The sequence below is a fragment of the Pseudomonas sp. xss_4 genome, from assembly GCF_043104125.1.
GTDB classification, from domain to species: domain Bacteria; phylum Pseudomonadota; class Gammaproteobacteria; order Pseudomonadales; family Pseudomonadaceae; genus Aquipseudomonas; species Aquipseudomonas parafulva_B.
The window spans coordinates 1-115343 of record NZ_JBICKJ010000018.1; the positions used below are offsets into that span (position 1 = coordinate 1).

Consider the following 115343-nt stretch of genomic DNA (forward strand, 5'->3'; position numbering starts at 1 on the left):
AGCAAGATCAAAAGCCAAAGCAAGATCAAGATCAAGATCAAGATCAAGATCAAGATCAAGATCAAGATCAAGATCGAGTATGAGTTTTATTGCTGGCTGTTGTTTGCCATTTCGTTTATGTACATATCCGGTGTAGGAGCGGCCTAGTGCCGCGATGGGCCGCGCAGCGGCCCCAGTATTTAAATCACAACAAACAAACTCCAAACTCGGGCCACAGCGCGCCCCATCGCGGCCGGTCCGGCGCTCCGGCCAGGCCGCTCTTACAAGAAATGGTAGGTAGTTTAAAGTTTTTTGAACGCAGCTACACCACTATGAAAGAGACTGATCTATAAGGTGCAACGTGATACCCAATTTCCATTCTCGCCAATAGGTGACCCACCTGAAAGACGTCCCTCCATCAATCCGCTAGCACCCAGATCCAACACAGGACCGCTGCTCCCCCGTATCGATGCTGACCACCACCGACATACCCGGCCGCAGCCGCGCAGCTTCTGGCTGCCCCGCATCCACCGTGATACGCACCGGTATCCGCTGGGCGATCTTGACGAAGTTGCCGGTCGCGTTGTCCGCCTGAAGCAACGCAAACTCCGAACCCGTAGCAGGGGAGATCTGTTCGATGTGCCCGTACAGCTTCAAATGGTTCAAGGCATCCACCGTGAAACTGGCCGGCTGACCGATGCGCACGTCGGCCATCTGCGTTTCTTTCATGTTGGCGATGATCCACAACGTATCGGGCACCAGCGCCATCAGCTGGGCACCTGAGTTGACATAGGCGCCCAGGCGCGTGCCGATCTGCCCCAGCTGCCCGTCCCTGGGCGCAGTGACGCGGGTGTTGTCCAAGTCGATACGGGCCAGGGCCACGGCTGCCTTGGCATTCTCGACCGCAGCCAGCAGCGCCGCGCGGTTGACGATCACCGACTCACGATCCTGCCGAGCAATCTCAAGCGCGGCCTTGGCCTGCGCAAGGCTCGCCGCCGCTGCCGCTTCGCTGGCGCGGGTAACATCCAGTTCGCGTCGTGACACTGACCCATCGCTCACCAGCGCCTGGTTACGCGACAGATCGGCCTTGGCTTTGGTCAACTGCGCGGCGGCGTCATTGATGGCAGCCTGGCGCTGGGCGATGGTCGCTTCGGCGCTCTTGCGCTGCTGGGCATTGTTGGCCAGCGCCGCTTCCTGTTGCTGCTGCTGGGCAATCGCCTGGGCCAGACGCTGGGTGTAGATGCGATCATCGAGCCTGACCAGCAACTGGCCTGCCTTGACGTACTGAAAATCCTGTACGGGCACCTCGACGATATAGCCGCTCAACTGCGGACCTATGATCGTGACCTGCCCGCGCACCATGGCGTTTTCGGTACTTTCGATGGCGCTGCTGAAAGGGGGCAGGCGCCAGGCATAAAGCACCACCAGCACGCCGACCAAGGCAACACAGCCGAATGTGATGGCAGAGAGTATGCGCACCTTGCGGGTGCGTCCAGGTGAGGTCGGCTCGCTGGGTGGCGGTGTGCCTTCCGGCGCTTCGGCGATGGCGGTCGTGGTGGTGGTGCGGGATTCTTCGGTCATCGTGTCGGTGCGCCAAGGGATGGGTCGGTCAGGCGGGCCTGACGTTTGCTGTACCAGAGCCAGGTGCCGCGTATGCAGATCCAGATCATGGTGAGAATAGCGATAGCGCCAATGAGCATGAAGACATCGTTGTAGGCCAGCACATTGGCTTCTCGGGTGGCCGCGCTGGCCAGTTGGCGCATGCCCACTTCAGTACGCAGGGCAGGGTCGGCGATCAGGCGCCCGACGCTTGCACCACCACTTTGAACCCGGGCGGTGACCAGCGGTTCCACGCTGCCCAAGTGGTCCATGAGGTGGCTTGAGTGAAATTTTTCCCGCCAGATCTGGAACGTGCCCAGCAGCGCTGCGCCAATCAGGCCACCGAGGTTGTTGCAGATGCCGAACAGCACCGAGAAGCTCACCAGGTTCTGCGGATTGGCCCGCACATGGCCGATGCCCAGGGCCATGGAGGGGCCCAGGAAGAACGTACTGCCGAACGCCAATAGAAACTGGCTCAAGTACATCTGCGCAGGGCGGGTCAGGTTGCTCGACCTGCTGTCCATGAAGGCCCCTATCGCCATGGCCAGCAGGGAGATCAGCAACGGTAGGATCAGGTGGTTGGGATTGATGGTCAGGGCGCTGGTCGCCAGCCCGGCGACCGCGCCGAGCAGCATGATCCAGTACAGCGAACGCATCTGTTCGCTGGACATGTTGAGCATCTGCAGAAAGCCGACTGCGCCGGTGGATTGTTCGGAGGTGACCATACGGATGAGGATCACGCACAGCCCCAGGCGGATGATGGCGCCGCTGCCCAGCCACCGCGTCATCAGCAAGGGGTTCTCGCGGTTGTGCTCGATCGCCAGTCCACTGAGGATCAGGACGATCGAGCCTGCCAGCGCCATGCCGATCCATGGCGCATCCAGCCACCAGTCGATGCGACCAAGCGATAAGGCAGCGCAAAGCAGCGCCGTGCCGCTGGCCATCAGGGCGAAGGTAAGAAAATCCAAGGGCTCGAAGGTCTTGAAGCGGTCACCAGGTGGCAGTTTGAGCAGAAGTACGCAGCCCAGGGCTGTCAGCGCCAGCCCCAGTTCGAACAAGTAAAGCCCCCGCCATTCGGCGATCAGTAGCAGGTCTTCTGAAAATATCCGTGCCAGCGGCAAGGCCAGCTGGGAAGCACCAAGGCCCAGGACCATGGCCTTGAGCCGCCACTGCGCAGGAAAGGCCTGGATCATGTAGTACAGGCCGAGCGAGGTCAGCGCGGCGCCCACCATGCCGTGGGCGGCCCGCACGGCAATGGCCGAGTTGAGGTCGTTGACCAGCAGGTGAGCGAAGGTCACCAAGACATAGAGCACCAGGAACACTTCGGTGAAGGCACGCAAGCCAAATTGCTGGCGAAACTTGACCAGCAACAGGTTCATGGACACGTTGGTCATCACATAGGCCGCTGGCAGCCAGGCCATTTCCGCCGTGGTCGCGCCCAGTGCACCTTGCAGAAACACAAGGTTTGCGGTCACCAGCGCGTTGCCAAGCCCGCCGGTGATGGCGACCAGCAAACCGACCAGGCCATAGGCCAGGCGCTTGGCTGGGCTGTGCAGGGGCGTAGACGGCGAACCTGGCAGGGTCGGTTTCTCGTGGGGCAACCACTGGCGGGGTGCGTACTTGTCCATGAACCAGCCTATCTAAGGTGTTGAAAGCGGCAGTTGCTTGGCCGCATGCGCTCGCGTCGATGTCATCCAGCGCTGCTACAAAGCCCGTGCCAGGAAGGGGGCTGTACGGCTGTGCTCAGTCGTGGCTACCTGTTCGGGCGTGCCGCTGGCGACCACCTTGCCGCCGGCATCGCCCGCACCAGGGCCGATGTCGATCACCCAATCGCACTGGGCGACCACGCGCATGTCATGTTCGACCACCACCACGCTGTGGCCGTTGTCCACCAGGCGATTGAGCTGCACCAGCAAGCGGTCGACATCTTGTGGATGCAGGCCGTTGGTGGGCTCATCGAGCACATACAAGGTGGCGCCGCGCGCCTGGCGTTGCAGCTCGGTGGCCAGCTTGATCCGCTGCGCTTCGCCCCCTGACAACTCCGTTGCCGGCTGGCCCAGGCGCAGATAGCCCAAGCCTATGTCTTGCAGCACCTGAAGCGAACGCCGCGCCGAGAGTTGATCCTCAAACACGCTCAACGCCTGTTCCACGGTCAGGTGCAGCACCTCGGCGATATTCATGCCACGCCAGACAACCGCGAGGGTCTCTGGATTGTAGCGGGCCCCGTGGCAGGTCGGGCAAGGCGCGAACACGCTTGGCATGAACAGCAACTCGACACTGACAAACCCTTCGCCTTCGCACGTAGGGCATCGGCCCTTGGCCACGTTGAAGGAGAAACGCCCGGCATCGAAACCCTGGGCCTTGGCCTGTTCGGTACTGGCGAACAATTTGCGTACATGATCGAACAGACCGGTGTAGGTGGCCAAGTTGGAGCGAGGCGTGCGGCCGATTGGTTTCTGGTCTACCTGCACCAGCCGCTTGATGTGCTCAAGGCCTGCGCTGACGCGGCCCGTGCTCACCTGCTCTGGCTCATCTTCCAAGTCCGCCTCCTGAGTATCCTGTGAAGCCTCGACGTGGCCCAGGTGTGCGCCCACCAACTCCAGCAGGGCCTGGCTGACCAGGCTCGATTTGCCGGAGCCCGAGATGCCGGTCACCGCCGTGAAGCAGCCCAGCGGGAACGCTGCGCTGAGGTTGTCGAGGTTGTTACGGGTTATGCCTTCCAGGTGTAGCCATGCCTGGGGCTCGCGTAATGGGCGCGGTGTCTTGTCCTGTACCTGGAACAGATAGCGGGCCGTACACGATTGCTCGACCTGGGCCAGGTCAGCCGGCGGTCCGCTGTAGAGAACCTCACCTCCGTGCTCCCCGGCGGCCGGTCCCACGTCCACCAGCCAGTCCGCACGGCGCATGGTGTCCAGGTCGTGTTCGACCACGTACACCGAATTGCCCGCCTGCTTGAGGCGCTGCAGGGCTTCGAACAAGGCTTCACTGTCGGCGGGGTGCAGGCCGGCGGAGGGCTCGTCCAGCACATAGACCACGCCAAAGAGCTGCGAATTGAGCTGCGTGGCCAGGCGCAGGCGTTGCAGCTCGCCCGATGACAGGGTAGGGGTGCTGCGCTCGAGCGCCAGGTAACCCAGGCCGAGCTCGAGCAGCGTGTCGATGCGCACCAGCAGCTCACTGGCGATGCGTTGCGCGGCCAGGCGTTTTTCAACGGTCAGGTCATCGTCCTGGATCAGGTACTCGGCTGCCGCCACCTTGCGCAGTACCTCGGCCAGGGCCTGCAGGGGCAGTTGCGACAGCGCTGCGATGTCCAAACCTGCAAAGGTCACACTCAATGCCTCGGGCTTGAGCCGTTTGCCCTGACACGTGGGGCAAGGACTTGGGCGCATGTAGCGGGACACGCGCTTGCGCATCTGCGCGCTTTGCGAGTGCATGAAGGTATGCAGCACATAGCGCCGGGCGCCGGTGAACGTGCCTTGGTAGCTGGGCTCTGCCTTGCGCTTGAGGGCAGCGCGTGCCTGGGCAGGCGTAAGGCCCGCGTAGACCGGCACGGTGGGTGTTTCTTCGGTGTAGAGAATCCAGTCACGCTGCTTCTGGGGCAGATCGCGCCAGGGTACATCCACGTCATAGCCCAGGGTGACCAGAATGTCCCGCAGGTTCTGCCCTTGCCAGGCCATGGGCCAGGCAGCCACTGCCCGTTCCCGGATGCTCAGCGAGGGGTCGGGGACCATGGTCGCCTCGGTGACCTCGTAGACCCGGCCGAGCCCATGGCACGCGGGACAGGCGCCTTGAGGCGTGTTGGCCGAGAAATCCTCGGCATACAGCATGGGCTGGTTGGCAGGGTACTGGCCTGCGCGCGAGTACAGCATGCGGATGGAGCTCGATAGCATGGTGACACTGCCCACCGAAGACCGCGCACTCGGGCTGCCACGCTGTTGCTGCAGCGCCACCGCTGGCGGCAAGCCTTCGATGGCGTCTACGTCGGGCACACCCACTTGATCGATCAGGCGCCGAGCGTAAGGCGCCACCGACTCGAAATAGCGGCGCTGGGCCTCGGCATACAGTGTTGAGAAAGCCAAGGACGACTTGCCGGAACCGGACACGCCGGTAAACACCACCAATGCGTCGCGCGGTACATCGACATCGACATTCTTCAGGTTGTGCTCGCGCGCACCCCGTACACGAATGAAACCGCTGAAGGCGGGTGTGTCGCTTGGCATGTGGCTGTCCTTGCTTGGCAGTTGGGTCGGGAAGACATAGCAGGCAATCGATCACGTGTGTGGCCTGCGGTCGAATGGGGATCGCACGCTGTAGGACGCTTCAAGCGGCCAGGGAGTTCTACCGGGCAGCCTGCGAGCTGAGCGGAGCGTGGCCATCGACCTGGACGCACACCTGTCGGTCGCCCACCGTTTTGCAGGGCCAATGATCATTGATGTAAGCATCCGGGGTGAAACACACCCGGTCATCGTTGACCCAGAACATGTGGCCGCTCGATCCGGATAGACGCAATTGGGCGCACGGCCGATAGTCCTTGATCATGAGCGTTGCCGTGGTCACTGCAATCATCACCGGGGCCGCGATGCATATCGCCATGAGCGTGACCTGGAAGGAGCGGAGCTGGAAACGGTCAAGCCGGGACGCCCGCGGCGGGTCGAACTTGCGGCCGGTAAAAAGGCCGATAATGGCGGCGAGGACCACGATGGGCGTCAACGGAATCACACCGATCATGAAGAACGCCTTGAACGAAGTCTCGACTACCGGGGCGTTGCGGTACAGGCGGCCAAAGACCGGCAGCACATCCATCCAGATGGCATACATCGCCAGGCTGCACACTGCGACCATGCCCAATCCCAGCCCCAGGGCTACGCAGCGAAACAGAAGCGGGCTGCGCAGGTGAAGTTCAGCCTGCTGTTTCATTGCTTCCCGCCGGCGCCCTGTCTGTGCCCAATAACGCCCACAGGCGCGCATCTTCGAAGTTATCGATGACCAGGCGCGCACCTGCCTCGATCAAACGTTGTGGCGTCTGGGTGGTGGCAAGGCCGACTGTGAAGATCCCGGCAGCGCTGGCTGCCCGAACACCCGGCAGCGAGTCTTCGAACGCCAACGCCTGGTCGGCATGGGCCTGCAGCCGCTGCAGGCCGGTCAGGTAGGGAAGCGGGTCGGGTTTGGGCTTGGCCAGTTCATCGGCAATCACCACGTGGTCGAACCTGTCGCTCAACTTCAGGCCTGCGAGCATGTGTTCGGCATTGAGCCGTGGGGCGTTGGTTACCACGCACATGCCTACGCCGTGGGTGCTGGCGTGATCGAGCAGACGAATCAGCCCAGGCAGCGGCTCGAGCTTTGGCGACATTTCACGGAAAAGCGCTTCCTTGCGCTCGGCCAGTGCCTGGCACTGCGAGGCACTGGCGCCTTCGAACAACTCTGCGAACAGTTCGCAATTGGCCCGGCCACTGATCTGGGCATCAAACTGGTCCTGGCTCAGTTCGCGGCCATCGTACTCATGCAGTAGCTGGCGAAAAGCCTGTAAATGGAGGGTATCGGTGTCTGTGAGGGTGCCATCAAGGTCGAACAGCAAAGCATTGAACATCAGGATTTCCCAGTCAGGTACGGGGTGGCCAGACGATGATAACCAATGACGACGACGAAGGGGGCTGGTCAGCGTGCTCCGGAAAGAGTACAAATGTGCTCCATGGACACTCTAACCCCTAAGCGCCGCGCCATTTTCGATTTCATTCGCGAGCGCATCACCGAACAAGGCCAACCGCCTAGCCTGGCCGATATCGCCACGCGCTTTGGTTTTGCCTCACGCAGCGTGGCCCGCAAGCACATCACCGCGCTGTGCCAGGCAGGCTACATCGACGTCACCCCCAATCAGGCCCGCAGTATTCGCCTGGCAAGGCCGTTACGCCGGCCTGAAATGCTGGAACTGCCGGTCCTCGGGCAGGTCGCTGCCGGTGCGCCGATCGGGCCAGACCTGGACATCCACGAGCAATTGCTGCTCGACCCCAGCCTGTTTCGCTGCACCCCCGATTACCTGCTCAAGGTGCGTGGGGACTCGATGATAGGTGACGGCATCCTCGACGGTGACCTGGTCGGCATTCGCCAGCAGGGCGATGCGCGGGACGGGCAGATCGTGGTCGCTCGGCTGGACGGCGAGGTGACTATCAAGCGCCTCCAGCGCCTGGGCGAGGGCTATCGGCTGCTGCCGCGCAACCCGGCTTACGCGCCGATTGACGTAGGGCCGGACCAGGATCTCTTCATCGAAGGCATCTTCTGTGGCCTGGTGCGGCGCGACTGATGGGCGCGGTCGTCGATCTGGACAGGCTGCTCGACCAGCGTCGGGTGTGGCGCGGCCGTCAAGCCCAGGCCCGGCCACTGGGCCTGCAACCGACCGGGCATGCCAGCCTGGACGAACGCCTGCCCGAAGGCGGCTGGCCGGCAGCGGCCCTCAGCGAATTGTTGCTCGCCCACCCTGGCAGCGGCGAACTGCAACTGCTCTGGCCCACGCTGGCGCGCCTGAGCGGCGAGGGCGGACGCGTGGTGTTGGTATCACCTCCCTTCATCCCTTTTGCACCAGCCTGGCAGGCGGCGGGCATCGACTTGCGCTGGCTGTTCCAGGTCGACGCGGGCACCACCGATACCCTGTGGGCCGCCGAGCAGTGCCTGCGTTCGGGCAGTTGTGCCGCTGTGGTGTGCTGGCCGGAACGCGCCGACGACCGCGCCTTGCGCCGCTTGCAGGTCGCGGCGGAAACCGGGCAGGCCCTGGCGTTCGCCTGCCGCGGGCAAGCGGCCCTGCACAATCCGTCGCCTGCGGCATTGCGCCTGGCCATCGACGTACGCCCACCCCAGTGGCGGGTGATCAAATGCCGTGGCGGCATGCCGCCGGCCCAACCGATCGCGTGTTCAAGGCAGGGATGATGGATCATGTTGTGGGCCTGCATTCTATTTCCGCAGCTGGCGCTGGACAGCCTGCTGCGCGAGCGCGACGACCGTGACGCACCCCTGGTGCTGCTGGGTGGTCCCAGTCAGCGCCGGGTCCTGCAGTCGGTCAACCCAGCGGCCGCCGCCCTGGGGCTTCGCGCTGGTCAAACCCTGACGGCAGCACGTGCCCTGGCTGACGGCTTCACCTGCCTTGAAGTCGACCCCAGGCGCATCGATGCGTTGCAGCAGTTGCTGGCCGCCTGGGCCTACCGTTTCAGTGCCCAGGTCAGCTTGCACTACCCGCGAACTTTGTTGCTGGAGGTAGGGTCCAGCCTGCAGTTGTTCGGGCCGTGGCCAGTATTGCAGGCGCGCCTGCGCCAGGAACTGTCTGCGCTGGGCCTGCGTCAGCGCATCGTCCTGGCCAGCAACCCGGTGGCTGCGCGCATGCTGGCCAATGCTCACGACGGGTTGGCGTTGGAAGATGCCGCTTCGACCCGTGCAGCGTTGGCCGAAATGCCCATCGACCGGATCGGTCTGCGACCGGAGGATGCCCAGGCCTTTAGCCGCATGGGATTGCGCCAGCTCAATCATGTGCTGGCGCTGCCGCGTGATGCACTGGCCAGGCGCTTTGCTCCCCAGGTGCAGTTGCACCTGGATCAGTTGCTGGGCATGCGCAACCTGGGCCTTGCGTTCTTCGAACCGCCCGATCGTTTCGACGCGCGGTTGGAGCTGAACTTCGATGTGGAGTCGCATCAGGCGCTGTTGTTCCCATTACGTCGCCTGCTGACCGACCTGGCCGCGTTCCTGGCGGGGCGCGACTGTGGTGTCCAGCGTTTCAAGGTGTACATGGAGCACGCGCAGGGCTCTGACACCCAGCTCGACGTTGGATTGTTGGCTGCAGAACGCGACCCGGCCATGTTGCTGGAACTGGCCCGTGGCAGGCTGGAATCGGTGCGCCTGAAGGCGCCGGTGCGTAACCTGCGCCTGGTGGCCGAGGATTTGCCACCGTTCGTACCTCAACACAAAGCGTTGTTCGACCCGCGTGCCCAGCAGGCGCAACCGTGGGAACAACTGCGCGAACGCTTGCGTGCACGCCTGGGTGACCAGGCCGTGACGGGGCTCAGTGCCTTGGCGGACCATCGTCCTGAACAAGCATGGCAGGCCAATGAAATCGGCCAGTGGTCCAGCCTGTGCGTTGCACCCGGAAGCCGTCCTGGCTGGCTGCTGGCAACCCCCACGGTGCTCGAAGAGCAGGCGTACCAGGTTCAGGGGCAGGCCGAGCGCATCGAGTCCGGTTGGTGGGACGGCGGGGACGTGCGCCGTGATTACTATCGCATCGAAACCCGTGAGGGCCTGCGTGGGTGGGCCTACCGCGACCTCGGCCAAGGCGGCCCGCTGTGGCTGCAGGGCTGGTTCTGATGAGCGGCGTTGGCTACGCCGAGTTGCATTGCCTGAGCAACTTCAGTTTCCAGCGCGGGGCTTCAAGCGCCGATGAGTTGTTCCGCCGGGCTCGCGAGCAAGGCTACCAAGCCCTGGCCATTACCGATGAATGCACGTTGGCTGGCATCGTGCGCGCATGGCAAGCGGCGAAAGAGCAGGGTGTACGGCTGATCGTCGGCAGCGAAGTGCAACTGCAGGACGGGCCTAAGCTGGTGCTGCTGGTGCAAGACCTGCAGGGCTACCAGAACCTTTGCGCCTTGATCACCCGTGCGCGGCGTCGGGCGTCCAAGGGGAACTACCAGCTATTTCGCGAGGACCTGCCTGCGCACAGCTCGGGCCTGTTGGCATTATGGGTGCCTGACGATATTGCCGATCAGGCGGTGGGCGAGTGGTTGAGGGAAGTCTTCGAGCACCGCCTATGGCTGGCCGTGCATCTTCACCGCGGTGTCGATGACGACCAGCGCCTGGCGCGTCTGCGCGCATTGGCGACGGCCTTGGGTGTACAGGCGGTGGCGTGCGGGGACGTTCACATGCATGTGCGCGGTCGGCGCGCCCTGCAAGACTGCATGACGGCCATTGGCCGACGGTGTCAAGTGGCTGAGGCAGGGCGCTTTCTGTACGCCAACGGCGAACGTCATTTGCGTACCCCTGCCCAATTGGCCGAGTTGTATCCTGCCGACTTGCTGGCCCAGACCTTGGTGATAGCCGAGCATTGCCGTTTCGACCTCGCCGAGCTGCGCTACCGCTATCCCGAAGAACTGGTGCCCGCTGGGCATACCCCTGCCAGTTGGTTGCGTCAGCTGTGCGAGCAAGGGTTGCCGCTGCGCTGGCCCCAGGGCCCGAGCACCCAAGTCCGCCAAGCCCTCGATCGAGAGCTGGCCTTGATCAGCGAGCTGGGCTACGAGAGTTATTTCCTCACCGTCCACGACATCGTGGCCTTTGCCCGTGAGCAGCACATCCTGTGCCAGGGGCGCGGCTCTGCAGCCAACTCGGTGGTGTGCTTCGTGCTGGGGATCACCGAGCTGGACCCCATGAAGCATCGCTTGCTGTTCGAGCGCTTTTTGTCACGCGAGCGCAACGAGCCGCCGGATATCGATGTGGACTTCGAGCACGATCGGCGCGAGGAAGTCATCCAGTATGTATTCAGACGCTATGGTCGACACCGCGCGGCGTTGACAGCGGTGGTCAACACCTACCACGCCAGTGGGGCGGTACGCGATGTGGCTCGCGCATTGGGGCTGCCAGCCGACCAGGTGGACGCCCTGGCCAAGTGCTGCGGCCGCTGGAGCGACCGCATCCCCGATGAGCAGCTTTTGATGGAGGCGGGGTTCGATGCAGGCAGCCCGGTGCTGCGGCGCATCCTGGTGCTGGCTGGTGAGCTGATCGGTTTTCCCCGGCACTTGTCGCAACACCCAGGTGGCTTCGTCATCTCGCAACAACCCCTCGATCAGCTGGTGCCCGTGGAAAACGCGGCCATGGCCGAGCGTACCGTGATCCAGTGGGACAAGGATGACCTGGACATGGTCGGCCTGCTCAAGGTCGATGTGCTGGCACTGGGCATGCTCAGTGCACTGCGTCGCTGCTTTGCGCTGGTACAGCAGCACCGTGGGCGACACTTGACCCTGGCCACCGTCCCTGCCGAAGACCCGGCCACGTACGCCATGATCAGCCGCGCCGAGACCATGGGCGTGTTCCAGATCGAATCCAGGGCGCAAATGGCCATGTTGCCGCGCCTGCAGCCCAGAACCTTCTACGACCTGGTCATCGAGGTCGCCATCGTGCGTCCCGGTCCCATTCAGGGCGACATGGTCCATCCCTACTTGCGCAGGCGCCTGAAGCAGGAACCGGTGACGTACCCATCGCCCAAGCTCAAGGCGGTGTTCGAGCGCACCCTTGGCGTGCCGCTGTTTCAGGAGCAGGTGATGGAGTTGGCCATGGTCGCGGCGGACTACAGCCCCGGTGAGGCCGACCAACTACGCCGCAGCATGGCCGCGTGGAAACGCCACGGCGGGCTGGAGCCGCACCGCGAGCGGTTGCTCGACGGCATGCAGCGCAATGGCTACGAACTGGCGTTCGCCGAACGCATCTTCGAACAGATCAAAGGCTTTGGCAGCTACGGATTCCCCGAATCCCACGCCGCCAGTTTTGCACTGCTGTGTTATGCCAGCAGTTGGTTGAAGTGCCACGAGCCGGCCATCTTCACCTGCGCGCTGGTCAACAGCTGGCCGATGGGGTTCTACAGCCCCGACCAACTGCTCCAGGAGGCTCGCCGCCAGGGCATTGAGGTGAGGCCGGTGGACGTGTGTCACAGCCAGTGGGACTGCACGCTCGAGCCAGGGCCTGGGGGTGAACTGGCAATCCGCATGGGCTTGCGCTTGGTCCGCGGCCTGGCCGAAGCCGATGTGCGCCGGCTCGAACAGGCAAGGGCCATGCAGCCTTGGCGAGACGTCGAGGACCTGTGCCTGCGCTCGGCCCTGGATGAGCGCGCCCGGGCTCGTCTGGCGGATGCAGGCGCCCTGGTCGCGCTGGCCAGGCACCGGCACCAGGCACGCTGGGAAGTGGCGGCGGTACAGGCGCAGCTGCCTTTGTTCGCCGACGTGCAGGCGGCCCCCGAGCAGCCGGTCGAGCTGCCGGCGCCTACCGTCGGCGAGGATTTGGTAGCCGACTATCACGCCATGGGCACGACCTTGGGGCCGCACCCATTGACCTTGCTGCGGTCCCGTCTGCGGGCACTGGGGTGTCGCAGTTCCGGTGAGCTTCAAGGTGTCGAACACGGCGACGCCATCGCCATGGCCGGGCTGGTGGTGGGCAGGCAGCGGCCACAGACCGCCAGTGGTGTGACCTTCGTCACGCTCGAGGATGAGTTCGGCATGGTCAACGTGGTGGTGTGGCGGGACCTGGCCGAACGGCAGCGGCGTGCACTGGTCGGCGCCCGGCTGATGAAGGTCAGTGGCCGCCTGGAACAGGAAAATGGCGTGCGCCACCTGGTGGCCCGACGCCTGGAGGATGTGAGCGTGCTGCTGCAGGGGCTGGACGTACGCAGCCGGGATTTCCACTGACCCCCTGCAGCACGGCCTCGCTTACACCATCGCCAAGCGCTGCTTGCGGGTAGGGGCCTCGAATGCCTGGTCGATGGTGTTCAGGTCATCGGCGGTCAAGTTCAAACGCGTTGCCTCGGCATTGAGCCTGACATGCTCGGGCCTCACAGCTTTTGGAATGGCGATGACGCCGTTGTGGCGCGTGACCCAGGCCAGGCAGACCTGGGCCGGGGTAGCTCCATGGTCGTTGGCGATTTGCTTGAGCACGGGGTGTTGCAGCAAACGTCCTGCCTGGGCCAGGGGGCAATAGGCCATGATAGGCAATCCATGCTGCACCGACCAGGGCAGCAGGTCGAATTCGATCCCTCGTTGCGCAGGGTTGTAGAGCACCTGGTTGGTGGCACAATCGGCGTTGTCCAATTCGCGAAGGTCATCCACGTCGAAGTTGGACACGCCCCAACGCTTGATCTTGCCAGCCTCGCGCAGCCGCTCGAAAGCGTCCACGGTTTCGTGCAACGGGTACTGGCCGCGCCAGTGCAGCAGGTACAGATCGATGCAGTCGGTACCCAGGCGCTTGAGGCTGCGCTCGCAGGCAGCCTGTGTGCCGCGCTGGCTGGCGTTGTGCGGGTACACCTTGCTCACCAGAAATACCTCGTCCCGACGCCCGGCGATGGCCTGGCCCACCACCTGTTCTGCACCACCCTCGGCATACATCTCGGCGGTGTCGATCAGGCGCATGCCCAGGTCGATGCCTTGTTGCAAGGCGGCGACTTCGGCCGCCCGACGGCTCGGGTCTTCGCCCATGTACCACGTACCCTGGCCGATGCTCGGCACGTTGGCGCCTGCCAATTTCACGTCACGCATGTTACCTCCGGTGGGTGGGTATTATTCAGTAGAACATCCAGCAGCGCCTGGGCTGCCGTGGACAACGTGTGCTCGCGCAGGGCTATCACGCCAATGCGCCGTTCGACGGCAGGCTCGACCAGGGGGATACAGCGGGCCCCCAGCTCCTGCATCTGGGTAATGCACAGCGCCGGTACCGCGCTGACGCCTAGACCGCTCGCGACCATGCGGCCAACGGTTGCAAGCTGATGACTTTCGAAAGCCACAGCCAGTTTGCCGTGCTGCACCGCCACGTTCTGCTCGAGCAACAGGCGCACGGCAGAAGGACGCTGCAGCGCCACGAAATCCTCGGCAAGAAGCTGCGCCCAACTGATTTGCGCAAGCCGGGCCAAGGGCGAGTCAGCCGGCACGACTGCAACGAACCGGTCGAGGTACAGCGGGTGAAAGTGCAAGCCCTCGACATTGTCTGGCTCAAAGCCGATGCCCAGTTCGACGCGCCGATGCCTGACCAGTTCCTGTACCTGTTCATTGATGACGTCGTGCACGGTCACGTTGACCTTGGGGTAGCACTGACGGAAAAGCTTGAGGGCCCCTGGTAACAGGTTGCCGGCAAAGGAGGGCATTGCCGCGATGGCAACCCGGCCCAGTTGCAGGGTGAAGCGCTGGCGCAGCATTTCCTCGGTGTCGTCCCAGTCAGCCAGCAGGCGACGGGCCAGCGGCAGCAGTACCTCGCCTTCTGCCGTCAGGCTGACGCTACGTGTGGTGCGGCTGAGCAGGGCACCGCCCAGGTTCTCCTCCAGCGCCTTGATGGTCAGACTCAGTGCGGGCTGTGAGATGTGCAGGTGCTCGCCGGCCTGGGCAAAGCTCTGGAACTTGGCCACGGCGACGAAGGCGCGCAGTTGCTTCACATTCATGGGAATCGCCTATGCTTTGATTTGAAGTGCTTATCAATCGATCAAAAAAACAAAATTAACAAATCAGTGAACAGGGGAGAAGATACCCCCACACGCTTACCGACGCCCCGTCGGCTCAACAACTACAAAAGGCGAACCAGCATGGCCGGATTGGACAAACGCGTAGCTACGTACGAACAGGCCCTGGAAGGGCTGACCGACGGCATGACGGTATTGGCCGGGGGGTTCGGCCTGTGCGGCATACCTGAAAACCTGATCGCCGAGATCAAGCGTCGCGGCGTCAAGGGCCTGACCGTGGTCTCCAACAACTGCGGCGTCGATGGCTTCGGGCTTGGCGTGCTGCTCGAAGACCACCAGATTCGCAAGATGGTCGCTTCCTACGTGGGGGAAAACGCCGAATTCGAGCGCCAGCTGCTTAGCGGGGAGCTTGAGGTCGAGCTCACGCCCCAGGGCACCCTGGCCGAAAAAATGCGCGCTGGCGGAGCGGGCATTCCTGCATTCTTCACTGCCACCGGTTATGGCACCCCGGTCGCCGAGGGTAAGGAGGTGCGGGAATTCAATGGTCGCAAGTACATCCTAGAAGAAGCCATCACCGGGGACTTTGCCATCGTCAAAGGCTGGAAGGCTGACCATTACGGCAACGTGATCTATCGCAACACTGCCCAGAATTTCAACCCTCTGGCCGCCACAGCCGGCAAGATCACCGTGGTCGAAGTCGAGGAAATCGTCGAGCCTGGCGTGCTGCTGCCCAGTGAAATCCATACCCCAGGCATCTTCGTGGACCGCGTCATCGTCGGCACCTTCGAGAAGCGCATCGAAAAACGCACCGTCAAGGCCTGAGCGCCCCTACAGAACAACAAAGAGATCCTGACCATGGCACTGACCCGCGAACAGATGGCCCAACGCGTTGCACGTGAACTCAAGGACGGCTACTACGTCAACTTGGGTATCGGTATTCCCACCTTGGTCGCCAATTATGTGCCGGCCGACATGGACGTGATGCTCCAGTCCGAAAACGGCCTGTTGGGCATGGGGGAATTCCCCACCGAAGCGACCCTTGATGCTGACATGATCAACGCGGGCAAACAGACTGTCACCGCCCGCATTGGCGCCTCGATCTTCGACTCGGCGCAGTCGTTCGCCATGATCCGCGGCGGTCACGTCGACCTGACCGTGCTCGGTGCCTTCGAAGTGGACGTGCAGGGGAACATCGCTTCCTGGATGATCCCGGGCAAGCTGGTCAAGGGCATGGGGGGCGCCATGGACCTTGTGGCCGGTGCGGAAAACATCATCGTCACCATGACCCACGCCTCCAAGGACGGAGAGTCCAAGCTGCTGCCCCAGTGCAGCCTGCCGTTGACCGGCGCGGGTTGCATCCGCAAGGTGCTCACCGACCTGGCTTACCTTGAGATTGAGGACGGTGCATTCATCCTGCGCGAAACCGCGCCCGGTGTGAGCGTCGAAGAAATCGTCGCCAAGACGGCCGGCAAGCTCATCGTGGCCGATGATGTGAAGGAAATGACCTTCTAACCCCACATGCAATCTCACCCTGCTGCGACGAACCCGCTCGTCCAGGTTGCCGCCTTCACCACGGTACCTGGCGGGCGGGTTGGTTGGCGCAGGGTTCGCGCGTTTATGCGCGGCCTTTCATCTACCTATAAAACCAATAAAAGGACGCTTCCGTGGCCGCTGAACTACAAGACAGCCGCTCTGCACGCTTTGCCCTGCGCTGTTCCAACTGGGCCGAGCGCTGGTTCCCCGACTCCTGGGTATTCGCCGCCTTGGCAGTGCTGCTGGTGTGCCTGGGCGCGTTGGCCATGGGCGCCAAGCCCCTGGACACCGCCAAGGCCTTCGGGGATGGATTCTGGAGCCTGATTCCGTTCACCATGCAAATGGCATTCGTGGTCATCGGCGGCTATGTGGTCGCCAGTTCGCCGCCTGCCGCGCGGTTGATCGATCGTTTGGCCCGCATTCCGCGCAACGGTCGCTCGGCCGTTGCGTGGGTAGCCCTGATCTCGATGCTGGCGTCACTGCTCAACTGGGGCTTGTCCCTGGTCTTCGGTGGTCTGCTGGTGCGCGCGTTGGCGCGTCGTACCGACCTCAAGATGGACTACAGGGCTGCCGGTGCGGCGGCCTACCTGGGATTGGGTGCCGTTTGGGCGCTGGGGCTGTCCTCTTCGGCGGCTCAGTTGCAGGCCAATCCGGCCAGCCTTCCGCCCTCGATCCTGTCGATCACCGGCGTCATTCCATTCACCGAAACCATCTTCCTGTGGCAGTCAGGCGTGATGTTGGCGGCATTGGTCGTGGTATCGCTGGTCATCGCCTATGCCACGGCGCCGGGTCCCAACAGCGCGCGCAGCGCCGAGGCCTGTGGCGTGGACCCAAGCTTCAGCGCCCCGCCGGCACCGGCGCGTACACGCCCCGGCGAGTGGCTGGAGCACAGCCCAGTGCTGATTTTGTTGCTCGTTGCACTCGCCGCAGGCTGGCTGTATCAGGAGTTCGCGAGTAAACCCGCCATTACGGCCATCTCTGGCCTGAACACCTACAACCTGCTGTTCATCATGCTCGGCGCACTGCTGCACTGGCGGCCGCGCAGCTTCCTCGACGCGGTGGCCCGTGCCGTGCCCACCACCACCGGCGTGCTGATCCAGTTCCCGTTGTACGGCTCCATTGCCGCGATCCTCACCCAGGTCAAAGGGGTCGACGAACAGACGCTTGCCCATCACATCTCGCTGTTCTTCACCCAAATTGCCACCCACGATACCTATGCCCTGTTGATGGGTGTTTATTCGGCAGTACTGGGCTTCTTCATCCCGTCAGGCGGCGGCAAGTGGATCATCGAGGCGCCCTACGTGATGCTGGTGGCCAACGACCTGCAGTACCACCTCGGCTGGGCCGTGCAGATCTACAACGCAGCCGAAGCGTTGCCCAACCTGATCAACCCGTTCTACATGTTGCCGTTGCTAGGGGTGCTTGGCCTGAAGGCGCGCGACCTGATCGGGTTTTCCTTCGTGCAGCTGCTCGTGCACGTCCCCCTGGTGCTGTTCCTGCTGTGGGCCTTGGGCACCACGCTGCAATACACGCCACCGGTCATGCCGTAGCGGCTGCTGATGACCACAGCACTGCGTCTTGTTTTAGGGTGAGGTGCAGGGCTGTGGTCAAGGTGCTTTCTGTAAGCCGCCCCTTGGCGCGCGAATAGCAACAGGCTCCCACCCCCTTGAATTCACCAAGCCACATTCCCACCACCTGCACAACTCAAGCGACGTTTTTTTGACTTGTTTGGACTAAGCCCATTGAGATTTATTATGGTGTCGGTTCATTGACGTAATGTCAGAGTGCCCATAAGCTCAAGTCAATACCGCAACACACCCCGCATCATCGCGCCACTTACTCATTGATTATCCTGGTTAAAAGGACGGCGTATGCGCACGACTCTGATTGTGAAATCGTTCTTTTTGTTGGTGCTGCTAAGCGGTGCCGCCCGCGCGGCTGATTCGTATATCAACCAGAGCAGTATCATTCCTGTTGCAACCGCGGGTTGGTTCTTCGCATTTGCAGTCGTGGGTTTTGTCGCCGTGGCCAATCGAAGAAAGATTTGAAAGACCGCTGTTATAGTCACTCAGGTAAGACCGCTTGAGTTGGCTTGTGAATTCGTCAAGCGTTGCTATATTGCCATTACCCTCTCGAAGTCTGGTCAACAGGGTTCGACGTGCCGCCTAGCGGCCGGCAGAGCGTGGCGCTTGCGGTGGTAACTGCGAAGTGGAGCGAGAGTTGGTGTGTTGTTCTCTTCAGTGCTCTAGTCGGGCCATTTGGCCGGAGGGACCCTCATGGTGCGTTCATTGTTCGCCGTCGTTGGCCTTGTTGCAATGTGGTCGGGTCAGTGCGCTGCCGCGCCCTCGGAATCGGCCTATCGCCTCAATCCCGGCGATGTGGTGATGGTCTCGGTCTGGCAGGAGGACAGCCTCAAGCAGGAGGCAACCGTGCTCCCCGATGGCAGCATCACGTTCCCACTGGCGGGCCGCATAGATGTTGCAGGGCTGGATGTGGCCTCGGTTGAAAAACAAGTGGCCAGCAAACTTGAAAAGTTCCTGCCCGACCCGAACGTCAGCGTGGTGGTCAAGAGTAACGCGGGCAACTTGGTGTATGTCCAAGGCAAGGTCATAAAGCCCGGCCCTGTGCAAATGTCAGGCCCCACGGCCGTGCTGCAGGCGTTGAGCATGTCGGGTGGGTTGGACAAGTTTGCCGATGAAAGCGAAATAATGGTCGTGCGTGGCACCGGCACGTCCCAACGAATCTTGCCCGTGCGATACAAGGACCTGGTGACGGGCCGCGACATGTCTACAAATTTCCAACTTCAGGCCGGTGACACACTGGTCGTTCCTTGATCATGCCTTTTAATAAGTAGACTTGATGCCTCTTCCAAGAACAACACGCATTGCCGCGGCAATTGTGGTCTTGCCGCTTGCGCACTCAACCCAGGCCGCTACCTGGCAGTCGACGATGGTGGTACCGACTTCGGTCGAACACGACAACAACCCGCTGTTGCTATCGTCGGGCGAGAAAGGGGTGACACGTACCCTGATCGCACCTGACTACACCCTGATCGGCAGTTTCGGCCCAGATGAACTCCGGTTGGGTCTGGGCCTGGACATTCTGCGCTCATCCGACACCAACGTCGTCGATGACCGCGAAGACCCGGACATCAGCCTGGGCTGGCAACGCACCACCGAACGAGGGCAGTTCGGGCTCCTAGCACGCTACAACGAAACCTCGACGCTGTCGGGGACCGTACTCGATACGGGCGTAGTCACCACCGATGGCACGCAGAAGCTGTACACCTTGACGGGTAACTGGCGCCAGGCGATCACCGAACGCAGTACCCTGAGCAACGAAACGACCTATAACCGCGCCCGTTACGATATCAACAGCCTCACTGGCTACGACGAGCTGGCCAATACCCTGACCTGGACTTATGCCTGGAGCGAGCGCGCCGACGTTTATACCCGCTTCGGTGCTCGGCGTTATGAACCCGATGACGACCTGACCGCCACGGCCTCCAACAGCTACAGCCCGGCGGTGGGCATCAAGTACCAGTTCTCCGAGTCACTGAGCGCCGATGCACACCTGGGCGTCAACAAGGTGTCGGGCAGCCAAGGGGGCCGGCGCGGGGAGGGCGGCGTGGCGCTGCTGTACACCGGGGCACGCAGCGATGCCAGCCTGACGGTCGAGCGCAGCACCGTGGCCAGTGCCCAAGGCGGCTTCGCCCAGCTCGATCAGGTGCGTGGGGTCTGGAGCTATGCCCTCGACCCGTTGACCCGGGTAGGCGCCGACGCCGCCTGGCAGGACAGTAAGGGCCAGATACCCAATACCTTGCAGATCTACAGCCTCTGGGCCAGCCGCCAATTGTCCCCCTATTGGGACGTGCGCCTGGCGCTGACCTACAAGGAGCGCAAGCAGGACCTTGACGGCGATGCGACCGCCACGATCGTTGGCTTGACCCTGACATACCGCTATCCCGACATCTGAACCGCTTGCAGGTGGCCCCATGAAGTCCGATTACGAGCTCTCCCTCAGAGATTACATCGCCATTATCAAGGACCGGGCCGTGGTGTTGGGGGTCAGCGCAGCCGTCATCCTGGCCGCCACCGTCGCCGTGGCGTTGATGGTGCCACCGATCTACCAGTCCACCGGCACGATCCTGGTGGAGTCCCAGCAGATCTCACCCGAACTGGTGTCAACCAACACCACCAGCTTTGCCGACGAGCGCATCGAGGTTATTCGCCAGCGGGTGATGACGCGGGAAAACCTACTGCGCATCATCGACAAGTACGGACTGTTTGCTGACAAGCGCTTGAGCGAAAGCGACAAGATCGACCAGATGCGCAACGCCATCGCGGTCCAGACGTTGACCACGTTCGTGCGTGGACGCGGCGAGGCGACGGTGGCCTTCAACGTGTCCTTCGAACATCGTCAACCAGAGCTGACCAAAGAAGTCGCCGATGAACTGGTGACACTGTTTCTCAATGAGAACCTCAAGCAGCGCACGGAGCGGGCCAACGAGACCACCGAGTTTCTGACCCAGGAGGCGAACAAGCTGGGGGCAGAGCTGGCCAGCCTGGAGAACCAGTTGGCCGACTTCAAGCAGGCCCATGCCAACGCGTTGCCTGAGCATCAGACGCTGCGCATGAACATGCTTTCGCGGGCAGAGCTCGAGTTCCGCGAGGTAGACCGCGACTACAAGGCGGCCCAGGAGGAACTGCGCTACCTGGAGCTTGAGCTGTCCGCCGCCAATGCCGGCCTTGGTACCAAAACCGGGGAGGGCGCGCGTCCAGCCGGCGCGGATCAGCCTCAGGACCTGGCCAGCCTGAAGGCCGAATACGCCCGCTTGTTGACCCGCTACAAGGAAGCGCACCCCGACGTGGCCGCGGTCAAACGCAAGATTCAAGCGCTGGAGGCCAGTGGCCAGACCGGTAGCGTGGCCTCGACGGTGAGCCTGGATGCGGCACGCGTAAGGGCCAAGATGAGCGCCGCACAGGTGCGTATTGCCTCGTTGGCCGAGCAGAAGCGCGAATTGACCCGCAAGATGGAAGGGTACGAAGCCGAGATTCTCGAAGCGCCGCAGGTTGAGCGCGGCCTGGTGACGCTGATGCGCGACCATGACAACGCGCGCAAGAAATACGAGGAGATCCGGGCCAAGGAAATGGGCGCCAAGATCACCGAGAGCCTCGAGCAGGAAAACAAGGCCGAGCGTTTCGTACTGCTCGAACCGCCCTTGATGCCCGAAAAGCCTATCAAGCCCAACCGCAAGAAAATCGCGGCACTGGGGCTGGTGCTGGCGCCGGCAGGTGGTGGGGCGCTGGTCATGTTGCTGGAGATGCTCAACCAGCGGGTGCGGGGCGTGGGCGCCCTTGAGAACCTGCTGGGCAGGCGCGTACTGGTGGCGCTGCCTTACATCGACACCCGCGCCGACGTGGCCAGGCGCAAGCGCTGGCGCAACGGCCTGATTCTGGCAGCGTTGTGTCTGGTGGCTATCCTGGTAGGGCTGGTACACCTCTTCTACATGCCGCTGGATGTGCTGTTGCTCAAGCTCACTTCCAGGTTTGCATAGGAAAGCAGTGATGGACAGGAATACACCGGCTTATGGCAATACCCTTGACCCGGTCACTCCAGGTACGCCCCAGGCCGTGACCCCGGCACCGGGCACCGCGCTTGCCGAAGTCCCGGGGCAGTTCGACTACGTCAATACCAAGGTGGTGGCGCTCAAGGCCGACCACTTGGAACGTCATCGCATCGTTGCCTACAACAAGAACTCCAGCATGAACGGGCCCATTGACCTGCTGCGCACCCAGGTGCTCAGGACCATGGAGGAAAATGGCTGGCGCACCCTGGCCATTACGTCCCCCACCCCCGAAGCGGGCAAGACGGTACTGGCTATCAACCTGGCCATGAGCATTGCCCACTACACCACCCGCACGGCCTTGCTGGTGGATTTCGACCTGCGGCGCCCCCGCGTCGGCAGAAGCCTGGGGCTACCCATGGACTGCTCGTTGAACGAGTTTCTCGATGACCAGGCGCCATTGCAGGATTGCCTGGTGAACCCGACATTGCCTCGCTTCGTCGTACTGCCGACGCGGGTGCCGGTCCCCATGTCGACTGAAGTATTGTGCTCACCCAAGGTCACCCACCTGGTCAGCGACCTGCGCAATCGCTATGCCTCGCGTATCTGCATCTTCGACTTGCCACCGCTGCTGAGCTCCGACGATGCGATCACCGTGCTGCCCACGTTCGACTGCGTGCTGTTGGTGGTGGCCAACGGCATGAACACCAAAAAAGAGATCGAGGACTGCCTGCACCATCTGGGCACGGCGAACCTGATTGGCACCGTCCTGAACAAGGCCGACGAAAAACCGCAGCCCTACTACTGAGCGTGTTCAGGAGCGTCACCACGCAGCCCCTGTCAGACGCTCAACGCCACGACATCGCAGGCCACGGGTACTGTCGCTCCCATTGCCAGGCGTGGGCCACGATCACTTCCAGCTCCGCGTGCACAGGCCGCCAACCCAGCACCTGCATGGCCTTGCTGGCATCGGCCACCAGTCGAGGCGGGTCGCCTGCGCGGCGCGGTGCATCTAGCGCGGTGATGGGGCGGCCCGTCACGGTCCTGGCAGCATCAATGACCTCCTGCACCGAGAACCCTTGGCCATTGCCCAGGTTGAACACTGCACGCTCACCGCCTCCTAGCAGGTAGTCCACGGCCAGTGCATGGGCGCAGGCCAGATCAGTCACATGGACGTAATCGCGGATGCACGTGCCGTCGGGGGTGGGGTAGTCCCGGCCGAACACCGTGACTGCCTCGCGCCGGCCCGAGGCGGCCTGGAGGATGAGCGGGATCAGGTGTGTCTCCGGCTCATGGCGCTCGCCGAGCAACCCGGCCGGGTCGGCGCCTGCGGCATTGAAATAGCGCAGGCACACCGACTTGAGCCCATAGGCCCGATCGAAGTCCTCAAGAATCTGTTCCACCATCCACTTGCTCAGCCCATACGGGTTGATCGGCGACTTGGGATGGGCCTCGTCGATGGGCACGTACTGCGGATCCCCGTACACAGCCGCCGTGGAGGAGAAAATCAGGCACTTGATACCTGCGTTGACCATCGCCTGCAGCAGCGACAGGGTAGCGGCGACGTTGTTCTGGTAATACTTGCCCGGTGCGCTGACCGATTCGCCGACCTGGATGAATGAGGCAAAATGAAACACCGCGTCGAACGTGCACATGCCGAACAGCACGTTTAGCGCAGCTTCATCGGCGATATCCAATCGGGCCCACTGAATGCCCGGCCCTGGCGATACCAGGTCCGCTACAACCACTGAATGCCCGGCAGCCAACAGATAGCCGACCATGTGCGAGCCAATGTAGCCCGAGCCCCCTACCACCAGGTACCTCATCCACACCTCCACGAAGCCGCTGTCGACAGACACCGTGAACCGTCCCTGGAACATGCAGGCGGGATGCTCGGCTAACAGGTGACCTGAGCGTAGATGGCCATCTGCCCTATTTCAAGAACAGCCAATTGGACATGTAGGTGCCGTCCAGGATGATGTGATAACGCCCATCTCGGTAGCTGGCGGGCAGGGGTTTGAGCTGCGCCTGGGCATCGCGGGCGAACAGTTTCAACCCAGCAGGCGCCTTGATGCTCAGCTCGGCCTTGAGCGGCTCGACATGAAAGCGCGTGTTTTGCTCAGGCTGGGGCACCGCTCGCGTGCCCAGGGACACCAGCATGCTGCGCGACTGGCCTAGCACGACCCCGTCGAGGCTTTGCACGGCGACACTGGCGTAGGGCGTGCTTGCCTGCACCTGGACATCAGCCAACGTGATCGTGCGCCCGCCCAGCCAGCCCGTCACCGCTTGGGTGAGCGGCGTGTCGATGGTGTAGAGGCCCGACTGCCAGTTGCGCTTGAGCTCGCCGGTATCGCTCACCGACTCAGTCGCGTCTGCCGGCAGCAACGCCTGGGCAGGGTCGTGCAACACGGTAGCTCCGTCAGCGATGGCAGCAGGTTTGAGCCAGGGCAACTCGGGCGTGGCAGGCAAGGCGATCTGCAGCTGGCCCAGACCTACCGCCGTACGCAGCAGCGCCGAAGTACGCGGGGTGATCTCCTGATTGAACAAGGTATCGGGGCTGGGCGCGAATACGTAGTGGGTACTGGCGGGTTGAACGTCCCCGCGCCGATACATCAGCGCCGCAGCCGGCAGGGTGGCAAGCAATGCCGGATCATTGTAGGCATGCCAGTTGTCTGCCGTGCGCCAGCCGGGGTTGAACGCCTGTTGACTGTAGGCGTACTGCAGCATGGCGTCCCATCCCTGGTGGCTGGCGGTGCCGGCGATATACAGCGGCAGAGAGTGCCGGTCAGGCAACGGGAATGGCTCGGCGTTCCATTCGCTGACCGTCAACGGCTTGCCCACGACCTGGGCGGCGGCCAGCCAGTCGATCAAACCATCACTGGTCAGCGGGTTCTTCTCCAGCTGGCCGCTGGCACCGTAGCTGTGGGCATCGATGACATCACCCACCGTGAGGGCGGGCAGGGCACTCAGCCCATTGCCTCCCCAGGTGCTGGTGGTGGCGATCGGCACTCTGACCCCCAAGGCGCGCAGGTGCGCGATCATGTCGGCATTGAAGCGCTGCTCAAGGTCATTGAGAAACAGCTTGGAGGGGCCAGGCTGCCAGGCCCGCCAGGTCAGGTCCGCAGGCAGGTCGTGCTGGCTGGCGAACGCCTTGGCAGCGGCCATGTAACGCTGACTGTGGCGGGGCACGTCCTTGTCCGGGAGCAGGGCGTTGCCGTAGTGCTGGGTGATGTCGTTCTCGTTGGTGAGCAGGATAGCCGCGATGGCGGGGTCATCTTTGTAAGCCAGCCCTGTCAGGGGATTTACATGGCCCAGGTACTGAGTGGCAAAGCGTTTCATCGCCTGCTGGATGCTGGCGTTGACGTAGGCGTAGCCCTTCAGGTCGACCCGCGCTTCGCCCTTGGCCAGTTCGCCAAAGTCATCGATACCGTCCTGGGTGGTCAGGGCGCGTTGCACGTGCAGGTCCAGCCAGATGTAGATGCCCTCGGCCTTCAGCGCCTTGATCCAGAGGTCAAGCTTGCGCATGGACTCGGCGTCCACCTGTTGGGTGTTGCGTACCAGCGTACCGTCACCAAATACATTGGGGCTCACCCAGGGCGAGTCGTGATGGTGCAGCCGTACAAGGTTGAAGCCCAGCGCCGACAGGCGTTTGGCCTGCTGGACAATCTCCTCGTCAGGGCTCTTGAACAGGGCGTAGGCCGACAGGTTGGTGCCCCAGAACCGCACGGGCGTGCTGTCCTCGAACACCAGCTGTTCACCAGACGCCTTGACGAAGCCGTGTTTGCCGGCGGGTTTTTGCTGCGCATTGAGAAACGACAGGTCCACCGGTGATGTGCGCCAGTCCAACTGGTCCAGTGGCCAGGTCTTTGGGTCCACCAGGCCGAAGCGCTCGGTTGGCGTGGGCGCCAGTGCGATGTCCCCCGTAACGTTCAGCGTGGCCTTGAGCTGTTGCTTGCCGGGGGCGATGTCGTCTTTGTAGAAGAAGGCGCGCAGCTCCGAGGGGTTGCCGCGCTCGAAGTAGACCTTGGCCAAGGGTGGGTCGAAACGCATCTCTACACGCCGGCCCTGTTCGGCACCGCCCCAGGACCACCCGCGGTTACCGGCCAGCAGTTGCGGGGCACCCATGGCCCCTGCGGTCTGCGCCGGGTCGAACTGGAACACCATGCCGCCGCCTATCACATCGCGCTGGCGGCTATGGGCATCAAGGTCGAAGTCCCACGCCAGGGTTTGCGGTTGCACCTGGGTGATTGCCGCCTTGAGCTCGAAATCCAGATCCTTGTTCTGCCCCTGCAAGGTGTAGCGTGCCGGGCCATCGACGCTCAGGGCCGTCTGGAAACCCGTCCAGCTCCAATCCTGCCCCCAGAAGTCGAACTTGGCGCTCATCACCGGCCCGCCGCCCTGTGTCACCACCGGCAGGCCGTTCTGCTCATCGATGCTGACCTGCCACGCCTCGGCCTGAACGTTGATGGGCAAGGCCAGGGCGCACAGGGCGGTCAGGCTCAGCAGGGCACGCATGGCAGGCAGGGTCATGAAAGGCTCCTGGGTTGCGCAGAGGGGATGTCGTAAGCGGGCGTAGCGAGCGCGTGCTGCCGGCGGACCATGTGGGTGTAGGCCACAGCCAGTCCGGCGATGGACCAGTACACCACCGGGATGAAGGTGATGCTGCTGACGGTGAAGATGATCACCAGGATGCCGATCAATGTCGCCAGCAACACCCGGCCAAGCTGGCGACGTTCGTCATCCTTGTCGTCGAAGCTGCGCATGGCCTTGTAGAGGCCGCGCAGCACCACGGCAAAAAAGGCCACGAACAATCCAAGCCCGACCAAGCCGACGTGCAGGGCCAAATTGATGTAGGAATTGACGATATCGATGATGCCTTCTCCCTGGATCATCGACTGCATTTCGGGCGTGTTGCGAAAATCGAACGAGCCGAACAACGGATTGCGCTGAATGACGATCCAGGCATTGTCCATGAGCCGCTCGCGGTAGGTGATGTTCTCTTTTTCAAGGTTGCCAATGAACGGCAGCAGGTCCAGCACTTTATCGCCACCGGGTATCACGCCCAGCAGCGGCAGTGCGAGCACCCCCGCCGTAGCCAGCAGGGCCAGGCGCCGCACGGCACCCCTGCCCAGTGCCACGAACACCACCACGATCACCGCAGCGCCGATCCAGGGCCCGCGTGAGAGCGGCGCGAACAGACCGGCAGCCAGCAACAACGCGCCCATCCAGCGGTGCAACGGACGGCGCAGGTAACCTTGCACGAACAGGAACAGACCAATGGCGACGCTCATCACATAACCCAGCACGATGGCCTGGCCCGTGGTAACGCTGGCCCGCAGGGCCCCGCCGCGGCTCAGGTAGCCTGACAGGCTCCAGGGCACACCCATGGCGTCGATCAGGGCGCTGTACAGCAACCAGTGGCGTACGTACTCGGCGACCCCGATCAACGCCAGCAGGAAACCGACCAGCACGAAGGCCAGCATGGCGTCCTTGAAGTCGCTGACCTGGCGCAACCCACGGCTGGCCACGTAGTAGGGCAGGAACACATCGACATACAGGTACAGCGTCTGGCGCAGGGTGTCGGTGGGCGTGGTTTCGCGCAAGTAGAGCACACTCATCAACACCAGGCTCGCTGCCAGCAGGCGATCTGGCCAGGTGCGGCCGAAGCGCAGCGTGTCCGGCTGCCGACGCAGGGTCAGTGCGGCCGGTAGCAGCACGCACAGCGTCAACAGGCGGATGTGGTTGAGGTCGACCAGGTAGTTGACCACGCCGAACCCCGGTACCTGCGCCGCCGCCGGTGGGATCAGGAACAGCAGCAGGTAGAACAGCGCCATGGGGTTATGCTCACGGCGCCCGGCCAGGTACAGGATAAGCCCGCCTGCCGCCAGGTACAGCCAGAAGCTGTGGGAGACGAACGCCAGTACCGTCAGCAAAAACCACAGGTTGCGCCGGCGCTTGAAATCGCGCAGCGGGATCAGGTCGGTGGCAGGACGCCGAGCCAGCACGAATACCACGCTGGCCAGGAACAGGATGACGATCAACGCGCGAAAATGTTCAGGCATCAGCTATTTACACCTTCCTTTCGGTGGGCCACGGCTAGCATCATGGCTAATTGAAACTATAGTGACTTTTAGCCATTCAGTCAGAGATTGAACCCATGCCGTCGATTGAGGTGTCAGCCACCCCGAGCCTGCGCTCGCGGGCCTTGCGGGCGGGTTCATGGAACCTGGTCTCGCAAGTGGCTTCCCAACTGATGCGCCTGGGCGGCAACCTGATCATGGCGCGTATCCTGGTCCCGGAGATGTTCGGGGTCATGGTCATCGCCACCACGGTTTCGGTACTGCTTCACTTGCTCTCCGATGTTGGCCTGCGCCAGAACATCATCCAGAGCCACCGGGGTGACGACCCCGTTTTCCTCAACACGGCCTGGACCGTGCAGATCATTCGCGGCTTCATCCTGTTCGCCTTGACCTTGCTTCTGGCCCTGGGCGCGTGGCTGGCGCAGGTGGCTGAGCTATGGCCTGCGGACGCGACGTATGCAGCACCCGTGTTGCCGGCGGTACTGGCCATCACCGGCCTGTCTGCCGTGATCTGGGGTTTTCAGTCCACCAAGATAGACGTGGCAGTGCGAACCTTCCAACAAAAGCGCGTGGTGCTGGTCGACCTGGCGTCCCAAGTCGCGGGTCTGCTGGTAATGCTTGTGGTGGGCTACCTGACCCATTCCATCTGGGCGCTGGTCAGCGCTGGCCTGGTGTCTGCCCTGGCCTGGACGGTACTGGGCCACACTGCGCTGGAGGGCCCTGGCAACCGCCTGCACTGGGACCGCGCCGCCCTGAACGAGCTGATCGTGTTCGGGCGCTGGATCCTGCTGTCGTCGATGGTCGGGGTGCTGGCCATGTATGGTGACCGTATCTGGTTCGGTGCCAGCATGACGGCAGCGCAGCTGGGGGTGTACTCCATCGCCGTGTTGATCCTCGGTGCGGTACAGATGGCCATCATGAAGGTGGTCGGCGCCGTGGCGCTTCCAGCGTTCAGCGAGGCGGCGCGTGCTGACGATCGCGAACGTCTGGTGGCCCTTTATCACCGTTTCCGGCTGTTGGTGGACCTGCTGGTGCTGTTCATCTGCGGGGGGTTTCTGACCGCCAGCCCGCTGCTGATTGGCTGGATGTACGACGAGCGGTACCGTGAAGCAGGGCCGATGCTCGCAATTCTCTCGCTGTCCTTCCTCACATTGCGCTATACATTGGCCCATCAGGTCTGGATCGCCTTGGGGCTGACCAAGTACCAGGCCATGGACAACATCATCCGCCTGGTGTCGTTGTGGGGGTTGCTGCCGGTACTGCTGTATTTCGGTGGGGTGGACTGGGCGATCTGGGGCGTTGCCCTGCACACGCTGCCGACCCTGGTGTTAATCGTTTACGTGAACAGCAAACTGGGTATGTTCAGCCTCAAGCGCGAGCTTGCAGTGCTGCCGGCCCTTGTGGCCGGGGCGCTGTGCGGGGCTGGGCTAACCGCTTTGTTCGAGTGGATCTGAGCGCTACCTGTCGGAATTTTGTGAGGATGGCCAGGTGATCATGGGCAAGCAGAGCGTGTGTGCGTCACAGGTGGATCGCAGGGAGTTTCTCAAGGGGTGCGCGGTGGTAGGGGCGACAGGCGCCGTGCTGGGTCCGATGACGGCGGTCGCCGGCCAAACGCTGCCACGGCACACCGCTGACACCAGCGAGGCGTTCGTGGTCATCAATGGCTGGGTATTGCCGTCCCAGTATTTCAAGAGCCCGTCGGCATGATCACCGATTTTCAGGAACACAAGACGCTGCGCGACAGCTACGACGTGTGCATCATCGGCGCCGGCCCGGCCGGCATCACGCTTGGGTTGCGCCTGGCGGCGGCTGGCTGGAGCGTGCTGCTGGCAGAGGGGGGTGGCCATGACTATGCACCTCGCTCTCAGGAGCTGTACGCCTGCACCTCCAGTGGGCTGCAACTGTATGCCGAGCAGACCCGGCTGCGTTACCTGGGCGGTACTTCAAACCATTGGGCAGGCCGCTGCCGACCCTTTACCCCGTCCGATTTTTCCATCGCTCCGCCAGGCGACCTGCCAGGCTGGCCCATTGCCTACGCCGAAATCGCGCGCTACCTGCCCGCCGCCATGGACATCGTCGATTTGCCCGCCGGTGCGGACTTTCACGCCATCAACACGGGCCTGGACGGCGACGAGTTCGAACCGGACCGCTTCCTGCTCAGTACCCCAACCCGATTTGCCCAAAAGTACGCCACCGCCCTGGAACAAACCCCAGGGCTGGACGTGTTAATCAATTGCAACTGCGTAGACCTGGAATTCGACCCCGCCTCTGGTCGGCTGGCAGCGGTGCTGCTGTCAGACTACGCCGGCAACCGCCAGCGTCAGGTCGCGCGGCATTTCATCCTCGCCGCAGGCGCCATCGAGAACGCGCGGCAACTGCTCAACAGCACCTCCCTGGCAGCGGCCGGGGTGATCAGCAAGGACGGCTTGGTAGGCCGGTGTTTCATGGAGCACCTGAACATCGACATGGGCACGTTCATCCTCAAGTCGGGGCTTGATCCCGATCCGCGCGAGTACTACACCACCGACGCCTTCATCGAGCATTTCAAGATCGGCAAGGGCAATGTGCGCGCGGCCCTGCTGGCCGATGTGCAAACCTACGGCCGTACCGCCGAGGTCAAGTACTTTTTGGAAACCTTGGCCTGTGACATGGGCGTGGCCAGCAAGGTGGCCTTCGTCGCCAGCTTCAGCTGCCCAGGCGATGGCATCATCAGCACCATGATCGAACAGTTCCCAAGCCTGCACAGCCGGATCTCCTTGCTCGACGAGAAGGATGCGCTGGGCGTGGCCAAGGTCAACGTCAACTGGGTACTCGACGAGCAGGACCGGCACACGATCAAGTGCATCGGCACCGAGCTTGCGACCCAGTGGGCCAAGCAGAACCTGGGGTTCGTCAAACTCAACGACTTCGTCTACGACACCTCGGTACCGCTCAGGCTGTCGCCGCACGCCCACCACATGGGCACCACGCGCATGGCCGCCGACGCCCGTCATGGCGTGGTGGACCGCGACTGCAAGGTGTTCGGCACCGACAACCTGTATGCAGCCGGCAGCAGCATCTTCGCCACCGGCGGTGCCTCCAACCCGACCATGCCACTGTTGCAATTCGCCGTGCGCCTGGCCGAACACCTCGATGCCCGCATGAGCGCCCAGAGGAGCGCCGCGGCGTGATCCACCCGCTTTAGGAAAAGGGGTGCGGCGGTCAGCACACACAAGAATGAGACCGGCGGCGCCCAGGGATAACTCAGGTTGCATCGATTGCGAGGCCAGGCAGCATGATGGGATGGATACGCAGAGCCGTAATGCAGTATGCCCACCGCACGGGACGGGCGCGCGGTTTGTACAAGAAGATGTGCAACCCTGCGGGGCTGGAATGGGGCGCCTACCTGGCCCGCTGGGGCGGTTTTCACTCCGTGGGCACCAACGTCTACATCAACCAGGGTTGCAACGTGACCGATCCATCGCTGGTGCGCATCGGCAACAGCGTGGGCTTGTCCGATTGCACCCTCATCGGCCATGACGGCGTCGTGCTACTGATCGAGCACCGCTTCGGCAAGCACCTGGACTCGGTCGGCTTCATCGACATCAAGGACAACTGTTTCATCGGTCACGGCGCAATCATCATGCCGCGCGTGACCATCGGCCCGGACTCCGTCGTGGCCGCCGGGGCCGTGGTGACCAAGGACGTGCCGCCTGGCACTGTCTACGGGGGTAACCCCGCGGCCTTCATCTGCACCACCGACGCGCTGATCAAACGGGTGGAAGCCCGCTGCGAAGCCTATCCCTGGATCGACATCGTCAAGCAGCGCAAGGGCGCCTTCGACCCACAGGTGGAGCCCATGCTGATGGCCCAGCGGCGCCAGTACTTCTTCGGGGACAGCGACAATGGCTAAGCCGGTGGATGTGATGGTGGTCAATTTCAACACGGCCGGTTTGCTGCAGCCCATGTTCGACGCCCTGCGCAGCGCCGACAGCGAGCATCTGGTGCGCTACTTGGTGGTGGACAACGCCTCGGCCGACGACTCACTTGCACGCCTGACCCAGGTCTGCCCTCAGGCAGTGGTGCTGAGCAACCCGAAGAACGTAGGGTTTGGTCGTGCCAACAACCAGTTGCTGGCGCACCTGCAAGGCCAGTACGCCCTGCTGCTCAACACTGATGCTTTCATGGCCCAGGACGCGCTGCACAAAACGCTGGACTACATGCAGGCGCATCCGGAATGTGGCGTGCTCGGTGTTCGGCTCGAAGGTCGCGATGGCAGCCTGCAACCGAGCTGCCGGTATTTTCCGACGCCGCTCAACGTGTTTCTCGCCCGCACCGGGCTCGAACGCTTTGTCCCCGGCGTACAGCGCGTCGACGACATGAGCTGGGACCATGGCTCGGTGCGCGAATGCGATTGGCTGCCTGGATGTTTCTACTTGGTGCGCCGCGAAGTCCTTGACCAGGTGGGGCTGTTCGACCCCCGTTTCTTTCTGTATTACGAAGAGGTCGACCACTGCAAGCGCGTCAAGGCCGCGGGCTGGAAGGTGGTGTTCTACCCGTACACCACGGTGGTGCATATCGGTGGCGAGAGCTCCAAGTCGGTGGCCCAGCTCGAAGCCGCGAGCCGGCAGATATCCGCTTATCAGATCGAAAGCGAGCTGCTGTACTTTCGCAAGCACCACGGCCGCGCGGGCCTTGCCCTGCATATGGGGCTGGTGAGCCTGGGTGACGTGATACTGGCGCTCAAGGCGATGATCAAGCGGCGCGGGCGTGAGGCCTTGAAGGCCTGCTGGCTGCACAGCCGCACCACGTGGGCATTGCTGTTCAAAACCCGCTACGCCACCCAGCCGACAAGGTAGCGCGCCATGTTCGAGAATATTCGTGCCGATCTGCGGGCCCACGGTGGCGACTGGGGAGCCCAGGGGTTCTGGGTGATGTTGGTCTACCGGTTTGGCCGCTGGCGCTATGGCGTAAAGCCTGCGCCACTGCGCAAGCTCTGTTCGCTGGTCTACAAGGTGTTGTTCAAGCTGGTACAGATCCTGACCGGGGTCGAACTGCCTTGCGAGGCGTTGGTGGGTCGCAATTTCGTCATCGATCACTTCGGCGGCATCATCGTCAGCGGCTACGCCCGGTTCGGTGACGACTGTCGCATTCGCAACGGCGTGGTGGTGGGGCTCAAGCAGGTCGATCGGCCTGTGGCGCCCGTGTTCGGTAACAATGTGGACATTGGTACCGGCGCCAAGATTCTGGGCGATATACGCATTGGCAACAATGTGGTGATTGGCGCTAATGCCGTCGTGCTGGTCGATGTGCCGGACAACAGCATTGCCGTGGGCGTGCCGGCGGTGGTCAAGCCCAGGCGCAGCCCTGCGACGCAGGTGATGCCGTGAGCGCACACCTGGAGAGCATTGGCGTCGTGGTGATTGGCCGCAACGAAGGCCAGCGCCTGGCGCGCTGCCTGCGCGCGCTGGTGACCCGTGTCGATACGGTGGTGTACGTGGATTCCGGCTCCACCGATGGCTCGGTTCAGCTCGCGCATCAGTTGGGTGTACACGTCCTGGCCCTGGACTTGTGTATCCCATTCACTGCCGCCCGCGCGCGCAACGAAGGCTTCGCCAGGCTGCACCAGTTGCAGCCCGGTCTGGACATGGTGCAGTTCGTTGATGGCGACTGCGAGATCGACGCCCAGTGGCTGCCCACTGCCCACGCCTTCTTGCAACAGCACGCAGAGGTTGCGGTGGTTTGCGGGCGGCGGCGTGAGCGCTTTGCCCAGCACAGCGTCTACAACCAGTTGTGCGACCTGGAGTGGGACACCCCGGTTGGCCAAGCCGAGGCTTGTGGCGGTGACGCATTGATGCGTGCCCAGGTATTCGCCAGCGTAGGCGGCTTCCGGGCAGGGCTGATTGCCGGCGAGGAGCCGGAGCTGTGTGTACGTTTGCGAGCCGCGGGCTGGAAAATATGGCGCCTGGACGCCGAAATGACCCTGCACGATGCAGCCATGACGCGCTTCGGCCAATGGTGGCGACGCAGCATGCGCGCCGGCTACGCCTATGCCGAAGGCGCCTGGTTGCATGGTGCTGCACCCGAGCGGCACTGGGTGCGTGAGTCCCGCCGTGCCTGGGTCTGGGGGCTGGGGATCCCGCTGCTGACACTGGCGGCATGCCTGCTGTTCGGGGTAGGGGGGCTGGCGCTCTTGCTGCTGTACCCACTGCAAGTCCTGCGGTTGGCCAGGCGCGGCGGCCTGGCGCCCCGGCAACGCAGGTTGCAGGCCATGTTTCTGGTACTGGGCAAGTTCCCAGAGGCAGTGGGGCAACTGAAATTCTGGCGCCAGCGGCTGTTGCCCGGCAAATCAGCGCTGATCGAGTACAAGTGAGATGACCCCATGATGCTTGTCCGCCTCGTGAGCAGCCTATCGACGTTGCAACCCGGTTTCACCCCGCGGGCCGTGAAGAGCAAGTGCGCGCTGGCCGTGCTCATGGTGAGCCATCGCCACGCGCTCGAGCGCTTCATGGGGCGCATGAGGACTGCACTGGGCCCCCAGTGGCGGCAGCGCGTAGGGGACGACGCGCTGGGCATGGTGCAATGGCCCTACATCAGCAGCGGCTGGAACGTGGCCCAACGGCTCGATGCCGTGGCCTCGCATTTCGAAGTGGTGACTGCTAAAGCGCCGGTGCTGCTGGTCACAAGCCGCGATGAGCGCCGCGTGTTGTGCGACCTGGGGGACCATTCACCGGCCTGCAGCCTGGTGCTGGACCGGCCGATCTGGTTCAAGCGCGAAGGCGAGTTGGTCCTGAACCTGTTTCAGGGCGACCTGCGGGTCGCGTCACTGGCCTTCACCCTGTGTAATGACGGGAACAGGTTGACGCTTTTCATCGGCGCGGTGCAAGGCATCCACAAAGGCATCGACAGTGAAACGTCCCTGGCCATCTACCGCGACCTGACCAAGCATTTCGAAGGCCTGCGCCCGCGCAGCCTGGTGCTCGAAGCGCTCAAGTGCCTGGCGCGCTCGCTCTCGGTCGATCGCATACTGGCCGTCAGCGACGGCTGCAGGCACCACCGTCATCGCTATTTTGGCGCCGACACCGCCCGTGAACTGGCGGCCGACTACGATGCTATCTGGCAGGACCACGGCGGCCAGCCGGCACCCTGCAACGGTTTTTTCGAGCTACCCCTGGTGGCTGCACAGCGCGCCGAATCGGACATTCCCGCCAAGAAACGGGCGATGTACCGCCGCCGGCAAGCTTTGCTCGACAGTGTTTTCACGCGCATGCACAAGGCTTTGGCAGGCGCTGCCGGCAACCATGAACTACAAGAACTACAAGGGGATGCATGCGCTGGGCATGCATCGGCAGTGGACGCTCCGCCCCTGACAGAAGGCCGTACATAAGGCTTGTCGGGCGTGGTGTGTCATCAAGCGGGTTTGGATCTGGATTCGTATGCGTATTGCTTACTTCGTCAATCAGTACCCGAAGGTGAGTCACAGTTTCATACGGCGCGAAATCCTGGCGATTGAACGCCTGGGCATTACGGTTCAGCGCATTGCCCTGCGCGGATGGGACGCCCAGTTGCAGGACCCTGAGGATGTCTGCGAGAAAGCCAAAACGGTGTATGTGCTGCAGCATGGGCTGGCGGGTTTGCTCAAACCGCTCTGGCGCGTGCTGCGGGCACAACCACGGCGTTTCTGCCAAACCCTGAGCCTGGCCTTGCGCATGGGATACAGGGCGGACCGCGCCTGGCCGTATCACCTGGTATACCTGGCTGAAGCCTGCCAGGTACTGCTCTGGCTGCAGCAAAGCGGAGCCTCCCACGTTCATGCCCACTTTGGCACCAACTCCGCTGAAGTCGTCATGCTTGTCCACGCACTGGGTGGGCCGCCGTTCAGTTTCACCGTCCACGGACCGGAGGAGTTCGACAAGCCGCAGTTCCTGCACCTGGGCGACAAGGTCGACCGTGCAGCGTTCGTAGCGGCTGTCAGTGCCTACGGACGCAGCCAGCTATATCGCTGGGTGGCCCACGCCAACTGGCCGAAGGTCAAGGTGGTGCATTGCGGTCTGGAACGCGCGTTTCATGAGGTGCCCAGCGTGGCGATACCCCAGGCCCCGAGACTGGTTTGCGTGGGCCGCCTGTGCGAGCAGAAAGGCCAGTTACTGCTGCTGGAGGCCGCGTCCCGGCTGGCGGCGCGTTCCATCGCCTTCGAACTGGTGCTGGCCGGTGATGGCGAGATGCGCGGCGAGATAGAGCGGTTGATCGCCCATCATGGCTTGCAGCAACAGGTGTGCATCACCGGCTGGATCGGCAGTGAGCAGGTGCGCGAGCACATGCTTGCGGCGCGTGCCTTGGTGCTGCCCAGCTTCGCCGAAGGGTTGCCCGTGGTCTTGATGGAGGCCATGGCGCTGCGTCGTCCTGTGCTGAGCACCTATGTGGCAGGTATCCCCGAACTGGTGCGCCCTGGCGAGAACGGCTGGCTGGTGCCAGCGGGGGACGTCGAACAATTGACCGAAGCCATGGCTGACTGCCTCCGGCAGCCGGTCGAGACGCTGCAGCGGATGGGCGCAGCCGGCCATGCGCGGGTGTTGGAGCGGCATGATGTGGACACTGAGGCGGCCCGGCTGGCCGAGTATTTCAAGGCAACGGCATGATCACTGTATTGACGTTCTTACTGGGGGGGCTGGCGCTCCTAGTCTCGGTTCCGGTGCTGGTGCTGCTGGGGCAGGTGTTGCTGGCCTACCTTCCCGCTCGTGCGCAACCCGTCGCTGCCCGGGCGCGCCCGCAGGTTGCCGTGCTGGTCCCGGCCCATGACGAGGCCAGCATCATCGCCGCCACGCTCGCGAGCCTGGTGCCGCAACTGCAAGCCGGTGACCGCCTGCTGGTCGTGGCCGACAACTGCAGCGACGACACAGCGCGACGGGCCGAGGAGGGCGGTGCTGAAGTGGTTGTGCGTCAGGATGCCTTGCGCCGGGGTAAAGGCTATGCGCTGGACTTCGGTATGCGTCACCTGGCCGCCGACCCGCCCCAGGTGGTGATCATCGTCGATGCCGATTGCCGTGCTGAGCAAGGGGCGCTCGAACAACTGGCCCTTCGCTGCGCGCAGAGCGGCCGGCCGGTGCAGGCGCTGTACCTCATGAAGGCGCCGGCAGGTGCCGGTCTCAAGGTGCAGGTGGCCGAGTTCGCCTGGCGGGTCAAGAACCTGGTCCGGCCCCGTGGCTGGGCACGGGTGGGCTTGCCCTGCCAGCTCATGGGCTCGGGCATGGCGTTCCCGTGGCAGGACTTGGCCGCCGTGGACCTGGCCAACGGGCATCTGGTCGAAGACGTGAAATTGGGCCTTGACCTCTGCCAGCGGGGCACGCCGCCGTTGTTCTGCCCGCAGGCGCTGGTCACCAGTCAGTTCCCGACCAGTGAGCAAGGCCTTAACAGCCAGCGCACGCGTTGGGAGCACGGGCACCTGGGGCTGATGCTGGCCGATGCGCCCCGTCGCGCCTGGGCTGCCTTCAGCCAGCGCAACGTGGCCTTGGCCGGTTTGACGCTGGACGTGCTGGTGCCTCCGCTGGCCCTGCTGGTCCTGATGTTGCTGGGGCTCAACGCCCTTACCTGGGTGGCCTACGCCGTAGCAGACGTGGCGACACCTGCCTGGATGGCGCTGAGTGCGTTGCTGCTACTGGCGCTTGCCGTGCTGCTGGCCTGGGCACGATTCTGCCGCGACGTGATCCCGTTCTCGGTGCTGCTGTATGCGCCGTTCTACGCCTTGCGCAAGGTGCCGGTTTACGTGGGCTTTCTGATCAAGCGCCAGGTGGAGTGGGTGCGCTCCCGCCGGGAGGACGATTGATGGCCGCAAAGCAGTGGCCAGCACGGTGGCACGCGGTGATCGACCAGCTGCAGGTGGTCGAGGATAGCGAGGCTGCTGAGCGCCTGCTGCACGCCTTGGGTGCCCCTGTAGCCCCGACCGTGCTGGGCTTCGTCAATGCCCATGCCATGAACCTGGTCGTTCGCGATGACGCCTATGGCGAGGCGCTGCTGGGCGCCGATGTGCTGCTGCGCGATGGCTCGGGCATGGCGATGCTGTACCGTCAGCTCGGGTTGGCGCCAGGGTTGAACATGAACGGGACGGATTTCATTCCTCGGCTGGTGCACGCCTACGCAGGCCGCCGCGTGGCCTTCTGGGGCACCCGCCAGCCTTATCTGGGGCAGGCTGTTCAGTGCTGCGTTGCCACCTATGGCGTCACGCCGGTTTCGGTGCATGACGGCTTCGCCGACGTGTCGACGTACCTGCACCTGGCGACCGAGCATCGGCCGGATCTGATCCTGCTAGGCATGGGCATGCCCAAGCAGGAGGCCGTGGCGGCTGCGCTCAAAGGCACGGGCCTTGTGTGCACGATCGTTTGCGGCGGCGCCGTGTTGGACTTCATGGGCGGCAAGGTCCATCGCGCACCGGCCTGGGTCAGGCGGCTGGGTGCAGAGTGGCTGTACCGCTTGCTGTGCGAGCCCCGGCGGCTGTTCATGCGCTACGTGGTGGGCAACCCGCTGTTCCTGTTACGCGCCCGGCGGTTCGCCCGGGCAGGGCGAGCGCTGCATCCTGGCGGCTGACGACATGGCGCGGTCGCCCGAAGTTACCGCGCAGCCAAGGACGGGCTGCTACAGTGATATCACCGCTACAGACACCCGCGCGCGCCTGCTGCTGTACCGGTTTCGCCAACGCTGTCCTTCAGTATCAAAGGGCGATTACAGGCCCTGGCCATGTACCCATCGATGAGGTCTGAAATGGTGTTCGAACCCCGAAGCAGCCGGTCTTTGCTTCAGCGCAGAAGCAGCGTCAGCAACGCCGTGCAAGCCGGTCTGGATGGCGTGGCGGTGACCGGCATTGCCTGGTACCTGATCTACGACCAGTTCGGCTACATCACGTCCGACTACGTCATCATGTTGCTGTTGCTGATCGGGGCACTGGCGGTCATCTACGATCACTACGCCATCTATCGCACCAACGTCGGGCTGTCGATCAAGGCGTTCCGGCTGTTCAAGGCATGGTCGGCAACGTTCTGCTTTCTGGTGGTCATGGCCTTTCTGACCAAGCAGAGCGAAACCTATTCACGGCTGTTGGTGGTGGAATTGTTCGTTATCGGCTACATCGCCCAGCTGTTTCTGCATGTTGCCGTGCGTGAACTGCAAAAACGCTTTACCGCCCACGCTCGCCTTGAGAACGCCCTGATCATCGGCGACGGTGACCTGGCTAATTTCCTCTATCAGAAAATCAGCAGCAACCCCTGGTTCGGGGAGCGGGTGGTAGGCTGCGTGTTGACCGCAGAAGCCGCGCCGCACGGCGACGACGTCGAGCACGGCAAGCAGCGCCTGCCGGTGCTGGGGCATATCAGCGATTTGGACGGCATCGTCGCCCAGCATGGCATCCGCACGGTCTACCTGGTGACGCCACTGGGAGGCTCGCAAGTCATCAGCGACGTCTATTTCAAACTGCTCGACAAGTGCATCGCAGTGAACTGGGTGCCCGACATTTTCTCCCTGCGCCTGATCAACCATAGCGTGCGCGAAATCGCCGGTATTCCTGTCCTGACCCTGTCTGAAACCCCGTTGACCGGCATGAGCCTGTTCCTGAAGAACCTCGAGGATCGTGTCCTGGCGGCACTGATTCTGCTGTGTGCATCGCCGGTGTTGCTGGCTGTGGCCCTGGCGATCAAGCTCGACAGCCCAGGCCCGGTGTTCTTTCGCCAGGAACGCACGGGCTGGACCGGGGAATCGTTTCGGATCTGGAAATTTCGCAGCATGCATGTTCACCAGCCCGAAGCCGGGCAGATCAAGCAGGCACAGAAAAACGACCCGCGCCTGACCCGGGTCGGCGCCTTCATCCGGCGCACCAGCCTCGATGAGCTGCCGCAGTTGTTCAATGTACTGACGGGCGAGATGTCATTGGTTGGCCCCAGGCCCCATGCATTGCAGCATGACACCTTGTACTCCCAGGACATCGTCGACTATTTCGCGCGCCACAACATCAAGCCAGGCATGACCGGCCTTGCCCAGGTGCGGGGCTTCAGGGGTGAAACTAAGGACATCGAGCAGATGATCCAGCGTGTCGATTCGGACATCGAGTACATCAACAACTGGTCCCTGTGGTTGGATTTCGTGATCCTGGTGCGCACCCTAAACGCCTTCACCGGCAAGCAGGCGTACTAGCGACCCAAGCCAGACAGGCTGGGTGTTTTGCGCTACAGATCTTGCGGTGCGCCAGTCAGGGGATGCAATTCTCGAAACGCCTGCGCTTCTGCCACCAGCCAGTCGTGTACCGCACGTGCGCCGGGCTGGTTCAACCCGCCAGGCGGGTAGTGCACCACGTAGCGCTTGTGGTTGGGGATGGCGACCCCGAATGGCACGATCAGCGCGCCACGCTCCAGTTCGTCGTTGAGCAGGGTACGCCGGGCAATGGCCACGCCAAGGCCCGCAATGGCCGCCTCGATGGTCAGGTGGTTGCGGTTGAAGGTGTGGCCACGCCGTACGGCTTGCGCAGGCGCACCGATGCCTTCCAGGTAGAACTCCCATTCGGCATATTCCGAGCTGCCTCGCCAGGCCGTGATGTCGTGCAGCAACGGGTAGTGCACCAAGTCCGCTGGCCCGTGCAGCGGGGGACGCCCACGCAGCAGGGCTGGGGAGCAGACCGGGAAGATCTGCTCGGCCAGAAGCGGCGTCGACAGCATGCCGGGGTAGCTGCCGTCGTTGAGGTCGATCGCCAGGTCAAAATCCCCAGGCGTCAGGGCCTGTGCGCTGTCCTCGGCCACCAGCCGCAGCTCGATGTCGGGGTAGCGTTGCTGGAAACGTGACAGCCGCGGGGTCAGCCACTTGGCCAGGAACGAGGGGATCGAGCGCACCCGTACGGTGCCGCGTATTTCACCTGCATCCAGGCGCACCAGTTCTGCCTCGATGCTGCCATAGGCGTCCGCCACCGTCTGAGCCAGGCGCTGGCCTTCGGCGCTCAGTTCCACGCCACGGGCGCGGCGCAGGAACAGCCGATAACCCAGGCGCTCCTCCAGTTGGCGCATCTGCTGGCTTACGGCCCCGGGGGTGATATGCAGCTCCTCGGCGCAGCGGGTGAACGACAGGTGACGGGCGGCACAGGCGAACACGTGCAGCCAGACGAAGGATTGCCCTGTCAGTTGGCGTCTCATGGTTTAGTCCTGCTAAAGGCTGGCTTAGGAAGTTTCGTTGGTCATTTGTAGCACAGGGGCGCAGTATCTCGCGAAACGGGCCTGTGCGCCTGAGGTTTTCAAGTGTTGGGCGTTTTGGCAGCAGCAACCGCCCGTCAGGTATTAGCATGGCTATCAGTGTTTTCGACCTTTTCAAAATCGGTATCGGCCCATCCAGTTCGCATACGGTCGGCCCCATGCGCGCCGCCGCCACGTTTGCCCAAGCGCTGCGCGAGCAAGGCTTGCTCAACAGCACCCAGCGTGTCGAAGTACGCCTGTATGGTTCGCTGTCCGCCACTGGCGTGGGCCATGCCACTGATCGAGCCTGCCTGCTGGGCCTGATGGGACAATGGCCAGACCGCATCGACCCTGCCAGCATCGATGCGCGCATCGGCCAAGTGTTGCAAGAGCATTGCCTGATGCTCGACGGTAGCCATCCTGTGGCGTTCGACTACGCCCGCGACCTGCTGCTGCTCGATGAAAACCTGCCCTATCACCCCAACGCCATGCGCCTGGAGGCGTTCGACCAGCATGCCAGCCTGCTGCACCAGACCTACTATTCGGTAGGCGGCGGGTTCATTGTCGAGGAGGCCGAGCTGACCGCGCCGGTGGGCCTGTCGCCAACCGTCACGCTGCCTTACGAGTTCGACAGCGCAGCCGAGCTGCTGGCGCTGTGTAGCCAGCATGGCCTGAGCGTTGCGCAGTTGATGATGGCTAACGAATGCGCGTGGCGGCCCCAGGCGCAGGTGCGCGACGGGCTGTTGCGCATCTGGGCGGCCATGCGCGAGTGCGTCGACAATGGGCTGCGCAACGAGGGCGTATTGCCGGGCGGCTTGCAGGTCAAGCGCCGGGCGGCCAAGCTGCACCGCAGCTTGCAGGAGCAGGGCAAGCCCAACGTCATCGGCTCTACCTTGAGCGCCATGGAGTGGGTCAACCTGTTCGCCTTGGCGGTCAATGAAGAGAATGCCGCCGGTGGGCGCATGGTCACCGCACCCACCAATGGCGCGGCCGGCATCATCCCGGCCGTGTTGCACTACTTCATGAAATTCAACCCCGGCGCCTGCGATGACGACGTGGTGGATTTCCTCCTGGCGGCTGCGGCCGTGGGCATCCTGTGCAAGAAGAATGCGTCAATTTCCGGTGCCGAGGTGGGCTGCCAGGGCGAGGTGGGCTCAGCGTGCTCGATGGCAGCCGCAGGCCTGGCGCAGCTGCTGGGCGCTACGCCCCCGCAGCTGGAAAATGCCGCTGAAATTGCGCTGGAGCACAACCTGGGCCTGACCTGTGACCCGGTCGGCGGCCTCGTTCAGGTGCCCTGCATCGAGCGCAATGCCATCGCCGCGGTCAAGGCGATCAACGCTGTGCAGATGGCGCTGCGCGGTGACGGGGAACACTTCATTTCCCTGGACCGCGTCATCCGCACCATGCGCGACACCGGTGCGGACATGCACGCCAACTACAAGGAAACTTCTCGCGGCGGCCTGGCCGTTGCGTTCGTGGAGTGTTGAGCACCCTGCGCTTCAGCGCAGGGCAGTCGAACCCGGGCTGCTGTGCATGGCCTGTTTGAACAGGCCCTTGAGTTGTTCGTTGCCCGCGTCAATCAAGTGGTTGTCATCGAAGTACAGCGGCCTGCCGTCCTTTGAACCCATGCACTTGCCGTCCGGGCAGAGGTAGGGCACCGGGTCAACGATACCTGCGTGGCAGCGTTCGGCCGCCGTCTCGATGGCTTCCAGGGCCAGGCGGTTGCGGGCCTGGTAATCGCTCACAGGCGTGACGATGTCGCTGTTCATGCCCAGAAGCCGGTGCTGCAGGGTCAGGCCCTTGTAGACACTGAACGGCATTTCCGGCACCGGCTTGACGATGTACACCGGGCGATTTTGTGCCAGCATGCACACCGTTTGGGTGTAGGTCTGGATGAACTGCTGCTCGAATTGCGGGCCGCTTTGGTGCTTGTCGCCGTTGAAGTAGACGCTATAGCCACTGTGCCGGCGCTGGTCGGTATACAGCGCTGCGCGGCTGAACAGGAACAAGGGTACGCCAGGGTAGTCCGTGGCCAGTTGGGCGAACTTGTCGGCGTTGAAGGCTTTGCAGTGCTGCTCGACGTCCTTGTCGCCCATTTCGAAGTCGATCAGGGTAGGGCAGCCGGCCCGTGCCCAGCCCATCGCCGCGCCGGGGTTTTCCAGCATCAAGGCCGCAGCGGTGGATTGGGCATGGCTGTCGCCCAGCAGAAGGGCCGAGATATCGCCGGTGCCCAATACGCACTGTGCGGCCCCATACGGGTTGGTGTCGCAGTGCTGTGCGTACAGCTTGCTGTCGTACTCCGGCTTGCCGTCATCGTGGGCCCAGCGCAGTTGCGGGTTGTGCTTGATTGCCGAGGCCACGGCCCCTGCCGCCGCCACCCACACCAGGCCCATGCCTGCGTAACGGGCAAGGCCCAGTACCGGGCGCTTGAGGGCGCGTGTCCTGCTTTCGATCAACCCATAGGACGCCGCGCCCAGCGCAACCGACAACAGCACCGCACAGGTCACCGCGCGCCAGTCTTGCAGCAGCCCGCAGGTATAGAGCAACACCACCAATGGCCAATGCCAGAGGTAGATCGAATAAGACGTCTTGCCCAGAAATGCCAGTGCCCGGTTGCGTGCGAACAGGCTGTTGGCATTGGCGTGGATCACCAGCAGGGTGCCGATCACCGGTATCAGGGCCAGGTAACCCGGCCAGGTAGCGTCGTGGGGCAGCAGTGCCAGGGCGCCTGCAATCAGTGCAAGGCCCAGGGCTTCGCACAGTGCCGCCGCCCTGGGCGAAAGCGCGAGCGGATACAGGAACACCAGAGCACCGGCGAGCATTTCCCAGGCTCGGGTAGGCAGCAGGAAGAACGATGCGACCGGATGGCCTGGGCTGTAGAGCGCCGAGAACACCAGCGAGGCGGCACCAAGCGCCAACACAAGCCGCTTGAAGGTAGGCGGTGCGCACACGTTGTGCAGGCCCATCACGATCACGGGATAGATCAAGTAGAACTGCCACTCCACCGACAGCGACCAGGTGTGCAGCAGCCAGTTTTCCTGAAGCGGTGCATCGAAATAACTGCCGTCACGGGCGAAATAATGGTTGGACGTGAACAGCAGGCTTTCCTTGCTGGTGCGCAGCAACTCCCGGTAGTCGTCCGTTGCCAGAAAGAAATACCCGAACACGGCCAGGGCGATGCACAACCCCAGCAGGGCCGGAATGATTCGCCTGGCCCTGGCCGCGTAGAAACCGATTAGCGAGAACTGCTGCTTGTCCAGGCCGCTCACGATGATCCGGGTCATCAGGTAGCCCGAAATCACGAAGAACACATCCACGCCGAGAAACCCGGCCGAGAACCCCGGGATCTTGAAGTGGTACAGCACGACCGATATGACGGCCAACGCCCGCAGGGCGTTGATGTTCTTGTGAAACAGCATGGGAGGGGTCCTGATCTGGCCTGGGCCGGGTGGCCCGCTTCCTTTTGGCATGGTCGGCGCGACCATGCATTTCGAGGGGCGCAGACTACCACATGGCCCATGGCCTGTACCTGAACGTCTTCACCCCAGGGCCTCGCGCAGCCGGTACCACAACATGCCAAGGGCCAGCAGGGGCGAGCGCAGCGCTCTGCCGCCGGGGAACGTGAGGTGGGGCACGGCGCTGAACACATCCAGCCCCTTGCTTTGCCCCAGCGCGATGCTCTGGGCAAGCAGCCTGGCCGTCCAGTGTGTGACGTTCAGCCCATGGCCCGAATAACCCTGGGCGTAGTAGACGTTGGGATGATCACGCAGTCGCCCGACCTGTGGGAAGCGGTTGGCCGTGATGCCGATCATGCCGCCCCATTGATAGTCGATGCGCACTTCGCCCAACTGCGGGAACACCCGGTGCACCTTGGGCCGCATGTACGCGGCGATATCGCGGGGATCGCGCCCGGAGTAGTGGCAGGCACCGCCGAACAGCAAGCGCCGGTCGACGGTCAGGCGATAGTAATCCAGCCCCACTTTCTGGTCACACAGGGCCATGTCTTGGGGAATGAGCGACATTGCGACCGTTTCCTCCAGTGGCTCGGTCACGACCACGTAGCTACCCGCTGGCAGCACCTTGCCGCTGAGCCTGGGCTCCAGGCCCTCAAGGTGGGCATTGCAACCCAGTACCAGGCTGGCAGCGCGTACCTTGCCGTGCGCGGTGTGCACCGTTACGGTGGAGCCATGGTCAATGCGCAGCACCGGGCTCTGTTCAAAGATCTGCACCCCCAGGGACTGCGCCGCTCGGGCTTCGCCCTGCACCAGATCCAATGGGTGCAGGTGCCCTGAGCCCATGTCCACCATGCCGCCTGCATAACGGTCGCTGCCAACCACTTCGCGCAGGCGCTCTGCCGGCACCCGGTAGGTGTGAGGCTGGTAGCCCAAGGCCGCCAGCTCCTGCTGCTCGGCGGCAAAGGCAGCGAACTGGGCGGGGGTATTGGCCAGCTCGCAGAAGCCCCAGCGCAGGTCGCATGCTATGCCGTGGCGGGCGATGCGCTCAGCCACCAAGGTCACCGAGTCGATGCCTGCCTGCTTCAGATACCTCACGCCGTCCTCGCCCACGTACCGAGCGAAGCCGTTGACATCATGGCCGATGCCACGGATCAGCTGGCCGCCATTGCGCCCGCTGGCACCCCAACCCACGCGCCGGCCTTCGAGCAGCACCACCGACAGGCCGCGCTCGGCGAGTTCCAGTGCGGTGTTGACCCCTGTCAGGCCGCCGCCGACGACGCACACATCGGCATCGACTTCGCCGTCGAGGTACGGATAGCGGGTTGTATCACGGGCAGTGGCCGCATAGTAGGACGCGGCATGTTCGGCAGATAAAGGCATGGGTAAGGCTCACTCAGCGATTGGACTTGGTCTTGGTCCAGGCGCGCGTCATCAGGCGCATGATCTTCGGGCTTTGTGTCGTGGAGATGTACAACTTGTCCAGCACCTGCTGGGGTGGGTAGACCTCGGGGTTGTTCACCAACGCCGGGTCCATGAATGCCTTGGCATCGGGGTTGGCATTGGCATAACCGACCGTCGCACTGACCTTGGCGATCACCTGTGGGTCGAGCAGGTAGTTGATGAAGGCCAGGGCCTGCTCGGGGTTGTTGGCATCCTTGGGGATGGCCAGCAGGTCGAACCACAGGTTGCTGCCCTCCTTGGGAATGCTGTAGGCGATCTTCACACCATTGTTGGCCTCTGCCGCGCGGTTGGCAGCCTGGAACACGTCGCCCGAATAGCCAAAGGCGATGCAAATATTGCCGTTGGCCAGGTCCGAGACGTACTTGGAGGAATGGAAGTAGGTGATATAGGGCCGCAGGGCCAGCAGGCGCGCCTCGGCCTTGGGATAGTCCGCTGTGTTCTCGCTGCGCGGGTCCATGCCCAGGTAGTTGAGCATGGCCGGGAACAGCTCATCGGGCGAGTCCATGAAGGCCACGCCGCACTGCTTGAGTTTCTTGAGGTTTTCGGGCTCGAACAGCACCGCCCAGGAGTCCACCCGATCGATGCCCAAGGCTGCCTTGACCTTGTCCACGTTGTAGCCGATGCCGTTGGTCCCCCATAGGTAGGGCACTGCATAGCGGTTACCGGGATCGTTCTGCTCCAGCAACTTGAGCAGCTTGGGGTCCAGGTGCTGCCAGTTGGTCAGCTTGCTGCGATCGAGCGGCAGGAAGGCGCCGGCCTGAGCCTGGCGTGCCAGGAAGTGGTTGGACGGCACCACCACGTCATAGCCGGTGCGACCTGCCAGCAGCTTGCCTTCGAGGGTCTCATTGGAGTCGAACACGTCGTACACCACCTTGATACCGGTGCTGGCCTGAAAGTCCGCCAGCGTCGTGTCACCGATATAGTCGGTCCAGTTGTACACGCTGACCGTCGGCGCTGCCTGGCTGGTGGCCGCGAACAACAGGGTGAATGCAGAAGGGATCAGGGCTTTCAGGTAATGCATGACGACACCTCGTTGGCATTGTTGTGGGTGTGCGGTGCTAAGGGGCCGCGCTGCGGCCCCTGCAGGATCAGACGCTCAGCATCAGGAACTCGCGCTCCCATGAGCTGATGACGCGCTTGTAGTTCTCATGCTCGGCGCGCTTGACCGCCACGTAGCCCTGCACGAATGACTTGCCCAGGTACTGTTGCACGGTCTGGCAGTCTTCCATGTGCTGCAGCGCATCCTCGATGGTGATCGGCAAGCGCAGGTTGCGCCGTTCGTAAGCCCGGCCCTGGACCGGCGCGCTGGGGTCGATCTGCTCGACCATGCCCAGATAGCCGCACAGCAGGCTGGCGGCGATGGCCAGGTAAGGGTTGGCATCTGCGCCCGGCAAGCGGTTTTCCACGCGCATCGACTCGGGCGTGGACGTGGGAACGCGCAGGCCCGCGGTGCGGTTCTCTTCGCCCCACTCGACGTTGACCGGGGCGGAGGTGTCCGGCAAGAACCGGCGGAACGAGTTGACGTTGGGGGCGAACATCGGCAGCAACTTGGGTATGTACCGTTGCAGACCGCCGATGTGGTGCAGGAACAACTGGCTCATGCTCCCGTCATCGTTGGCGAACACCGGCTTGCCCGTGGCCACGTCGAGCACGCTTTGGTGCAGGTGCATGGCACTGCCGGGTTCATCGGTGATGGGCTTGGCCATGAACGTGGCCGCCACGTTGTGCTTGAGGGCCGCTTCGCGCATGGTGCGCTTGAACACCGTGATCTGGTCGGCCAGGTCAAGCGCGTCACCGTGGCGGAAATTGATCTCCATCTGCGCCGGGCCGTCTTCATGGATCAGGGTGTCCAGGTCCAGCCCCTGCAGTTCGCACCAGTCGTAGACGTCCTCGAACAAGGGGTCGAACTCGTTGGCCGCGTCAATGGAGAACGACTGGCGCCCACTCTCGGCACGCCCGGAGCGGCCCAGCGGCACCTGCAATGGCAGGTCCGGGTCTTCGCAGCGCTGGGTGAGGTAGAACTCCATCTCAGGGGCTACGATGGGTTGCCAGCCTTTATCGGCATACAGTTGCAGCACTTTCTTGAGAACGTTTCTAGGTGACAGCTCGATCGGGTTGCCCTGTTTGTCGAAAGTGTCATGGATCACGATGGCGGTCGGCTCGATGGCCCAGGGAATTTGGTACACCGCACTGGGGTCAGGCCGGCAGATCATGTCGATGTCGGCCGCATCGAGCAGGCTGTAATAGATGTCATCGTCGACATAGTCGCCGGTGACGGTCTGCAACAGTACGCTCTCGGGCAGGCGCATGCCCCGTTCGTGCAGGAACTTGGCGGTAGGGGCGATTTTGCCGCGGGCGATGCCGGTCAAGTCGCTGATGACGCATTCGACCTCGGTGATGCGGTGCTCTTTCAGCCAGGCGGACAGCTGATCGAAGGGGGCGTTCATACGGACCTCTTGAGGTTATCGGTGAGTGCGCGGCATCACAGGTGAACAGGCATTGGCTTCCCAGTCGACGCGCTGGCGACTATCTTGGTCGCAGTCCCGGCTACGATCTATCCACTTTCTACGCTGTCGAATGCACCATAAGAGTGCACAAAGGATGTCGCGTGAATACCGCAGATGCCTTGCAGGTCCAGGCTTACCACACTCACGATGTTACCGAGCAGATCCGCGTCACACCTGGGTGGCAGCAGCACTACCGGCAAATGTCGCCGGGTCATTTCAGCGGCGAGCTGCGCTGTCTGGGACTGGACGGGCTGCAGGTGTACGAAGAGCGGCTCAACACCCGGGTGGAACAATTCTTTCGACCGCCTTCGGGCTCGCTGACCTTCTGCTTCGACCGAAGCGAGAACAACCTGTACCTGCTCAATGAGCATACCCGCAACATCTGGATCACCCCCGAGCACTACCAGGAAGTGGCCGTGGTGTTCGAGCAGGCCTTCCTGCTCAGCCATGGGCTTAACCTCGAACGCCTTGATGGCCTGTTCATGGTGCCGCTGGGCAGCGGGCAAACGGCGCTGTTCGGCAGTTGGCTCAGCGCCACGCTCACCCACCTGGGGCAGTCACAGGGCTGTGTGCAGGGGCAAGCCCTGGCCGAGCAACTGCTGCAGGATTGCCTGTTCATTCTGGATAACGCCTGCCAGCGCCTGCAGGGCGTGGCATTGGGGCAGCGGGGGGAGGCAAGGGCCATCATGCGCCGTGTCAGTGACTGGGCCGCCGATTGCCCCGAGCAGACCCTGAACCTAGTCGAGCTGGCCAGCGTTGCAGGCGTTTCGCTGCGCCAATTGCAACAGGCATTCAAGGCCTTCACAGGGATGACCCCTGCGCACTGGTTGCGGCTAAGACGCCTGAACGGCGCCCGGCGGGATCTGCTCAATGGGGCCAGCGGCACGGTGGCCGAAGTAGCGATGCGGTGGTCATTCTGGCATTTAGGAAGGTTTTCAAACAGTTACAGGCATTTGTTCAAGGAACTTCCCAGCGACACGCTGCGGCGCGCCAAGGGTTGAGCAGCCCCCGCATTACGGCAGGACGGTCCTCGGGTGTTTGGTGCCTGCATCAGGGCGATAAAGTTGCTATCGTGCCGCCCTTATAAACACCTGAGGTGCCGATGTTCTACCTGCCTTTGCCCAGTGACCAGGCCGACAACCTCGCCGCCGGCACCTGTGCCGATCCACTTGTCTCTGCCAGTGTGCTGCAAGCGGCTGCCGTGCTGTTTGTCCAGCGTCTGGCCAGTCAACGGACGCCGCTCACGGCCGACGCCCAGGAGCGGCGCTTCGCCGAGGTGCTGCGCATTGCCCAGCAGGTCGAGCAGGCAGCGCCCGGGCGTTTTCAGGCGCAGGTGCAGCAGCAATTCGACCGCGAAGTGTTCGCCATGGGCCTGGGCATGCTGGGCGAAAATGGTGTTGCGCTGTTGTCGCCTGAGGTTGCTCATGCGCCGGACGAGTTGCTGGACGATCAGGGGCAGTGGAACTACCAGTTCGCCGATCTGTACCGGCAGCGCGTCACGCCCCTGCATGCCGTACACCTGCCGTCGCTGGCCAGCGATCTTAGGCTCAGTGATCAGCAAAACCGTCTGTTGCGTGAGTTTCTCAGCGGGGTGGACGAATCGGTGGCTGTGCAGGGTTTTGCAGGCACCGGCAAGACCTTTCTGATTCATCAGTTCGCCAGGTTGCTCGATCCGCAGCGCACCTTGCTGCTGGCCCTGACCGAGGGGCAGCTGCGGGCGCTGCAGGCGCGGGTAAAGGATGCAAAGGCCTACACGGCCATGACATTCGGGCAACTGGCCGATGAGCTTTTAAACCGCGACCTGACCCGCACCGGCTGGCGATTGCGTGACCCGTACCGCACCCGGCAGTCCTGGCGACCGCAGGAGGCGCAGATCGTGCGCTGGCTCGGCTTGCCCGACGTCGGGCCGCTGGCCGCCGTCGACGTGGTGGGCGTGTGCGTACGCGCGGTGCGCGCCTTTTGTCACAGTGGCGACGCGCAGATTGACTTGCACCATTTGCCGTCGTCCGTACCGGGTATCACGCCGCTGGACCAGCACGTGCTGCTCGAAACGGCGCGCCTTTACTGGCAGGCGCTGATCCGCCCCCCGGCCAGGGATATTCAGTTGCCGCTGCGCGATTATCACCGGGTCAAATTGCTTGCCCTGACCGGCTACCTGATCGATGCGCGATATACCCACGTCATCGTGGACGAAGCCCACGAATTGTCAGCGCCCATGCTCGAGGTGCTCGACCGTAGCCCACAATCGGTGATTGCGCTGGGTGACGAGTTGCAGAACCTCAATGGCCTTAGCGCCCATCATGGTGGGTTCATTCGTCAACGCTACATCGACCATTCATTGCGGGTCGGGCCGGCCATGGACAATGTGCTCAACCCGTTGATTCAAGCGCATCCGGCTGCCATCCAGGCCGCGTTCAGCGGCAGTGCCGAGCATTACACACGCGTCAGTTTCTTCGACAGCGTGACCGTGCCCCAGCAGCCCACGGCCTTGATCGTCGAGGACGAATGGGGCCTGTTCGGTTGGTTCCAGCGCCTGACGCATCTTGGCGTTGCGTTCGTGATGCTGCACGGGGCACGCAAGGACTTCGAGCTGTTTGTCGAAGACTGCATCGAGCTGTACCGCCACGGTACACGGCCGCGGCACCCGATGCTGTTCCGGTACGCCAGCTGGCAGGCGCTGGCCGAGCACAAAGGGGACGACAAGGCGTTCATCGCTGTGGCTTCGATGCTGGGCAAGGGATATACCTCGCAGCATTTTGCCAAGGCCAAGAGCCGCTACCGCTGGGACAAAGCGCCCAAGCTGTTCCTGGGGCGGGTCAGGGATGTGAGGAACATGGAGTTCGCGCGGGTGATGGTGTCGCCAGAGCTGATGGTGCCGCAACAGGTGCCAGGCAACCGCAACGAGCGCGCCCGGCTGCTGGCGGGGTTGTATACGGCGTGTTCCAGGGCTCGGCACGAGCTGATCGTGCCAGGTGGGATGCTCGATTGGGTGAAGGATCAGGGGCGCGGCTGATGGCAGGTGGAGCGTGGGATCAGTGCTGCACGCGTGATCTGCGGTGATGGGTGTATGGGGCCTTGTAGGGCAGGGGGCCAGTCTAGGCGTTATAAAGCCGGGGCCGCTGCGCGGCCCATCGCGGGGGAGCGTCAGTTTTTGTGTGCAGGCCGGTAGCGGCCTGCCGTCCGGCAGGCCCTGATTTTCACCAGGTTGGCCTGATGCACCGATCCTCGTACAAAATTGCGAATTGATTCATCGCACTTGCCAAGCGTGCGCTGCTGAGCCCCAGTTTCCCGTGAAGTTTCTCAGCCCCAGCCAGATCAGGTGGGTAGCTGCTTCATCGTTCGGGAAATGACCCCAAACGCCGGGGGCATCCTCGATAGCTTCCGCAGCTGTCAGGCATCACCGAACTGCTCTGGCAGCTCTTTAGAGATTTGGGACAGGTCACGCAGGCATATGTTTTGGTTGATATACACGCACCTCTCGCTAATGTGATGCCCGAACATAAAATTTCCGACACCCAGGTTGTACGAAATTGCCGATTAAGTGTGATGGGATGAAAATAATACTCGCCTAGTGCATGACAGGAAATCGTTTCACTGTTGATATTTCATTGATATGGATCAGCTCATCGATAGTGCTAGGGCTGCATTTTTTGAATGCAGCTTTGGTGATTCGGCATGCCGGCTCGGAGGTTGTGGGCATTTAAGCCATGAGGTGTAGGAACATTCCCTATTTTTAAAAGGGGCTAGCGCAGCAAGAAAATATGCATCATGTTTGTCAGTGAAGCACTTCCGGGTAGTGCTGCTGGTCAAACGTTATCTCGAAATTCACTCAATTATATTTGATCCGTTTTGTTGGGGTTGGGTGGCGCTTTTCAGAGAGCGCTGGTCCCTCCAGGAATCCCGGTTTGCAGGAGGCGGCATGGCTTCAAATAGTTTTCAAAATGAGGTGCCAAAGGCACGAGTCAATATCAAGCTAGATCTGCATACAGGCGGCGCCCAGCGCAAGGTGGAACTTCCGCTGAAGCTCATGCTGATGGGGGACTACAGCAACGGCAAGGAGCAGCGTCCGCTGTCAGAGCGGCCGAAAGTCAATATCAACAAAAATAATTTCGACAGTGTGCTGTCTGACCTCTCTCCGAGTCTCAAGCTTGTTGTTGAAGATAAGCTGTCGGGCGACGGCGGCGAGACACCGGTCGAACTGAGTTTTCAGCGCATGAAGGACTTCGAGCCAGAGCAGGTTGCTCGGCAGATCCCGCAGTTGCGTGCACTGTTGGCGATGCGAAACCTGCTGCGTGAGTTGAAGGCCAATCTTCTGGACAACGCAACGTTCCGAGCTGAACTGGAGCGGATTCTCAAAGATGAAGCGCTAAGTGACGAGCTGCTTAAGGAACTCGCTGCCCTTGCACCGCAAAGCAAGCGCTAGAAAACCATCATCTCGACAGACGGGAAGCTAATAAATGTCCGAAGAACAATTTTCTGCGCAATCGCGTGGCGCCACTGTGCAGGTGGAAGAGAGCCAGAGCGTCTATCACGCGCTGTTTGAAAAAATAAATCTTGAGCCGCTTGGTCAGATGGGCGGTATCGAGGTGTTCCAAAGTGTCGATGCATTGTCAGAAGCGACAGCTAATGAGCGCGTGACTGCATCGGTGAGCGTTTTTCTGGACCGCCTCAAGCAAGTCTCTCCGAAGGTGGAGAAACTGGACAGGGCTCTGTTAGATGAGCACATCGCCTCGATTGATGCTCAGATCAGCAGCCAGCTGGATGCGGTCATGCATCATCCGGATTTTCAGCGGGTCGAATCAATCTGGCGTGGCGCGAAGTCGTTGATTGATCAAACGGATTTTCGTCAGAACGTTCGGATAGAGCTGCTGGATATCAGCAAAGAGCATTTGATGCAGGACTTTGAGGACGCGCCTGAGATCGCTCAAAGCGGAATGTATCTGCATACCTATACTCAGGAATACGATACGCCTGGCGGTGAGCCTATCGCGGCGGCGGTTTCGAATTACGAATTTGGACGAGGGGCGCAAGATATCGCGCTGTTGCGCAATGTTTCGAAAGTGGCAGCCGCGGCGCACATGCCCTTCTTGTGCTCGGTTGGCCCGGCGTTCTTCGGCAAGGATACTATGGAGGAAGTTGCTGCGATCAAGGATATCGGCACCTACATGGAGCGCGCTGAATACATTAAATGGCATGCCTTTGCGCAAAGCGATGACGCCCGATACGTGGGGCTGACGATGCCCCGTGTGTTGGGGCGCCTGCCTTATGGGCCTGACACGAACCCGGTGCGACTTTTTAATTATGTGGAGCAGGTTAAGGGGCCGGACCACAGCAAATACCTGTGGGTGAGTTCGACATTTGCATTTGCAGCCAACATGGTCAAAAGCTTTATCGCCAATGGCTGGTGCGTTCAGATACGAGGGCCGCAGTCCGGTGGGGCTGTCAAGAACTTGCCGATCCATTTATACGACATGGGGACGGGTAGTCAAGTTAAGATCCCTTCGGAAGTGATGATTCCGGAGACCCGAGAGTTTGAGTTTGCCAATCTGGGCTTAATTCCGCTCTCCTATTACAAGAATCGTGACTACGCGTGTTTCTTCTCAGCCAACTCAGCGCACAAGCCGGCTATCTATGACACAGCGGAGGCCACGGCCAATAGCCGTATCAATTCACGATTGCCGTATGTGTTCTTGCTTTCACGTATTGCTCATTATTTGAAACTGATCCAGCGGGAGAATATCGGCACCACCAAAGACCGACGCCTGTTGGAATTGGAACTCAATAGGTGGGTCAGTGGCTTGGTCACCGAGATGACCGATCCTGGCGATGACCTGCAAGCCTCTCACCCGCTGAGACAAGCAAAAGTGGTTGTCGAAGACATTGATGACAACCCGGGCTTCTTCAGGGTCAAGTTATTTGCTGTGCCGCATTTCCAGGTTGAGGGTATGGACATCAACCTCTCCTTGGTTTCGCAGATGCCCAAAGCAAAATCTTGATTGCGGTTGCAGGAGTGTATGACGTGAAGATCGATCGGCCTTTATGGGCGTCTGGAGTGGTGTTGTCTGCGCAGCAATTTCAGCAGCAGGCCCGCTTTGAATCGTGGACAAATCAGAGTATTGCTTCACTGGCCCTGGTTCACCCCTGGGGCATCCGCCATGTGGCGTTTGATGCAGAGGCGCTGAGGTTAGGCAAGCTGATGGCCACTCGGCTTCAGTTGTGCCTGCCAGACGGTACTTTGATTGACACCGATCGGTTGGATCGACTGCCCGGTGCTCTGGAACTCTCTCGGGTATTGCCCGGTGATATCCAGAAGACCACGGTTGTGCTCGCTTTGCCTCTGGAACAGGCCCATGGTAACAACTGCCTGTTTGAGGGCAACAGCGCCGAGCGGCCCGTCAGGTATCACCAGAAATGGCGTGATACCAAGGATCTCTACACTGGTGAAATGCAGTCAATCAGTGTGCTCGAACAGGCGCTGAGCTTGCGCCTGGCTGACGACGATAATGCCGATTACTTGACCTGCCCGGTGGCTCGTTTGCTGCGTGATGGCCGGGATGGGTGGGCAATTGATGATACCTACATCCCGCCCTTGTTGAGGTTTGATGCTCATGCCGGGTTGTTGCTTCAGCTCGACAACTTGCTGACCCAGCTGTGCGCCAAGCGAGAGCGGTTGATGGGGATGCGTCGGGAGAGCAACGAGCGCATGGCGGATTTCGCTGTTGCGGATGTCACCTTGTTCTGGTTGCTCAATGCGCTTAACACGTATCAGCCAGTGCTGGCTGACCTGAAAGCGCAGCCTGGTCGGCATCCGGAACAGGTGTATCAGCAGTTGGTGAAGTTCGCAGGTGGTCTGCTGACCTTCTCGTTAGACCAGCACATAGAGGACATACCTGCCTACCAGCACGCAGATCTTGAGGCGGTTTTCCCGCCGTTGATGCGTACCCTTTCTACATTGCTGGAGGCGAGCCTGCCATCACGTGTGCTGGCGTTGTCACTGGAGGCACGCAGCGCAAACCGCTGGCAGGTTTCCCTGAGCGATCCACGCTTGCTTGAACCAGAAGGTGCTGACTTCTATCTCTCGGTTCGCTGCCGGCTGCCGGCCGTTCAAATTCAAAGCCAGTTCCCCCGGCTGTGTAAGGTCGGTTCCCCCGATGATGTGGACCATCTCGTCAATGCGGCGCTCGATGGCGTTCCTCTTAAACCTTTGAGCCATGTGCCGGCGGCAATACCGTTGCGGCTGGAGAATCAGTACTTCGCACTCGACCTCGGCCATGCAAAAGGACGCGCGATGCTGGCTCATGGAGTCTGTGCGCTCTATGTCCCGAGTGTGTTTCAGGATATCCAGCTCGAACTGTTTGCGGTGCTTCGCTCATGAATCGTGCGACACAAAAGAGCGCCGCAGCCACGGTGGATATCGACGCGCTGCTACAGGATACCTATCTGTTGGTGGTCGAGTTGCGACACGGTACCGAGGCGCACACCAGTCGAGAGCTGTGGTCACGTTGCGTTGCTGATGTGGAACATGTGCGCGCCACGCTTCAAGAGGGCGGCCTGGATCGCCGTAGTATCGAGCTGATCAGCCATGCGCAATGTGCCCTTCTGGACGAGACGGTACTTGCTCGCGCCGAGGGCAGAGCCCATGAGGACTGGGCGATGGAGACCTTGCAGGCAAAGTTCTTCAGCAGTCACCAGGCGGGTGAGGCGCTCTACGAAGATATGCGCACTGCGCTGCGCGAAGCCTCTGTGCACCCTCACGTACTCACGGTCTTTCAGCGGGTGCTGATGCTTGGCTTCCTCGGCCGCTATCGGGATGCCAATCACCCGGAGCGACAGCAGTTGTTGACTGCCATCTCTGTCAAGGTGCCACCTCTGGTCACAAGCCAGTCACTGGTCATCCCGCTAGACACTGGTCCACGGATGCCGATCTGGGGATGGCTGCGCGCTCCGCTGGTTCACATCGTGATGGCCGCTGCCCTGTTGGGCGGCGCCTGGTGGGGGCTTGATAGCGCGTTAGGTGAGGCGGTGGCCTCACTCTTGCCGGTGCAGGAGTGAGCGTAATGCCGCAGAGACACAAACAAGGGCTTTGGCTATGGGCCGGTGCGCTGTCCTTGTTGTTGATTGCCACCTTGCCGCTGGCTGCGGGGGTTCAAGCCATCGCGGCTCTGCTAGTCAGTGCGTTGGTGGCGGTGGGTTGGCGCCGCATATCACGTGCTAGCGGTAAGCGCAGCGGTGTCAGCCTGCCTGCTGGATCGTATCGTCATCCCGTTGTTCTGGTGGTCGGTGATTGCCTGGCTGAGCTGTTTGAGGACTCGTCTGCCGAGCAGTTGGTTCCACGAGTAACAGGGGAGGGGTGTTATGTGCCAGTGCCCGACCTTTCGAAGGTGCCCGCAACCGTAGCCGAACTCTTGCTGGAGCGGCCAGAGTGGGATGGGCAGCTCAGCGTCATGTGGGTCGTAACCCCCAGTGCCCATACTGACGGCGCAGTGCTTGCGAACCAGATTCGAAGCTTGTGCCATCAGCTCGCAATACTGCGCAAGCGAGGTACACCGCTGCCGCTGCTGATTGTGAGCTATTTCCAGAGTGTGACTGGGCCTTCGCCCTGGCTCAGTTGGGAGGCTGAAGAGTCGAGTGTGCGAGTACGAGAGGCGGGTGAATGCCTGAGCCTGTCCGAATGGCAGCGCAGGGGCAAAGATCCTGAGCACCAGGCTGATCGACTACGCACCACGGTGCAGTTGAACGCTGCCGTCGGTTGGCTGAACGAAGCGTGCATGCCGGAAATAGACCTAGGAAATCCCCGTCAGCAGATCGGAACTGCGCTCACCCTTGCGGTTGCATTTGTTCCCAGGACTGAGGGGGCGCGTGACGGCAGTCTTTGGCACCGTTGGCTACAGCAGCGGACCGGCCTTTCCTACATTTGTGATGGGGCTGATCACGCAAGCGCGTTGTTACCCTTTCCTGATGCACTGCTTCATTTGCTGCCCGGCAGGGCTCCGTACAGTCCGCGTAGCAGGGCCGTGGTGATTGGGGTCTGGTTGTTGGGGGTAGCGGCGTGCGTCGCATTGATCAGCTCGGCGAGGCAAAACACGCTCCTGATACGTCAGGTCACCGATGATTTGCGGCGTTACAGCACCGCTTCGCTGAGCCCCGATTCGGCCAACGTATCGCAGCGCCAGGAGGCAATGATGGCGCTTCGCCAGGATGCGCAGCGCCTGGATCACTACTACCGCCAGGGCGAGCCGTGGTCACTTGGTCTCGGGCTGTATCAAGGCGAAAGATTACGTCCTTCACTGCTGGCTGCGATCAACGGCCACCGCATGCCGACCGTGCCTCAAGGCATGCCTGACAAGCCACGCACGGTTCGCTTGGACAGCTTATCGCTGTTCAACAGTGGCAGCGCGCAGTTGAAGCCAGAGTCGACCAAGTTCCTGGTGAATGCGTTTGCGGGCATCAAGGCACAGCCAGGCTGGTTGATCGTGATCACAGGCCACACGGATGCGACGGGCAGTGACGAACAGAACCTGCGCTTGTCGCGAGCACGCGCCGCTGCGGTTCACGACTGGATTCAACACATGGGTGACATACCCAGCAACTGCTTCGCAGTACAAGGCTTGGGGGCGAGTGAGCCCGTTGCAAGCAACGACACGGAACAAGGACGGTCGGCCAATCGCCGAGTTGAAATTCGCCTGGTGCCGGAAGCGGGGGCTTGTCAGTCCTCGACTACGGCCTCGGGATTGCAACCCCTGTCGCACTTCGCGACGCCCAACGTTTGAAATGAGGAACTTCTAAATGGCTATTCCTGTTTATCTGTGGCTGAAAGACGACGGCGGGGCCGATATCAAAGGCTCGGTGGATGTAAAAGGCCGCGAAGGCAGTGTTGAAGTCGTCGGTCAAGATCATGATGTGTATATCCCAACCGATAACAACACCGGCAAATTAACCGGTACGCGTATCCATACACCTTTTGTTTTCACCAAAGAGATAGACGCCTCTTCTCCTTATCTCTACAAGGCCGTGACGACCGGGCAGACGCTCAAAGAAGCGGAATTCAAATGGTACAAAATCAATGATGCCGGGCAGGAGGTGGAGTATTTCAACACCAAACTGGAAAATGTCAAGGTCGTGAAAGTTGCTCCAAAGATGCACGACGTCAAAGATCCAGCGAAATAGAAACACAATCACTTGGAATTGGTCGAGTTGCGCTACGAGAAGATCACTTGGGCTTTCAAGGATGGAAACATCATCCATTCGGATTCCTGGAATGAACGCCCTAGCGCCGCTGCCGCTGGATAAAACCTGGCTTTCAGCCCAAGTTGGTTGACAGCTCCCAGTGTCTTGGGTTGAGCGTCCGTGCGCGGGCGTTCAGCCAAATACACCTCAGATAGTCAGATGCGCTCGCACTTGTGGCGACATGCCGATCATTGACGACAAGGATGCCCTGTATGGCACACGATCCTACACGCCTGCTTCGCCGGCTGAACGCCTATTGTACCCAGGCACTCACGGCAGCAGCTTCACTTTGCCAGGCACGTGGGCACAGTCATATCACCGTTGAACACTGGCTGTTGAAACTGTTTGAACAAGGCGAGGGCGATCTCGTGGTCATCGCCCGCCGATACGAGTGGGATATGGATGCCATCTGGCAGGGACTGCTTGACCACTTCAACACATTGCCGCGCAGCGTTCTCAGCAAACCTCAGCTGAGCGGTGAAGTGCAGCAGCTGATTACCAATGGCTGGTTGCTGGCATCGCTGGATCGTGACTGCGAGCAGTTGCGATCCGTTCACTTGCTGGGGGCGCTGTTTGAAGCGCCAAACTTGCTTAAGTGTTCAGCCGCTTGGCCTGCATTGAGCATCGGTCCTACGCAATCGGAGCAGGTGAAAGCGCTGCTTGAATTCGATTCGGAAGAACGTCAGTCAGAGCAGAGTTCATTGTTCAAGCCAGAAGTGCGAGGAGAGTCTGAGGCTGTGGGCGGCACAGGTGGTGATTCGGCATTACTCGCCATCTTGGATCAGTTCAGCCATGACGTTACTGCCAAGGCTGCAGCAGGGCAGATTGATCCGGTGTTCGGCCGCGACGATGAGATCCGTCAGGTGATCGATGTGCTGAGCCGTCGGCGCAAGAACAACCCTATTCTGGTAGGCGATCCAGGTGTTGGCAAAACCGCGCTGGTCGAGGGGCTGGCTTTACGCATCGCCAGCGGCGAAGTCCCCGATAGCCTGAAACCGGTGTGTATCCGTACGCTGGACCTGGGGCTGCTCCAGGCGGGTGCCCGGGTCAAAGGCGAGTTTGAGCAACGACTGAAAAATGTGATCGACGCTGTTCAGCGGTCTGAGACTCCGGTGCTGCTGTTCATTGATGAAGCCCACACCTTGATCGGCGCTGGCAACCAGGCTGGGGGCGCAGACGCGGCGAATCTGCTGAAGCCGGCGTTGGCGCGTGGCGAGCTGCGCACCATCGCTGCCACCACCTGGAGTGAATACAAGCAGTACTTCGAGCGCGATGCGGCGCTGGAGCGTCGCTTCCAGATAATCAAGGTCGATGAGCCAGATGATGCCAATGCCTGTGTGATGCTGCGAGGGCTCAAAGCGCGATATGCCAGCTACCACGGCGTACATGTTCAAGACGCCGCAGTGCAGGCGGCGGTCAGCTTGTCCCGGCGCTTTCTGACGGGGCGCCGTCTGCCAGACAAAGCCGTTGATCTGGTTGATACCGCCTGCGCCCGCGTTCGCATGAGTCTGGATTGTGAGCCTCACGCACTGGTTCAGCTGAAGTCGCAACAGTCAGCGCTGATCGCCGAGCGGATGGCGCTGGAAGACGACGCACAGCTTACCGGTAATTCGGATGAATCTCACTTGGCGAAGATCACTGCCCAATTGGTGCAGCTGGAGAGTCAGCAAGCCGCGTTGGTGCTGCAATACCAGCAAGAGCTCGATCTTACCCATCAGCTGCTAGAGGCTCGCCAGGCCGAGCAGGTCGATACAACTGTCTGCGCTCGGCTACAAGAGCAACTCAACTACGTGCAGGGCAGTCGGCCACTGCTGTCACTCGACGTATGCGCCCGCAGTGTGGCTGAAGTGATCGCCGACTGGACGGGCGTGCCTCTCGGCAGCTTGCTGAAGGATGAACATGCCAGCTTGTTGAACCTGGAAGATCAGTTGGCCGAGCGTGTTGTTGGACAAGACGCCGCGCTACTTGCAATTGCCCAACGATTGCGCGCCGCCCGAACGGGCCTCACTGACGACAAAGCACCGATGGGCGTGTTCCTACTGGTAGGGACCAGTGGTATCGGCAAGACAGAGACGGCGCATGCATTGGCCAGCAGTCTGTTCGGTGGTGAGAAGTCATTGATCACGCTCAACATGTCTGAGTACCAGGAGGCGCACACCGTCAGCCAACTCAAGGGTTCGCCGCCGGGTTATGTCGGCTACGGCCAAGGCGGCGTACTCACTGAAGCCGTTCGCCAGCGTCCCTATAGCGTCGTGTTGCTGGATGAAGTCGAGAAGGCCCACCGTGATGTGCTCAACCTGTTCTATCAGGTATTTGATCGCGGCCTCATGCGTGATGGAGAAGGAAGGGAGATCGATTTTCGCAACACCGTCATCTTGATGACTTCCAATCTGGGCAGCGACTTGCTGCAAGGCAGTGTCGAGCGGCAGCCAGACATTGAGGAAGCGGCACTGCACGAACTACTGCGTCCCGTGCTACGCGAGCACTTCCAGCCTGCACTGTTGGCGCGCTTCCAGACCTTGATCTTTCGCCCGCTGGGGGGCGATGCACTCAAAGGCATAGTCGCCATCAAGCTCGACCAGGTGGCCAAACGCCTGCTGCGTCATTACGGCTTGAGGTGTGAGGTTGATGACCCGCTCTACGAGGCGCTGGTCGCCGCCTGCCTCTTGCCAGATACCGGCGCTCGCAACATCGATAGCTTGCTCAACCAGCAGATCCTGCCGGTGCTCAGCCAGCAGTTGCTGCAGCGCCAAGCCCTCGGTCAGCCAACACAAGCCGTGACGCTTGGGTACTGCGAAGACACCGGCATCAGCTTGATCTTTGCGGATGAACACGATCCCGCGCTGCTGGCTACCGAGAGGGCTTGATCATGGCGAAGCCAATAACGGGTTTCACCCATAACCGCTATCAGCTAGAAGTTGAAGACCTTACGGCCGAGCTCGATGTGCTGTCATTCAAAGGCGAGGAATGGCTAAGCCAGCCATTCAAGTACACCGTTGCATTCACTTCCCAGGAGCAGGATATCGAGGCGGCGCAGATCCTCGGTAAGGATGCCAGCTTCCATCTGGGCAAGTCTGAACTGACCACTCAGCTTCCAATGCCTGACGGGGCATCACGCACAGTGCATGGCGTGATCACAGGTTTCAAGCGTGTCTCCGGCTCCCGGGACGAAGCCCGCTACCAAGTCACACTTGAAGCGCACCTGGCATTGCTCGGACGTGGCAAGCAGTACCGGATCTATCAGCATCAATCGGTTCCGGAAATTGTTGAAAGTATCCTGCGCAGTCGCCACCAACTGCAAGGGCAGCACTTCGTGTTCGACCTGGCGCGCGAATATCCCAAGCGTGAACAGGTCATGCAGTACGGTGAGAGCGATCTGACTTTCATCAGCCGTCTGCTGGCGGAAGTCGGCATCTGGTATCGCTTCTCCCACGACGATCGGCTTTACATTGATGTGGTCGAGTTTCACGACCACCAAAGGCATTACCAGTTTGGCGTCAAGTTACCGCATCGACCTCTGTCGGGCTTGACCAGCAATGGGCAGGACGGCGTATGGGCGCTGCAGGTTGAGCATCAGGTCGTGGAGCAGCACATCAACGTGCGGGCTTATCACCACCGGGACGCGGCTGCTTTCCTGGATGGTGAGGTTGATCACAGCCGGGGTGACACCACCACGTACGGTGAAGGCTATCACTACGGTGAGCCTTATACCGTGCTGGGTGACGCCATTGACCAGGATGAGGACCTGCTCAGCGAAAGCGGGTACTTCTATGCGCGCCTGAATCATGAACGCTTTCTCAATGATCAGACCCGTTGCACCGGCATCAGCAGCAGCGTGACGCTGGCCCCAGGGCAAGTGCTGACGGTCACTGACGGGGCGCCACAGGTCTTCGAACCTGGCGTGGTCATCACCCATTTGACCGTCGAGGCAGCACGCGACCGGAGTTTGGAAGTCACGTTCGACGCGATCCCTTACTCGGAGACGATAGGCTTTCGGCCAAAATTGCTGGGCAAGCCACAGATCGCCGGTACGGTGCCGGCGCGGGTCACCAGTACGCAAAAGAACGATCCTTACAGCCATATCGACATGGAGGGACGTTACCGGGTCAACTTTCTGTTCGACCGGGACACCTGGCGAGCAGGCGAGGAAAGCGTCTGGCTACGACTGGCACGCCCCTATGCCGGTGACACCCATGGCCTGCACCTGCCGTTGATCTGCGGTACTGAAGTGGCGGTGGCGTTCGAGCAAGGTGACCCGGACCGGCCCTACATCGCCCATGCCTTGCACGACAGCGAACATCCCGACCACGTGACGCTGCGCAACTACAAACGCAATGTGTTGCGGACCCCGGCCAATAACAAGTTGCGCATGGACGATACGCGTGGACAGGAGCACGTCAAGCTCAGTACCGAGCACAGTGGCAAGAGCCAGCTTAACTTGGGGCATTTGGTGGATTCGAGTAATCAGACGCGTGGTGAAGGCTTTGAATTGCGCACCGATGCTTGGGGAGCGATTCGTGGCGGCAAGGGAATTTTCATTAGTGCTGACAAACAAGCCAATGCTGCGGGCGACGTGCTCACTATGGACCGCGCCAGCACCCTGCTAGAGAGTGCGAAGCAACAATTGGCCCAATGGAGCCAAATTGCTCAGACCCATCGCAGCCGCCAGCCTGATGTCGATGCGCTGAGCCGGTTCGAGGCTGAGGCAAAAAACCTCAAAGGCTCTGCAATTCTTCTTAGTGCACCTGATGGTATTGGTGCAGTGACGCCGGCAAGCTTGCTCTTGAAAAGTGGTGAAGCACTCTGTGCTCAAACTGACGAAGAACTCAACTTGGCTGCAGGCAAGCGGCTGTTTGCCCACTCCGGCCAGGGAATCTCGTTGTTGGCGCAACAGCAAGGCATGCGCCTGATCTCCGGCAAAGGCCCCTTGGAAATCGAGTCGCATGGCGACTTGCTCAATCTGATTGCTCAGCAAGACCTCACCGTCCAGTCCGTGGAGGGTCATCTGCAATTGACGGCCAAGAAGGGAATTACGCTCGGCTGTGGCGGTGGCTTCATCCGTATTACTGATCAAGGCGAAATTCAAATCCATAGCCCGGGCTTGATCAGTCTCAAGGGCAAGCACAGATTCAATCCACCTGCTGGTGAGACCTTCGTGCTGCCTGAGTTGCCGGGAGCCGTGTGCAAGGAATGTCTGAAGAGGGCGCAAGCCGCTGCCCAGGGCTTCGTACTCAGGGAGGCGCAGGCATGAGCACACAGTCGGCCACCACGTGGCTCAATCTCCTGCTGTGCGCGTGCGAGGAGGCACAGACCCCCTATCTGCACGTGATCATCGACCAGGCTGGTTGCGAGTCACCGATGCGCCCCAGTGTGCTTAGCGTCGACCCGCCGCTGGATTGCTACTCCCTGTTCACTGGCCTGCCTGAGGAAGTTGCCGAGGATCTGGCCCCTCTGCTGGTGCGGGTTGATCTGACACAGCCGCTGCAGCGGCAATGGCTTCTGGGTTTGCTGAACGCCACCAATGGCCTGCCAGTTGTCTTGACCCTGGCATCGACCTGGCCCTTTTCGATACTCGCAGAGCACCTTGGCCGCTGCATCGAGGCACTCAACGGAGGTTGTCTGGGCTTGCTGCGCTATTACGACCCAAGGCTGTTTCCCTTGCTGTTCAGTCACGTACTGACGCCTGAGCAACAGCAGCCGTGGTTACAGCCCGCGTTGTTCTGGAGCTGGCTCGATCGCGATGGCATGCCTCAGCACTTGCTCGGTGCAGCGCAAAGCCCAGAGATCGATGAGCAGTTCACGCCACTTGAGCTCAGTGACAGCCAGGTCGACGTTCTCTGTTGCGCCGGTGACGCGACCATAGCGATGGTCAGTCTTGCTGCGCAATTTCCCAGTGACTGGGGAGCGGAGCAGCGTTTCCGCACTTGCTACAGCGGGATGCTGGCCGCCAGCACGGCCGGCCTGCTGGCACATGGTCAGCGTGAGGCTCATACCCTCGAGCACCTGCGCCACATGATCGATTCCGCACTTTCTATCAAGGCCCCATTGCATGGCCAGGAGCCGTATTCATGTCCCCGATAAAGGAGCCCGTCAGCTATCCGCCGCAGTTCCCGATGCAGGGGCGGCTGCCTCAGCGCATGGAGCAGGTGCAGGCGAACGTCCTGCGTCAATGTGAGCAGGAGCGTGGCTATCACGACGTCCTGTGCCTGGCTTCCGGTTTCCGTCAGACGCCGCCTTGCTGCAAGACGCTTCACATCAGCCTGTTTTTCGACGGTACGGGCAACAACCTCAATAACGACCTGTACGAGTCCAAGGTCCCTCACCCGACCAATATCGCACGGCTGTTTCGCGCAAGCATCGGCACCGGTCACGCGGGCGGTACCAGCCATCACGGCCGTGCGCAAGGTTTGACTGATGCTGCAGGTACCGGCAACGGGCAGTTTTTCAAGTACTACATGCCGGGTGTGGGCACCCCCTTCCCGGAGGTGAACGACCTGGATTACACCAGTGAAGGCCTAGCATTTGCGCGTCGTGGTGAAGAGCGCATCAATTGGGGCCTGCTGATGCTGATCGATGCCCTGCGGCTTACCTTGGCGCTACCACGGCTGGACAACGTCGCCTTGCAAAAATCGGTCGAGGCTATGGGAACCTGGATGGGAACGGGGGGAACGATGGGGCCCGCCAACCGGTCCCGAGAGTTTCGCCGGCAACTCAAGGCCATCGAACAACCCTTGCGTATCGCCTTGGGCCCACCTCAGCCGGGGCAGTCGAAGTTGTTGGGGATCAAGCTGTATGTCTATGGGTTCTCGCGGGGAGCTGCGGCGGCGCGGGCGTTCATCAACTGGCTGAACCTGCTGCTGTCGCGCCGCGAGGCCGAGCCGACACTCACGCTCTACGACCTCAAGCTACCGATCAGTGTGGAATACCTTGGGCTGCTGGATACCGTGGTATCGGTGGGGCTTGCCGATATTTCGCCTGGGGTCACTGGGCATATGGGCTGGGGCGATGACAGCCAGGTACTGCCCAGAGGAAACCTGGTTAAGCGCTGCCTGCATATCGTCGCGAGTCACGAGCAGCGGTTGAGCTTTCCGTTGGAGTCGATCCGCCGGGAGGATGGTAGCTACCCGGCGAACAGCGTTGAGGTGATCTATCCCGGGGTGCATTCGGATCAGGGAGGAGGGTATCCGCCGGGTGATCAGGGGAAGGCGGTTGGTCTACAAGATGATCTGTTGCTTTCGCAGATCGCATTAAACGATTTGTATGCTGACGCTTTTACTTATGGAGCTCCGTTAAAAGTTCCACCGCACGCGCTGCCAGTGGGCCTGCTGAATGAAATTTGGCGGGCTATGGAACCTGATCTCGTAATGCAGTTCGATGCTGGACCGCCATTAGTCAATCGCTTTAACGCTTGGCGTCAGGTGACTCTCAACATGACTAATTCCCCTCATCCACTTTCGCTTGAGCAAATCGAACGTTATCAAGTCTCGCCGGCTTCAGTTTCTCTAGAAGACGCAGTACGTACCCAACTCGCCTGGATCACCGCGTGGCGAATTGATCGTTACGCCTTCGCCAGTCTCAAGACCACACAGTTCTACCGCAATGCCAGTGATACACACGCTTCGGAGGATGCCCGCAAACGCGCCGAGGCAGAACGGGAGCGACAGCAGGCTAAGGTTCAGGCCCGCCGCCTGCAGCAAAAAGCCCGCGAACTTAACGGCGCACCGGTTCGCCGCTGGAACCTGGCATCCCCGATTTCGACCCGGACAGAGCTCAGACGCAACTGCGCGAAGCTGCCGAGGAGTTCGGCAAGGCCTATCGCAATCTCGATAGCGACCCCTATCTGACCTTCTTGCGCATCGCGAAACAGGTCAACCCCATCGCGCTGCTGACGTACCTCAACAGTGCCGAAACCCGGGCCGAACGAGAACGCCTCAAGGCTGCCGGGCGTGAAAAGGTCAGTGAGCTCTTCCCACCTCCGCTGGGTGAGCACAACCACGTTTCTGAGGGCACTCGCGGCAATGTCGACGAGCACCGTAACAGCCAGAAACCAGAAGGGCTGTTGCGGGCCTTGCTCGATGACCAGGTACATGACTCGCGCGCCTGGTTCTTGCACGCCCTGCTCAATGGTCGCTACCTGGGCGTGAGTCTGGCAGCAGGACGTGAACCCTGGGGCAGTTACTTCAACGAACGCATGGTGTTTTTCGGTGAAGCGGACCGAAGGGACCTGGCATTGCGGGTCGAGCCTGACGGAGAGTCAGCGCCTGCGGTCAGCATTGCCGGAATCTCAGGCCATACCCGGACGATTCTAGAGCTTGACGCTCAACAAAGGGCTGAAATCCAGCAACGCATCACGGCAGTCTGGGATGCCCATTACGCGACGGTGAAGGAGGTGAGCAATGGGGTGGGTTGACGATGGTTCGCAGCAACTGAAGGCCAAACGCGCAGCCAAGCGCATGCGGCGCCATCTACTGAACATCGTGCTCGGCAGCACGGCGATGTTCGTGGGCATTACGGTCGCCAGTGCGAGCAGCATTTATGGCATCAACCATACCCATTGGGCGATCAACCGGTTCAGTGTCGATGGCCGTTCAGCCGTTGACATCATTGGCCCCTATCAAGGCGGGGGTGGAGGGTGCTGCTACAGCGCACCCGCATGGCATCCGGGGCTGACGGTGCGGGTTGAGTGGGAAACAGGTGCCGGTAGCGCAATAGACTTTCCAGGATTCGGAGATCGGCCTAAATATTTGGCTTGGAGAGAAAAAATCCTAGCGCAAAAGCGCAGTCACAGCAAAGTCGTTCCCCTTCCGGATTACACCGATCAGAAAGTCTGCGGCATCACCGTGCATTTCCTGCCCTGTGATGACATTCAGGTCACTACCTCCTGTTACGCCTACGGCAGCCCCGAGTACCCGATCAAGACCCCGCTGCAGTTGCCGGAGCCGCAGTCATGTTCCCGTTGAATCGCATGGTTCTTGCCGACTATGCCAGCCTGTCTTTGCTCTTGCTCGCCAAGGCTGCCGGGCGTGAAAGGGTCAGCCAGCCCTACTCACGCGGCTGGTTTCTGCACGCCCTGCTCAACAGTCATTACCTGGGTGTGAGTTTGTCGGCAGGACGTGAACCCTGGGGCAGTTACTTCAACGAACGCATGATGTTTTTCGGTGAAGCGGACCGAAGGGACCTTGCATTGAGGGTCGAGCCGGATGGGGAGTCGGCGCCTGCAGCCCTCATCGCCGACACCTCAGGGCATACCCGGACGATTCCAGCGGATGATGCTGAGCAATGGGTTCAGCACCAGCAACGCATCACTGCAGTTTGGGACGCTCATTACGCGAAGGTGAAGGAGATGAACAATGGGCTGGGCTGACAGGGGGATGCAGCAAGTCAAAGCAAAACGTGCAGGCACGGTGATACTGCGCCATGTACTAAGCATCACTCTCGGCAGTGTGGCAATGTTTGTGGGTGTTACGGTAGCCAGTGCGAGCAGCATTTATGGCATTAACCACACCCATTGGGCGATCAACCGGTTCAGTGTCGATGGCCGTTCGGCGATTGACATCATCGGCCCCTACCAAGGAGGTGGTGGAGGGTGCTGCTACGGCGCACCAGAACGCTGGCATCCGGGCCTAACGGTGCGGATTGACTGGGAAACGGGGGCTGGAAGCACAGAAGATTTTCCTGGGACATTAGATTGGTCCAAAGTTGTAGCCTGGAGAGAAAAAGTCCTGGCGCAAAAGCGCACCCACAGCAAAGTTGTCCCCGTCCCGGATTACACCGGCCAAAAAGTCTGCGGCATCACCGTGCATTTCCTGCCCTGTGATGAGCTTCAAGTCACCACCTCCTGTTACGGCTACGGCACCCCCGAATACCCGATCAAAACCCCGCTGCAGTTCCCGGAGCCGCAATCATGTCCTGCCAAAAGCTCTGACCAACAGGAGCACCAGTGATGCACGCGTTCATTAGAAAGGGTGACAGCTTGCGTGAGGGAGGCGGCGAGGTGCTCGAAGGGCACTATCTGTGTGAAGACCAGCCGATTGCCTGCAAGGGGGACGCTGTGCGCTGCAACCTGCATGGGCTGACGGTGATTGCCGAAGGCAGTGACCTCATCGAGATCGATGGTTGCCCGGTGGCACTGCACGCTCACCGCTGTGCTTGCGGCTGTAGCCTGGCCAGTTCCATGCCCGATACCTTAGCTGCTTCATGAAGAGGATTCCGGTGTTTGCACCCTATCCATTGGCGCGTGAGCCTCGCTACTCGCGCTGGTTTGCAGGGGCAATCGGGTTGTTGGCATTGCTCGGCATTGCAAGTGTCCTGCCTCCTTCCCTTGTTGCACCGCAGCTTGTCGCCTTTACGGTGGGAGGCATGTTGCTCAGCGGGTTACTGGCATTCTTGATTCATGTGCTCTATTTCCGCTTTAACCGCCACAACGCCCAGTGCTATGGCGAAGCGGTGGAGCGGGAGCAGCAGGCATGGTGGGCACAGCATCGCCAGAAAGTTGCGCTGGTCGAGTCGGTTCTGCTGAGTGCTTCGTGCGGTAGCCCGGAGGATCTGGACGGCTTGCTGGACCGTGCGAAACTGCCACCCGTGGCACGGGAGACGGGTGAAGGCTTGTCGCTTCGTTTGCTCCAGGTATTTGGACGCGACGCGAAACAGCGCGAGCAAGAGCTGGCAACACTGCTCGCCTTGAAGTGGGGGGCACAGCGTAGCACCGATCAGAGCTTGACCCCGTCAAGCTGTTATTGGCATGGCTCGCAGGCAGCCTGGCGTGCATTCGTCGAGCAGATGGCGCAGTGCTGTCCTGACGTGCACCTGCCTGAATATCCTCAGACATGGGATGGGATCCTTAGCCTTGACGCGATCATCGATCAGTTGCAAGGGGCTCCTGATGGTGCGCGTGTGCTCTGTGCCGGTTGTCAGAGTTCCTCACCTGATCGTGCAAGTTCTTTGCCCGCAGGTGAGGCCGCAGTGCTATGGCTACTTGGCGCTGAAGGAGACGTGGCCTTTTTTCGTGGCGAGTGGTTCTCGCAGGCAGACGAGGACCTGGCGACCGTTGCCGAGCGGGCTGTCGAGCAAAGCCTGCTAGAGGCACCGGCGCAGACCTGTATAGCGTTTTCTCAGCCTCATGTGCCTGATCTAGCCGCAATCGGCTGGGATGCCAAAACCAACGCTCAGGACGCCAACTTTGGCGCGTTGGAACAACTGGAAGCTATGGTCGTGCAGACCCTTGCCGCTTGGTATGTCCAGCAGCATGGCGTGCCCTGCGCATGGCTGGCTTCAGACCCTCATTTCACCTTGACCCTTGGAATTGTGCGGCCCCATGAATCAGGTAGCTGAATCACAAAAAGTATCTGCTTGGCAAACGGCTGTTTTGCTCGCTGTAACGGTGGCTGTAATAGTCACCGCCTGCGGGGTAGCCTGGTGGTTCTGGGTAGGGCACCCCCGCAGTCGGGCTTCTCTCATGGACCTTATCTTCAAAGGCCTCATCTTTTGGGGACTGCTTTTCGTGACCGCAGTGCTCGTATGGCAGGCAGTGCTGCACGGTATCCGAGGCCTTGTGCATCGTCCCGGGGTGCAACCGTCTGATCTGGAGGTCGAAACTTGGCCCCCAGATGTGAGTGCGCAGATCCAGCAGCACTTGCGTGAGCATCATGGTCAGTTCTGGCGGCGTCGGGTCCGGTTTTATGTAGTCATTGGTGAGCCGGCCGAAGTCGAAGCGGTCGCGCCCGGTCTGACGCATCAGCTGTGGCTGATGGGAAAGGATACGGTTCTGCTCTGGGGGGGCAGTGTGCAGACTGCTCTTGATCAAACGTTGATAGAACAATGGTGCACGCTAGGCCAAAGAGGTGGGCTGCATGGCACCCTCTGGGTGGTGAACAGAGCTCAATGTACCGATAGCGAGTCTTTGGGCTTTGCTTTCAATCGGTTGCAGGGACTTGCCCGGCTCTCAGGTTGGAAGGTATCCGTTCATGTATGGCAGATCTGCGAGAGCGAATGGTCACAGCCAGCCCGCGACGTGCGGGCGGTAGGCTGCCTATTACCACCGCGATTTTCTCCAGTCCAATTGGCTGAGCGTCTGCGTAACTTGCAACAGCCGCTGCGCGAACAGGGTTTGGCGCAGATGCAGGTCCAGATAGCGCACGACTTTCTTCTGCGGCTTGCGCGTGGCCTGCAAATTGACGGCGCTGCACGATGGTATCGGCTGATTGAGTCCCTCTCAGGCAGAACCACACGGGGCATCCAGGTCCGTGGCGTGTGGTTCAGCTTGCCAGCTCATAGGTCAGGATCTGCGTCGGCAATCGATCATCACTGGCCCGAAGACCCAGCATGGTCCGGAATCCTCAACGATCGCTCCGCCCGAGCTCGCCGACTGGGCTGGCACCCAGCCAGAATTGCCTACGTTTCTGCACTGGGCCTCGCTTGCATCTGGGGTATCGGCTTGTTGTTGTCCTTTGCCAGCAACCGGGCCGAAGTCGGTCAGATCGCGGCGGCGTACAGCGCTTTGCAGCAGCCTGTAGCAGGCGTCGATACTAAACAGGCACTGGACGAGCTGGTACGCGAACTCTCCCGCCTGGACTACCGATCAGAATACGGCGCACCGTGGTACCAGCGCTTTGGCCTGAACCGGTCGCACGAGCTGCGTGAAGCGGTGTGGCCCCTCTATACGCAGGCCAATAACCAGCTGCTCCGTGACCCAGCTGTCGCTGAGCTGGAAAAACGGCTCAAGGCGGTAGTCAACTTGCCTCCTGCGAGCCCTCAGCGCGCCAAGCGGGCACAGCAGACGTATGACTACCTCAAAGCCTATCTGATGCTGGCACGCCCGGAAAAAGCCGATGCCGCGTTCTTGGCCCAGACTTTGGGCACTGCCGAACCGGCACTATGGACGTTCTACGGCCAGCACCTGCCTGAGCACCCTGACTGGGCGATCAAGGCCAATCTCAGGCTGATCGCCCAAACACGCCAGGTGCTGCTGCGCGAACTGGGGCAACGAAACACTGAAAGCAGCCTGTACCAACAAGTGCTCGACACTGCGGCGAACCACTACCCAGCGTTGGGTTTGCAACAGATGGTCGACGACACCAATGCAAGCTCCTTGTTCACCAGTGCAGAACAGGTCCCCGGTGTATTCACCCGCCAAGCCTGGGAAGGGCAGGTCCGCTCAGCCATTGAAGAGGCGGCGCAGGCACGGCGCGAAGAAGTCGACTGGGTACTCAGCGACAACCCCAACGACATCGGCAGTGAACTGAGCCCCGACCAACTCAGGGAGCGGTTGACCGCACGCTACTTCCAGGATTACAGCAGTGCATGGCTGGGCTTTCTCAACAGCCTGCGCTGGCAGCAGGGCCACGGCCTGAGGGATGTGATTGCTCAGTTGACGCTGATGAGTGATGTACGTCAGTCACCACTGATTGCCTTGATGAACACATTGAGCTACCAGGGCCAGGCCGGTGTTCGTGGTCAGGCCCTGGCCGATTCCCTGATTGAATCCGCACAGAAGTTGGTGGGGCAAAAAGCAGCGCCGATCATCGATCAACTTCCCCAAACACCCAGCGGCCCGCTTGACAGTACCTTTGGCCCTTTGATGGCGTTGCTGGGCAAGGAGTCTGAAGGCCGATCAGTCGATGGCCGCCTGAGCCTGCAAGCCTTCCTCACCCGAGTCACCGGCGTGCGCTTGAAGCTGCAGCAGGTCGTCAATGCACCCGATCCCGAGGCGATGATTCAGACCTTGGCGCAGACGGTATTCCAAGGCAAAGGCACGGACCTGACCGATACCCAGGCCTACGGCAACCTGATCGCCGCCAGCCTCGGCGCCGACTGGGGGCCAGCGGCCAATACGCTGTTCGTGCAGCCGCTGGATCAGGCCTGGCAACAGATTCTGCAGCCGTCCTCGGCCGGCCTCAACCGGGCGTGGCAGCGCGCGATCGTCGATGAGTGGCAGGGCGCCTTCAGCGGCCGTTATCCGTTCGCGGCCACCAGCAGCGACGCCTCTTTACCCATGCTGGGGCAGATGATCCGCGCCGACTCCGGGCGCATCGAACAGTTTCTGGCGCAGCAACTCACGGGTCTTCTGCGCAAGGAAGGCAGCCGCTGGGTGGCCGACGCGCGGCAGAGCCAGGGCCTGCGTTTCAACCCGAACTTTCTCACCGCGATCAACCAGCTCAGTCAGCTGGCCGATGTGCTGTATACCGATGGCGGTATGGGCTTGAGCTTCGAGCTGCAAGGCAAGCCTGTGCGTGATGTGGTGCAGACCACCTTCGTACTCAATGGTGAAAAGCATCACTACTTCAATCAGCGAGAAAGCTGGCAACGCTTTCGCTGGCCCGGGCAAGGCGACCATCCCGGCATCAGCCTGACGTGGAGCAGCGTCCATACCGGCGAGCGCCTGTTTGCGGACTACCAGGGTACCTGGGGGCTGATTCGTTTACTGGAGCAGGCCAATGTCACGGCGCTGGACGACGGCGACAGTCGTTTTCGGGTCGTGCTGGATGCGCCAGATGGCCTGGGCCTGACCTGGCACTTGCGCACGGAGTTGGGCGAAGGGCCGCTGGCACTGCTCAAGTTGCGCGGGTTCAGTTTGCCACGAGAGATCTTTCTGGCAGATGGCCGAGACACCCCGCAGTACACGCAGAATGGGGGTTTCGAATGAGCCTGAAAAGCCTTGTCGAAAGCTGTTTGCCCGCCAGCGAGCCGCTGGTCATAGCCCGCAAACACGGCGAATCCTGGCAGCCTTGGCTAACGCCCATCAGCGGTGATGTAGCTGTGGGAAAGGATCCGGGCTACGACGATGATTTCCAGCGCATGCGCGAAGAGGTCAACAAACTCTCCGGGGCGGATGTGGACCTTGTGGCGCAACTGGCGCAGAAGCTGCTCCAGCAGTCCTGCAAGGACCTACGCGTTGCCACCTACTATCTGTGGGCACGCTTGCACCGGGATGGTGAGGCCGGTCTGGCTGATGGCCTGAGTTTGCTGGCGGCGCTGATGGAACGCTATGCCTGCGACATCCTGCCGGCGCGCCCCAATAGCCGCAAGATGGCTTTGGAGTGGCTTGCCGGCAGCAGGGTCTTGGCAAGCCTGTCGCTGTACCCTCAGGTCGTCAAGGCTGAAAGCGAGCGAACGGTGGCAGCATTGGTGTGGCTGGAGCACGGCTTCAGCCAGTGGCCCGAAGACCACCGGCCACAATTGGACGCCTTGTACGGCGCTCTCAACACCCGACTCGCCGTATCGGGAGGTGTGGATGCAATCGTCCCGCAGACCAGCAGTGATTCACCGCTGAGAAGTAGCGCCCCTGGCCCGAGCGCATCACCCATTAAGTCCGGTCGCGATTTGCTGGACAGTGGCCGGGGCCTGGCCAGCTACCTGCGTGAACAACCCGAAGGGTGGTTGGCAGCGCATAGGCTGATGAAGAGCTTGCGCTGGGACACCGTGCATCAGGTACCGCCGCAAAATGCCCAGGGGACTACCCGCCTGGCGCCGCCTCGCGGCGAGTATCGCGCGCAGCTCAAGCGCTTGCACCTGCAGCAAAGCTGGAGCGAGTTGATTGATCAGGTTGAGCAAATGTATGCCGAAGGCGTCAATCACTTCTGGCTGGATCTGCAATGGTATCTCCATCAGGCCTTGGGCAAATCGGCTGACCCCTACAAAAGCTGGGCGGATATCGTCAAACACGATCTGGCCATGCTGCTGCACCGGCTGCCGGGCGTGGAGCTACTGTGTTGGAGCGATGGCTCGCCATTCGCTGATGAGGCCACGCGTGAGTGGATCAACCAGCAGGTCAGCGGAAACCGCCCAGATCAATGGCTGCCCGCAGCGGCCCCCGCACTGTCGGCGGCTGCCTGCGAAATACTCGCCTTGGAACCCGAGGCACTGGCGCAAGCGGATGCTGACGGTGTCGAGCAGGCGCTGGCTTGGCTGGCAAGCCGGCCCGATGTGCAGACCGGGCGTCAGCGTTGGTTACTGCGCTTGCTGATGGCGCGCGTGGCCGAGCAGTGCGGCAAGGCCGAGCTGGCCATTCATTTGTTCACTGAGCTGGACGCTGCCGCGCAACGCCACACGTTTGCCGATTGGGAGCCTGACCTGCTCTTCGAGGTCAAGGCGCGTTTACTCAAGCTGCTGCGTTTGAAGGCCCAGCGCAACGACGCTGACCGGCCTGTGTTGGCGCGGCAAATGGAACATCAGTTGGCAGCCCTCGTATCCCTTGACCCGGTACGAGCTGCAGTGCTGTGCAGCTAACTCAATTTGATCAGGAATCTGTTTTGACTACGGATAACCCAACCCTGCGTTACTTCGACGCTGAAATGCGCTACCTGCGCGAAGCGGGCAAGGAGTTTGCCCAGGCTTTTCCGGACCGTGCGGCGCAGCTCAACCTGGATAAACCCGGCGCGGAAGACCCCTTCGTGGAGCGCCTGTTCGAGGGCTTTGCGTTCCTGATGGGGCGCCTGCGCGAGAAACTGGACGATGACCTGCCCGAGCTGACGGAGGGGCTGGTAAGCCTGCTATGGCCCCATTATTTGCGCACCATCCCATCGCTGGCCATCGTCGAACTGATGCCAGATGTCAGTCAGATGAAGGGCTGCGAGCAGGTCGCAAGAGGCTTTCAGGTGCTGTCACAGCCGGTGGGGCAGCACGGTACCCGCTGCCGCTACTCCACCACGCAGGATTTGACGCTACGGCCGCTCCATCTGGAAACCGTGCGACTTGACCATGAGCCAGATGGGCGTGCAGTTCTGCGCCTACGCTTCGCGCGTGGAGCACTGGCCAACTGGGATCAACTCGACCTCGCGCATATCCCGTTGTATCTGAGTGGCGACGCGGCGCTTGCCAGTGTGCTGCATCAGGCGCTGACATTGAACGTACAGGCGTTGCATGTGCGCTTGCCAGGCGCGGCGCAACGCAAGGCATTTGCGGGGCAGTTCAAGCCTAAGGGGTTTGCGGACGATGATCGTCTATGGCCTAAAGGCGATAGCGCCTTCAGTGGTTATCAGTTGTTGCTGGAGTACTTCACGTTCCGTGAGAAATTCATGTTCGTCACACTCTGTGGCCTCGATTCGCTCGCGTTGCCCCCAGATGCCCCATGGTTCGAGCTTGAGGTCATGCTCAGTGAGACCTGGTCGCATACGTTCACGCCCACACAAGAGCACATTCGTCTGCACGCGGTTCCCGTGATCAACCTGTTTGCACTGGAGGCGGACCCGCTCACCCTGGACCCGTTGCAGAATGAATACTTGCTTCGCCCAATGCGCTTGCAGGACGGGCATACAGAGATCTACTCGGTAGACAAGGTTTCTGGAACGAAGGACAGCGTGCGTCAGGACTACGTGCCTTTCAGCAGCTTTCGCCACAAAGGGGGCATGCTTCGCGATGAGGCCCCTGAGCGCTACTTCCATACCCGCTTGAGGCGCGGCGCCAATGGTTTGCATGACACTTGGCTGATTCTTGGCGGGGAGGGCTTTGACAAAGATGTATTGCTCAACCGCAAAAGCCTGTCATTGCGCCTGACGGGTACCAATGGCCAGCTGCCGCGCAAAGCCTTGCGCAGCACCTTGCTCGATGCTGCGGCGCAGTCCACTCAGGCAGGCTTGCGTGTACGCAACCTGACCGCGCCGACGCTGCCTTGCTACCCGCCGAACCGCGATCGTTTCCACTGGCGAGTGCTCAGTCATCTGGGATCGAATTTTCTGCCGATGCTCAACAGCGCTGAAGTACTGCGTGGCACGTTGGCTTTGTATGAGTGGACGGGCAGCGAAACGAATCGCCGCCGTCTTGAGGCCATTGTCGACGTCAAGCATCACCTGATCCAGCGCTTCGAAAAAGGCTTCTTGCTGCGAGGTGTGGATATCGAGGTGACGGTCGATAGCAACGGCTTTTCAGGGGAGGGGGACATCTGCCTGTTCGGTGAAATGCTCAGCCGGTTCTTCGCCCTGTACGCGGACATTCACTTGTGCACTCAACTGACGATGATTCTGCAACCGACGGGGAGGTGCCTGCGATGGAACGAACATCACAGTCAGCGTATTCCCGGTTGACGGCCGAAGGCATTCTGCACGTGCTGGCTGAACAGATTTCAACCGCTAACGTCTACCGATTCTGCCAGGTGCTGGAGCAGGTGTTGGCTGAACAACCACCGTTGGGCAGCACTGCACACCCCGGCGATGACCGGGTCAGGTTCCGGCCAGACCCTGGAATGGGATTTCCAGCAGGTGAGTTGAAGGCCATTGAAATCGACGAGTCTGCTCCAGACCGACCGCTGACCGTGCGAACCCGGCTGCTGGGTTTGTATGGCGTCGACTCTCCTTTGCCCACAGGCTATCTGGATGATATCGCTCAGCGGCGCGAAGGCCATGAGGCACTGGAGCACTTCCTCGATATCTTCAACCATCGTCTATTTACCCAGTTCTACCGGATCTGGCGCAAGTACTCCTACCCGGCAACGTTCGAGCCGGGCGGGCGAGATGCCACTTCACAGTGTTTGTTGGGCTTGATCGGGCTGGGTATTCCCGGTACGGCAGCGCGCATCGCCACACCGATGTCACGTTTTCTGGCCCTTCTCAGTGTGATGCGCCTGCCCACGCGCAACGCGGAGGGGATAGGTGCCTTGGTGAAGTTGCTGGCGCCGCATACGGATACGCACGTGACCGGGCATTGGCCGCAGAGCGTTTTGCTTGAGCAGCCTGCCAGTCTTGCACCCGAGCGTCCGGTGAGGTTGGGCCAGGGCATGCCATTGGGTGCTGTCGGGCACGACGCTAACAGCCAACTGCGCCTGTTGCTGTGTACCGAAGATGTGGATGAAGCGCGTGAGTGGCTTCCGGGGGGCCGGCTGCTGACCGATTTGCGGGTTTTGCTTGAGGTGTATCTGGGGTGGCGTTGCACAGCGCTGCTGCAACTCTCGATTCCACGCGAGATCGTGCCGGCTCCTGTACTAGGGCGCACCAGGTCGATGCTGGGCATGACCGCGGTGTTGAGGCAGACAGAGGGCGTACAGGCATCGGCTCAATACAACGCGATCACAATCAACCTAGGCCGATATCAAGGTCTGCAACCGAATCCTTGCAGGAGGGAGGTACAGCATGTTGCGTACCGTTTTTAATGGCTTCACCGCATCAACGTTGCTTGCTGTTTTGAGTGGGTGTGGCCTTGCACAAACGGTGGCAGACGGCACGGCGTCCACTGCCCAGATGATCTTCTTCAAGCAAGTCAAAACGCTGCACCTGGATCTCAACGGCCGGACAGCGATTAATACCGATGGCGCAGAGATGAGCGGGCTGTCGGTGCCAGTATTGGTGCGGATCTACCAGCTCAAGGGCAGCAAGGCACTGGAGAATGCCTCCTATGACGAACTGGTAAGCCAAGGTGAGCGAGTGCTTCGCAATGATCTGCTCGATGAGCGCGTCGTGGTGATAAAGCCCGGTGAGGCGGCGCAGCTGAGTACACCTCTACAAAGCGACGCTCGGTATGTTGCGGTGGTAGCGCTATTCCGAAGTCCAGACGTTATCGAAAATACGTGGCGCGTTGTCTTGCAGCGGGACGACCTCGAACCGGATCAGGCCAGGGTGCTCGAACTGGGCGATAACCGACTGACGCTCCGACAGCGCGCGGAGGGCTGACTGCATGCCTGAAACCAGTCCCTCTCTTTACGAAATGCTGTTGCAGAACTTCCGCGGTGAGCTAGCGCTGAGCCAGGTGAATGAAGATGACCAGTTGACCCTCTCGGTGCTGGACAACATTCAACGCATTCTCAACAGCCGTGCAGGTTCAATCTCGCATCTGCCCGACTATGGTTTGCCAGATATGGGCACGGTGCTGCAAGGGCTACCGGCTTCAGCCCATGGCTTGATGAACAACATCGCCCGAACGTTGCGCCGTTATGAGCCACGGCTGGCGCAGGTGAGCGTGCATCTAATGCCTCAGTCCCGCCCTGGCCATCTTGACTATGCCCTTGACGTACTCATCAAGGGCGGCGGCAGGGCGTTCTTTGGGACCACACTCGGGGTCGAAGGCTGGGTTGTGTTACGTCACCTCAAGCAGGAAGGCTACCTTCCCGTGCACTGGAACTGACAGGGGGCCAGATGACGACGCTTTTTGAGATGCGTGTCCGCCTGGGTGGTAATCCGGGCGACTTCGATGAGTTCAAGAGGCTGCACGGTGAGTTGGCAAAGCTCAATCACCCTGCCTGCCCAGACGTGGACTGGGCAAAAGTCGAGGGGCTGTGCCTGCGGCTATTCGAGCTGAACGGGGTTGAACTGCAGACCGCGGTGGCTTTTGTGCTTGCGCGCAGCTACCGCACAGGGTTGGCGGGCTTGACTGAAGGCGTGGCGCTGCTCGGGACACTGAGCGATGAGTGGCCGCACTTGTGGCCAGTGCAGGCGTCAGCTCGTATCGACCTCCTGGCTTGGCTGTTTGCTCAATTGCATCCATGGGTACGCCGGGTGGAGTGGGGCACGTCAAACTCGGCAGTGCTGAGCAATCTGGTTGTCGAGCTGAACCGGCTGGAGCATCGCTTGGAACGCCTCGGTCATGCGCCATTGGTGTCACTGCAGGTCTTGCGCAATCAGATAGTCAGCCTTCTGCAACGCGTGTCGGCAAGCCGAGCGGCGCCAATGCCGCTTGCGCTGCAATCCTGGGCGACGGTTGCTGAGCCTCCCATTACGCCTCACATGGCTGCTGTCGTTTCTGCGCCTGCGGCTTATACATTCGTTGTCGAGCCTTCGGTGCACAAGCGTGTCGTATTGCCATGGTTGCTGACATTGATGGTCACGATTGCGTCCTTGGGGTGGTTAGGCTGGCAAGAGTGGGCAGCCAGGCAAGCAGAAGAACCCCCTCCGTCTGACCCTATCCAACTCGACAGCTTGATCCTGTTCGATCCCGGCAGCGCTGAACTCAAACCCGGCTCAACCAAGCTGTTGATCAATGCTCTGGTCGGAATCAAGGCTCAACCAGGCTGGCTGATCGTCATTTCCGGACATGCGGATGCGCGGGGGGATGCTGCCAGGAATCTAGATCTTTCTCGTGCCCGCGCCTCTGCTGTTCGCGACTGGATGCAGCGCATGGGCGATATTCCAGACAGTTGCTTCGCTGTCCAAGGTGTTGCAGCCAGTCAGCCGGTCAGCAGCAATGACACCCTCAATGGCCGCGCAGAGAATCGTCGGGTGGACATTCGCCTGGTACCTCAGCGAGATGCATGCGGTGAGCTGGAGGCGGTAGGGCGTTCGACTCGGGCAAAGGAGCCTGCATGATGGCTAATCCAGGCCATTTAGCAACTAGACTCGCAGGCGCGTAACGTGCGCAAGGATGTACTGGGCATCCTGGAGTCAGCGGGCACTCTAGATCGCCGGGGCCGCTGCGCGGCCCGTCGCGGTGCAAGACCGCTTCTACAAGGACCGCGTAACACTGAGCCGGGCGCTGCGTCTAGGGTGACTGTCTTGCCCCTTACATGAAACCCACCGGCTCGCGTGGAGCGGTCTTGTACCACGATGGGGACGCGCAGCGGCCCCCGACGGTGTAAAACGCGAAGCTAACCCCGCAACACGGCACCCAAGCCTGCCAGCGCCTCAGTTGCGATCCAACCACACCGTCTGCACATTGGTGAACTCACGCACGCCAAAATGCGACAGTTCACGCCCGAACCCGCTTTTCTTCACCCCGCCGAAGGCGACACGGGGGTCGGAAGCGCAGTAGCCATTGATGAACACCGCACCGGTCTCCAGCGCCGACGTCATGCGCTCGGCCAAGGCATAGTCGGCGGTGTAGATGGTCGAGGCCAGGCCAAACTCACTGTCGTTGGCCAACGCCACGGCATGGTCGGCATCCCGCGCGGTGGTGATCGCCGCAACCGGGCCGAACAGTTCCTGCCTGAAGGCTGTCATCTGCGGCGTCACATCCCCCAGCACGGTCGGTGCGTAAACGTTGGCCACACCCTCGACCTTGTGACCGCCGAGCAACAACGTAGCGCCCTCGGCAAGGCTGGCCTGCACCTGGCCATCGAGCTCGTCGCGCAAATCGTAGCGGGCCATGGGGCCGATATAGGTCGCCTCTTCAAGCGGGTTGCCCACCTTCAAGGCTTGCGTTGCTTCAACGAACTTGCGCGTGAAGGCCTCGGCGATGCTCTGCTCGACGATAAAGCGCTTGGCGGCCGCGCACACCTGCCCGGTGTTCTGGTACCGCCCGATCACTGCTGCCTGCACGGCTGCATCCAGATCGGCATCGGCCAGCACGATGAAAGGGTCCGAGCCGCCCAGTTCCAGTACGCACTTCTTCAGCGCAGCACCGGCTTGAGCACCGATCGCCATGCCGGCGCGCACGCTGCCGGTCAAGGTCACCGCCGCAATGCGCGGGTCGTTGATGGCGCGAGTCACACCGTCCGGTGTCACGTTGAGCACCTCGAACACACCCTGCGGGACGCCCGCATCCTTGAACAGCTTGTCCAGCAGGTAGGCGCTGCCCATCACATTGGGGGCATGCTTGAGCACGTAGGTATTACCCGCCAGAATCGCCGGTACCGCGCCGCGCAGCACCTGCCAGACGGGGAAGTTCCAAGGCATCACGGCCAGGATCGGGCCCAACGGGCGGTATTCGATGCGGGCTTTTTCGACCTGGGTCGCTTCAGGCGCGAGCATCGCGGGGCCGTGCTCGGCGTACCAGCGGCATAGCCCCACGCACTTGCTGACTTCACCACGGGCCTGGGTGATGGGTTTGCCGATTTCGCGGCTGATCATCTGGGCAAACGTCTCTGCCTGAGTCTCCAGGGCAGTGGCCAGCGCCAGGAGGTGCTCGCTGCGCTGATCGGCCGACAGCCGGCTCCACTGGCCGTAGCCATGCTTGGCCCGCGTTAGCGCAGCTTCGAGCGCGGCATCGGTGTCGAACGGGTAGGCGCCGATCTGTTCGCCGGTGTACGGGTCAAGGGAGATGGCGTGGGTCTGGCTGCTGATCGCATTCATGGCGGGACACTCTCGCTGTAGGTATGCAGTGGGCTCAGCCTAGTGGGCTAGGGATTTAATGAAAACTGAATAATAATGAGCCACTCATTCACGTTCGGAGAAAGCCGTGGACCTGATACAACTTGAGATGTTCAAGGCAGTCGCCGAGCAAGGCAGCATCAGTGCAGCGGCGCAGCATATCCACCGGGTGCCCTCCAACCTGACCACGCGCATCAAGCAACTGGAAGAGGACTTGGGCGTAGACCTGTTCATTCGCGAAAAAAGCCGCCTGCGCTTATCCCCGGCCGGCTGGAATTTTCTGGAGTACACCCGGCGCATCCTCGACTTGGTCCAGGAGGCGCGCAGCACGGTGGCAGGGGAGGATCCGCAGGGCACGTTCGCACTGGGCTCGCTCGAAAGCACCGCGGCGGTGCGCATCCCGGCCGTGCTGGCAGCCTACAACCAGCGCTATCCCAAGGTGGACCTGGATCTGTCCACGGGACCATCCGGCACCATGCTAGAGGGTGTTCTGTCGGGTCGGCTGGTGGCCGCGTTCATCGACGGGCCGGTCTTGCACCCGACCTTGGAGGGCATGCCGGTCTTCGAAGAAGAGATGGTGATCATCGCGCCCCTCAACCACGCGCCCGTGACCCGGGCGCAAGACGTGAACGGCGAAAACATCTACGCCTTTCGCGCCAACTGCTCGTACCGGCACCATTTCGAGAACTGGTTCGTCAACGATCAGGCCGTCCCACGCAAGATCCACGAAATGGAGTCCTACCATGGCATGTTGGCGTGCGTCAGTGCCGGTGCAGGCTTGGCCATGATGCCGCGCACGATGCTGGAGAACATGCCAGGGTGCAGCACGGTCAGTGCCTGGCCGATGTCTGAAGACTTCCGTTACCTCAAGACCTGGCTGGTCTGGCGCCGTGGAACGGTCTCGCGCAGCTTGTCAACGTTCGTGAATCTACTTGAAGAAAGTATCTCATCTACCTGATTCAAAATGATTTTGAACGATTCTGACAGTGACCAGTCTAGGCATCCGTTGCCGGCTCGATGCGTTGGACCACTATGCCAGGGCCTTGGATATGGAAAGCGGTCTAGCGCGCCTATCCAGCCCAATCCAAGTAGTAAACGGCTAAGGAACACGAGAAGTGATAGCAATCTACTTCCAAGTTCCTATACAACTGACCATAATCCGGCAATTATTACATCGTGTGACCGAAACATGAGATTCGGTTACCAAAAATTTCGAGAGGTCAAAGCCCCAGGCCGTCCAGTCGATGCTCAGCAGGCTGATGCAACCGACTGACCCAGGGTCCAGACTTCCAGCTGTCGCACTTACCATCAGGAGATGTCATAGATGAAATCCCGTATCGCTGCTTCGTTGGCTGCCGCCGTGCTGGCCTTCGCCGGGGCGAACCTGGCCCAGGCTGCTCAGGTTTCCGGCGCTGTCGGTGTTACCAGCCAAGGCGACATGACCTACCGTGCAGGCTTGTCCTTCGACTGGGACAAGCAGTGGTTCGAAACCAGTGTTGGTCACCTGACCGGCTACTGGGACGCGGGCTACACCTATTGGGAAGGCGGTGACGCCAGCGGTGCCCACTCGCTGTCCTTCAGCCCGGTGTTCACCTATGAGTTCAGCGGCTTCACCTACACCCCCTACATCGAAGCGGGTATCGGTATCGCGGCATTTTCCAAGACCCGTGTCGGCGACCAGCGCCTGGGCTCGTCCTTCAACTTCGAAGACCGTATTGGCCTGGGCTTGAAGTTGCCGTCGGAGCAGAAGGTCGGCATCCGCGCCATCCATTACTCCAACGCCGGCATCCGCCAGCCTAACGATGGCATCGAGTCGTACTCGCTGTTCTACAGCAAAGGCTTCTGATGAACAGCCCGGCTCGGCGGCTGCGTTGCCGCCGAGCCGGTCGAGTGCCTGTCAGAAGGTGTAGGCCACCCCGGCCTGCACCGTACGCGGCGCGCCGGGATAGGCGTAGGTGTTGAACGAGCCTTCGTCATAGCCCTTGTTGAACAGGTTCTTCACGTCCAGGTTCAGGCGTACGTGCTCGTTCACCTTGTAGAAGCTCAGCAGGTCCACCACGCTGTAGCGCTCCATGGTGTAGGTGGTGGTTGCGGTCTGGCCGGCGCGGTCATCCACATACTTCACCCCAACGCCCAACCCGAGCCCCTTGGCCAAACCGTCCTGAAACTCGTAGGTGTTCAGCAGGCTGAAGGTATTGCGCGGGATATTGGCAAGGCGCGTACCGCTGGGCAGGCTGGTGTCCTTGGTGACTTCGGCGTCGACATAGGAATAGCCACCGATGACGCGCCATTCGGGGGTCAGGTTGCCTGCCACATTGATATCCAGCCCGCGGCTGCGCACTTGGCCTGCGGCCACCTTGAAGGTGTTGGTAGGGTCGCTTGGATCGTTGGCCAGGACATTTTCCTTGATGATGTGATAGACCGCGGCATCCGCGCTCAGCTGGCCATCGAGCGACGCCCACTTCAACCCCAGCTCATAAGACTTGCCCTTTTCCGGATCGAAGCCGCCACCGCTGGCGGGCGTGCCGGTGTTGGGCTTGAACGAGCGCGCGGTATTGGCGTACACCGCCAGGGTATCGGTCAGGTCGTAGATCAGCCCAACGCGCGGCGTGACGCCATTTTCCCCTTTGCTGAAGTCGCGGTTGGTGGGCATCTTGTCGTCGTAGTCATGCTCGAAGCGCTCCAGGCGTACCCCGGCCAGCGCCTTGAGACGTTCGGTCAGGGCCACTTGGTCCTGAATGAAGAACGCCCAGGTTTGCAGGTTCTCCTTGTCCCAGGTGGTGGTGCGCGTCAGGGCAGGGCGAGGCTGGCCCAGTACCGGGTGATAGATATCGATGGGGTAGGTACCATCGCGCGCCGAGGAGCGCTGGATGATGGAGTTGTAATCGTAGTTCTCGTATTCGACGCCGGTCAGCAAGGTGTGGCTGAACGCGCCTGTGTCGAAGTGCCCCGTCAGGTTCAGTTGCCAGTCCCGGTCGGTCCACTGCAGCTTGCGCCAGTTGAAGTTACGCTCCAGGGTGCGGCCATCCACCGGGGCCTTGTTGGCCTCCACGGCGTTGCCGTGCAGGCTGCCATCGAGGAACTGGAAACCGCCAGCCAGCGTCCAGTCCTGGTTGAGCAGATGCTCGAAGCGTACCTGGGCCATGTTGTTGTCGTTGTGCAGCAGGTTGTCACTGCCCTTTTCCCAGATGTAGGTGTCCCGCGAGGCACTGCGCGGTTGGCTAGCGTAGCGGGTCAGGCCACGGTCGAGGGGGTGGTTGTTGCGCATGAAGTCGCCTTCGAACACCACCTTGGTGCTGTCGTTGACCTGCCAGCTGAGTACTGGCGCTACGTCATAGCGCTCGCCCTGCACATCGTCACGGAAGCTGTCGCCGCCTTCGCCCAGCACATTGAGCCGGTAGGCCACGGAGCCATCCTCGTTCAGCGGCCCGGTGGCATCGAGGGTAGCGCGGTGCATGCCTTGGTCGTCGAACTGACTGCCCAGGGTCACTTTAGGGTCTGGTAGGGGTTGCTTGCTGACCACGTTGAAGGTGCCCCCCGGATCGCCACGGCCATACAGGCTGCTGGCCGGGCCGCGGATGACTTCCAGGCGCTCGACCGTGTTGGCGTCGGGCGCGTTGGGGTAGCCCCGGTTGATCGGGAACCCGTTGCGGTAGAACTCGCCAGTGGTAAAGCCGCGCACCGTGAAGGTGGTAAGGCCCTGGCCGCCGAAGTTGTTGGCACGGCCTACGCCGCCGGCATAATCGAGCCCGTCCTGCAGGCGCGTGGCGCCAGTATCCTGCAGGACATCCTTGGGCACCACGCTGACCGACTGAGGCGTCTCGTGCAGTGCGGTGTCAGTGCGCGTGGCGCTGGCCGAGCGACTGGCCTTGTACCCCTCGACCGGGCCATCGGCCCGCTCGGCGTCGGCACTGCCGGTAATGCTCAAGGCTTGAAGTTCGATTTGCGCGGTGTCGGGCGGGGAGGCCGGGTCGGCAAACGCCAGGGGAGAAACGGCGTGAAGTACACAAAGCGAGACGAACGTGCGACGCATCGACAGTACGATCCTAAGTAGGGCGCTGATGTTGGAGGTTTAACCGCGCCGCGAAAAATACTACGAATCATTATCAAATGCATCTGTTTCGGTTTACACCTGTGCTCTGTATGCGCAGGCGGTAATGAGCAGGTCGCTAGCCAGCTGCCATCCATTTGGTCAGGCTGCGGTGCTCAAGGCAGGCGGCGCTTACGTGCCGATCGATCCGGCTCACCCGGCAGAGCGTATCGCTTACCTGTTGCAGGACAGCGCCCCGCACGTGGTCCTGACCCTTTCGCGGTTCGCACCGCGCTGCCCAAGCACGGCAGGCCACAGATCGAACTGGACAACCCGTCGTGGCCTACCGGGCCCGTAGCCAGCTTCTCATTCGCACCACAAACGAGTACGGATTTGGACTACGTCATCTCTACCTCTGGCTCCAACGGCCAACCCAAGGGGTGATGGTCGAGCAACGCATGTTGGCCAACCTGGTGGACTGGCACTGCGCCCAATTTGCGCTTGGCCCAGGTCGCCATCAGGATGCTGGCAATGATCTTGCCGATCTGCGGATAAATGGAATTGATGCTCATCGAATCGTCCTTGAGGCCAGGGCAGAAGCCCGGCTGTGGTGCAAGCCCTCATCCTGGGTCGGCATCGGTGCGTGACAGGTATGCTAGTACAACGAGCGAGTCCTGGCTAAATCAAGGCTCAATGATGCCATATTGATATTGTTTTGTGGGCGCCATGCCGATCAGCGGGTTTGCTATCATGCCGCCTCCCTGACTAGCACAAGGCCCCATTTCCATGCCCCTGAGCGCCGAACAGATTGCCGAGTTTCGTGAGTTTGCCGAGCAGTTGGCCGATGCTGCGAGCGCGGCCATCACGCCTTACTTTCGTGCAAGCCTGGAGGTCGAGGACAAAGGCGGTCGCTTGTACGACCCGGTCACCGTCGCCGACAAGGCGGCCGAGGACGCGATGCGCGAGCGGATCCAGGCGCGCTATCCAGACCATGGCATTCTCGGTGAAGAGGCGGGCGTGGCCGTGGGCAGCAGCCCGTTGACCTGGGTGCTCGACCCGATCGACGGCACCCGTGCCTTCATCACCGGCCTGCCGTTGTGGGGCACGCTGATCGCGCTCAACGACGGTACCCGGCCAGTCGTGGGGGTGATGAACCAGCCCTTTACCGGCGAACGGTTCATCGGCACGCCCGAAGGTGCCTGGTCGGGCACGCGAGCGCTCAAGACCCGCGCCTGCAAGGAACTGGCAGCGGCCACGCTGATGTGCACCACCCCTGACATGTTCGATACGCCTGCGCGCAAGGCTGCGTTCGAGCACGTGGCCAGCCAGGCGCGGCTGATGCGCTACGGTGGCGATTGCTACGCCTATTGCATGCTGGCGTCGGGCTTTGTGGATGTCATCGTCGAAGCCAGCTTGCAGCCCTATGACGTGCAGGCGCTCATGTCCATCATCGAGGGCGCAGGTGGGGTGATCACCGCCTGGGATGGCAGCAGCGCGCAGCAGGGCGGTTGCGTGGTGGCCTGTGGTGACCCGGCCCTGCATGCCCAGGTCGTGGAGCTGCTGCGCGGCGCGATGTAATTCAGGTCACTGCACGGACTGGCGCTTGCCGCACTTTTTTGGCTTTCGGGGCTCTATGCTAGGCCCAGGCCGCCGCGATCCCCGCGGTGGCCGCCGAAAATGAAGCGGTGCCGATGGTAGTGTGCAGTTGCTCCACGATAGTTCGCCTGCTGTTGGCAGGCTCCCTGGCCAGCCTGTGCGCCTGCACCCAGCAGCAGGGGCGCGACATCGTCAACCAGCTGGGCGAAGGCAAACCCAGCGAGCTGTTCCAGACCAGTGTGGACCGCCTGGCCACCTTGTCGATGCGCGACAACCTGCAAAGCCTCTACCTGCTGATGAACAAGCTGTACCTGCGCAATCCCAACCAGTTGCAACGTTCAGGCTACCTGGACGCGGCCACGGCCGAGCGCCAGATCCGCCTGGCCATCGAGCAGCGCCAACCCCTGGCGCAACTGGGCAATCGACGTGACCTGGCTGCCTTGAGTTATGCCTTGAGCCCGGAGTTTCGCGGTGATCGAGTGGGTGCGTTCATCTACGCCATCGGCAGTATGCTGATCACCGCCCACGGTGGGCGCACCGCGTTCTACATGACCGACACCCTCGACCCGTTGTTCATCAACAACGCCGCGCGCAACATCGAAAAAGCCACCTGGATGCTGAGCCAGCGGCAGGACGCCAACGGTGTGTTGTTGCTGTTCTCCAATGAAATTTCGGAGGAGGGCAGCAACCTGAGTTTTGCCGTGGAGTTCGGCAAGGTGGTTGCCCGCCTCGACCTGCTGGCCGAGCTGCTCGACGAGCGTTACCGCCGTATCGGCCTCAATTATGCGCAAAGCCTGCTGCTGATGAATTTCCTGCCGGTACAGTGACCTGCTGCGCCTGGAGCAGGGCCTGGATGGCCTTGCGGTAACGCTGCCCGGCCAGGCTCATGCTGTTGTTGTGCGTTGCACCCGGCACCAGCAACAGCGTCTTGGGCTCGCGCGCGGCCTCGAACAGCTGCTGGCTGAAACGCGAGGGCACGTAGCGGTCGTCCAGGCCATGGACCAGCAGCACCGGCAGGTCGATGTCGCCGATCTTGCCCAGCGAGTCGAATTTCTGCGACAGCAGCCAGCGCACCGGCAGCGATGTATTGGCGACCACGCCTGCCACATCGCCCAACGAGGTGAACGTGGACTCCAGGATCAGCCCTCGCGCCGGGGCGCTGGTGCGCGTGTCTCGGGCTTCACGGGTAAGCGTGCGCGCCAGGTCGACCGCCACGGCCCCACCCAGGGAGTGCCCATAGATCAGGCGTTTGCTGGCATCAGGTTGCAGTTGGGCAAAACGCTCCCAAGCCACGCGAGCGTCCTCGTACACGGTGGCTTCCGAAGGCAAATCCCCTCGGCTGCGACCAAAGCCGCGATAGTCCACCGCCAGCACCGAATAACCCATGGCGTGCAGCTGCTCGATGCGAAACAGCTGGCCCGTAAGGTTCCAGCGCACACCGTGCAGGTAAAGAATGGCCGGGGCATCGGCGCGTTTTGCGGGCCACCACCAGGCATGCAGGCTCTGGTTCTCGGCGAAGGTACGCGGGCGCAGGTCCAGCTCCTGAACACCGCCGGGCAGGCCATGGAACCAGCTGGCCTGGCCGGGCTCGATGCGAAACACCAGCTCGCGTTCCTTGTGCTGTAAGACCGAGCACCCGGCGGGCAGGGCGAGCACCAAGGTGGCAGCGCACAGCCAGCTGAACCAACGGCGGCGTAGGGCGGAGAACAACCGGGTAGACATACGGAGTTTGGGGGTCTCGAAAGTGGTCAAGGCGCGGGAGCGTACAAGAAGCGTGGCGTAGTTCTATCAAATGCTGCAGGTCATATGTAAGAAATATTACCCGCCGGCGGGTCAGCTTCTTTGCAAGCTGTTTCCAGCGCGAGCGTGCGCACGGTGCGCCGATTGCGCAAGCGCCCCGCAAGCAGGTAGCGTGGCCCGACACCCTCCTGACGAAGGCTTTGTTTTGGACTCGATAACCCAAGCCGTTCTCGGCGCTGCGTTGCAAGGCACATTGTTGGGGCGCATTCAGGGCCGTCGGGCCCTGGTCTACGGCGCTGCGCTGGCCACACTGCCGGACCTGGACGTGATCATCCGCTACGCCGACCCGGTCTCGCAGATGACCTACCACCGCGGCTTTTCCCATTCAGTGTTCGTCCTGACCGCGCTGGCAGCGCTTCTGGCATGGCTGGTGAACAGGGCCTGGCCGGACAAAGGCTATACGCTGTCCCGCTTATTCCTGACGTTCTGGCTGGTCTTGGTGACCCACCCTGTGCTCGACGCGTTCACCGTGTACGGCACCCAGCTGCTCTGGCCCTTGCACGTGACCCCGCAAAGCTGGGCGGCCGTGTTCATCATCGATCCTGTGTATACCGTACCGTTGCTGGTGGCGGTGGCCTACGCCACCGTGCGTGGCACCCATGCCCGCGCACTACGGTTCATGGCCGTGGCGCTGGTTTTGAGCACCACGTACCTGGGCTTGGGCCTTGCCAGCCGTACCCTGGCAGAACACCGTTTCCAGGCCGCGCTCGATGCCAAGGGCGTGACTGTGAGCGAGGTTCGGGCAGTGCCCATGGCGTTTAACAGCCTGGTCTGGCGGGTCTTGGCCAAAGCGCCGGACGGCGTCTATTACGAAGGGGTCAGTAGCCTGTTGGACCGCCAGTCGCCAGAGATGCTGCGCCTGAACCGCAACCTGTCATTGGCCCAGGTGTTGGCAAACGATCCGCTGCACCAGCGGCTGCGCTGGTTCACCGACGACTGGCTGCGCTACGACCAGGTCGGCGACCGGCTGGTGGTGACCGACCTGCGCATGGGTACGCCGGGCAACTACACATTCCGCTTCGACATGGCACGGAAGGGCGAGCAGGGCCGCTGGCAGACGCAGCAGCCGGCCGTGCACACCGTCAGCGGCCCGCGCGATCTGTTCGACGGGCAGGCACTGAGGTTGATCTGGCGCCGCATCGTCTTCCAGCAACCCCCGCTGCCCTTGGCCGCCTGGACCGCACGCATTGCAACGCCAGGGCAAGGCCAGGTGGAGTAGCCCCCCATGCGCTCAGGCGGGCTGGACCTGGTGAAGTGGGTCGCGATGCTGGCGATGGTCGCTGACCACCTGCGCTTTCTCTGGCCGCAGGCCCACGGCCTGTTCGTGGTTGGCCGACTGGCGTTTCCGCTCTTTTGCCTGGCCATGGCCATGAACGTGGTGCGGCGCGGGCCTGACACGTTGCTTGATCGCCACCACGGGCGGTACCTGGGGCTGATGCTGCTGTTCACGGTGCTGTCCGAGCCCGCTTACCGCTGGCTGGACAGCGGCTCGACCACGTTCAGCATCATGCCGACGCTGTTGTTGGGCCTGCTGCTGGCCTGGGGCGTGCAGCATACCCAGTTGGCAACGCGGCTGCTGGGGCTGGTCGCGCTGGGCGCAGGTTGGGCTGGCAGCCCGTACCTGATGTACGGCCTGCCAGGGGTGCTGCTACCCGCCGTTTGCGTGCTTGGCCACCGCTACGGGGGCCGAATGTGGCTTGTGCCGTGCCTGTCGGCGGTTGCCGGCAACTTGACCAACAGCTGGTTGATGACGCACCTGAGCGCCCCCTTCACCTGGGTCACGCTGACGGTTGCCGCCGTGGCCATCCCGGTCGGCAACGGCCTGTTGCACAGCCGATGGCGTCGCGTGCCGGCAGTGGGTCGCTGGGGCTATGGGTTCTACCCGCTGCACCTTTTGCTGATCAAAGCTGCGGGCATTCTTCAGCTGTGACACACCTGTTCCACCTTTGACCCAAGGTTGACGCAACTGTGTCGAGCATTCGCCCGTATCCGGCCCCTGCTCACTGACGGCCAAAGGCTCTACCGCGGTATCTCCGGCCCTCAGCCGGCGGTTTGGCACAGCCGTTGCTCTTGCCTGGAATGACGCTCGTCGCAGCGTCGCCATAACAAGAACGGAGAACAGCGCATGAATCGATCAGGCCCCCAACGCCTTGCACTCGGCTGCCTGGCCATGGCCCTCAGTTGGACACCCCTGGCCTTTGCCGCCGGTGTCGATGGGCAACGCATCATCGATGCGGACAAAGAGCCCGGCAACTGGATGAGCCATGGCCGCACGTACGACGAGCAACGCTTCAGCCCCCTCAAGACCATCGACCAGAGCAACGTCAGCCAGCTAGGGCTGGCGTGGAGCTACAAGCTCGACCTGGACCGCGGTGTGGAGGCGACTCCCATCGTGGTCGATGGGGTGATGTACACCACGGGGCCGTTCTCGGTGGTGTACGCGCTGGATGCGCGCAACGGCCAGCTGCTGTGGAAGTACGACCCGCAGTCCGACCGCAACCGTGCGGGCGAGGCCTGCTGCGATGCGGTCAACCGGGGCGTGGCCGTGTGGCAGGGCAAGGTCTACGTCGGTGTGCTCGACGGTCGCCTGGAGGCCATCGACGCCAAGACCGGCAAGCGGGTGTGGTCGGTCGACACCCGCGCCGATACCACGCGCAGCTACACCATCACCGGTGCGCCGCGGGTGGTCAACGGCAAGGTGGTGATTGGCAATGGCGGCGCCGAATTCGGCGTGCGTGGCTATGTGACCGCCTACGACGCCGAGACCGGCCGCCAGGCATGGCGGTTCTACACCGTACCGGGCGACCCGAAGCTACCGCCTGAGGATAAGGCCATGCAGATCGCCAGCAAGACCTGGCACGGGGATGCCTACGTCGAGTGGGGGGGCGGCGGGACAGCCTGGGATTCCTTCGCCTATGACCCGCAGTTGAACCTGCTGTACATCGGCGTGGGCAACGGCGCGATGTGGGACCCCAAATGGCGCAGCCAGGCCAAGGGCGACAACCTGTTCCTGTCCTCGATCGTGGCGGTGAATGCCGATACCGGCGAGTACGCCTGGCACTACCAGACCACGCCCGGCGACGCCTGGGACTTCATGGCCACCCAACACATGATCCTGGCCGAGCTGCCCATCGACGGCAAGCCGCGCAAGGTGCTGATGCAGGCGCCCAAGAATGGCTTCTTCTACGTGCTGGACCGGGAAACCGGCGAGTTGCTGTCGGCCAAGAACATCGTGCCGGTGAACTGGGCCAAGGGCATCGACATGAAGACTGGCCGGCCCATCGTCGATGACGAGGCGGCGGCCTACTGGAAGGACGGCAAGCGCAAACTGGTGACCCCGGCGTTCTGGGGGGCGCACGACTGGCACCCGATGTCGTACAACCCGCAGACGGGGCTGGTGTACATCCCGGCCCACATCATGTCCGCCTACTACGAGCACGTGCCCGAAGCGCCCAAGCGCAACCCGTTCAAAAGCGTCTATCAGCTGGGGCTGCGTACCGGCATGATGCCCGAAGGCGCCGAAGGGCTGCTGGACATGGCCAAGACCTGGTCAGGCAAACTGATCGCCTGGGACCCGGTCAAGCAGGCGCCTGCCTGGGAAGTGCCGTACATCACCATCTTCAATGGCGGCACCTTGAGCACGGCCGGCAACCTGGTGTTCGAAGGCAGCGCCGACGGCCGGGTCATTGCCTATGCCGCCGAAACCGGCAAGAAGCTGTGGGAAGCGCCTGCAGCCAGCGGCGTGATGGCCGCACCGATCACCTATGCCGTCGACGGTGAACAATACGTCACCTTCATGGCGGGCTGGGGCGGCGCGTTTTCCACATTCGCTGGGGCACTCTCGTTGCGTGCAGGCGTGCAGCCCTACGCACAGGTGCTGACCTACAAGTTGGGCGGCACGGCCAAGCTGCGCGAGCCGGCCCCGCCTGCCGATGCGCCCAAGCCGCCGCCATTGACGGCCAACGCCGAGACGGTCGCCGCAGGCGCTGCGCTGTACGACGGCAACTGCTCCCAGTGCCACGGCATTCATGCGGTCAGCGGCGGGGTACTGCCGGACCTGCGCAAGCTGAGCGCCGACAAGCACCAGATGTTCCTCGGGATTCTCTACGGCGGCAGGGTGCCCGATGGCATGCCCTCGTTCGCCGACAACCTCAACCCCGAGCAGGTCGAGCAGGTCCATCAGTACCTGATCAAGCGTGCCCACGACTTGCAGGAGGAGGGCGAGGTCTGGAAGCGGTTCAGCGCCCGCCCGGCAAGCCCTTCATCGCTGGCTGACAATGCACCACAGGAGTGAAATGCCCATGAACGATTCGGTCTACCAGAACTTCATCGACAACCGGTTCGAACCCGGTGAAGCCTTGCTTGAGGTCCATAACCCGGCCAACGGCCAGTTGCTCGGTCGCGTGCCTGAGTCCTCGCAGGCTCAGGTCGACCAGGCCGTGAGCGCGGCACGCCGGGCTCAGAAGGCCTGGGCAGCCCGGCCTGCGCAGGAACGCGCGGGCTACCTGCGTGCTATCGCGAGCCGGATACGGGCCAATGCCGACCAGCTGGCCCGGACCATTACCCTGGAAGGCGGCAAGGTCCCGGCTCTGGCCCAGGTGGAAGTCGGCTTCACGGCCGATTATCTGGACTACATGGCCGAGTGGGCGCGGCGCCTGGAAGGTGAGGTGTTGACCAGCGACCGTCAGGCCGAGCATGTGTTTCTCATGCGCAAACCGGTGGGCGTGGTGGCAGGCATTCTGCCGTGGAACTTCCCGTTCTTCCTGATCGCCCGCAAGATGGCGCCGGCGCTCATCACCGGCAACACCATCGTGGTCAAGCCCAGTGAGGAAACCCCGATCAACTGCTACGCGTTCGCCCGGCTGGTGGCCGAAACCGGCCTGCCACCCGGGGTGTTCAACGTGGTCGGCGGCACAGGCGCCGCCGTGGGCCACGGCCTGTCCAGTCACCCCGGCGTGGATATGGTGAGTTTCACCGGCAGTGTGGCGACCGGTGCACGGATCATGGCAGCGGCGGCGCCGAACATCACCAAGCTGAACTTGGAACTGGGCGGCAAGGCGCCTGCCATCGTGTTGGCCGATGCCGACCTGAACCTGGCAGTGAACGCGATCGTCGCCTCGCGGGTGATCAACACCGGACAGGTGTGCAACTGCGCAGAGCGCGTGTACGTGGCGCGCCAGGTGGCTGATCGGTTCATCGATCAGGTGGCCCAGGCGATGGCCGCCACGCGCTATGGGGACCCATCGACGCAGGAGGACCTGCACATGGGGCCGCTGATCAACCAGGCCGGCCTGGACAAGGTGGCGCAGATGGTGCGCACCGCCCAGGCCCAGGGCGCGCAGGTGGTCACGGGCGGGCAGGTGGCCGACCTTGGCAGCGGTTTTCATTATCAGCCCACCGTGCTGGCAGGCTGCGCGGGCGACATGGAGATCATGCGCAAGGAAATCTTCGGGCCGGTATTACCGATCCAGGTGGTGGAGGACCTGGACGAAGCCATTGCCCTGGCCAACGACAGCGAGTACGGGCTGACCTCGTCGCTCTATACCCGCGATCTGAACGCCGCGCTCAAGGCATGCCGGGAAATCGACTTTGGCGAGACCTACATCAACCGCGAAAACTTCGAGGCCATGCAAGGCTTCCACGCCGGGGCCCGCAAGTCGGGCATAGGCGGGGCCGACGGTAAGCATGGGCTCTATGAGTACACGCGCACGCAGGTGGTCTACATCCAGGGTTGAAGCTCGGCAGTTGCCAGTGCCCCGCCGTCACGGCAGGGCACTGGGCTCAGTGGCCCTGGCGATTGGGTTGCACGATGCCGTGGCGCCTGATCTTGCGGTACAACGTGGAGCGCGAGATGCCAGCGGCCTGGGCGGCGGCGCTCATGTTCCACTGGGTACGGCGCAGCAGCGTTAGCAGATGGTCAGCTTCAGCCTCCTCGACCTGCTGCCCAAGCTGCGGCGTTGCGCAGATTGTCCTGCTCGGTTCGACCTGCCCAAGCTGCAACTCGGCGGGCAGGTCGGCCAGTTCGATGCACCCGCCTTCTGCCAGGGCCGCGCCCTGGCGCAGGGCATTGAGCAGTTGGCGAATGTTACCCGGCCAGGAGTAGGCCAGCAGGGCGGCGTGTGCAGGTGCTGACAGGTTCAGCCCTGGTGCCAGACGTGCCAGCAGACCCTCGATCACGTGCGCCCGGTCACTGCGCTCGCGCAGCGCCGGCAGCGTGATGCGCATGCCACAGAGCCGGTAGTAGAGGTCCTCGCGGAACTGGTGGGTGGCGATCCTGGCAGTCAGGTCCTGGTGCGTCGCCGATATCACCTGAATATCCAGCCTCACCGGCGTGGCCGCCCCCAGCGCCACCAGCTCCCGTTCCGCCAGCACCCTTAGCAGACGGGTTTGCAGATCGGCCGGCATGTCGCCTATTTCATCGAGAAACAGCGTGCCGCCGTTGGCCTGTTCCAGCTTGCCCTTCATGCCCTTGCGGTCCGCCCCGGTGAAGCTGCCGGGCCGGTAGCCGAACAACTCGCTTTCGATCAGTGCTTCGGGAATGGCAGCGCAATTGAGCGCCACGAAAGGCCGGGCGCTTCGGGCGCTTGCCTGGTGCAGGGCGCGAGCGAACGCTTCCTTGCCGGTGCCGGTTTCACCGCTGAGCAGCAGCGCGATGTCCTTGTCCAGCACCTTGCGCAGGCGCGCGACGGCGTGCTGCAGCTGCGGGTCGCCGCCGGCCAGCTGGTCGAGTGTCGGATGTGCGTTGGCAGAGGCCGCCGGTGCAGTCGAGGCACAAGGGCGATAAGCGCGCGGCACGCGCAGGCCAACCTCAAGGCCCGTGACCTGGCACGCATCGTACAGCTGCGTGCCCCGAGCGCCGCCCTGGGTCAGGGCCAGCAACTGGTCGATGTCGGCACTCAACACCTGCTCGATACGCAGGCCGAGCAGGGCATGGGGGTTGCTGTTGAACGCGGCCCGGTTGGCCCCGACGATACGGCCACCCTCGTCGAGGGCCAGCAGTTGCTCGGCTGCCAGGTCCGCATCGCCGTCGCAGGGCTTGACCGCGAGGGTCAGGCAGTCGCGGTAACGCTGGCGAAAATGCGCGTTTTCGATCAGCCGCGCGTACAGCGTCACCAATTGCAAGGTCAGGTGCTGGGCCTGCTTGGGCCCATCGTTGTACAAGCAGGTCGCGTTCAGGCAACCCAGCAGGTGGTTATGGCTGTCGAAAATCGGCGAGACCGAGCAACTGAGCCGGGCATTGCTGGCCAGGAAATGTTCCTGACGGTGAATGGTCAGCGCCTGTTGTGAGGCCAGCGCGGTGCCGATGCCGTTGGTGCCGGCGATGGACTCGTCCCAGCGCGCCCCCACCACCAGCCCGGACCCGGTGAAGTGCCCGGCGTCGGCAGGCAGGCGGGCATCGAGCGTGACCCCCGCCGCATCGCTGAGCAAAACGGCAAAACCTGCATCCGCCACCCGCCGGGCCAAGCCACTCACGCCCTGGCTGGCGAGGGTCAGGTAGGCCTGGTGCTGGGCTTGCAACTGGCGGATTTCGGCGGCACTGAGCATGTTGTCCGTCGGGTGCACACTCGGGTCCAGGCGGTGCTGGGTGACACTGCGGTACCAGGATTCGGCGATCACCGCTTCCGGGACCAGGCCGCGGTGGCCGAAGTGACTGTCGACGAAGGCCGCCAGTTCCGAGGCAGGGTTATGAGCGGGCATGGGCGCTCCACAGTTATTGTTATCAGGGGTGAAGATAACCCTAGCTGATGGCGCGCTGCCAGCCCAGACGCGCGGCCAGGGCGCTCAGTGGATCAGTTCGAGTGCCTCGGCGGTGGTCAGCGGCCGCTTCATGCGTTGCGACAGCTGCATCATGGCTGAGGCATAACCCTTGGCCACCACGGCCTGCACCTGATCCGCCAGGCATTGCAGCGCAATGAAATCCCCGCTTTCCGGGGCGCCGACGAAGGTGATGGCGTCCCACTGCCGAGCGTGGCCGAGCACTTCGAACCGCTGCCCATGGTGATAGGTCCAGAAAAACGGCACGTCGGCGTAGCGGCGCTGCTGGCCCAGCATGTTTGCCGCGGCGATGACGCCGTGTTGCTGCGCCAGCCGCCAGTGTTCGATGCGCACCGATTGGCCGGCGAGTGGGAAGCTGGCCATGTCACCCGCCGCCCACAGGCCTTCGGCCACCTGCATTTCACCGTTGACCGGCACGCCATGGTCGTCGGCCAGCGACACCCCATTGAGAAAAGCCGTGGCCGGGGCTACCCCCGTTCCCAGCAGCACCACCTGGCAGGCCACGCGCTCGCCGCTGCCAAGCACGACCGCTTCGACCTGATCTACGCCTTCGATCGCCTTCACCTCGGCCGGGCCATGGAAAGTGACGCCCTTGCGCTCGTGCAAGGCACGAATCGCCCGGCCGATGCGCTCGCCCAGCTGCTTGACCAGCGGGACATCGTGCCGTCCGATTACATGGACCTGGGCACCGTATTCGCTCAACGCCGAGGCCGCTTCCAGGCCGATGAAACTGTCGCCCACGATCACGACCGGCTTGCCCGGTTCCACGGCATCGAGCAGTTGCGCCGCGTCCCCGCGCGCGCGCAGCGTGAAGACGCCAGGCAGGTCACGCCCCGGGATATCCGGGCGCTGGGCCTTGGCGCCCGTGGCGAGCAGACAGGCGTCATAGTCAATGCGTTGGCCGTCGGCCATCAGGAGCTGGCGTTTCTGGGCATTGAGCGAGCGGACCTTGGCGTGCCGACGCTCCAATTGCCCCATCCGCAGGTCATCAGGCTCCAGCAGCATCGGCACCTCATCCGGGGCCATCTGGCCTGCGAGCACGAATTTGCTCAGGGCCGTGCGGTCGTAGGCCGGCTGGCGCTCCTGGTCGATCCACACCAGGCGGCCGTTGAAGCCATGGCGGAGCAACGTGGCCACGGCGGCACTGCCTGCCGCACCGGCCCCCAGGACCACGAAACACCGCGCATCGCTGTGCCGGGGCGGGCGCGCCTTGGGCAGAGGGCGGTCGTCCACCCACACCTGGTCATCCTTGACCCAGGCCTTGTAGCGGCGCAGGTCGGTCAGGGCAGGGGGCTCGCACACGGCCCCCTCGTCCACGGCGAACGCGGCCTTGTGCCATGGGCAAATCAGCAAGCCGCCGCAGACGCGGCCCTCATCCAGCGGCGCGCCTGCATGAGGACAGTTGCCCTGAAAAGCACGCACCTGATCGCCCTGACGGACGATGATCAGCTCTTCGCTACCGGCTTCCACGCGCAGGGGGGTGTGTTCATCGAGGTCGGCCAGGCGGGCCACGGCGTGTTCGGTCATGGTGAATTCTCCAAAGGGGGGCCTCTGGAAGGGTTCGACGCCGATTTGCCCGGTCGGGCTGCGTCTAGCTGACGACTGGAGCGCAGTACGGGGCACAAGGGATGGTCAACCTTGCTCGCACGGGACCGCATGACCCGTGCGAGCAAGCGCCGTTGGCGCGACCGTCAGTCGGCTGTGGCAGGTGCGGGCATAAGGGGACGGGTGGCGCGCAGGGCCACCAGGCTACCCACCACGATCAGCGCCGCCAGGGCGTAGAGGGCAGCGTCGGTCGAGCCGGTCTGGTCCTTGATGAACCCGACCAGATAAGGGCTGAGAAAGCCCGCCATTTGGCCGACCGAGTTGATCAGGGCCAGGCCCGCCACGGCCGCACCCGCGCTGAGCAAGGCCGTGGGCATCGGCCAGAACATCGGCAGGCCGGTGAGGGCGCCCATGGTGGCGATGGACAGGCCAAGGATGGCGATCGCCGGAGTAGCCGCGAAATTCACCGCCATCAGCAGGCCCACAGCGCCCATCAGCATTGGCACTACCAGGTGCCAGCGGCGCTCGTTGCGAAGGTCCGCCGAGCGCCCGCACAGGATCATGAAAACCCCGGCCAGCAAGTAGGGAATGGCGCTCAACCAGCCAATGAGCAGGGGGTTGTCGAAGCCCATGTTCTTGATGATCGAAGGCAGCCAGAAGTTGATGGCGTACACACCGCTCTGGATGCAGAAGTAGATGAAGCCGAAGGTCCAGATCAGCGGGTTGGCCAGCACGGCCAGAACGCTGTCGCCCGTGGTGGGCGGCTTGCTGTCGGCATCGGCCTGCAGGTCGGCGGCGATCAGCCGGCGTTCATCATCGCTCAGCCAGGCCGCTTTCTGGTAGCCATCGCTGAGCAGGAACACCGCCAGCACGCCGAGCGCAACGGTCGGCAGCCCTTGAATCAGGAACATCCATTGCCAGCCGGCAAGGCCATGTTGCCCGGCTGCAAAATGCTCGAGGATCCAGCCGGAGAACGGGCTGCCCAACAGGCCCGAGACCGGGATCGCGGACATGAACAAGGCCATGATGCGGCCACGGCGTGCACCGGGGAACCAGCGCGAGAGGTACAGCACCACGCCTGGGAAGAAGCCTGCCTCGGCGGCACCTGTGAGCAGGCGCAGGGCATAGAACTCGGTGGGGGTCGTCACGAACAGCAGACAGGTGGACAAGCTGCCCCAGGCAATCATCATCAAGGCGATCCAGCGCCGTGGGCCGAAGCGGTTGAGCGCCAGGTTGCTCGGAAGGCCGCACAGGACGTAGCCGATGAAGAAGATACCGGCACCGAGGCCGTAGACGGTTTCGCTGAACTTGAGCGCGTCGAGCATCTGCAGCTTGGCGAAGCCGACGTTGACGCGGTCGAGGTAGTTGAACAGGTAGCAGATGAAAATGAACGGAATCAGCCGCAAGGTGATGCGCCGGTACAGCGCATTGCGGGTGGTGTCCGTGCCTTGGTCAGGGGCGGGGCTGTGTGCCATGATCGGGTTCTCTGTTGTTATGGTTGTCACCGCGTCGCCTGTTCCGGCGCTCGCCTGAACGAGTCTCGGGGACGGCGGCGTGGCTGTCTTTGTGCTTTTGCACAGGCCATGGGCCTTGCTGCTGTGCCCGAGCCCAACCGCACGCCCCCAAGGACCGTTGAATGTTCGAACTCGACCACGACCTGGCACAGGATATCGTAGACCGCGCCATGGCCATTCTGCCCTGCAACGTCAACGTCATGGACAGCCAGGGCCTGATCCTGGGCAGCGGCGAGCCGGAGCGTATCAACACACGGCACGAAGGCGCCCAGCTGGTGCTCGCCAATGGCCGCAACGTGGAGCTCGACCAGGAGGCGGCACGCTGCCTGAAGGGGGTGCAGCCGGGGGTGAACCTGCCGCTGATGCTCGACGACCGCCTGATGGGCGTCTTGGGGCTGACGGGTGATCCGCAGCAGGTTCGGGTGTATGCCGAGCTGGTGCGCATGACCGCCGAAATGCTGCTGGCCCAGCGTCACCTGCAGGCCGACCAGCAGTGGCGCAAGCAGCGCTGCGACGATTTGCTGGCCTTGCTGCTGGGCGGGACCGGCGACGCCTCACGGCTGCTGGACGAGGCACGCCAACTGGGCCTGAAACCGCAGCTACCACGCATTCCCTGCCTGTTCGAGCTGGCCAGCGGGCCCGATGCCGAAGCGCTGGCAGGCTGGCTGATGAGCCGCTACCCCGACAGTTGGTGCGTGAGCCCAGCGCGCCACTCGCTGCTGTGGTGTCGCCCGGCAGGCGTGGCGCTGGAGGTCTCACGGCTGGTCGAGCGCATCGAGCGGCACGGTTGGGCGGTGGAGCGCTCGGCCATGGGTACCGCCGCGCAGGGTCTTGAGCAGCTGCGCCGCGGCTACCGGCGTGTGCGCGACCTGCTGGCCTATGGGCGTGAGGTGGTGCCCCAGGAACGGCTGCTGAGCTTGCAGCGCTATCGCCTGCCAGCCTTGCTCTGGCGCCATCGCAACGATGAGGCGCTGGACGAACTGCTCGAGCCGTTGCTGCGCATTCAGGCCCGCGACAGCAGTGGGCAATTGCTGGCTACGCTGCGCGCCTGGTGTGCCCATGATGGTCAGAGCCAGGCGTGTGCCGAGGCGCTGGGTATTCACCGCAACAGCCTGCGTTACAGGCTTGAACGCATCGCCGAGCTGGGCGAGGTGGATCCGATGCGCCTGGAGGGCATGCTCAGTTTGTACCTGGGGCTGCAGTTGCTGCCCATCCGATAGCCATAGCCGGCTGGGCACTGTCGCCTGGCGCTGGCATCTGCCCAAACAATCCGTCGGGCGGTTTGTGCATTTGACCGACGCCGCTTCGCGGGCCAGCTGTCAGCATGCCGCTACCCGGACAGGAGAATCATCATGAAGATCGTCATCGCGCCTGACTCGTTCAAGGACAGCCTCGAGGCGGCAGACGTGGCGCGCGCCATCGCCGCTGGCCTGGCCGAAGCACTGCCCGACGCCCAGTTGATCGAGTGCCCCATGGCCGACGGTGGCGAAGGCACGATGCAGGCCATTCTTGCCGCCAGCGACGGCGAGCTGCGCCGGCTTACCGTGCGCGGCCCCTTGGGCACACCTGTGGCGGCGGGCTGGGGCTGGCTGCCCCAAAGCCGCACCGCAATCATCGAAATGGCGCAGGCCAGCGGCCTGCAACAGGTGCCCACCGGGCAGCGCGACGCTTGCCGCAGTTGCACCTGGGGCACCGGTGAGCTGGTCGCCGCGGCGCTCGACGCCGGCGCGCAGCGCGTGGTGCTGGCGATCGGCGGCAGTGCCACCAATGATGCGGGCAGTGGCATGCTGCGCGCCTTGGGCCTGCGTCTGCTGGATGCAGACGATCAGCCACTGGCCGAGGGTGGCCTGGCCCTGGCCGGCCTGGCACGGATCGATGCCAGCGGGCTGGACCCGCGCCTGGCGCACGTAAATTTCGAAGTGGCGGCTGATGTGGACAACCCGCTGTGCGGCCCCCAGGGCGCATCGGCCATCTTCGGGCCGCAGAAGGGGGCCAGCCCGCAACAGGTTCAGGCCCTCGACCAGGCGCTGGGTCACTTCGCCGACCACTGCGCCCGCTTGCTGGGCCAGGATGTACGTGATTACCCAGGCTGCGGCGCCGCCGGGGGCATGGGCTTTGCGGCCAGGGCCTTCATGGGTGCCCAGTTCCGGGCCGGCGTGGAAGTGGTGGCCGAACTGGCCGGCCTGCAAGCCCATGTCAGGGACGCGGACCTGGTGGTGACCGGGGAGGGCCGTTTTGATGCCCAGACCCTGCGCGGCAAGACGCCGATGGGGGTGGCCCGGGTCGCCAAGCGTCATGGCGTGCCGGTGGTCGTGCTGGCGGGCATGCTCGGCGAGGGCTATCAGCAGCTGTATGCCCATGGGGTAGATGCCGCCTTTGCGCTGGTGGACGGTCCCATGACGTTGGAACAGGCCTGCCGCGACACCTCCCGCCTGCTGCAAGCCCGCGCCTGTGACATCGGTCGGCTCTGGGCCTGGGTCAAGCGCGTCTGAGCAGATGAACCGCGCAGCTCAGGGTGCCAGCACCGGCAGGGGTGTGCTGGGCAACAGGGCCAGGTCGCCGAAACGCTGCGTCGAATCGATGTAGCGCAGCGCCGACTTGGCGTCCTTCCAGCCTACGTAGCTCATGAGCGACTTGAGCTCCCAGCCATTGGCGCTGGCCCAGGTGGCGAAGCCGCGACGCAGTGAGTGACCGGTATACAGCGCAGCTGGCACCTGGGCGCGGGTCAACATGCGCCGCAGCAGGCCCACCAGGCTGTTGCTGTTGAGCGGCTGGTCACCGAGATTGCCCCAGCGGTCGAGCTTGCGGAACACCGGGCCGTGGGCGATGCCGGCCACCTGCAGCCATTGCAGGTAGGCCGTTACCGGGCAGAGGGCCTTCAGGGCCGGGGTGCGGTGCTGCACGCCAAGTGCCTCGCGGTCGCCTTTGCTGCGCGGCACAAACAGCGTGATGCCCACGCCCGCTTCGGCCTGTATGTGCTCGACCCGCAAGCGCGCCAGTTCATCGCCGCGAAAGCCACGCCAGAACCCCAACAGCAGCAGCGCCGTGTCGCGCCGGGCGCGGCGCAGCCCGGCCATGTCGTGGTTCGCCTGGGCTTGGCGGGCTTCCTCCTCGAAGCAGGTCACGGCCGTTTGCACATGTTGCAGCAGCAATGGCGCTGCCTGCCTGGGCGGGGTGGGGTGCAGCGTGCGGATGCCGCGCAGGACCTGGCGCACCACCGGTGCTTTGGTGGGGTCGGGGAAGCCTTGGCTGATGTGCCACTGGCTGAGGGCCGCCAGGCGCTGGCGCAGGGTACTGACCGCATGCTGCTGGGCGTGGTCGGCCAGGTACCGGGCGATGCTTTCGGCAGTGGCCGGCAGAAAACCGCCCCATTGCGTCTCGAAATGATCCACCGCCGCCTGGTAGCTGCGGCGGGTGTTGTCACGCGTGGCGGCGCGCAGGTAGCGCTCGATATCGGTCATGGTGCGGGCGTCGGCGGATGGATGCAGTGGTGCCACCTTAAACCTTGAGGCCTGTCGGTACCAAGGGTTTGCCAGGGTTTGCACGCTCTTCTTCGCTTCAGTGCAACGCGGCCAGGGGCTGCGCCTGATGCTTGAACGGCACGTAGTCACGCAGCTGCGCGGCGGACAGGGGCCGGCTGAAATGATAGCCCTGAGCAACGTCGCACCCCGCCAGGCGCAGGCACACGACCTGCTCGCGGGTTTCCACGCCTTCGGCCACCACCACCAGGCCCAGGCGTTTGGCCAGGATGATGGTGGAGGCCACGATGGGGCTGTCGTCCGGACTGTTGGACAGCGAGGCGATCAAGGATCGATCAATCTTCAGTTTGCTCAGAGGCAGTGCATGCAGATGGGCGAAGCCTGCGTAGCCTCGGCCAAAGTCGTCCAGGCTGATCCCGATGCCTGCCTGGCGCAGCCGGTGTAGATGCGCGATCGCCGGGCCCTCAGGGTCGAGGATGGTGGTTTCGGTGATCTCAAGCTCCAGATGCTCGGGGGCAATGCCGTGCTCGCTCAGTTGGTCGAGCAGGCGCACAGTGAAGTCAGGCTGACGCAACTGCAAGGCAGACACGTTGACGGCCAGGCGGACCTGGCGGCTTTCCCTGTGCCAGGCCGACAAGGCCTCGCAGGCCAGGCGAAGGACTTCCCAGCCCAACTCGACAATGAAGCCGCTGCGTTCGGCCAGAGCGATGAAACGGTCGGGGTAGAGCAGGCCGAACTCGGGATGCTGCCAACGTACAAGCGCTTCAAAGCCTGCGACCTTGTGGTCATCGAGGCCGATCTGCGGCTGGTAGTGCAAGACGAATTGCCTGCCTGCCAGTGCAGCGCCAAACGCCTGCTCCAAGGAAAATGCCTGGATGTCGGCCACGTTCAGGGAGGGGTCGAAATAGCGGTACTGCGCGCGGCCGGCCTGCTTGGCCGAATACATGGCCGCATCGGCGCTGCGCACCAGGCTGTCGATGTCCTGGCCATCGCGCGGGCAGATGCTGACCCCGATACTGGGACTGGTGTTGACCTCTTGTCCTTCCAGGGCATACGTGGAAGAGAGCCTGCGGGCCAGTTCGCGTACCCAGGCATCGATCTGCTCCTCGCTGCGCTCGCCTGCGAGCAGTACGACGAACTCATCGCCGCCAAAGCGCGAGGCTTCATCGCCCGGTTCGAGCAAGCGCTGGATACGGCCGGCCACAGCCTGCAGCAACAGGTCACCGACTTTATGGCCCAGCGAATCATTGATGGACTTGAAACGGTCCATGTCGATGAAGAGGATGGCCACCAGTTGCCGCCTGCCACGCTGATGGACGAGCGCGGCACCTGCCACTTCGACGAATTGACGGCGGTTGTGCAGGCCGCTGAGATGATCGGTAGCGGCGGCATGACTGCTGCGCCGGTGTGCATCTTCCAGGCGCCCGATCAGTTGCTGGTTGATCTGCTGGGCGTGCTCCAGCGCCGTGAAGGCTTCCTGGCGCTTGCGCAGCAGGCGCAGGGTCCAGGCCAGGCTGGCCAGGATCATCAGTGTCATGCCCAGTGTCAGCCAGAACTGCCGGGCACAGGCCGCGTCGATGGGCCCGGTGATCTCGTTCTCGCGCTGGCTGATGACAAGGGTAAAACCGTGCTCGGGCCGATGCCTGAAGACGCTCTGGTAAGGATCACCTTCCAAGTACTGGGTCAGCACGCCCGCAGGGGTGCCATCGGTTGGCAGTGCCGGCTGCAAGGCAGGTGTGATCGGCAACAAGCCGCGATTACCGAGGCGCAGGCGTTCCGTCCCGTCGGCCTGCAACACACTCACGCGGGTAGAATCGCCCAGATCCACCTGTTGCAGCAATTGCGCCAAGGGGTGGGCGGCAAGCTGCACTGCAACCAACGTATCGCATGCCTCGGGCTGCTCAGGCACGGGCATGAGGACCGGGGAGGAGGTCGCACACGCTGTGCCCTCGGCAGCGGCGTGCGCACGGTCGAGCCATTGGCTGACGTTTTCGGCGAGCACGTTGGCCAGCCGCTGATGTTCGTTGCCACGGTTGGTCAGAGCATCCTGGCGAGCGGTGGCTTTCTGAGCAACATGCACCCCCCACAGAAAGGTCAGCGTAGCAGCGCACAGCAGCAGGATCAGCAGCCTGAGCAGGGTCGCCGAGGAAAGTGAACGTCGTATCAATTGCAGTGTTTCCCGGCCTTGTGTGAGGCCCGGACATTACGGCAGCAACATGACAGCGCCATGACTGGTGGCAAATAGCCTGTAGTGATGGCTGAACCAAAGATGACAGCGGCGGGTCAAGTCGGGTATATCTTGCCGCTACCAAGGGGAGCCCGATAACGGGCTGAGAAACCGCTGAGCCAGGTGCAGCGCGGTGACCCTTCGAACCTGATCCGGATAATGCCGGCGAAGGGATGGGTGCTATACCGCCTGCCTTCCCGCCGGTCTCAAGGCGAGACCCGATTCATGACCATTGCCCAGGTCTCGCTGTCACCCTCACCAAGGACAGCGCCATGACCGAAGGTTTCACCCAGACCCTGCGCCGCCAGAGCGAGACGACATGGGCCGCCGCCACCGGCCATCGTTTCGTGACCCAACTGTGTGACGGCAGCCTGCCTGATCCCATCATGGTCGACTACCTGGTCCAGGATCATCGCTTCCTGGACAGCTTCCTGATGTTGCTGGGCGCCGCCATCGCCACGGCCGACACCTTCGAGGCGCGCCTGCGCCTGGGGCGATTCGCGGGCATGATCAGCAGCGAGGAGAACACTTACTTCCTGCGGGCCTTCCAGGCGCTGGGTGTCAGCCCGGCGCAGCGTGATGAGCCGATGGACACGGTGCCCACGGCGGCGTTCAAAGCCATCATGCGCGAAGCGGCTGCCACCCGCTCGTACGCCGCCGCGCTGGCAGTGCTGAGCGTCGCCGAAGGCCTTTACCTGGACTGGGCGCTGCGCGCGCCCAAACCCCTGCCGTCGCGTTTCATCCACGCTGAATGGATCACCTTGCACGACAATCCGGATTTCCAGGCGTTCGTGGCGTTCCTGCACGCCGAACTGGACCGCGTCGGCCCTCTGCATGCCGCGGTGGCGCAGGACTTTCACCAGCGCACCGTCGCGTTGGAGTTGGCCTTCTTCGACGCCATCTACCCGCAGGCGCAATGAACATGGACATCTTTGATCGGCTCAAGCAGGCCGCTGCACCGCAGTGGCGCGGTTACGTCGACCATGCCTTCGTCCAGCAGATGGGCGAAGGCACGTTGAGCGAAGCCGCTTTTCGGTCCTATCTGGTGCAGGACTATCTCTTCCTCATTCAGTTTGCCCGCGCCTGGGCGTTGGCGGCGTACAAGAGCAGGCGACCGGCCGATATCCGTGCCGCACAGGCGGGGCTGGCGGCAATCCTCGACGAAACCGACCTGCACTTGCGTCTATGCGCACGCTGGGGGCTGAGCCAGGCTGACATCGAGGCGGCCCCCGAGCACCCGGCCACCGTGGCGTACACCCGGTATGTACTGGACTGCGGTGCCGCTGGCGACTTGCTGGAGTTGCACGTGGCGCTGGCGCCCTGCGTGATCGGCTACGCCGAGATCGGGCAGTCCCTGGCCGCACGCATCGGCAATCTGGACGCGCATCCCTACCGCGAGTGGATCGGCGAATACGCCGGTGCCGGCTACCAGGCCGTCGCAGCAGCTGCACGCACGCACCTGGATTCGTTGGCGGCGCGCAGCATGACGGATCAGCGGTTTGCCGAACTGGCCGCGATCTTTGCCCAGGCCTCGGGGCTGGAGGCCGATTTCTGGCAGATGGGGCTGGACATGGCGTGACTGGGCAGCCGCATGCCTGGATCGCCACTATCCCCGTGTGCTGTTGGCTGGCAAGCTGTAGTGGAAAAGGGGGCACGCGGATGATCGCCGCAACTGGCCCGCAGCGCTCGAAGACGATCCAGGACGAGGAAGGACAGCATGAACATCATCAACGCACGGCTGCGTGGCAAGCCTGGCCTGTACCGCATCGAACTGGCCGGTCAGCGCATTGGCGCGATCACTGCGCAGAACGAGGGTGTGCTGCCCGTGGCCGGCGCCGATCTGGATGCCGCCCAGAACCTGGTGGTCCCCCCTTTCGTCGAGCCGCACATCCACCTCGACGCGACCCTGACGGCCGGGCAGCCTGAGTGGAACATGAGCGGCACGCTGTTCGAGGGGATCGAGCGCTGGGCCCAGCGCAAGCAGAGCACCACCCATGAGGACATCAAGACCCGGGCCAAGACCACCCTCGACATGCTGGTCGATCACGGCATCCAGCATGTGCGCACCCATGTAGATGTAACCGAGCCGGGCCTGGTGGCACTCAAGGCCATGGTCGAGGTGCGCGATGAAGTGCGTGATCTGGTCGACTTGCAGATCGTTGCCTTTCCCCAGGAGGGTATCGAATCGTACCCCGATGGCCGCGCATTGATGACCGAGGCGGTGGCCATCGGCGCCGATGTGGTGGGCGGCATTCCCCATTTCGAGAACACCCGTGAACAGGGTGTGGCGTCGATCCAGTTCCTGATGGATTTGGCAGAACGCACCGGCTGCCTGGTGGACGTGCACTGCGACGAGACGGACGATCCGCAGTCACGGTTCCTGGAAGTACTGGCCGAACACGCTCGGGTTCGGCAGATGGGGGCGAGGGTGACCGCCAGCCACACGGTGGCCATGGGTTCGTACGACAATGCCTACTGCTCGAAGCTGTTTCGGCTGTTGAAGCTGTCCGGCATCAACTTCGTGTCATGCCCTACCGAGAGCATTCATCTGCAAGGGCGCTTTGATACCTATCCGAAGCGCCGTGGGGTCACCCGTGTCGCCGAACTCGACCGTGCTGGCATGAACGTGTGCTTCGGCCAGGACTCGATCGTCGATCCGTGGTACCCCCTGGGCAACGGCAATATCCTGCGCGTGCTCGAGGCGGGCCTGCACATTTGCCACATGCTGGGCTATCAGGACCTGCAGCGCTGCCTGGACCTGATCACCGACAACAGTGCCCGCGCCTTGAACCTGGGTGAGCGCTATGGCATCGAGACCGGTCGCCCTGCGAACCTGCTGCTGCTCTCGGCCCCGGACGACTACGAGATGGTGCGCAGCCAGGGCCACGCGCTGGTGTCGGTGCGCAACGGAAAAGTACTGATGCGGCGCCGGCCTGCGCAGGTACAACGCGAGTTCTGAATCCGGCGCTTTCAGGCGCCGATGGCCGCCAGCACACAATCGGCGATCTGCGCATCCTGAACGGCAACGCCGGTCAGGTCAGCCAACGTGATCTGGTCGTCGGACTCCCGGCCATGGGCTCGGCTTGCCAGCAGCGCGCCAAGTTCGACCAGTTGGTTTGCGGTCACCAGGCCTTTGCCGATCGCATGGGACACTTCGCCATATTGGGCGCACTGGGTGATCGAGTCGACGACCAAGTGGTCGGCCCTGGCGACCAGCCCAGGGTCCAGCTCTTGCTTGCCAGGGCCGTCCGCACCGACAGCGGTGATATGAGTGCCCGGTTGTATCCAGTGCGCCTGCAACAGCGGCTCGCGTGAAGGTGTGGCGCTGACGATGAGGTTGGCAAGGCCCGCCAGTTCCGCGGCGTCGTGTGTACTGCGCACGGTAAAACCAAGATCCCGCGCCATCGTCACGTAAGCGCCTAGTCCTTCGGCGTGACGCCCCCAGACGATCACCTGGCGGCAGTCGGTGACGCTGCGCAACTGCTCCAATTGCATGCTGGCCTGCATGCCTGTGCCCAGGATGCCGATGGCCTTGACCTGTGAGGGCGCGAGCAGCCGGGCCGCGATCCGTCCCGCCAGTGCCGTGCGCATCGCCGTGAGCCAGCCTTGGTCCTGGAGCAGGGCCAGCGGCTGGCCGGTGTGGGCCGAGAACACCATCATCAGCCCGTCGTTGCTGGGCAAACCGTTGGACGGGTTGTCATAAAAGCCGGTGGACACCTTGACGGTAAAGGTGGGGCTGCCCACTTTGTAGGCAGACTTGATGCAGCAATCCCCGTTGGTCTCGGCGAAGGTAAACGCCTGCACAGGCGGTACCTGAACGTTGCCAGCGGAATAGGCGATAAAGCCCTCTTCGATGGCGCTGAGCGCCCGCTCGGTGTCGAGGCTCGCGAGGATCTGAGGCTTGGTGATCAGCTTCATTTGACGGCCTCAAGGAAGGTATCCAGGGCAATGTTCCGCCCACACAGCACCACAGCTACGCGTTTGCCTTGGTACCGGTCCGCGCATTTTTTCATGGCGGCCACTGCGACAGCTGCCGCGCCTTCGATGATCCACCGCTCGCTGCTGGCGATGTCGCGCATGGCGGCGCGTATTTGCGCTTCGCTGACCAATACAGTATCGGTGAGCAAGGCCTGGCACAGGGGCAGGGTGATGGCGCCTGGCTCGACGCCGCCTGCCGTGCCGTCGGACAGCGTGGGACTGGCAGGTACGTCGATGATCCTGCCGGCCTTGAGCGACTGCTCAAGGGCCGGGTCGTTCTCGGGCCAGCAGCCGATGATGTCGACACCCGGTGCCAGGGTACGCAGGGCAGCGCCAATGCCGGCGATCATGCCGCCACCACCCACCGCGACGAATACGGCGTCCAGGTCTGGCGCCTGCTCGAACAGTTCCATGCCGATGGTGCCCTGGCCGGCGATCACCTGCAGATCGTTGTAGGGCGATATGAAGGGCACGCCCTTGGCCTGGGCTTGCCTGGCCGCTTCCAGCTCCGCGCTCAAGGGATCGGTCGGCAGGCAGATCACTTCAGCGCCGAGGTTACGCATGGCTTCGACCTTATAGGTTGACGCCGTAGTGGTGGTGTAAAGGGTCACCGGAACCCCGGCGGTTTTGCCGGCCAGGGCCAGCGCCTGGCCATGGTTGCCAGACGAGGCGGCGATGACGCCATGCTCACGTGCACTCACAGGCAAAAGCCTGACTTTATTGCAGGCCCCGCGAAACTTGAATGAACCGGTAGGTTGCAGGTGTTCGCACTTGAGCCATACGTCCACGCCGGTGGTTGCTGACAGGTGCTGGCTGCGCGTCAGCGGGGTTGTGCGTACGGCTGGCCGCAAAGCGGCATGAGCGTGCTTGATCGCCTCGAACAGAGCGTTGAGGTCGGGTTCGCAGACGGTTGGCGGTGCAAGGTCGGACATGGCGCATAAGGCTCCGTATGGAATTAATGTCTACGGTAGGCGTATTGTCCATGCTCGTGCAAACACTTCTTTCAGCCTGGGTCAGTCCTGGCGCTCAAAATCGTCATCCCTTGAGCGCCTTGAGGTATTTGTAAACCGTCGCACGCCCCATGTTCAGCACATTGGCCACATAGTCCACGCCGCTTCGGCCTTCGAACGCACCCTCGGCATGCAACGCTTGCACCAGACTGCGCTTGTCTCCCATCTGCATTGTCTGCAGAGACAAATGGCGCGCCTTGAGCCAAGCATGCATGAAGGTATTGATGCGCTCCTGCCAGTCATCGCGAAACAGCGCCTGAGGCTGCTCGACCAGGCGACCCATTTGAAAGAACGCCTCCAGCGCATGACGGGCGTTTTCGAGCACCGACAGGTCCAGGTTGATGCACATCAGGTGCCGAGCATCACCCTGCTCATCGCGCAGGACCGTACTGATGGAGCGGACCTTCTGACCGTTCCAGTTCAACTTCTCATATGGGCCCAACTTGGCGCCGCCGAGCAGATCGTCCAGGTCCTCGGCAATGGCCGAGTCATCTCCCAGGCTGCGCTTGGAGATGTTGTTGGCGATATGCACCACCGTCTGGGTGCGCAGGTCATGGACGACGACTTCGGCATGGGGATACAGCAACAGGGCAATGCTTTCGGCGATTGCCTGGTAGTTCTCGAGCGACATGCGGGCCACTGTGCATTTTAAGGAAGCGCTTATGTTGGCTCCGAGTGCCCGCTCGCACAAGGCGCCGTATGCCGAGCAAGCACCCTGTACACGCCAAGACGGGCTGGTAGCGACCAGAACCGGCCCAAAATCGGCCTAACATTCGATAAGCCGTGATTATTCCATGTGAGATAGCGCTTGTTTTATCAATCTCTTAGCGCCAAAATTAGTACGTAATTACATAGTACGTACAACATTACGAAATCGTAGGAGCATGCATGGCACGTGGCGGTATCAACAAGGTGGTTGTGCAACAGGCCAGGCAGGCTCTGATTGCAAGAGGGGAGAACCCCAGCATCGATGCCATCCGCATCGAGCTGGGCAATACGGGCTCGAAAACCACCATTCACCGCTACCTCAAGGAGCTCAACGGACAGCAGCCAATGCCCTCCGAAGGTGGCGCGCCGATCAGTGAAGTGTTGAGCCGCCTGGTAGGACAGTTGGCGACGCAACTGCAAGATGAAGCGGACTTGGTGATCGAGCGTGCTGAAAGCGTGTTCACCGAGCAGCGCGAGACGCTCGAGGCGGCTTTGGCGGCAGCCCAGCAGGCGCTTGCAGCGGCTGAGCAACAACACGAAATCGATGCAGCGGCCCTGCGCGCGGAGTCAGAGAAACTCACCAGCACGCTCAGCACGCTACAGGCTGAGCAGCTGCGCAGCGCCAGCCTCAACCAGTCCCTGGGGGAACTGCAAGTACGCCTGGCGGATAAGGATGAGCAGGTCAAATCCCTGGAAGACAAGCACCGACACGCCCGCGATGCGCTTGAGCACTACCGCACGGCCAGTCGCGAGCAGCGCGAACACGAGCAGCGTCGTCACGAAGCTCAGTTGCAGCAGATGCAGGTCGAAGTACGGCAGTTACAGCAGGCCATGATCGTCAAGCAGGACGAGCTCACTCGCCTGCACCGTGATAACGAGCGTCTGCTTGGGGAGAATCGCCAGGCGAGCAGCGAACGGCGGGCTCAGGAACAGCTGCTAGAGCAGCGCGACGCCCAGATCCAGGGCTTGCGCACGATGCTGGCACAGGCCCAGGGGAGCAGCGACGAGCTGCGCCGCCAATTGGCTATGCAGGCCAAAGCGCTGGAGGACAGCAAGGTCTTGTGCCGGGATCAGGCGCTAAAGCTTGAGACGCTGGAGCGGGAGCTGACAGAGAACCAGGCGTCGTTGCGCCTGTGTCAGGATCAGCTAAGGGATGGAGAAGATAAATAAAACTTTCTGGCGCAACGGCTTTCTTCCCTAGACAGCCATTTGGAGAAGACCGCATGAGCGAACGAGGCACAACCCACGGCACGCAGCACGGACCTCACTCGACCGACAAAGCCGATAAACCGGATGATCTTGGCTTTGACCCTGATTCTCCCGACCTCGATGATCCTCAGGTAGACCCCCAAGGCCCCGCCAAACCACCAAGGGATGTAGAGAAAGACACCTGAAGGGCACGCACCAAGCAAAAGGCCCTGATCGATACGATCAGGGCCTTTTTTATCCAGCATCAAGGTCAGGGTGGACTTTGCCCGTGCTGACCAGCGGACGTCAGGCTTGTGCCTGTTTTTCCACTTCAGCCTGCTTGGCCGCCTCGACACCCTTGGCAGAGAGCTTGATCGGGTAGTTGAGCGTCATCTCATGTTCAGCATCCACACTTACGCTACCGTCGTGGATCAGGCCATCGTCCTGCAGCGATTTAAGCATGCCGGCCACAGCTTTTTCACCGCGGTAGTTGTCCAGCAGTTCCTTGCCCAGACCATGGGGGTGAGCATGGTTGAGTCGGGTCAGGATTTCGCTTTTCAGTGCGTCGTTACTCATGCGCGCCTCACTTGCCATGCTGGGTTTGCAGTGCCTTGGCTTCTTGCAGGTGTTTCTCAAGGGTTGGCAGGGTCTTGGCAGCGAATGCCTTGAGCTCAGCCTTGTCAGAAGAAGTGGCTTCTTTCTTGAACAGTTCGACGGTCTTCTCGTGAGCATCGACCTGATTGTTCACGTAAGACTTGTCGAAGGACTCGTCACGCCATTCCAGAATCACTTTTTTCACCTTGTCGGTGATGGCCGCATCATCGGGCACCGAGATGTCCAGCTTCTTGGCAATTTCTGCCAGCTCCTGGTTGGCCTTGGTGTGGTCGGTCACCATGTGCTGGGCAAAGGTCTTGATCTCGGCGTTCTGGCTTTTTTCCAAAGCAAGGTTGCCGGTCACGATCTCTGCGATGCCGGCTTCGGTAGCCGCGTCTACGAAGTCGTCCGAGCTGGCAGCAAAGGCGTGAACCGAGGCCATGCCCAGCACCATGGAAAGGCCGACGCGCTTGACGAAGAGATTGCTCATGTTTCACTCCTTAAACGATGGCGCGACATCAGTGTCGCGTACTGTTGAGGGCGCGCGCAGGCCAAAGGTTTCATCTTTTTTGCATCAACAGGGTGTGGCAGTGGTCAACAGCGTTGACCAAGCACGTGCAGGGGATGTGCATGCGAAGCGCCAGGCAGACCGATGAAGAAAGAGCCCTTGCGCTGGCGGGCCAGGGACGAGCGGTAGCCCTGTTTCGCCTGGTGCTGGCGTTCATGCTGGTGGTCATGACCACGTTCGCAGCCGTTGAGGGCTGGCGAATCTGGCGTGATTACCGGGACGCGTTCCACAATGCCGCGAACATGGTGACCAATCTGGCCCAGGCCACCGCCCAGCATGCCGAGGATGCCATTCGCCAGGTCGACTCCATCAGTGCGGCGCTGGTGGAGCGCGTGCAAGGCGATGGGTTCGAGCACTTGGATCGCAAACGCATGCATGGGTTGCTCAGCCAACAGGTGCGCATCATCCCTCAGCTCCACGGCCTGTTCATCTACGACAGCCATGGTCGCTGGCTCGTCACGGACCGCTCGGCAACGCCGCCGGCCGCTAACAATGGCGACCGTGATTACTTCATCTACCACCGCGACCATCCCGATAGCGCCATTCGCATCGGTGCAGTGGTACGCAGCCGCTCGACGGGCGATCTGATCGTACCTATTTCTCGGCGCCTGAATTATCCGGATGGGCGTTTTGCGGGCGTACTGCTTGGGACCATCAAGGTCGACTGGTTCGTGCGTTACTACGGCGAATTCAAGATCGACGAACGTGGTGCGCTGGTGCTGGCCAAGCGCGACGGTACGATCCTGGTGCGGCGCCCATTCGTGGAACCGCTGCTTGAGCGTAACCTGGCCAACAGCGATATTTTCAAGCACCACCTGCCCTATGCAGCCCAAGGGTTGGTCGAAGCGGTGGCCGTCGTCGATGGTACACCGCGCCTGTACGCTTACCGAGCCTTGGCCAGCTACCCGCTGGTGGTCGAAGCGGGCCTGTCACGCGAGTCAATCATCGCCCCCTGGCGCCAGGATGCAATCAAATCGCTGGTGGTGTTACTGGTGCTGGTCATGGTCCTTGCGTTGTTCGGTTGGGTGGTCCTGCGCCAGGTGCGCGAACGCATCGTGATCGAGCGCGCCTTGCACCAGGCCCACCAGACCCTCAAGACCCTTGCCTTGACCGACAGCCTGACCGGATTGGGTAATCGTCGCAGGCTGGACGCGGTGTTCGAGCCCGAGCTGCGCCGGGCTCGGCGCCAGGCGTATCCGGTGTGCGTGGTGATGCTCGACCTGGATCATTTCAAGGCCTACAACGACCGTTACGGACATGCGGCAGGCGATCAGTGCTTGCAACGCTTCGGCGAACTGCTGCGCCAAGCCGCGCAGCGTCCGGCAGATCTGGCCGTACGCTACGGGGGCGAGGAGTTTACCTTGCTGTTACCCGACACGGAGGTACGCGGAGCGAAGGCGTTTGTCGAGACGCTGCAGCAAGCTCTGCGCAAGGAGATGCTGGTGCATGCGGGCAGTCCACTGGGGATCGTCTCTTTCAGTGCGGGTATTGCGGTGGCAGAACCCACGCGCAGTGAACAGAGTCCACAGCAACTGCTCGAAGCCGCAGATGCGGCACTGTATGAAGCCAAGCGCCAGGGACGGGACCGCTACGCGGTCGCTGACCCTTGAGAACCGCATGGGGATGCAGGC

Annotated in this window: 95 protein-coding genes, 3 pseudogenes and 1 riboswitch; of the genes and pseudogenes, 67 read left to right on the top strand and 31 right to left on the bottom strand. The window is 62.2% G+C overall.

The genetic code is table 11. The features are described from left to right. Positions 1-405: 405 nt before the first annotated feature. The 5 genes from ACF8GB_RS03185 to ACF8GB_RS03205 form a co-directional block, all read right to left on the bottom strand. A complete protein-coding gene (locus tag ACF8GB_RS03185; RefSeq protein ID WP_058639207.1) occupies positions 406-1560 on the bottom strand; it encodes an HlyD family secretion protein in 1155 nt (384 codons plus the stop codon). Continuing rightward, the gene (locus ACF8GB_RS03190) at positions 1557-3206 is read right to left on the bottom strand and encodes an MFS transporter (protein ID WP_392526527.1); all 1650 of its coding nucleotides are present in this window, start codon (positions 3204-3206) and stop codon (positions 1557-1559) included. Before ACF8GB_RS03190 ends, ACF8GB_RS03185 begins: the two co-directional genes overlap by 4 nt. Positions 3207-3281: 75 nt before the next feature. Next, complete coding sequence (uvrA, locus tag ACF8GB_RS03195) at positions 3282-5795, bottom strand: excinuclease ABC subunit UvrA (protein WP_392526528.1); 2514 nt, start codon at positions 5793-5795, stop codon at positions 3282-3284. 118 nt (positions 5796-5913) lie between these two features. Beyond that, complete coding sequence (locus tag ACF8GB_RS03200; protein ID WP_392526530.1) at positions 5914-6492, bottom strand: hypothetical protein; 579 nt, start codon at positions 6490-6492, stop codon at positions 5914-5916. Next, positions 6476-7162 carry an HAD family hydrolase gene (locus ACF8GB_RS03205; protein WP_392526531.1) on the bottom strand — a complete coding sequence of 229 codons (687 nt, stop codon included), beginning with the start codon at positions 7160-7162 and terminating at the stop codon, positions 6476-6478. The genes ACF8GB_RS03200 and ACF8GB_RS03205 overlap by 17 nt, the downstream gene beginning before the upstream one ends. A 93-nt stretch (positions 7163-7255) precedes the next feature. Here ACF8GB_RS03205 and lexA point away from each other — a divergent pair, with 93 nt between their 5' ends. Genes lexA through ACF8GB_RS03225 form a run of 4 tightly spaced genes read left to right on the top strand, consistent with a single transcriptional unit; the run spans position 7256 to position 12995 of the window. Next, positions 7256-7873: a transcriptional repressor LexA gene (gene lexA / locus ACF8GB_RS03210; RefSeq protein ID WP_392526532.1), complete on the top strand. Its 618-nt coding sequence runs from the start codon at positions 7256-7258 to the stop codon at positions 7871-7873. Next, on the top strand, positions 7873-8493 hold the full coding sequence (gene imuA / locus ACF8GB_RS03215) for a translesion DNA synthesis-associated protein ImuA (RefSeq protein WP_392526533.1): 621 nt from the start codon (positions 7873-7875) through the stop codon (positions 8491-8493). The genes lexA and imuA overlap by 1 nt, the downstream gene beginning before the upstream one ends. A 6-nt stretch (positions 8494-8499) precedes the next feature. Next, positions 8500-9915, top strand: coding sequence for a DNA polymerase Y family protein (locus tag ACF8GB_RS03220; protein WP_078478668.1), 1416 nt, complete (start codon positions 8500-8502; stop codon positions 9913-9915). Then, complete coding sequence (locus ACF8GB_RS03225; protein WP_392526534.1) at positions 9915-12995, top strand: error-prone DNA polymerase; 3081 nt, start codon at positions 9915-9917, stop codon at positions 12993-12995. Before ACF8GB_RS03220 ends, ACF8GB_RS03225 begins: the two co-directional genes overlap by 1 nt. Positions 12996-13016: 21 nt before the next feature. Here the strand turns inward: ACF8GB_RS03225 and ACF8GB_RS03230 are convergent, their stop codons facing one another. Then, positions 13017-13838: an aldo/keto reductase gene (locus ACF8GB_RS03230; protein WP_392526535.1), complete on the bottom strand. Its 822-nt coding sequence runs from the start codon at positions 13836-13838 to the stop codon at positions 13017-13019. Then, positions 13826-14731 (bottom strand): LysR family transcriptional regulator, encoded by a 906-nt coding sequence (locus ACF8GB_RS03235; protein WP_058604648.1) that lies wholly within the window; start codon positions 14729-14731, stop codon positions 13826-13828. The genes ACF8GB_RS03230 and ACF8GB_RS03235 overlap by 13 nt, the downstream gene beginning before the upstream one ends. Before the next feature lie 141 nt (positions 14732-14872). On the opposite strand from ACF8GB_RS03235, the gene ACF8GB_RS03240 reads away from it, so the two are divergent. The 8 genes from ACF8GB_RS03240 (at position 14873) to ACF8GB_RS03275 (ending at position 22656) form a co-directional block, all read left to right on the top strand. After that, a complete protein-coding gene (locus tag ACF8GB_RS03240) occupies positions 14873-15571 on the top strand; it encodes a CoA transferase subunit A (RefSeq protein WP_058604647.1) in 699 nt (232 codons plus the stop codon). A 33-nt stretch (positions 15572-15604) separates the two neighbouring features. After that, on the top strand, positions 15605-16261 hold the full coding sequence (locus ACF8GB_RS03245; protein WP_023535443.1) for a CoA transferase subunit B: 657 nt from the start codon (positions 15605-15607) through the stop codon (positions 16259-16261). A 152-nt stretch (positions 16262-16413) separates the two neighbouring features. Then, complete coding sequence (locus tag ACF8GB_RS03250; protein WP_058639215.1) at positions 16414-17832, top strand: short-chain fatty acid transporter; 1419 nt, start codon at positions 16414-16416, stop codon at positions 17830-17832. A 321-nt stretch (positions 17833-18153) separates the two neighbouring features. Next, a complete protein-coding gene (eppA, locus tag ACF8GB_RS03255) occupies positions 18154-18330 on the top strand; it encodes an EPS-associated small membrane protein EppA (RefSeq protein WP_193755012.1) in 177 nt (58 codons plus the stop codon). A gap of 228 nt (positions 18331-18558) precedes the next feature. After that, positions 18559-19116, top strand: a complete 558-nt coding sequence (locus ACF8GB_RS03260; protein WP_058604644.1) for a polysaccharide biosynthesis/export family protein — start codon at positions 18559-18561, stop codon at positions 19114-19116. A 25-nt stretch (positions 19117-19141) separates the two neighbouring features. Next, positions 19142-20257 carry a hypothetical protein gene (locus ACF8GB_RS03265; protein WP_197844757.1) on the top strand — a complete coding sequence of 372 codons (1116 nt, stop codon included), beginning with the start codon at positions 19142-19144 and terminating at the stop codon, positions 20255-20257. A 19-nt stretch (positions 20258-20276) separates the two neighbouring features. Further along, entirely contained in the window at positions 20277-21839 is a 1563-nt protein-coding gene (locus tag ACF8GB_RS03270) for a Wzz/FepE/Etk N-terminal domain-containing protein (protein WP_058639217.1), read from the top strand. A 10-nt stretch (positions 21840-21849) separates the two neighbouring features. Continuing rightward, positions 21850-22656 (top strand): CpsD/CapB family tyrosine-protein kinase, encoded by an 807-nt coding sequence (locus tag ACF8GB_RS03275; protein WP_392526536.1) that lies wholly within the window; start codon positions 21850-21852, stop codon positions 22654-22656. A 40-nt stretch (positions 22657-22696) separates the two neighbouring features. Here ACF8GB_RS03275 and galE read toward each other — a convergent pair whose 3' ends face one another. The 3 genes from galE to ACF8GB_RS03290 all read right to left on the bottom strand — a co-directional run bounded on the left by galE (position 22697) and on the right by ACF8GB_RS03290 (position 27910). Continuing rightward, positions 22697-23674 carry a UDP-glucose 4-epimerase GalE gene (galE, locus tag ACF8GB_RS03280; protein WP_196127128.1) on the bottom strand — a complete coding sequence of 326 codons (978 nt, stop codon included), beginning with the start codon at positions 23672-23674 and terminating at the stop codon, positions 22697-22699. Positions 23675-23780: 106 nt separating this feature from the next. Next, the gene (locus tag ACF8GB_RS03285; RefSeq protein WP_392526537.1) at positions 23781-26378 is read right to left on the bottom strand and encodes a cellulase family glycosylhydrolase; all 2598 of its coding nucleotides are present in this window, start codon (positions 26376-26378) and stop codon (positions 23781-23783) included. After that, positions 26375-27910 (bottom strand): O-antigen ligase, encoded by a 1536-nt coding sequence (locus tag ACF8GB_RS03290; RefSeq protein ID WP_058639220.1) that lies wholly within the window; start codon positions 27908-27910, stop codon positions 26375-26377. Before ACF8GB_RS03290 ends, ACF8GB_RS03285 begins: the two co-directional genes overlap by 4 nt. 95 nt (positions 27911-28005) lie before the next feature. On the opposite strand from ACF8GB_RS03290, the gene ACF8GB_RS03295 reads away from it, so the two are divergent. The 12 genes from ACF8GB_RS03295 to ACF8GB_RS03350 all read left to right on the top strand — a co-directional run bounded on the left by ACF8GB_RS03295 (position 28006) and on the right by ACF8GB_RS03350 (position 40084). Beyond that, positions 28006-29382, top strand: coding sequence for an oligosaccharide flippase family protein (locus ACF8GB_RS03295; RefSeq protein ID WP_058639221.1), 1377 nt, complete (start codon positions 28006-28008; stop codon positions 29380-29382). 40 nt (positions 29383-29422) lie between these two features. Continuing rightward, complete coding sequence (locus ACF8GB_RS03300; protein WP_058639294.1) at positions 29423-29635, top strand: twin-arginine translocation signal domain-containing protein; 213 nt, start codon at positions 29423-29425, stop codon at positions 29633-29635. Further along, on the top strand, positions 29632-31098 hold the full coding sequence (locus ACF8GB_RS03305) for an FAD-dependent oxidoreductase (RefSeq protein ID WP_392526538.1): 1467 nt from the start codon (positions 29632-29634) through the stop codon (positions 31096-31098). Before ACF8GB_RS03300 ends, ACF8GB_RS03305 begins: the two co-directional genes overlap by 4 nt. A gap of 104 nt (positions 31099-31202) precedes the next feature. Continuing rightward, the gene (locus ACF8GB_RS03310; RefSeq protein ID WP_196186530.1) at positions 31203-31820 is read left to right on the top strand and encodes an acyltransferase; all 618 of its coding nucleotides are present in this window, start codon (positions 31203-31205) and stop codon (positions 31818-31820) included. Beyond that, entirely contained in the window at positions 31813-32766 is a 954-nt protein-coding gene (locus ACF8GB_RS03315) for a glycosyltransferase family 2 protein (protein ID WP_392526539.1), read from the top strand. Before ACF8GB_RS03310 ends, ACF8GB_RS03315 begins: the two co-directional genes overlap by 8 nt. A 6-nt stretch (positions 32767-32772) precedes the next feature. After that, positions 32773-33297: a serine O-acetyltransferase gene (locus ACF8GB_RS03320; RefSeq protein ID WP_058639225.1), complete on the top strand. Its 525-nt coding sequence runs from the start codon at positions 32773-32775 to the stop codon at positions 33295-33297. After that, entirely contained in the window at positions 33294-34280 is a 987-nt protein-coding gene (locus ACF8GB_RS03325) for a glycosyltransferase family 2 protein (protein ID WP_392526540.1), read from the top strand. Before ACF8GB_RS03320 ends, ACF8GB_RS03325 begins: the two co-directional genes overlap by 4 nt. A gap of 9 nt (positions 34281-34289) precedes the next feature. Continuing rightward, positions 34290-35294: a DUF535 family protein gene (locus tag ACF8GB_RS03330; protein ID WP_392526541.1), complete on the top strand. Its 1005-nt coding sequence runs from the start codon at positions 34290-34292 to the stop codon at positions 35292-35294. Positions 35295-35343: 49 nt separating this feature from the next. Then, positions 35344-36546: a glycosyltransferase gene (locus ACF8GB_RS03335; protein WP_058639227.1), complete on the top strand. Its 1203-nt coding sequence runs from the start codon at positions 35344-35346 to the stop codon at positions 36544-36546. Continuing rightward, entirely contained in the window at positions 36543-37730 is a 1188-nt protein-coding gene (locus ACF8GB_RS03340; RefSeq protein WP_145254505.1) for a glycosyltransferase family 2 protein, read from the top strand. Before ACF8GB_RS03335 ends, ACF8GB_RS03340 begins: the two co-directional genes overlap by 4 nt. Further along, on the top strand, positions 37730-38488 hold the full coding sequence (locus tag ACF8GB_RS03345) for a WecB/TagA/CpsF family glycosyltransferase (protein ID WP_392526542.1): 759 nt from the start codon (positions 37730-37732) through the stop codon (positions 38486-38488). The genes ACF8GB_RS03340 and ACF8GB_RS03345 overlap by 1 nt, the downstream gene beginning before the upstream one ends. A gap of 174 nt (positions 38489-38662) precedes the next feature. Further along, complete coding sequence (locus ACF8GB_RS03350) at positions 38663-40084, top strand: undecaprenyl-phosphate glucose phosphotransferase (RefSeq protein WP_058639230.1); 1422 nt, start codon at positions 38663-38665, stop codon at positions 40082-40084. Positions 40085-40116: 32 nt separating this feature from the next. Here ACF8GB_RS03350 and ACF8GB_RS03355 read toward each other — a convergent pair whose 3' ends face one another. After that, positions 40117-41070: a LysR substrate-binding domain-containing protein gene (locus tag ACF8GB_RS03355; protein ID WP_058639231.1), complete on the bottom strand. Its 954-nt coding sequence runs from the start codon at positions 41068-41070 to the stop codon at positions 40117-40119. 146 nt (positions 41071-41216) lie between these two features. Between ACF8GB_RS03355 and ACF8GB_RS03360 the strand changes: the two genes are divergently transcribed. Next, the gene (locus ACF8GB_RS03360) at positions 41217-42593 is read left to right on the top strand and encodes an L-serine ammonia-lyase (protein WP_392526543.1); all 1377 of its coding nucleotides are present in this window, start codon (positions 41217-41219) and stop codon (positions 42591-42593) included. 12 nt (positions 42594-42605) lie between these two features. Here ACF8GB_RS03360 and ACF8GB_RS03365 read toward each other — a convergent pair whose 3' ends face one another. From ACF8GB_RS03365 to ACF8GB_RS03380, 4 genes are all read right to left on the bottom strand, one after another. Beyond that, on the bottom strand, positions 42606-44525 hold the full coding sequence (locus ACF8GB_RS03365) for an acyltransferase family protein (RefSeq protein WP_078478656.1): 1920 nt from the start codon (positions 44523-44525) through the stop codon (positions 42606-42608). A 120-nt stretch (positions 44526-44645) separates the two neighbouring features. After that, positions 44646-45941 carry an NAD(P)/FAD-dependent oxidoreductase gene (locus ACF8GB_RS03370; RefSeq protein ID WP_392526545.1) on the bottom strand — a complete coding sequence of 432 codons (1296 nt, stop codon included), beginning with the start codon at positions 45939-45941 and terminating at the stop codon, positions 44646-44648. A 13-nt stretch (positions 45942-45954) separates the two neighbouring features. Beyond that, positions 45955-47043 (bottom strand): polyamine ABC transporter substrate-binding protein, encoded by a 1089-nt coding sequence (locus tag ACF8GB_RS03375; RefSeq protein ID WP_392526546.1) that lies wholly within the window; start codon positions 47041-47043, stop codon positions 45955-45957. A gap of 67 nt (positions 47044-47110) precedes the next feature. Beyond that, the gene (locus tag ACF8GB_RS03380) at positions 47111-48469 is read right to left on the bottom strand and encodes a glutamine synthetase family protein (protein WP_144967691.1); all 1359 of its coding nucleotides are present in this window, start codon (positions 48467-48469) and stop codon (positions 47111-47113) included. Between the two features lie 161 nt (positions 48470-48630). Here ACF8GB_RS03380 and ACF8GB_RS03385 point away from each other — a divergent pair, with 161 nt between their 5' ends. Both ACF8GB_RS03385 and ACF8GB_RS03390 read left to right on the top strand, forming a co-directional pair. Then, positions 48631-49530 (top strand): helix-turn-helix domain-containing protein, encoded by a 900-nt coding sequence (locus tag ACF8GB_RS03385; RefSeq protein ID WP_196142757.1) that lies wholly within the window; start codon positions 48631-48633, stop codon positions 49528-49530. Positions 49531-49631: 101 nt separating this feature from the next. Next, entirely contained in the window at positions 49632-51542 is a 1911-nt protein-coding gene (locus tag ACF8GB_RS03390; RefSeq protein WP_392526547.1) for a hypothetical protein, read from the top strand. Between the two features lie 184 nt (positions 51543-51726). On the opposite strand, the pseudogene ACF8GB_RS03395 reads toward ACF8GB_RS03390, so the two are convergent. After that, a pseudogene (locus ACF8GB_RS03395) lies at positions 51727-51881 on the bottom strand (IS256 family transposase); the annotation flags it as partial. 567 nt (positions 51882-52448) lie between these two features. Here ACF8GB_RS03395 and tssB point away from each other — a divergent pair. From tssB to ACF8GB_RS03475, 16 genes and pseudogenes are all read left to right on the top strand, one after another. Beyond that, positions 52449-52952, top strand: a complete 504-nt coding sequence (tssB, locus tag ACF8GB_RS03400) for a type VI secretion system contractile sheath small subunit (RefSeq protein ID WP_100851429.1) — start codon at positions 52449-52451, stop codon at positions 52950-52952. 34 nt (positions 52953-52986) lie between these two features. Further along, entirely contained in the window at positions 52987-54525 is a 1539-nt protein-coding gene (gene tssC, locus ACF8GB_RS03405) for a type VI secretion system contractile sheath large subunit (RefSeq protein WP_197844948.1), read from the top strand. Positions 54526-54548: 23 nt separating this feature from the next. Next, positions 54549-55904, top strand: coding sequence for a type VI secretion system baseplate subunit TssK (gene tssK / locus ACF8GB_RS03410; protein ID WP_197844947.1), 1356 nt, complete (start codon positions 54549-54551; stop codon positions 55902-55904). Then, positions 55901-56581, top strand: a complete 681-nt coding sequence (gene tssL, locus ACF8GB_RS03415; RefSeq protein ID WP_197844946.1) for a type VI secretion system protein TssL, short form — start codon at positions 55901-55903, stop codon at positions 56579-56581. The genes tssK and tssL overlap by 4 nt, the downstream gene beginning before the upstream one ends. A gap of 56 nt (positions 56582-56637) precedes the next feature. Continuing rightward, on the top strand, positions 56638-58299 hold the full coding sequence (locus ACF8GB_RS03420) for an OmpA family protein (RefSeq protein WP_392526549.1): 1662 nt from the start codon (positions 56638-56640) through the stop codon (positions 58297-58299). 16 nt (positions 58300-58315) lie between these two features. After that, positions 58316-58819 (top strand): annotated as a pseudogene (locus tag ACF8GB_RS03425) (Hcp family type VI secretion system effector). 149 nt (positions 58820-58968) lie between these two features. Next, positions 58969-61623 (top strand): type VI secretion system ATPase TssH, encoded by a 2655-nt coding sequence (tssH, locus tag ACF8GB_RS03430; RefSeq protein ID WP_392526550.1) that lies wholly within the window; start codon positions 58969-58971, stop codon positions 61621-61623. A gap of 2 nt (positions 61624-61625) precedes the next feature. Next, complete coding sequence (locus ACF8GB_RS03435; protein ID WP_392526551.1) at positions 61626-64007, top strand: type VI secretion system Vgr family protein; 2382 nt, start codon at positions 61626-61628, stop codon at positions 64005-64007. After that, positions 64004-64837 carry a DUF4123 domain-containing protein gene (locus tag ACF8GB_RS03440; protein ID WP_081322898.1) on the top strand — a complete coding sequence of 278 codons (834 nt, stop codon included), beginning with the start codon at positions 64004-64006 and terminating at the stop codon, positions 64835-64837. Before ACF8GB_RS03435 ends, ACF8GB_RS03440 begins: the two co-directional genes overlap by 4 nt. Then, on the top strand, positions 64825-66600 hold the full coding sequence (locus tag ACF8GB_RS03445) for a phospholipase effector Tle1 domain-containing protein (RefSeq protein ID WP_392474791.1): 1776 nt from the start codon (positions 64825-64827) through the stop codon (positions 66598-66600). The genes ACF8GB_RS03440 and ACF8GB_RS03445 overlap by 13 nt, the downstream gene beginning before the upstream one ends. Beyond that, complete coding sequence (locus ACF8GB_RS03450; protein WP_392474825.1) at positions 66537-67166, top strand: hypothetical protein; 630 nt, start codon at positions 66537-66539, stop codon at positions 67164-67166. The genes ACF8GB_RS03445 and ACF8GB_RS03450 overlap by 64 nt, the downstream gene beginning before the upstream one ends. A gap of 85 nt (positions 67167-67251) precedes the next feature. Beyond that, positions 67252-67716 (top strand): DUF3304 domain-containing protein, encoded by a 465-nt coding sequence (locus ACF8GB_RS03455; RefSeq protein WP_058606172.1) that lies wholly within the window; start codon positions 67252-67254, stop codon positions 67714-67716. Beyond that, on the top strand, positions 67704-68120 hold the full coding sequence (locus tag ACF8GB_RS03460) for a hypothetical protein (RefSeq protein ID WP_197844951.1): 417 nt from the start codon (positions 67704-67706) through the stop codon (positions 68118-68120). The genes ACF8GB_RS03455 and ACF8GB_RS03460 overlap by 13 nt, the downstream gene beginning before the upstream one ends. An 85-nt stretch (positions 68121-68205) precedes the next feature. Beyond that, on the top strand, positions 68206-68700 hold the full coding sequence (locus tag ACF8GB_RS03465; protein ID WP_197844955.1) for a DUF3304 domain-containing protein: 495 nt from the start codon (positions 68206-68208) through the stop codon (positions 68698-68700). Next, positions 68700-68957, top strand: a complete 258-nt coding sequence (locus tag ACF8GB_RS03470) for a PAAR domain-containing protein (RefSeq protein WP_197844952.1) — start codon at positions 68700-68702, stop codon at positions 68955-68957. Before ACF8GB_RS03465 ends, ACF8GB_RS03470 begins: the two co-directional genes overlap by 1 nt. A gap of 77 nt (positions 68958-69034) precedes the next feature. Further along, positions 69035-70087 carry a hypothetical protein gene (locus ACF8GB_RS03475; RefSeq protein ID WP_326383437.1) on the top strand — a complete coding sequence of 351 codons (1053 nt, stop codon included), beginning with the start codon at positions 69035-69037 and terminating at the stop codon, positions 70085-70087. Position 70088: 1 nt separating this feature from the next. Here ACF8GB_RS03475 and ACF8GB_RS03480 read toward each other — a convergent pair whose 3' ends face one another. Then, entirely contained in the window at positions 70089-70574 is a 486-nt protein-coding gene (locus ACF8GB_RS03480; protein ID WP_197844954.1) for a hypothetical protein, read from the bottom strand. Between the two features lie 615 nt (positions 70575-71189). Here ACF8GB_RS03480 and ACF8GB_RS03485 point away from each other — a divergent pair. Genes ACF8GB_RS03485 through ACF8GB_RS03515 form a run of 7 tightly spaced genes read left to right on the top strand, consistent with a single transcriptional unit; the run spans position 71190 to position 79980 of the window. Next, on the top strand, positions 71190-73397 hold the full coding sequence (locus ACF8GB_RS03485; RefSeq protein WP_392526552.1) for an ImcF-related family protein: 2208 nt from the start codon (positions 71190-71192) through the stop codon (positions 73395-73397). Then, a complete protein-coding gene (gene tssA, locus ACF8GB_RS03490; protein WP_197844444.1) occupies positions 73394-74980 on the top strand; it encodes a type VI secretion system protein TssA in 1587 nt (528 codons plus the stop codon). The genes ACF8GB_RS03485 and tssA overlap by 4 nt, the downstream gene beginning before the upstream one ends. Before the next feature lie 23 nt (positions 74981-75003). Next, a complete protein-coding gene (gene tssF, locus ACF8GB_RS03495) occupies positions 75004-76773 on the top strand; it encodes a type VI secretion system baseplate subunit TssF (RefSeq protein ID WP_197844445.1) in 1770 nt (589 codons plus the stop codon). Continuing rightward, positions 76737-77834, top strand: coding sequence for a type VI secretion system baseplate subunit TssG (gene tssG, locus ACF8GB_RS03500; RefSeq protein WP_197844446.1), 1098 nt, complete (start codon positions 76737-76739; stop codon positions 77832-77834). Before tssF ends, tssG begins: the two co-directional genes overlap by 37 nt. Continuing rightward, positions 77815-78351: a type VI secretion system lipoprotein TssJ gene (tssJ, locus tag ACF8GB_RS03505; protein ID WP_197844447.1), complete on the top strand. Its 537-nt coding sequence runs from the start codon at positions 77815-77817 to the stop codon at positions 78349-78351. Before tssG ends, tssJ begins: the two co-directional genes overlap by 20 nt. Positions 78352-78355: 4 nt before the next feature. Continuing rightward, positions 78356-78802, top strand: coding sequence for a type VI secretion system baseplate subunit TssE (tssE, locus tag ACF8GB_RS03510; RefSeq protein WP_392526553.1), 447 nt, complete (start codon positions 78356-78358; stop codon positions 78800-78802). Between the two features lie 11 nt (positions 78803-78813). Continuing rightward, on the top strand, positions 78814-79980 hold the full coding sequence (locus tag ACF8GB_RS03515; RefSeq protein ID WP_197844449.1) for an OmpA family protein: 1167 nt from the start codon (positions 78814-78816) through the stop codon (positions 79978-79980). A gap of 315 nt (positions 79981-80295) precedes the next feature. Here ACF8GB_RS03515 and ACF8GB_RS03520 read toward each other — a convergent pair whose 3' ends face one another. Continuing rightward, positions 80296-81681 (bottom strand): aldehyde dehydrogenase family protein, encoded by a 1386-nt coding sequence (locus tag ACF8GB_RS03520; protein WP_196125511.1) that lies wholly within the window; start codon positions 81679-81681, stop codon positions 80296-80298. A gap of 106 nt (positions 81682-81787) precedes the next feature. On the opposite strand from ACF8GB_RS03520, the gene ACF8GB_RS03525 reads away from it, so the two are divergent. Continuing rightward, positions 81788-82657 carry a LysR family transcriptional regulator gene (locus ACF8GB_RS03525; RefSeq protein WP_058639239.1) on the top strand — a complete coding sequence of 290 codons (870 nt, stop codon included), beginning with the start codon at positions 81788-81790 and terminating at the stop codon, positions 82655-82657. A 366-nt stretch (positions 82658-83023) separates the two neighbouring features. After that, entirely contained in the window at positions 83024-83545 is a 522-nt protein-coding gene (locus ACF8GB_RS03530) for an acyloxyacyl hydrolase (protein ID WP_058604547.1), read from the top strand. A 51-nt stretch (positions 83546-83596) separates the two neighbouring features. Here ACF8GB_RS03530 and ACF8GB_RS03535 read toward each other — a convergent pair whose 3' ends face one another. After that, positions 83597-85732 carry a TonB-dependent siderophore receptor gene (locus ACF8GB_RS03535; RefSeq protein WP_196121802.1) on the bottom strand — a complete coding sequence of 712 codons (2136 nt, stop codon included), beginning with the start codon at positions 85730-85732 and terminating at the stop codon, positions 83597-83599. Positions 85733-85898: 166 nt separating this feature from the next. On the opposite strand from ACF8GB_RS03535, the pseudogene ACF8GB_RS03540 reads away from it, so the two are divergent. Further along, positions 85899-86007 (top strand): annotated as a pseudogene (locus ACF8GB_RS03540) (AMP-binding protein); the annotation flags it as partial. Positions 86008-86127: 120 nt separating this feature from the next. On the opposite strand, the gene ACF8GB_RS03545 reads toward ACF8GB_RS03540, so the two are convergent. After that, complete coding sequence (locus tag ACF8GB_RS03545; RefSeq protein WP_230375251.1) at positions 86128-86301, bottom strand: hypothetical protein; 174 nt, start codon at positions 86299-86301, stop codon at positions 86128-86130. Between the two features lie 214 nt (positions 86302-86515). Between ACF8GB_RS03545 and hisN the strand changes: the two genes are divergently transcribed. Next, a complete protein-coding gene (gene hisN, locus ACF8GB_RS03550) occupies positions 86516-87307 on the top strand; it encodes a histidinol-phosphatase (RefSeq protein ID WP_392526554.1) in 792 nt (263 codons plus the stop codon). Positions 87308-87420: 113 nt separating this feature from the next. After that, positions 87421-88152, top strand: coding sequence for a hypothetical protein (locus ACF8GB_RS03555; protein ID WP_058639248.1), 732 nt, complete (start codon positions 87421-87423; stop codon positions 88150-88152). Here the strand turns inward: ACF8GB_RS03555 and ACF8GB_RS03560 are convergent. Further along, positions 88103-89047, bottom strand: coding sequence for an alpha/beta hydrolase (locus ACF8GB_RS03560; protein ID WP_058604556.1), 945 nt, complete (start codon positions 89045-89047; stop codon positions 88103-88105). The genes ACF8GB_RS03555 and ACF8GB_RS03560 overlap by 50 nt on opposite strands. A gap of 223 nt (positions 89048-89270) precedes the next feature. Between ACF8GB_RS03560 and ACF8GB_RS03565 the strand changes: the two genes are divergently transcribed. The 4 genes from ACF8GB_RS03565 to aldA all read left to right on the top strand — a co-directional run bounded on the left by ACF8GB_RS03565 (position 89271) and on the right by aldA (position 94860). Continuing rightward, positions 89271-90344, top strand: coding sequence for a metal-dependent hydrolase (locus tag ACF8GB_RS03565; RefSeq protein WP_392526594.1), 1074 nt, complete (start codon positions 89271-89273; stop codon positions 90342-90344). Positions 90345-90350: 6 nt separating this feature from the next. Further along, positions 90351-91055, top strand: a complete 705-nt coding sequence (locus ACF8GB_RS03570) for a TraX family protein (protein WP_058639250.1) — start codon at positions 90351-90353, stop codon at positions 91053-91055. A gap of 240 nt (positions 91056-91295) precedes the next feature. Continuing rightward, on the top strand, positions 91296-93419 hold the full coding sequence (locus ACF8GB_RS03575; RefSeq protein WP_392526596.1) for a PQQ-dependent dehydrogenase, methanol/ethanol family: 2124 nt from the start codon (positions 91296-91298) through the stop codon (positions 93417-93419). Positions 93420-93426: 7 nt separating this feature from the next. After that, positions 93427-94860 (top strand): aldehyde dehydrogenase, encoded by a 1434-nt coding sequence (gene aldA, locus ACF8GB_RS03580; RefSeq protein WP_058639297.1) that lies wholly within the window; start codon positions 93427-93429, stop codon positions 94858-94860. A 46-nt stretch (positions 94861-94906) separates the two neighbouring features. Here aldA and ACF8GB_RS03585 read toward each other — a convergent pair whose 3' ends face one another. The 3 genes from ACF8GB_RS03585 to ACF8GB_RS03595 all read right to left on the bottom strand — a co-directional run bounded on the left by ACF8GB_RS03585 (position 94907) and on the right by ACF8GB_RS03595 (position 99921). After that, complete coding sequence (locus ACF8GB_RS03585; protein ID WP_197844453.1) at positions 94907-96823, bottom strand: sigma-54-dependent Fis family transcriptional regulator; 1917 nt, start codon at positions 96821-96823, stop codon at positions 94907-94909. A gap of 84 nt (positions 96824-96907) precedes the next feature. Further along, complete coding sequence (locus ACF8GB_RS03590; RefSeq protein WP_392526555.1) at positions 96908-98428, bottom strand: FAD-dependent oxidoreductase; 1521 nt, start codon at positions 98426-98428, stop codon at positions 96908-96910. 164 nt (positions 98429-98592) lie between these two features. After that, the gene (locus ACF8GB_RS03595) at positions 98593-99921 is read right to left on the bottom strand and encodes an MFS transporter (RefSeq protein WP_392526556.1); all 1329 of its coding nucleotides are present in this window, start codon (positions 99919-99921) and stop codon (positions 98593-98595) included. 161 nt (positions 99922-100082) lie between these two features. Between ACF8GB_RS03595 and ACF8GB_RS03600 the strand changes: the two genes are divergently transcribed. Both ACF8GB_RS03600 and ACF8GB_RS03605 read left to right on the top strand, forming a co-directional pair. Then, positions 100083-101180 (top strand): sugar diacid recognition domain-containing protein, encoded by a 1098-nt coding sequence (locus ACF8GB_RS03600; RefSeq protein WP_078478641.1) that lies wholly within the window; start codon positions 100083-100085, stop codon positions 101178-101180. A 132-nt stretch (positions 101181-101312) separates the two neighbouring features. After that, entirely contained in the window at positions 101313-102452 is a 1140-nt protein-coding gene (locus tag ACF8GB_RS03605; protein ID WP_392526558.1) for a glycerate kinase, read from the top strand. A gap of 18 nt (positions 102453-102470) precedes the next feature. Here ACF8GB_RS03605 and ACF8GB_RS03610 read toward each other — a convergent pair whose 3' ends face one another. Together ACF8GB_RS03610 and ACF8GB_RS03615 are read right to left on the bottom strand one after the other, a co-directional pair. Then, the gene (locus ACF8GB_RS03610; protein ID WP_392526559.1) at positions 102471-103457 is read right to left on the bottom strand and encodes a site-specific integrase; all 987 of its coding nucleotides are present in this window, start codon (positions 103455-103457) and stop codon (positions 102471-102473) included. 61 nt (positions 103458-103518) lie between these two features. Further along, positions 103519-105606 (bottom strand): bifunctional diguanylate cyclase/phosphodiesterase, encoded by a 2088-nt coding sequence (locus ACF8GB_RS03615; RefSeq protein WP_196185914.1) that lies wholly within the window; start codon positions 105604-105606, stop codon positions 103519-103521. A 134-nt stretch (positions 105607-105740) separates the two neighbouring features. Beyond that, a riboswitch (TPP riboswitch) is annotated at positions 105741-105858 on the top strand. Between the two features lie 80 nt (positions 105859-105938). Here ACF8GB_RS03615 and ACF8GB_RS03620 point away from each other — a divergent pair. The 3 genes from ACF8GB_RS03620 to codA all read left to right on the top strand — a co-directional run bounded on the left by ACF8GB_RS03620 (position 105939) and on the right by codA (position 108625). Continuing rightward, positions 105939-106586, top strand: coding sequence for a TenA family protein (locus tag ACF8GB_RS03620; RefSeq protein ID WP_058604565.1), 648 nt, complete (start codon positions 105939-105941; stop codon positions 106584-106586). Beyond that, positions 106583-107245 carry a thiaminase II gene (tenA, locus tag ACF8GB_RS03625; RefSeq protein ID WP_392526560.1) on the top strand — a complete coding sequence of 221 codons (663 nt, stop codon included), beginning with the start codon at positions 106583-106585 and terminating at the stop codon, positions 107243-107245. The genes ACF8GB_RS03620 and tenA overlap by 4 nt, the downstream gene beginning before the upstream one ends. 138 nt (positions 107246-107383) lie before the next feature. Beyond that, on the top strand, positions 107384-108625 hold the full coding sequence (codA, locus tag ACF8GB_RS03630; protein WP_058639257.1) for a cytosine deaminase: 1242 nt from the start codon (positions 107384-107386) through the stop codon (positions 108623-108625). 11 nt (positions 108626-108636) lie between these two features. Here the strand turns inward: codA and ACF8GB_RS03635 are convergent, their stop codons facing one another. The 3 genes from ACF8GB_RS03635 to ACF8GB_RS03645 all read right to left on the bottom strand — a co-directional run bounded on the left by ACF8GB_RS03635 (position 108637) and on the right by ACF8GB_RS03645 (position 111285). Continuing rightward, on the bottom strand, positions 108637-109584 hold the full coding sequence (locus tag ACF8GB_RS03635) for an ornithine cyclodeaminase family protein (RefSeq protein ID WP_392526562.1): 948 nt from the start codon (positions 109582-109584) through the stop codon (positions 108637-108639). Further along, the gene (locus ACF8GB_RS03640; RefSeq protein ID WP_392526563.1) at positions 109581-110576 is read right to left on the bottom strand and encodes a threonine/serine dehydratase; all 996 of its coding nucleotides are present in this window, start codon (positions 110574-110576) and stop codon (positions 109581-109583) included. Before ACF8GB_RS03640 ends, ACF8GB_RS03635 begins: the two co-directional genes overlap by 4 nt. A 103-nt stretch (positions 110577-110679) precedes the next feature. Next, positions 110680-111285, bottom strand: coding sequence for a transcriptional regulator (locus ACF8GB_RS03645; protein ID WP_058639260.1), 606 nt, complete (start codon positions 111283-111285; stop codon positions 110680-110682). Between the two features lie 257 nt (positions 111286-111542). Between ACF8GB_RS03645 and ACF8GB_RS03650 the strand changes: the two genes are divergently transcribed. Continuing rightward, on the top strand, positions 111543-112532 hold the full coding sequence (locus tag ACF8GB_RS03650; protein ID WP_392526564.1) for a DNA-binding protein: 990 nt from the start codon (positions 111543-111545) through the stop codon (positions 112530-112532). Positions 112533-112585: 53 nt separating this feature from the next. Continuing rightward, a complete protein-coding gene (locus tag ACF8GB_RS03655; protein ID WP_392526565.1) occupies positions 112586-112756 on the top strand; it encodes a DUF6021 family protein in 171 nt (56 codons plus the stop codon). A gap of 100 nt (positions 112757-112856) precedes the next feature. On the opposite strand, the gene ACF8GB_RS03660 is transcribed toward ACF8GB_RS03655, so the two are convergent. Together ACF8GB_RS03660 and ACF8GB_RS03665 are read right to left on the bottom strand one after the other, a co-directional pair. Continuing rightward, positions 112857-113126, bottom strand: a complete 270-nt coding sequence (locus ACF8GB_RS03660; RefSeq protein ID WP_058604664.1) for a hypothetical protein — start codon at positions 113124-113126, stop codon at positions 112857-112859. 7 nt (positions 113127-113133) lie between these two features. Continuing rightward, positions 113134-113634 carry a DUF4142 domain-containing protein gene (locus ACF8GB_RS03665; RefSeq protein WP_078478633.1) on the bottom strand — a complete coding sequence of 167 codons (501 nt, stop codon included), beginning with the start codon at positions 113632-113634 and terminating at the stop codon, positions 113134-113136. Between the two features lie 140 nt (positions 113635-113774). Here ACF8GB_RS03665 and ACF8GB_RS03670 point away from each other — a divergent pair, with 140 nt between their 5' ends. Beyond that, on the top strand, positions 113775-115322 hold the full coding sequence (locus ACF8GB_RS03670) for a diguanylate cyclase (protein WP_392526567.1): 1548 nt from the start codon (positions 113775-113777) through the stop codon (positions 115320-115322). Positions 115323-115343 lie beyond the last annotated feature (21 nt).

What these genes read in the sequence shown, in the direction of transcription:
- ACF8GB_RS03185 (WP_058639207.1), bottom strand. Translation starts at nt 1,560, where the DNA reads ATGACCGAAGAATCCCGCACCACCACCACGACCGCCATCGCCGAAGCG.
- ACF8GB_RS03190 (WP_392526527.1), bottom strand. Translation starts at nt 3,206, where the DNA reads ATGGACAAGTACGCACCCCGCCAGTGGTTGCCCCACGAGAAACCGACC.
- uvrA (WP_392526528.1), bottom strand. Translation starts at nt 5,795, where the DNA reads ATGCCAAGCGACACACCCGCCTTCAGCGGTTTCATTCGTGTACGGGGT.
- ACF8GB_RS03200 (WP_392526530.1), bottom strand. Translation starts at nt 6,492, where the DNA reads ATGAAACAGCAGGCTGAACTTCACCTGCGCAGCCCGCTTCTGTTTCGC.
- ACF8GB_RS03205 (WP_392526531.1), bottom strand. Translation starts at nt 7,162, where the DNA reads ATGTTCAATGCTTTGCTGTTCGACCTTGATGGCACCCTCACAGACACC.
- lexA (WP_392526532.1), top strand. Translation starts at nt 7,256, where the DNA reads ATGTGCTCCATGGACACTCTAACCCCTAAGCGCCGCGCCATTTTCGAT.
- imuA (WP_392526533.1), top strand. Translation starts at nt 7,873, where the DNA reads ATGGGCGCGGTCGTCGATCTGGACAGGCTGCTCGACCAGCGTCGGGTG.
- ACF8GB_RS03220 (WP_078478668.1), top strand. Translation starts at nt 8,500, where the DNA reads ATGTTGTGGGCCTGCATTCTATTTCCGCAGCTGGCGCTGGACAGCCTG.
- ACF8GB_RS03225 (WP_392526534.1), top strand. Translation starts at nt 9,915, where the DNA reads ATGAGCGGCGTTGGCTACGCCGAGTTGCATTGCCTGAGCAACTTCAGT.
- ACF8GB_RS03230 (WP_392526535.1), bottom strand. Translation starts at nt 13,838, where the DNA reads ATGCGTGACGTGAAATTGGCAGGCGCCAACGTGCCGAGCATCGGCCAG.
- ACF8GB_RS03235 (WP_058604648.1), bottom strand. Translation starts at nt 14,731, where the DNA reads ATGAATGTGAAGCAACTGCGCGCCTTCGTCGCCGTGGCCAAGTTCCAG.
- ACF8GB_RS03240 (WP_058604647.1), top strand. Translation starts at nt 14,873, where the DNA reads ATGGCCGGATTGGACAAACGCGTAGCTACGTACGAACAGGCCCTGGAA.
- ACF8GB_RS03245 (WP_023535443.1), top strand. Translation starts at nt 15,605, where the DNA reads ATGGCACTGACCCGCGAACAGATGGCCCAACGCGTTGCACGTGAACTC.
- eppA (WP_193755012.1), top strand. Translation starts at nt 18,154, where the DNA reads ATGCGCACGACTCTGATTGTGAAATCGTTCTTTTTGTTGGTGCTGCTA.
- ACF8GB_RS03260 (WP_058604644.1), top strand. Translation starts at nt 18,559, where the DNA reads ATGGTGCGTTCATTGTTCGCCGTCGTTGGCCTTGTTGCAATGTGGTCG.
- ACF8GB_RS03265 (WP_197844757.1), top strand. Translation starts at nt 19,142, where the DNA reads ATGCCTCTTCCAAGAACAACACGCATTGCCGCGGCAATTGTGGTCTTG.
- ACF8GB_RS03270 (WP_058639217.1), top strand. Translation starts at nt 20,277, where the DNA reads ATGAAGTCCGATTACGAGCTCTCCCTCAGAGATTACATCGCCATTATC.
- ACF8GB_RS03275 (WP_392526536.1), top strand. Translation starts at nt 21,850, where the DNA reads ATGGACAGGAATACACCGGCTTATGGCAATACCCTTGACCCGGTCACT.
- galE (WP_196127128.1), bottom strand. Translation starts at nt 23,674, where the DNA reads ATGAGGTACCTGGTGGTAGGGGGCTCGGGCTACATTGGCTCGCACATG.
- ACF8GB_RS03285 (WP_392526537.1), bottom strand. Translation starts at nt 26,378, where the DNA reads ATGACCCTGCCTGCCATGCGTGCCCTGCTGAGCCTGACCGCCCTGTGC.
- ACF8GB_RS03290 (WP_058639220.1), bottom strand. Translation starts at nt 27,910, where the DNA reads ATGCCTGAACATTTTCGCGCGTTGATCGTCATCCTGTTCCTGGCCAGC.
- ACF8GB_RS03295 (WP_058639221.1), top strand. Translation starts at nt 28,006, where the DNA reads ATGCCGTCGATTGAGGTGTCAGCCACCCCGAGCCTGCGCTCGCGGGCC.
- ACF8GB_RS03300 (WP_058639294.1), top strand. Translation starts at nt 29,423, where the DNA reads ATGGGCAAGCAGAGCGTGTGTGCGTCACAGGTGGATCGCAGGGAGTTT.
- ACF8GB_RS03305 (WP_392526538.1), top strand. Translation starts at nt 29,632, where the DNA reads ATGATCACCGATTTTCAGGAACACAAGACGCTGCGCGACAGCTACGAC.
- ACF8GB_RS03310 (WP_196186530.1), top strand. Translation starts at nt 31,203, where the DNA reads ATGATGGGATGGATACGCAGAGCCGTAATGCAGTATGCCCACCGCACG.
- ACF8GB_RS03315 (WP_392526539.1), top strand. Translation starts at nt 31,813, where the DNA reads ATGGCTAAGCCGGTGGATGTGATGGTGGTCAATTTCAACACGGCCGGT.
- ACF8GB_RS03320 (WP_058639225.1), top strand. Translation starts at nt 32,773, where the DNA reads ATGTTCGAGAATATTCGTGCCGATCTGCGGGCCCACGGTGGCGACTGG.
- ACF8GB_RS03330 (WP_392526541.1), top strand. Translation starts at nt 34,290, where the DNA reads ATGATGCTTGTCCGCCTCGTGAGCAGCCTATCGACGTTGCAACCCGGT.
- ACF8GB_RS03335 (WP_058639227.1), top strand. Translation starts at nt 35,344, where the DNA reads ATGCGTATTGCTTACTTCGTCAATCAGTACCCGAAGGTGAGTCACAGT.
- ACF8GB_RS03340 (WP_145254505.1), top strand. Translation starts at nt 36,543, where the DNA reads ATGATCACTGTATTGACGTTCTTACTGGGGGGGCTGGCGCTCCTAGTC.
- ACF8GB_RS03345 (WP_392526542.1), top strand. Translation starts at nt 37,730, where the DNA reads ATGGCCGCAAAGCAGTGGCCAGCACGGTGGCACGCGGTGATCGACCAG.
- ACF8GB_RS03350 (WP_058639230.1), top strand. Translation starts at nt 38,663, where the DNA reads ATGGTGTTCGAACCCCGAAGCAGCCGGTCTTTGCTTCAGCGCAGAAGC.
- ACF8GB_RS03355 (WP_058639231.1), bottom strand. Translation starts at nt 41,070, where the DNA reads ATGAGACGCCAACTGACAGGGCAATCCTTCGTCTGGCTGCACGTGTTC.
- ACF8GB_RS03360 (WP_392526543.1), top strand. Translation starts at nt 41,217, where the DNA reads ATGGCTATCAGTGTTTTCGACCTTTTCAAAATCGGTATCGGCCCATCC.
- ACF8GB_RS03365 (WP_078478656.1), bottom strand. Translation starts at nt 44,525, where the DNA reads ATGCTGTTTCACAAGAACATCAACGCCCTGCGGGCGTTGGCCGTCATA.
- ACF8GB_RS03370 (WP_392526545.1), bottom strand. Translation starts at nt 45,941, where the DNA reads ATGCCTTTATCTGCCGAACATGCCGCGTCCTACTATGCGGCCACTGCC.
- ACF8GB_RS03375 (WP_392526546.1), bottom strand. Translation starts at nt 47,043, where the DNA reads ATGCATTACCTGAAAGCCCTGATCCCTTCTGCATTCACCCTGTTGTTC.
- ACF8GB_RS03380 (WP_144967691.1), bottom strand. Translation starts at nt 48,469, where the DNA reads ATGAACGCCCCCTTCGATCAGCTGTCCGCCTGGCTGAAAGAGCACCGC.
- ACF8GB_RS03390 (WP_392526547.1), top strand. Translation starts at nt 49,632, where the DNA reads ATGTTCTACCTGCCTTTGCCCAGTGACCAGGCCGACAACCTCGCCGCC.
- tssB (WP_100851429.1), top strand. Translation starts at nt 52,449, where the DNA reads ATGGCTTCAAATAGTTTTCAAAATGAGGTGCCAAAGGCACGAGTCAAT.
- tssC (WP_197844948.1), top strand. Translation starts at nt 52,987, where the DNA reads ATGTCCGAAGAACAATTTTCTGCGCAATCGCGTGGCGCCACTGTGCAG.
- tssL (WP_197844946.1), top strand. Translation starts at nt 55,901, where the DNA reads ATGAATCGTGCGACACAAAAGAGCGCCGCAGCCACGGTGGATATCGAC.
- tssH (WP_392526550.1), top strand. Translation starts at nt 58,969, where the DNA reads ATGGCACACGATCCTACACGCCTGCTTCGCCGGCTGAACGCCTATTGT.
- ACF8GB_RS03435 (WP_392526551.1), top strand. Translation starts at nt 61,626, where the DNA reads ATGGCGAAGCCAATAACGGGTTTCACCCATAACCGCTATCAGCTAGAA.
- ACF8GB_RS03440 (WP_081322898.1), top strand. Translation starts at nt 64,004, where the DNA reads ATGAGCACACAGTCGGCCACCACGTGGCTCAATCTCCTGCTGTGCGCG.
- ACF8GB_RS03445 (WP_392474791.1), top strand. Translation starts at nt 64,825, where the DNA reads ATGTCCCCGATAAAGGAGCCCGTCAGCTATCCGCCGCAGTTCCCGATG.
- ACF8GB_RS03455 (WP_058606172.1), top strand. Translation starts at nt 67,252, where the DNA reads ATGTTCGTGGGCATTACGGTCGCCAGTGCGAGCAGCATTTATGGCATC.
- ACF8GB_RS03460 (WP_197844951.1), top strand. Translation starts at nt 67,704, where the DNA reads ATGTTCCCGTTGAATCGCATGGTTCTTGCCGACTATGCCAGCCTGTCT.
- ACF8GB_RS03465 (WP_197844955.1), top strand. Translation starts at nt 68,206, where the DNA reads ATGTTTGTGGGTGTTACGGTAGCCAGTGCGAGCAGCATTTATGGCATT.
- ACF8GB_RS03470 (WP_197844952.1), top strand. Translation starts at nt 68,700, where the DNA reads ATGCACGCGTTCATTAGAAAGGGTGACAGCTTGCGTGAGGGAGGCGGC.
- tssA (WP_197844444.1), top strand. Translation starts at nt 73,394, where the DNA reads ATGAGCCTGAAAAGCCTTGTCGAAAGCTGTTTGCCCGCCAGCGAGCCG.
- tssG (WP_197844446.1), top strand. Translation starts at nt 76,737, where the DNA reads ATGGAACGAACATCACAGTCAGCGTATTCCCGGTTGACGGCCGAAGGC.
- tssJ (WP_197844447.1), top strand. Translation starts at nt 77,815, where the DNA reads ATGTTGCGTACCGTTTTTAATGGCTTCACCGCATCAACGTTGCTTGCT.
- tssE (WP_392526553.1), top strand. Translation starts at nt 78,356, where the DNA reads ATGCCTGAAACCAGTCCCTCTCTTTACGAAATGCTGTTGCAGAACTTC.
- ACF8GB_RS03515 (WP_197844449.1), top strand. Translation starts at nt 78,814, where the DNA reads ATGACGACGCTTTTTGAGATGCGTGTCCGCCTGGGTGGTAATCCGGGC.
- ACF8GB_RS03520 (WP_196125511.1), bottom strand. Translation starts at nt 81,681, where the DNA reads ATGAATGCGATCAGCAGCCAGACCCACGCCATCTCCCTTGACCCGTAC.
- ACF8GB_RS03530 (WP_058604547.1), top strand. Translation starts at nt 83,024, where the DNA reads ATGAAATCCCGTATCGCTGCTTCGTTGGCTGCCGCCGTGCTGGCCTTC.
- ACF8GB_RS03535 (WP_196121802.1), bottom strand. Translation starts at nt 85,732, where the DNA reads ATGCGTCGCACGTTCGTCTCGCTTTGTGTACTTCACGCCGTTTCTCCC.
- ACF8GB_RS03545 (WP_230375251.1), bottom strand. Translation starts at nt 86,301, where the DNA reads ATGAGCATCAATTCCATTTATCCGCAGATCGGCAAGATCATTGCCAGC.
- hisN (WP_392526554.1), top strand. Translation starts at nt 86,516, where the DNA reads ATGCCCCTGAGCGCCGAACAGATTGCCGAGTTTCGTGAGTTTGCCGAG.
- ACF8GB_RS03555 (WP_058639248.1), top strand. Translation starts at nt 87,421, where the DNA reads ATGGTAGTGTGCAGTTGCTCCACGATAGTTCGCCTGCTGTTGGCAGGC.
- ACF8GB_RS03560 (WP_058604556.1), bottom strand. Translation starts at nt 89,047, where the DNA reads ATGTCTACCCGGTTGTTCTCCGCCCTACGCCGCCGTTGGTTCAGCTGG.
- ACF8GB_RS03570 (WP_058639250.1), top strand. Translation starts at nt 90,351, where the DNA reads ATGCGCTCAGGCGGGCTGGACCTGGTGAAGTGGGTCGCGATGCTGGCG.
- ACF8GB_RS03575 (WP_392526596.1), top strand. Translation starts at nt 91,296, where the DNA reads ATGGCCCTCAGTTGGACACCCCTGGCCTTTGCCGCCGGTGTCGATGGG.
- aldA (WP_058639297.1), top strand. Translation starts at nt 93,427, where the DNA reads ATGAACGATTCGGTCTACCAGAACTTCATCGACAACCGGTTCGAACCC.
- ACF8GB_RS03585 (WP_197844453.1), bottom strand. Translation starts at nt 96,823, where the DNA reads ATGCCCGCTCATAACCCTGCCTCGGAACTGGCGGCCTTCGTCGACAGT.
- ACF8GB_RS03590 (WP_392526555.1), bottom strand. Translation starts at nt 98,428, where the DNA reads ATGACCGAACACGCCGTGGCCCGCCTGGCCGACCTCGATGAACACACC.
- ACF8GB_RS03595 (WP_392526556.1), bottom strand. Translation starts at nt 99,921, where the DNA reads ATGGCACACAGCCCCGCCCCTGACCAAGGCACGGACACCACCCGCAAT.
- ACF8GB_RS03600 (WP_078478641.1), top strand. Translation starts at nt 100,083, where the DNA reads ATGTTCGAACTCGACCACGACCTGGCACAGGATATCGTAGACCGCGCC.
- ACF8GB_RS03605 (WP_392526558.1), top strand. Translation starts at nt 101,313, where the DNA reads ATGAAGATCGTCATCGCGCCTGACTCGTTCAAGGACAGCCTCGAGGCG.
- ACF8GB_RS03620 (WP_058604565.1), top strand. Translation starts at nt 105,939, where the DNA reads ATGACCGAAGGTTTCACCCAGACCCTGCGCCGCCAGAGCGAGACGACA.
- tenA (WP_392526560.1), top strand. Translation starts at nt 106,583, where the DNA reads ATGAACATGGACATCTTTGATCGGCTCAAGCAGGCCGCTGCACCGCAG.
- codA (WP_058639257.1), top strand. Translation starts at nt 107,384, where the DNA reads ATGAACATCATCAACGCACGGCTGCGTGGCAAGCCTGGCCTGTACCGC.
- ACF8GB_RS03635 (WP_392526562.1), bottom strand. Translation starts at nt 109,584, where the DNA reads ATGAAGCTGATCACCAAGCCTCAGATCCTCGCGAGCCTCGACACCGAG.
- ACF8GB_RS03640 (WP_392526563.1), bottom strand. Translation starts at nt 110,576, where the DNA reads ATGTCCGACCTTGCACCGCCAACCGTCTGCGAACCCGACCTCAACGCT.
- ACF8GB_RS03645 (WP_058639260.1), bottom strand. Translation starts at nt 111,285, where the DNA reads ATGTCGCTCGAGAACTACCAGGCAATCGCCGAAAGCATTGCCCTGTTG.
- ACF8GB_RS03650 (WP_392526564.1), top strand. Translation starts at nt 111,543, where the DNA reads ATGGCACGTGGCGGTATCAACAAGGTGGTTGTGCAACAGGCCAGGCAG.
- ACF8GB_RS03655 (WP_392526565.1), top strand. Translation starts at nt 112,586, where the DNA reads ATGAGCGAACGAGGCACAACCCACGGCACGCAGCACGGACCTCACTCG.
- ACF8GB_RS03660 (WP_058604664.1), bottom strand. Translation starts at nt 113,126, where the DNA reads ATGAGTAACGACGCACTGAAAAGCGAAATCCTGACCCGACTCAACCAT.
- ACF8GB_RS03665 (WP_078478633.1), bottom strand. Translation starts at nt 113,634, where the DNA reads ATGAGCAATCTCTTCGTCAAGCGCGTCGGCCTTTCCATGGTGCTGGGC.
- ACF8GB_RS03670 (WP_392526567.1), top strand. Translation starts at nt 113,775, where the DNA reads ATGCGAAGCGCCAGGCAGACCGATGAAGAAAGAGCCCTTGCGCTGGCG.